General features: G+C 64.1%; 83 protein-coding genes, 1 tRNA gene and 4 pseudogenes (2 of these 88 only partly in view). 48 read left to right on the top strand and 40 right to left on the bottom strand.

Translation table 11 applies throughout. The features are described 5' to 3' along the window. Positions 1 to 291, bottom strand: partial view of a hypothetical protein gene (locus tag J7I92_RS09825; protein WP_214839936.1) — the 5' portion only. 498 nt of this gene lie to the left of the window's left edge; 291 of the gene's 789 nt are visible here — the first part of the coding sequence; the start codon lies at positions 289 to 291; its stop codon lies off the left edge, out of view. A gap of 58 nt (positions 292 to 349) precedes the next feature. Here J7I92_RS09825 and J7I92_RS09820 point away from each other — a divergent pair, with 58 nt between their 5' ends. Continuing rightward, on the top strand, positions 350 to 910 hold the full coding sequence (locus tag J7I92_RS09820; protein ID WP_214839934.1) for an A24 family peptidase: 561 nt from the start codon (positions 350 to 352) through the stop codon (positions 908 to 910). Positions 911 to 964: 54 nt separating this feature from the next. After that, positions 965 to 1,435, top strand: a complete 471-nt coding sequence (locus J7I92_RS09815) for an NUDIX domain-containing protein (protein WP_214839932.1) — start codon at positions 965 to 967, stop codon at positions 1,433 to 1,435. Positions 1,436 to 1,493: 58 nt separating this feature from the next. On the opposite strand, the gene J7I92_RS09810 is transcribed toward J7I92_RS09815, so the two are convergent. The 5 genes from J7I92_RS09810 to J7I92_RS09790 all read right to left on the bottom strand — a co-directional run bounded on the left by J7I92_RS09810 (position 1,494) and on the right by J7I92_RS09790 (position 6,873). Further along, positions 1,494 to 3,107, bottom strand: a complete 1,614-nt coding sequence (locus tag J7I92_RS09810) for an MDR family MFS transporter (RefSeq protein ID WP_214839930.1) — start codon at positions 3,105 to 3,107, stop codon at positions 1,494 to 1,496. Then, entirely contained in the window at positions 3,104 to 3,775 is a 672-nt protein-coding gene (locus J7I92_RS09805; protein WP_214839928.1) for a TetR/AcrR family transcriptional regulator, read from the bottom strand. Before J7I92_RS09805 ends, J7I92_RS09810 begins: the two co-directional genes overlap by 4 nt. A 250-nt stretch (positions 3,776 to 4,025) precedes the next feature. After that, entirely contained in the window at positions 4,026 to 5,447 is a 1,422-nt protein-coding gene (locus tag J7I92_RS09800) for a class II fumarate hydratase (protein WP_214839926.1), read from the bottom strand. Between the two features lie 94 nt (positions 5,448 to 5,541). Continuing rightward, positions 5,542 to 6,156 (bottom strand): carbonic anhydrase, encoded by a 615-nt coding sequence (locus J7I92_RS09795; RefSeq protein ID WP_214839924.1) that lies wholly within the window; start codon positions 6,154 to 6,156, stop codon positions 5,542 to 5,544. A 9-nt stretch (positions 6,157 to 6,165) separates the two neighbouring features. Further along, positions 6,166 to 6,873 (bottom strand): DUF4245 domain-containing protein, encoded by a 708-nt coding sequence (locus J7I92_RS09790; RefSeq protein WP_214839923.1) that lies wholly within the window; start codon positions 6,871 to 6,873, stop codon positions 6,166 to 6,168. 193 nt (positions 6,874 to 7,066) lie between these two features. On the opposite strand from J7I92_RS09790, the gene glpX reads away from it, so the two are divergent. Beyond that, complete coding sequence (gene glpX / locus J7I92_RS09785) at positions 7,067 to 8,089, top strand: class II fructose-bisphosphatase (protein WP_214840180.1); 1,023 nt, start codon at positions 7,067 to 7,069, stop codon at positions 8,087 to 8,089. 52 nt (positions 8,090 to 8,141) lie between these two features. On the opposite strand, the gene J7I92_RS09780 is transcribed toward glpX, so the two are convergent. From J7I92_RS09780 to J7I92_RS09750, 7 genes are all read right to left on the bottom strand, one after another. Continuing rightward, complete coding sequence (locus tag J7I92_RS09780; RefSeq protein ID WP_214839922.1) at positions 8,142 to 8,483, bottom strand: hypothetical protein; 342 nt, start codon at positions 8,481 to 8,483, stop codon at positions 8,142 to 8,144. Further along, positions 8,422 to 8,742: a hypothetical protein gene (locus J7I92_RS09775; protein WP_214839921.1), complete on the bottom strand. Its 321-nt coding sequence runs from the start codon at positions 8,740 to 8,742 to the stop codon at positions 8,422 to 8,424. The genes J7I92_RS09780 and J7I92_RS09775 overlap by 62 nt, the downstream gene beginning before the upstream one ends. A 442-nt stretch (positions 8,743 to 9,184) precedes the next feature. Beyond that, positions 9,185 to 10,132 (bottom strand): lipid II:glycine glycyltransferase FemX, encoded by a 948-nt coding sequence (locus J7I92_RS09770; protein WP_214839920.1) that lies wholly within the window; start codon positions 10,130 to 10,132, stop codon positions 9,185 to 9,187. Positions 10,133 to 10,136: 4 nt separating this feature from the next. Continuing rightward, complete coding sequence (gene manA / locus J7I92_RS09765; RefSeq protein ID WP_214839918.1) at positions 10,137 to 11,387, bottom strand: mannose-6-phosphate isomerase, class I; 1,251 nt, start codon at positions 11,385 to 11,387, stop codon at positions 10,137 to 10,139. Positions 11,388 to 11,416: 29 nt separating this feature from the next. Further along, positions 11,417 to 13,075 (bottom strand): LCP family protein, encoded by a 1,659-nt coding sequence (locus J7I92_RS09760; RefSeq protein WP_214839916.1) that lies wholly within the window; start codon positions 13,073 to 13,075, stop codon positions 11,417 to 11,419. A gap of 9 nt (positions 13,076 to 13,084) precedes the next feature. Next, on the bottom strand, positions 13,085 to 13,672 hold the full coding sequence (gene purE, locus J7I92_RS09755; RefSeq protein ID WP_214839914.1) for a 5-(carboxyamino)imidazole ribonucleotide mutase: 588 nt from the start codon (positions 13,670 to 13,672) through the stop codon (positions 13,085 to 13,087). Continuing rightward, on the bottom strand, positions 13,669 to 14,817 hold the full coding sequence (locus J7I92_RS09750; protein WP_251039756.1) for a 5-(carboxyamino)imidazole ribonucleotide synthase: 1,149 nt from the start codon (positions 14,815 to 14,817) through the stop codon (positions 13,669 to 13,671). The genes purE and J7I92_RS09750 overlap by 4 nt, the downstream gene beginning before the upstream one ends. Before the next feature lie 230 nt (positions 14,818 to 15,047). Here J7I92_RS09750 and J7I92_RS09745 point away from each other — a divergent pair, with 230 nt between their 5' ends. After that, positions 15,048 to 15,629 (top strand): GtrA family protein, encoded by a 582-nt coding sequence (locus J7I92_RS09745; RefSeq protein WP_214839910.1) that lies wholly within the window; start codon positions 15,048 to 15,050, stop codon positions 15,627 to 15,629. Positions 15,630 to 15,631: 2 nt separating this feature from the next. Here the strand turns inward: J7I92_RS09745 and J7I92_RS09740 are convergent, their stop codons facing one another. After that, a complete protein-coding gene (locus J7I92_RS09740; protein ID WP_214839908.1) occupies positions 15,632 to 16,351 on the bottom strand; it encodes a TIGR03089 family protein in 720 nt (239 codons plus the stop codon). Positions 16,352 to 16,760: 409 nt separating this feature from the next. On the opposite strand from J7I92_RS09740, the gene J7I92_RS09735 reads away from it, so the two are divergent. From J7I92_RS09735 to J7I92_RS09725, 3 genes are read left to right on the top strand one after another with little or no spacing between them, the layout of a single operon-like run. Further along, positions 16,761 to 17,306, top strand: a complete 546-nt coding sequence (locus J7I92_RS09735; protein ID WP_214839906.1) for a WhiB family transcriptional regulator — start codon at positions 16,761 to 16,763, stop codon at positions 17,304 to 17,306. Between the two features lie 29 nt (positions 17,307 to 17,335). Further along, positions 17,336 to 20,710, top strand: coding sequence for a glycosyltransferase family 2 protein (locus tag J7I92_RS09730; protein WP_214839904.1), 3,375 nt, complete (start codon positions 17,336 to 17,338; stop codon positions 20,708 to 20,710). Then, positions 20,703 to 22,415, top strand: coding sequence for a DUF5719 family protein (locus J7I92_RS09725; RefSeq protein WP_214839902.1), 1,713 nt, complete (start codon positions 20,703 to 20,705; stop codon positions 22,413 to 22,415). The genes J7I92_RS09730 and J7I92_RS09725 overlap by 8 nt, the downstream gene beginning before the upstream one ends. Positions 22,416 to 22,421: 6 nt before the next feature. Here the strand turns inward: J7I92_RS09725 and J7I92_RS09720 are convergent, their stop codons facing one another. Then, a complete protein-coding gene (locus tag J7I92_RS09720) occupies positions 22,422 to 22,949 on the bottom strand; it encodes a metallopeptidase family protein (protein WP_214839900.1) in 528 nt (175 codons plus the stop codon). Positions 22,950 to 23,091: 142 nt separating this feature from the next. Here J7I92_RS09720 and J7I92_RS09715 point away from each other — a divergent pair, with 142 nt between their 5' ends. The 4 genes and pseudogenes from J7I92_RS09715 (at position 23,092) to J7I92_RS09700 (ending at position 26,985) form a co-directional block, all read left to right on the top strand. After that, complete coding sequence (locus J7I92_RS09715) at positions 23,092 to 23,481, top strand: DUF3499 domain-containing protein (protein WP_214839895.1); 390 nt, start codon at positions 23,092 to 23,094, stop codon at positions 23,479 to 23,481. Positions 23,482 to 23,573: 92 nt separating this feature from the next. Beyond that, positions 23,574 to 23,780: pseudogene (locus J7I92_RS09710) on the top strand (Trm112 family protein); the annotation flags it as partial. Between the two features lie 216 nt (positions 23,781 to 23,996). Then, the gene (gene ahcY / locus J7I92_RS09705; protein ID WP_214839891.1) at positions 23,997 to 25,484 is read left to right on the top strand and encodes an adenosylhomocysteinase; all 1,488 of its coding nucleotides are present in this window, start codon (positions 23,997 to 23,999) and stop codon (positions 25,482 to 25,484) included. A 268-nt stretch (positions 25,485 to 25,752) separates the two neighbouring features. Continuing rightward, positions 25,753 to 26,985, top strand: coding sequence for an Ig-like domain-containing protein (locus tag J7I92_RS09700; RefSeq protein ID WP_251039679.1), 1,233 nt, complete (start codon positions 25,753 to 25,755; stop codon positions 26,983 to 26,985). A gap of 48 nt (positions 26,986 to 27,033) precedes the next feature. On the opposite strand, the gene J7I92_RS09695 is transcribed toward J7I92_RS09700, so the two are convergent. Next, positions 27,034 to 27,843: an RDD family protein gene (locus J7I92_RS09695; RefSeq protein ID WP_214839889.1), complete on the bottom strand. Its 810-nt coding sequence runs from the start codon at positions 27,841 to 27,843 to the stop codon at positions 27,034 to 27,036. A gap of 78 nt (positions 27,844 to 27,921) precedes the next feature. On the opposite strand from J7I92_RS09695, the gene J7I92_RS09690 reads away from it, so the two are divergent. Further along, positions 27,922 to 28,914: a stage II sporulation protein M gene (locus J7I92_RS09690; RefSeq protein ID WP_214839888.1), complete on the top strand. Its 993-nt coding sequence runs from the start codon at positions 27,922 to 27,924 to the stop codon at positions 28,912 to 28,914. Positions 28,915 to 29,035: 121 nt separating this feature from the next. Next, a complete protein-coding gene (locus J7I92_RS09685) occupies positions 29,036 to 30,268 on the top strand; it encodes a TIGR01906 family membrane protein (protein ID WP_214839886.1) in 1,233 nt (410 codons plus the stop codon). Between the two features lie 78 nt (positions 30,269 to 30,346). On the opposite strand, the gene J7I92_RS09680 is transcribed toward J7I92_RS09685, so the two are convergent. Further along, entirely contained in the window at positions 30,347 to 32,176 is a 1,830-nt protein-coding gene (locus J7I92_RS09680; RefSeq protein ID WP_214839884.1) for a long-chain fatty acid--CoA ligase, read from the bottom strand. Positions 32,177 to 32,304: 128 nt separating this feature from the next. Further along, complete coding sequence (locus J7I92_RS09675; RefSeq protein ID WP_251039678.1) at positions 32,305 to 34,020, bottom strand: dolichyl-phosphate-mannose--protein mannosyltransferase; 1,716 nt, start codon at positions 34,018 to 34,020, stop codon at positions 32,305 to 32,307. Between the two features lie 166 nt (positions 34,021 to 34,186). Between J7I92_RS09675 and rsmI the strand changes: the two genes are divergently transcribed. Beyond that, positions 34,187 to 35,062, top strand: a complete 876-nt coding sequence (gene rsmI, locus J7I92_RS09670) for a 16S rRNA (cytidine(1402)-2'-O)-methyltransferase (RefSeq protein WP_251039750.1) — start codon at positions 34,187 to 34,189, stop codon at positions 35,060 to 35,062. 154 nt (positions 35,063 to 35,216) lie between these two features. Then, complete coding sequence (locus J7I92_RS09665; RefSeq protein ID WP_214839868.1) at positions 35,217 to 36,719, top strand: NAD-dependent succinate-semialdehyde dehydrogenase; 1,503 nt, start codon at positions 35,217 to 35,219, stop codon at positions 36,717 to 36,719. A 41-nt stretch (positions 36,720 to 36,760) separates the two neighbouring features. On the opposite strand, the gene J7I92_RS09660 is transcribed toward J7I92_RS09665, so the two are convergent. The 3 genes from J7I92_RS09660 to J7I92_RS09650 are packed head-to-tail and all read right to left on the bottom strand — an operon-like array spanning position 36,761 to position 41,780. Further along, positions 36,761 to 39,265 (bottom strand): DUF3488 and transglutaminase-like domain-containing protein, encoded by a 2,505-nt coding sequence (locus J7I92_RS09660; protein WP_214839866.1) that lies wholly within the window; start codon positions 39,263 to 39,265, stop codon positions 36,761 to 36,763. Beyond that, positions 39,262 to 40,653, bottom strand: a complete 1,392-nt coding sequence (locus J7I92_RS09655) for a DUF58 domain-containing protein (RefSeq protein WP_214839864.1) — start codon at positions 40,651 to 40,653, stop codon at positions 39,262 to 39,264. The genes J7I92_RS09660 and J7I92_RS09655 overlap by 4 nt, the downstream gene beginning before the upstream one ends. Before the next feature lie 14 nt (positions 40,654 to 40,667). Continuing rightward, entirely contained in the window at positions 40,668 to 41,780 is a 1,113-nt protein-coding gene (locus tag J7I92_RS09650; protein ID WP_214839861.1) for a MoxR family ATPase, read from the bottom strand. Between the two features lie 212 nt (positions 41,781 to 41,992). On the opposite strand from J7I92_RS09650, the gene J7I92_RS09645 reads away from it, so the two are divergent. The 5 genes from J7I92_RS09645 to J7I92_RS09625 all read left to right on the top strand — a co-directional run bounded on the left by J7I92_RS09645 (position 41,993) and on the right by J7I92_RS09625 (position 48,240). Beyond that, positions 41,993 to 42,880, top strand: coding sequence for a TatD family hydrolase (locus tag J7I92_RS09645; protein WP_214839859.1), 888 nt, complete (start codon positions 41,993 to 41,995; stop codon positions 42,878 to 42,880). 296 nt (positions 42,881 to 43,176) lie between these two features. Next, complete coding sequence (locus tag J7I92_RS09640; RefSeq protein WP_214839857.1) at positions 43,177 to 44,331, top strand: resuscitation-promoting factor; 1,155 nt, start codon at positions 43,177 to 43,179, stop codon at positions 44,329 to 44,331. 121 nt (positions 44,332 to 44,452) lie between these two features. After that, positions 44,453 to 45,340, top strand: coding sequence for a 16S rRNA (adenine(1518)-N(6)/adenine(1519)-N(6))-dimethyltransferase RsmA (rsmA, locus tag J7I92_RS09635; protein ID WP_214839855.1), 888 nt, complete (start codon positions 44,453 to 44,455; stop codon positions 45,338 to 45,340). An 82-nt stretch (positions 45,341 to 45,422) separates the two neighbouring features. Next, positions 45,423 to 46,385: a 4-(cytidine 5'-diphospho)-2-C-methyl-D-erythritol kinase gene (locus J7I92_RS09630; protein WP_214839853.1), complete on the top strand. Its 963-nt coding sequence runs from the start codon at positions 45,423 to 45,425 to the stop codon at positions 46,383 to 46,385. A 28-nt stretch (positions 46,386 to 46,413) separates the two neighbouring features. After that, on the top strand, positions 46,414 to 48,240 hold the full coding sequence (locus tag J7I92_RS09625) for an ABC-F family ATP-binding cassette domain-containing protein (RefSeq protein ID WP_214839851.1): 1,827 nt from the start codon (positions 46,414 to 46,416) through the stop codon (positions 48,238 to 48,240). Between the two features lie 259 nt (positions 48,241 to 48,499). On the opposite strand, the gene J7I92_RS09620 is transcribed toward J7I92_RS09625, so the two are convergent. Then, a complete protein-coding gene (locus J7I92_RS09620) occupies positions 48,500 to 49,099 on the bottom strand; it encodes a TetR/AcrR family transcriptional regulator (protein ID WP_214840175.1) in 600 nt (199 codons plus the stop codon). A 191-nt stretch (positions 49,100 to 49,290) separates the two neighbouring features. On the opposite strand from J7I92_RS09620, the gene J7I92_RS09615 reads away from it, so the two are divergent. The 13 genes from J7I92_RS09615 to J7I92_RS09555 all read left to right on the top strand — a co-directional run bounded on the left by J7I92_RS09615 (position 49,291) and on the right by J7I92_RS09555 (position 71,108). Then, positions 49,291 to 49,362 (top strand) — tRNA-Gln (locus J7I92_RS09615). A 110-nt stretch (positions 49,363 to 49,472) separates the two neighbouring features. Continuing rightward, entirely contained in the window at positions 49,473 to 50,999 is a 1,527-nt protein-coding gene (gene glmU / locus J7I92_RS09610) for a bifunctional UDP-N-acetylglucosamine diphosphorylase/glucosamine-1-phosphate N-acetyltransferase GlmU (RefSeq protein ID WP_214839849.1), read from the top strand. Next, positions 50,996 to 51,976 carry a ribose-phosphate diphosphokinase gene (locus J7I92_RS09605; RefSeq protein WP_214839842.1) on the top strand — a complete coding sequence of 327 codons (981 nt, stop codon included), beginning with the start codon at positions 50,996 to 50,998 and terminating at the stop codon, positions 51,974 to 51,976. The genes glmU and J7I92_RS09605 overlap by 4 nt, the downstream gene beginning before the upstream one ends. Before the next feature lie 313 nt (positions 51,977 to 52,289). Further along, a complete protein-coding gene (locus tag J7I92_RS09600; protein WP_214839840.1) occupies positions 52,290 to 52,892 on the top strand; it encodes a 50S ribosomal protein L25/general stress protein Ctc in 603 nt (200 codons plus the stop codon). A gap of 151 nt (positions 52,893 to 53,043) precedes the next feature. Beyond that, the gene (gene pth / locus J7I92_RS09595) at positions 53,044 to 53,628 is read left to right on the top strand and encodes an aminoacyl-tRNA hydrolase (RefSeq protein WP_214839837.1); all 585 of its coding nucleotides are present in this window, start codon (positions 53,044 to 53,046) and stop codon (positions 53,626 to 53,628) included. Positions 53,629 to 53,977: 349 nt separating this feature from the next. After that, positions 53,978 to 56,593 carry a LuxR family transcriptional regulator gene (locus tag J7I92_RS24365; RefSeq protein WP_214839835.1) on the top strand — a complete coding sequence of 872 codons (2,616 nt, stop codon included), beginning with the start codon at positions 53,978 to 53,980 and terminating at the stop codon, positions 56,591 to 56,593. Next, complete coding sequence (locus J7I92_RS09585) at positions 56,571 to 59,351, top strand: helix-turn-helix transcriptional regulator (protein ID WP_214839833.1); 2,781 nt, start codon at positions 56,571 to 56,573, stop codon at positions 59,349 to 59,351. The genes J7I92_RS24365 and J7I92_RS09585 overlap by 23 nt, the downstream gene beginning before the upstream one ends. Before the next feature lie 324 nt (positions 59,352 to 59,675). Further along, complete coding sequence (locus J7I92_RS09580) at positions 59,676 to 62,408, top strand: LuxR C-terminal-related transcriptional regulator (protein ID WP_214839831.1); 2,733 nt, start codon at positions 59,676 to 59,678, stop codon at positions 62,406 to 62,408. A 2-nt stretch (positions 62,409 to 62,410) separates the two neighbouring features. Continuing rightward, positions 62,411 to 65,110, top strand: coding sequence for a LuxR family transcriptional regulator (locus J7I92_RS09575; RefSeq protein WP_214839829.1), 2,700 nt, complete (start codon positions 62,411 to 62,413; stop codon positions 65,108 to 65,110). Between the two features lie 541 nt (positions 65,111 to 65,651). Next, the gene (locus J7I92_RS09570; protein WP_214839827.1) at positions 65,652 to 67,085 is read left to right on the top strand and encodes a nucleotide sugar dehydrogenase; all 1,434 of its coding nucleotides are present in this window, start codon (positions 65,652 to 65,654) and stop codon (positions 67,083 to 67,085) included. A 39-nt stretch (positions 67,086 to 67,124) separates the two neighbouring features. Then, complete coding sequence (locus J7I92_RS09565) at positions 67,125 to 68,132, top strand: GDP-mannose 4,6-dehydratase (protein WP_214839820.1); 1,008 nt, start codon at positions 67,125 to 67,127, stop codon at positions 68,130 to 68,132. Positions 68,133 to 68,212: 80 nt separating this feature from the next. Then, positions 68,213 to 70,180 (top strand): S-layer homology domain-containing protein, encoded by a 1,968-nt coding sequence (locus tag J7I92_RS09560; protein ID WP_214839818.1) that lies wholly within the window; start codon positions 68,213 to 68,215, stop codon positions 70,178 to 70,180. 163 nt (positions 70,181 to 70,343) lie between these two features. Beyond that, positions 70,344 to 71,108 (top strand): hypothetical protein, encoded by a 765-nt coding sequence (locus tag J7I92_RS09555; protein ID WP_214839816.1) that lies wholly within the window; start codon positions 70,344 to 70,346, stop codon positions 71,106 to 71,108. A gap of 40 nt (positions 71,109 to 71,148) precedes the next feature. Here J7I92_RS09555 and J7I92_RS09550 read toward each other — a convergent pair whose 3' ends face one another. Then, a complete protein-coding gene (locus J7I92_RS09550) occupies positions 71,149 to 72,315 on the bottom strand; it encodes a chitinase (RefSeq protein ID WP_214839814.1) in 1,167 nt (388 codons plus the stop codon). A 588-nt stretch (positions 72,316 to 72,903) separates the two neighbouring features. Here J7I92_RS09550 and J7I92_RS09545 point away from each other — a divergent pair. The 3 genes from J7I92_RS09545 (at position 72,904) to J7I92_RS09540 (ending at position 76,057) form a co-directional block, all read left to right on the top strand. Then, positions 72,904 to 74,355 (top strand): polysaccharide deacetylase family protein, encoded by a 1,452-nt coding sequence (locus J7I92_RS09545; RefSeq protein WP_214839813.1) that lies wholly within the window; start codon positions 72,904 to 72,906, stop codon positions 74,353 to 74,355. A 125-nt stretch (positions 74,356 to 74,480) separates the two neighbouring features. Continuing rightward, a complete protein-coding gene (locus tag J7I92_RS24210) occupies positions 74,481 to 74,615 on the top strand; it encodes a hypothetical protein (protein ID WP_285290084.1) in 135 nt (44 codons plus the stop codon). Beyond that, positions 74,612 to 76,057, top strand: a complete 1,446-nt coding sequence (locus J7I92_RS09540; protein ID WP_214839811.1) for a glycosyltransferase family 2 protein — start codon at positions 74,612 to 74,614, stop codon at positions 76,055 to 76,057. The genes J7I92_RS24210 and J7I92_RS09540 overlap by 4 nt, the downstream gene beginning before the upstream one ends. Positions 76,058 to 76,172: 115 nt before the next feature. Here J7I92_RS09540 and J7I92_RS09535 read toward each other — a convergent pair whose 3' ends face one another. Continuing rightward, positions 76,173 to 77,222 carry a hypothetical protein gene (locus J7I92_RS09535; RefSeq protein WP_251039677.1) on the bottom strand — a complete coding sequence of 350 codons (1,050 nt, stop codon included), beginning with the start codon at positions 77,220 to 77,222 and terminating at the stop codon, positions 76,173 to 76,175. Between the two features lie 397 nt (positions 77,223 to 77,619). Here J7I92_RS09535 and J7I92_RS09530 point away from each other — a divergent pair, with 397 nt between their 5' ends. From J7I92_RS09530 to sufU, 3 genes are all read left to right on the top strand, one after another. Then, positions 77,620 to 80,190 (top strand): helix-turn-helix transcriptional regulator, encoded by a 2,571-nt coding sequence (locus J7I92_RS09530; RefSeq protein WP_214839801.1) that lies wholly within the window; start codon positions 77,620 to 77,622, stop codon positions 80,188 to 80,190. Between the two features lie 124 nt (positions 80,191 to 80,314). Next, positions 80,315 to 81,646 carry a SufS family cysteine desulfurase gene (locus tag J7I92_RS09525; protein ID WP_214839799.1) on the top strand — a complete coding sequence of 444 codons (1,332 nt, stop codon included), beginning with the start codon at positions 80,315 to 80,317 and terminating at the stop codon, positions 81,644 to 81,646. Continuing rightward, complete coding sequence (sufU, locus tag J7I92_RS09520; RefSeq protein ID WP_214839797.1) at positions 81,643 to 82,128, top strand: Fe-S cluster assembly sulfur transfer protein SufU; 486 nt, start codon at positions 81,643 to 81,645, stop codon at positions 82,126 to 82,128. The genes J7I92_RS09525 and sufU overlap by 4 nt, the downstream gene beginning before the upstream one ends. Here the strand turns inward: sufU and J7I92_RS09515 are convergent. Further along, positions 82,125 to 82,361: a helix-turn-helix domain-containing protein gene (locus tag J7I92_RS09515; RefSeq protein WP_214839795.1), complete on the bottom strand. Its 237-nt coding sequence runs from the start codon at positions 82,359 to 82,361 to the stop codon at positions 82,125 to 82,127. The two genes, sufU and J7I92_RS09515, sit on opposite strands and share 4 nt — an antisense overlap. Positions 82,362 to 82,558: 197 nt before the next feature. Here J7I92_RS09515 and J7I92_RS09510 point away from each other — a divergent pair, with 197 nt between their 5' ends. The 3 genes from J7I92_RS09510 to J7I92_RS09500 all read left to right on the top strand — a co-directional run bounded on the left by J7I92_RS09510 (position 82,559) and on the right by J7I92_RS09500 (position 88,040). Further along, entirely contained in the window at positions 82,559 to 82,696 is a 138-nt protein-coding gene (locus tag J7I92_RS09510; protein WP_214839794.1) for a hypothetical protein, read from the top strand. 765 nt (positions 82,697 to 83,461) lie between these two features. Further along, positions 83,462 to 85,069, top strand: coding sequence for a sugar transferase (locus J7I92_RS09505; protein WP_214839792.1), 1,608 nt, complete (start codon positions 83,462 to 83,464; stop codon positions 85,067 to 85,069). 268 nt (positions 85,070 to 85,337) lie between these two features. Then, positions 85,338 to 88,040, top strand: a complete 2,703-nt coding sequence (locus J7I92_RS09500; RefSeq protein ID WP_214839790.1) for a LuxR C-terminal-related transcriptional regulator — start codon at positions 85,338 to 85,340, stop codon at positions 88,038 to 88,040. Here J7I92_RS09500 and J7I92_RS23845 read toward each other — a convergent pair. Both J7I92_RS23845 and J7I92_RS23840 read right to left on the bottom strand, forming a co-directional pair. Next, positions 88,017 to 88,229 (bottom strand): annotated as a pseudogene (locus J7I92_RS23845) (transposase); the annotation flags it as partial. The gene J7I92_RS09500 and the pseudogene J7I92_RS23845 sit on opposite strands and share 24 nt — an antisense overlap. Beyond that, a complete protein-coding gene (locus J7I92_RS23840; protein ID WP_311380251.1) occupies positions 88,129 to 88,401 on the bottom strand; it encodes a transposase in 273 nt (90 codons plus the stop codon). The gene J7I92_RS23840 and the pseudogene J7I92_RS23845, both read right to left, overlap by 101 nt. A gap of 243 nt (positions 88,402 to 88,644) precedes the next feature. On the opposite strand from J7I92_RS23840, the gene J7I92_RS09490 reads away from it, so the two are divergent. After that, positions 88,645 to 88,884, top strand: a complete 240-nt coding sequence (locus J7I92_RS09490; RefSeq protein ID WP_214839789.1) for a hypothetical protein — start codon at positions 88,645 to 88,647, stop codon at positions 88,882 to 88,884. 68 nt (positions 88,885 to 88,952) lie between these two features. Here J7I92_RS09490 and J7I92_RS09485 read toward each other — a convergent pair. From J7I92_RS09485 to J7I92_RS09460, 6 genes and pseudogenes are all read right to left on the bottom strand, one after another. Continuing rightward, positions 88,953 to 89,105, bottom strand: a pseudogene (locus J7I92_RS09485) (ATP-binding protein); the annotation flags it as partial. A 302-nt stretch (positions 89,106 to 89,407) separates the two neighbouring features. After that, positions 89,408 to 89,763: pseudogene (locus J7I92_RS09480) on the bottom strand (transposase); the annotation flags it as partial. A 184-nt stretch (positions 89,764 to 89,947) separates the two neighbouring features. After that, the gene (locus J7I92_RS09475) at positions 89,948 to 98,773 is read right to left on the bottom strand and encodes a malectin domain-containing carbohydrate-binding protein (protein WP_214839788.1); all 8,826 of its coding nucleotides are present in this window, start codon (positions 98,771 to 98,773) and stop codon (positions 89,948 to 89,950) included. A 167-nt stretch (positions 98,774 to 98,940) separates the two neighbouring features. Beyond that, positions 98,941 to 100,254, bottom strand: a complete 1,314-nt coding sequence (locus tag J7I92_RS09470; RefSeq protein ID WP_214839787.1) for a UDP-glucose/GDP-mannose dehydrogenase family protein — start codon at positions 100,252 to 100,254, stop codon at positions 98,941 to 98,943. Continuing rightward, entirely contained in the window at positions 100,254 to 101,801 is a 1,548-nt protein-coding gene (locus tag J7I92_RS24205; protein ID WP_214839786.1) for a polysaccharide biosynthesis tyrosine autokinase, read from the bottom strand. Before J7I92_RS24205 ends, J7I92_RS09470 begins: the two co-directional genes overlap by 1 nt. Before the next feature lie 77 nt (positions 101,802 to 101,878). Further along, positions 101,879 to 103,108, bottom strand: coding sequence for an oligosaccharide flippase family protein (locus J7I92_RS09460; protein WP_214839779.1), 1,230 nt, complete (start codon positions 103,106 to 103,108; stop codon positions 101,879 to 101,881). A 360-nt stretch (positions 103,109 to 103,468) separates the two neighbouring features. Here J7I92_RS09460 and J7I92_RS09455 point away from each other — a divergent pair, with 360 nt between their 5' ends. Further along, positions 103,469 to 105,559: a malectin domain-containing carbohydrate-binding protein gene (locus J7I92_RS09455; protein WP_285290083.1), complete on the top strand. Its 2,091-nt coding sequence runs from the start codon at positions 103,469 to 103,471 to the stop codon at positions 105,557 to 105,559. Between the two features lie 69 nt (positions 105,560 to 105,628). Continuing rightward, complete coding sequence (gene galU, locus J7I92_RS09450; RefSeq protein ID WP_311380250.1) at positions 105,629 to 106,540, top strand: UTP--glucose-1-phosphate uridylyltransferase GalU; 912 nt, start codon at positions 105,629 to 105,631, stop codon at positions 106,538 to 106,540. A gap of 14 nt (positions 106,541 to 106,554) precedes the next feature. Here the strand turns inward: galU and J7I92_RS09445 are convergent, their stop codons facing one another. From J7I92_RS09445 to J7I92_RS09415, 7 genes are read right to left on the bottom strand one after another with little or no spacing between them, the layout of a single operon-like run. After that, a complete protein-coding gene (locus J7I92_RS09445) occupies positions 106,555 to 106,995 on the bottom strand; it encodes a VanZ family protein (RefSeq protein ID WP_214839775.1) in 441 nt (146 codons plus the stop codon). 5 nt (positions 106,996 to 107,000) lie between these two features. Then, entirely contained in the window at positions 107,001 to 107,939 is a 939-nt protein-coding gene (locus tag J7I92_RS09440; protein WP_214839772.1) for a glycosyltransferase family 2 protein, read from the bottom strand. Between the two features lie 2 nt (positions 107,940 to 107,941). Then, positions 107,942 to 109,096: a glycosyltransferase gene (locus J7I92_RS09435; RefSeq protein ID WP_214839770.1), complete on the bottom strand. Its 1,155-nt coding sequence runs from the start codon at positions 109,094 to 109,096 to the stop codon at positions 107,942 to 107,944. Positions 109,097 to 109,107: 11 nt separating this feature from the next. After that, positions 109,108 to 109,644 (bottom strand): DapH/DapD/GlmU-related protein, encoded by a 537-nt coding sequence (locus tag J7I92_RS09430; protein ID WP_251039676.1) that lies wholly within the window; start codon positions 109,642 to 109,644, stop codon positions 109,108 to 109,110. Positions 109,645 to 109,674: 30 nt separating this feature from the next. Further along, positions 109,675 to 110,649, bottom strand: a complete 975-nt coding sequence (locus J7I92_RS09425; protein WP_214839769.1) for a GDP-L-fucose synthase — start codon at positions 110,647 to 110,649, stop codon at positions 109,675 to 109,677. A gap of 2 nt (positions 110,650 to 110,651) precedes the next feature. After that, positions 110,652 to 111,680, bottom strand: coding sequence for a GDP-mannose 4,6-dehydratase (gene gmd, locus J7I92_RS09420; protein WP_214839767.1), 1,029 nt, complete (start codon positions 111,678 to 111,680; stop codon positions 110,652 to 110,654). 28 nt (positions 111,681 to 111,708) lie between these two features. Next, positions 111,709 to 112,950, bottom strand: coding sequence for a glycosyltransferase (locus J7I92_RS09415; protein WP_214839765.1), 1,242 nt, complete (start codon positions 112,948 to 112,950; stop codon positions 111,709 to 111,711). 159 nt (positions 112,951 to 113,109) lie between these two features. Between J7I92_RS09415 and J7I92_RS09410 the strand changes: the two genes are divergently transcribed. The 3 genes from J7I92_RS09410 to J7I92_RS09400 form a co-directional block, all read left to right on the top strand. Beyond that, positions 113,110 to 114,492 carry a hypothetical protein gene (locus J7I92_RS09410; RefSeq protein WP_214839763.1) on the top strand — a complete coding sequence of 461 codons (1,383 nt, stop codon included), beginning with the start codon at positions 113,110 to 113,112 and terminating at the stop codon, positions 114,490 to 114,492. Continuing rightward, positions 114,389 to 115,237: a glycosyltransferase family A protein gene (locus tag J7I92_RS09405; protein ID WP_251039740.1), complete on the top strand. Its 849-nt coding sequence runs from the start codon at positions 114,389 to 114,391 to the stop codon at positions 115,235 to 115,237. Before J7I92_RS09410 ends, J7I92_RS09405 begins: the two co-directional genes overlap by 104 nt. Positions 115,238 to 115,321: 84 nt before the next feature. Beyond that, positions 115,322 to 115,343, top strand: the start of a protein-coding gene (locus J7I92_RS09400; RefSeq protein ID WP_214839759.1) for a glycoside hydrolase family 55 protein. The gene runs 1,439 nt beyond the window's last position; 22 of the gene's 1,461 nt are visible here — the first part of the coding sequence; the start codon lies at positions 115,322 to 115,324; its stop codon lies beyond the right edge, outside the window.

Below are 115,343 nucleotides of genomic sequence, written 5' to 3'. Positions count from 1 at the left end.
CCAGGACTTCCGCGTGGCGCTGACGTAAAAGCCGTCCTTCGAATCATTGATCCCGGTGGTGCTGTGCAGCACCGCGCCGGCAGCGGACTCCAGCCTGAGGGCGCCCGGCCGGCGCAGCCAAGCCCGGACAAGGTCCTCCGGGACGGGATCCGGCCGGTCCACATACTCGAAACGGAGGCTCTGCCACTTCCAGGGCGAGGAACGGCACAGGTTCCTAAACTGCATGGCGACGTCGGCGGGCCTGTTCTGCTGACCGGTTTCCCCGTGACGCCTCGCGTCCCATGTCGACATATCCACAGTTTACGCGCGGGCTCAGCGGCGCAACGGGAAAATCCAGTAGCATCCGAGGGTGATCCAACGACTCGGCGAACTCTGGGATTCCACCCCGCTCGCCTTCTGGCTGGTGCTTGCGGCCTGCGCGTACTTCGGCGTGATGGCTGTGCGGCTCACCGTCATCGACGTCCGGCACCATCTCCTGCCCAACCGGATCGTTTTCCCGTCTTACGCCGTGGGCGGCGTGCTGCTGCTGGCCGCGGCGGTCACGGTCCTAGTGGCGGGCGCGGACGGCGGGGCAGTGCCCGACGGCGCCGCCCGGCTCTTCGGGCTCCCGGGGGTCCGGATCCTGGCCGGGGGCGCCGTGCTGTGGCTTTTCTACTTCGTCCTGCGCATGATCTATCCGCCAGGGATGGGTTTCGGCGATGTGAAGCTCGCCGGCGTCTTGGGGATGTACCTCGGCTACCTTGGCTGGGGCCATGTGTTCGCAGGGACCTTCGCCGCCTTCCTGCTGGGCGGGCTGTGGAGCCTGGGCCTGCTCGCTGCCCGCCGCGGAACACTCAAATCGGACATCCCGTTCGGCCCCTTCATGCTGGCCGGCACGGCGGCAGCCATGCTGCTCCTGCCCGCGGGCTGATGGCCTGCGCCGCCTTGCTGCGGGTTGGCCGGACGGGCGGGTTACGCTGAAGTCATGGCTGTGCCCGACTTCATCCTCAAGCTCCGCGAAAAAATCGGTCATGACCCGTTGTGGATTCCCGCGGTTCGCGGAGTGGTCTTCAACGACGACGGCCACGTCCTCCTGGGCCAGCGCGCCGACAACGGCCGGTGGACACTGATCTCCGGACTGCTGGAGCCGGGAGAGCATCCAGCCCCCGGGCTTATCCGGGAAATCTTCGAAGAAACAGCCGTCGTGGCGGAAACGGAACGCATGGTCTCCGTCGGCGTTGTGGGTCCGGTGACCTTCCCCAACGGCGATGTGTGCGACTTCCTGGACATTGTGTTCCGCTGCCGCCACGTCTCCGGCGAAGCCCGCGTGAACGACGACGAATCCGTGGCAGTGGGCTGGTTCCCGCTCGAGGAGCTGCCGGACATCAGGCCCGGAGACCGCGAATCCATCCGGCGCGCACTGCTGCCAGACGACACCGTCCACTACGAACCCTGACCGTGCCGGCGGCCGCAGCTGCGGCCGCCGGGTCCGGCCCTCCTGGACTCCGGCCCTCCTAGACGGTGGCGGACTGGCGTTCGGCCTCGAGGCGCTCAGCTTCCTCGCCGCCCACGGCCTCGCCGCGCGCCACCATGCCGGCTGTGTCGGACAACGGGATCTGCTTCAAGGTCAGTGCCAGGATCAGAGCGATGCCCAGGAACGGCAGCAGGTACCAGAACACGGGTGCGAGTGAATCTGCGTAGGCGTTCACGATTGCGTCGCGGAGCTGTCCCGGAAGCTGACTCAGAGCTTGCGGGTCCAGGGTCTGGGTGGACTGCGCGGCCTGCGCGGCAGAGGCCCCGGCCCCGGTGAAGGCGTTCGTCAGGGCCTCGGCCAGCCGGGAGGTGAAGATGGAGCCGAACACTGCAACGCCCAGGGAGGCACCGACTTCGCGGAAGTAGTTGTTGGTGCTGGTGGCCGTGCCGATCTGCTCCGCAGGCACGGAGTTCTGCACCACCAGGACGATGACCTGCATGATGGAGCCCAGCCCGGCGCCGAACACGAAGAGCTGGACGCAGATGACCCAGATGGGCGTGTCCGCGGTCAGCGTGGTCAGCCATAGCATGGCGCCCACGGTGAGGGCAGCTCCCATGATGGGGAACAGCTTGTACCTGCCGGTCTTGGAGATCCGGATTCCGGAGTAGATCGCCATGCCCATGAGGCCCGCCATCATGGGCAGCATGAGCAGCCCGGATTCGGCGGCGGAGGTCCCGGAGGACATCTGCAGGAAGGTCGGAACGAACGCGATGGCCGCGAACATGCCTAGGCCCAGCGTGAAGCCGATGGCCGTGGAATTCACGAAAATACGGTTCTTGAACAGGGCCAGCGGGATGATCGGGTCCTCGGCCCGCCGCTCCGCTGTCACGAAAGCCGCAGCTGCCAGCACGAGGCCTGCGCCGAATGCCCAGGTCAGCGGCGAATCCCAGCCTTCATCTTTCTTGCCACCAAAGTCGGTGAAGAAGATCAGGCATGTGGTGGCCGCTGAGAGCAGCAGCACGCCGAGGATGTCGATCCGCTTCTCGGCCTTCTTATTCGGGAGAGTCAGCGTGAACCAGGCGATGGCGAACGCGGCGATCCCGATCGGGATGTTGATGTAGAACGCCCACTCCCAGGTCAGGTGGTCAACGAAGTAGCCGCCCAGGAGGGGCCCGGCCACGGCGGACAGGCCGAAGATGGCACCGAGCGGGCCCATGTACTTGCCGCGCTCCTTGGCCGGGACGATGTCGGCGATGATGGCCTGCGAGAGGATCATGAGGCCGCCGCCGCCCAGGCCCTGGATGGCGCGGAAAACCACGAAGCCCCAGAAATCAGTGGCGAACGCGCAGCCCACCGAAGCGAGCGTGAAGAGGGCGATGGCCACGAGGAAAAGGTTGCGCCGGCCCAGGACGTCACCGAATTTGCCGTAGATGGGCATCACGATGGTGGTGGCCAGGAGGTAGGCGGTGGTGATCCAGGCCTGGTGTTCCACGCCGCCCAGCTTGCCCACGATGGTGGGCATCGCGGTGGAGACGATGGTCTGATCCAGGCTGGAAAGCAGCATCCCGGCGATCAGCGCCGAAAAAATGATCCAGATGCGTTTCTGGGTCAGCAGCAGCGGCTCGGCTGCTTTGGGACTGACTGCGGCGCTCATTGGTGTCCTTCGGGGGAGTCGGTCGAGGGGAGATTAAGGGGCTGTGAGAAAAGCAGGCGTGCGGCGGAGATGTTTTCCATCAGCAGGTCCTGGTATGAACGGGTATTGCCTTCGGAGAAGTAGGCCATGCTGGCGTGCCGGGCAATCCCGCCCAGGGTCACCACGGCCATCCGGACCACCGGGTGGTCCGGGGCCACACCCTCCCGGGCGGCGAGGACGCTGGCAAAATGGGCCTCCCGTTCCTCGGTGGCCCCGATGATCTTGAGCATCAGCTGGGGCTCTTTTTTGATGACGCCGATCAGCTGGCGGGTCTCTTCTTCCGAGGAGCTCATCCGTTCCGACATCTTCAGGCTCAGCTCCACCAGGTCCTGGAAGAGCGTAGGGGAAACTTCGCCCGAACCGGAGCCGGCACCGCCGCGGATGAAGTCGTCAAAGACTTCCTCGGGCAGCTCGTCGTCCACGTGCCCCAGGATGGCGTCCTCTTTGGACGGAAAGTAGTTGAAGAACGTCCGACGCGAGATGCCGGCCTGTTCGCACACTTCCTCCACGGTGTAGCCGGTTAGGCCCCGTTCCGCCGTCAGTGACCGGGCGACGGCGCTGATGGCACCGCGGGTGGCCACCCGCTTCCGCTCCCGGAGGCTGGCACTACTATTTGCACTATCACTCACAAAAGTGAAGTTTTGCACTCAAAACGAGTTAGTGCAAGTTTAGATCGAGGCGCCGCTGAGGGCCCACTGTAGACCCGTCGAGTTTTTGTCCACATATCGCGACTTCGTGGGCCTCCAACTCGCGATATCTGGACAAAAACTCCAAGGAGGGCAGCGCCAAAAACTCCGGGGAGGACAGAACAACAAAGAACGACGACGGCCGCCCGCCTTCGCTGCGAAGGGGGCGGCCGCCGTCGTACTTCTTTGGAAACTATGCCTTGTGCGGGGGGCGCGTCATGGACATGACGTCAAGGGCGGTGTCCAGCTGCTCTTCGGTGAGTTCGCCGCGCTCCAGGAAGCCCATGGCTACGACGGTCTCACGGATGGTCAAACCCTCAGCTACAGCCTTCTTGGCGATCTTGGCGGCGTTTTCGTAGCCGATGAACTTGTTCAGCGGGGTGACGATGGACGGTGAAGCCTCGGCGAGGAAGCGGGCCCGCTCGACGTTGGCGGTGATGCCGTCGATCATCTTGTCGGCCATGACGCGGCTGGTGTTGGCCAGCAGGCGCACGGACTCGAGCAGGTTGGCGGCCATGACGGGGATGCCGACGTTGAGTTCGAAGGCGCCGTTGGTGCCGGACCAGGCGATGGCGGTGTCGTTGCCGATGACCTGCGCGCAGACCATGATGGACGCTTCGCAGATGACCGGGTTGACCTTGCCCGGCATGATCGAGGAGCCGGGCTGGAGGTCCGGGATGGCGATTTCGCCGAGGCCGGTGTTGGGGCCGGAGCCCATCCAGCGGAGGTCGTTGTTGATCTTCATGAAGGAGATCGCGATGTTCCGCAGTTGGCTGGAGGCTTCGATGAGGCCGTCGCGGTTGGCCTGTGCCTCGAAGTGGTCGCGGGCCTCGGTCAGCGGCAGGCCGGTGTCGGTCGCAAGGAGTTCGATGACGCGCTCCGGGAAGCCGGCCGGGGTGTTGATGCCGGTGCCCACAGCGGTGCCGCCGAGGGGAACTTCCGCCACCCGGGGGAGGGAGGCGTTGATGCGCTCGATGCCGTAGCGGACCTGTGCGGCGTAGCCGCCGAACTCCTGGCCGAGGGTCACCGGGGTGGCGTCCATGAGGTGCGTACGGCCGGACTTGACGACGTCCTTGAACTCAAGGGCCTTGCGGTCCAGCGAATCAGCCAGGTAGCCGAGGGCCGGGATGAGGTCGTTGATCAGCGCTGACGTCGCCGCGACGTGGACCGAGGTGGGGAACACGTCGTTGGAGGACTGCGAGGCGTTGACGTGGTCGTTCGGGTGGACAACTTTGTCGCTGCCGGCGGACTTAAGGGCGCGGGTGGCAAGCTCCGCGATGACCTCGTTGGTGTTCATGTTCGAGGACGTGCCGGAGCCGGTCTGGAAGACGTCGATGGGGAAGTCGCCGTCGTACTTCCCGGCAGCAACCTCATCGGCAGCTTCCGCGATCGCCTTGGCCAGCTCGCCGTCGAGCACTCCAAGTTCAGCGTTGGCCTGGGCGGCAGCCTTCTTGACCCGGGCGAGGGCCTCGATGTGTGCGCGTTCCAGGGTTTTTCCGGAGATGGGGAAGTTTTCAACTGCACGCTGCGTCTGTGCACGGTACAGGGCGTTCACGGGGACGCGGACTTCGCCCATCGTGTCATGTTCAATGCGGAATTCTTCAGTGGAAGTCATGGGGCTAGCTTAGGGCGATTTGCGGCCGGGGCTGAAACCGTGAAGGGCTTGCGTCGGCGCCGGATGGCGCCGACGGTTCGTCCTCCAAGTGGTTCTAGAGGTCTCCGATTCCGGAAACAAGGTTTGCGCGGCCCTCGACGAGGCTGTAGGAGAGGCCGATGACCGCCGCCCTGCCGGTTTCAATTGCGGTGGAAATCACACGCGAGCTGTCGACAAGCCGCTGTGAGGTCTGCTTGACGTGCTCCACCACCATCTCGTTGACCTCATTTTCGTCGTTGCGCAGCGACGTCAGGACCGACGGCGTGATGCGCTCTACGAGGTCGCGGATGAAGCCGACGGGCATCTTGCCGGTTTCCACAGCGGTCTTTGTCGCGCTGACGGCGCCGCAGCTGTCGTGGCCGAGCACCACGATCAAGGGCACCCCGAGCACGCCGATGCTGTATTCCAGGGACCCAAGGACGGCGTCGTCGATGACCTGGCCGGCGGTGCGGACGACGAACGCGTCGCCCAGGCCTAGGTCAAAAATAATCTCTGCCGCGAGGCGGGAATCGGAGCAGCCGAAGATGACCGCGAAAGGGTGCTGGTTCTCGACCAGTGAGGAACGGCGCGATGCGTCCTGGTTGGGGTGGGAGGATTCTCCGGCAACGAAGCGCTCATTTCCTTCGCGCAGTCGCCGCCATGCCAGTGCTGGAGTCAGGTAAGTAGCCACGCCGCTACTTTACGACGAAGGAGCGGCCGAAGGTGAAACTGTGGCGGCAGGGTTACTTTCCAAGGACTTCACGACGGCGTCCGCCAGGACGGCGAACTCGTCCAGTTGGGCCGTGCCGGTCAAGACGACGGTGGTGCCTTTGTGAGCGAGCACCATGCTCTTCTCGCCCTTGCCGGTGTCCCGGAGTTCCCAGTCGAGGCCGCCGGCGTTGCGGCTTCCGGTGACGGGGGCGTTCTTGGTTTCCTGGAGCAGCCACGTCGGATTGGCCTTGGCGGTCTGGACCAGGCCGATGAAAGATTCCTTCGGCGTAAGGTAGCCAACCTCCCAGGTGGGCACCCCGGATTCGGTCCCGGACTCCCAGCGGGCGTAATTCGGACTGAATGTGTCGCCGGTCTCGGGTGCTACGGGTGTGAATCCCGCCACACCTGCCGCGTTGGAGGCCACGGCGCTGACGTCCACATTGGGCCGGTAGCCCTCTGACTTCGGCGCGGGATTCATCAAGACGATGGGCAGAAACGCGGCGACGCTCACCACCAGGGCAATGATCATCCCGATGACCGACGCATTGGCCCTTTTTGCCGCTGCGGCGCGGATAACAGGCTTAACAACGGGTGCATCGGCGGCGCCGGCAGGGCCTGCGGATGCGCCCGTGCTTGGCGTTTGGGTCTCGGGAGTGGACTTGTCCTGCGTTTCGCTCACCCTTCTATAGTCGCCCATTCGAACGCCGTTCTCACATTCCTGCCATTCCGCCGGTGAGGAACCGCCGTGTTTCACGGGCTGGTCATCCCATGACCTTCGGATGCCGCCGCGACTATGATCAGTATCAGAGGAATCACCGTGACGACTGATACCGGCCGTACGGGTTCAATGATCGCCACTCGAAGAAGAGGTTCACGTGTCACCAGCGCCTATGACCCAGCAGTACTCCACGATCTCCCCGTCGCTTGCCGTTGGCATTGACGAACCGGACCGCAACCTTGCCCTGGAACTTGTCCGCGTCACCGAAGCCGCGGCAATTGCCGGTGGCCACTGGGTGGGCTTCGGCGACAAGAACAAGGCTGACGGCGCAGCAGTCGACGCCATGCGCTCCTTCCTCCAGACCGTCCACTTCAACGGCGTTGTGGTCATCGGTGAAGGTGAGAAGGACGAAGCTCCCATGCTTTTCAATGGCGAGCGTGTCGGAGACGGCAACGGCCCCGAATGTGATGTTGCCGTCGACCCCATTGACGGAACCCGGCTGACCGCCCTGGGCATCAACAACGCCCTCGCCGTTCTCGCAGTTGCCGAACGCGGCTCCATGTTCGACCCCTCCGCCGTGTTCTACATGGAGAAGCTCGTCACGGGCCCGGAAGCGGCGGACATGGTCGACCTGCGGCTCCCCGTCAAGCAGAACCTGCATTTAATCGCCAAGGCAAAGGGCGTTAAGGTCAACCAGCTGAACGTCATGATCCTGGACCGGGACCGCCACCGTCCGCTCGTGGAGGAAATCCGCGAGGCCGGTGCCCGCACCAAGTTCATCATGGACGGCGACGTCGCCGGAGCCATCGCGGCTGCGCGCTCGGGAACCGGTGTCGACGCACTCATGGGTATAGGCGGAACGCCGGAAGGCATCGTCGCGGCATGTGCCATCAAGTCCCTCGGCGGCGTCATCCAGGGCCGCCTGTGGCCCACCAGCGATGACGAGAAGCAGAAGGCCATCGATGCCGGCCACGACCTTGAGCGCGTGCTTTCCACCAACGACCTCGTCTCCAGCGACAACTGCTACTTCGCAGCCACGGGAATCACCGACGGCGACCTCCTCAAGGGTGTGCGCTACTCCAAGGACAAGGTCCTGACCCAGTCGATCGTCATGCGGTCCAAGTCCGGAACCATCCGCTTCGTGGACGGCGAGCACCAGGCCAGCAAGTGGGAAGGCTACGCCCGCAAGAGCTAGCCCCGCCTTCTCCACGTCCTCCTTCAGCGCGAACGGACACTTGGGGCCCGGATCATACCGATTCAGGGCCCCAAGTCCCCGTTCGCGTTGTTCGTTGGCGGTGACCACCGAACCTCATCACGGCCTTGATTTTTTCGATCACGAACGGCTTGTCTCCTTCGAGGTCCTCCTTGAAGACGCGTACTTCGCGCCAACCGAGCCGTTCGGTTACGGTCCGACGGCGGGTGTCGCTTCGGACCTGGATCGGGTCAGCATGGTGGACACCGTCGTACTGCAAGGCGATCCGTTCCTCCGGATAGGCACCGTCCGGCCACACTGCTGCCTGTCCCCACTCATCGGTGATGACGTAGTTGAGTTCCGGGATGAGCGCCGACCATTCGACGTAACTCTGCAAGGGTGGACAGGGCTTCCTTGGGCCGGGGAAAGTCAGGGCCGTGGGCAACAACGATGGAATCACCGGCCGCGATCAGTTCGTCGACGGAAAGGACAGCAGCAAGATCGAGCCACGTCCTTTCCGGTGAGGTGACTCGTACGCCGTCGTGCATCATCACTTCGCCGTCCTTGAACGTCAGCCGGTGGCCCACCACATTGAGCCGGCGGGGTTTGCTGCCCGTGCGATCCCGGGCTACATGGATGCGCCAGTCCTCCTGCATCCATGGAGGAAGGCCGAACGCCCAAATGCGGGCAGCGGACTGGTGCGTCAGGACTGATTCGTCATCCAGGTCCGTATAAGCCCGGAGACTGCATGCAGCAAAGTTCGGGCTCTCCAGTGGGATTCGGATGCCACGGGAGGGGATGAGGACGTCGGATTGCCGCTGCCGCTTTCGGGGCACCCCCAAGGCGCTGGCGGCAGTTGAAGTGAAGGAACCGGTGAGTAGTTCACACGGCAGGGGCGTCCTGGGCATGCTCCAGTCTGCAACGCTTGGCGCAGGCCAGAGCTGTTATCCACAGGCGAACCGTCGCAGGAAGCGCGAACGGACACTTGAGGCCCCGAAACCCGGGCCCCAAGTGTCCGTTCGCGCTTTACCGCCGGGCCCCAAGTGTCCGTTCGCGCTTCGGGGGTGGGGCTTAAGTGTCCGTTCGCGCTGATGGGGGTTAGCTGCGGAGGGTGCGGAGCTTTTCGCGGGCCTTCCGGGCCAGCTGGTAGGCGCCGTAACGAGCCTTCTTCACGGGGAGATCCCAGGTGCCCGGGTAGGCGACTTCACGGCCGCCGAAGGACTTCTTGAACGCGGTGAACCCGGCCCACTTGTGGTTGGGGTCGTCTTCCGGGGCCACACCCCACAGGTCGACGTGCTTGAGGCCCTTCTCCTTGGCATCTGCCATAAGCGTTACCAGCAGCGGTATGCCGGCGCTGAGCTTCCGGTGCGAGTCGTCCAGCGCCGCATGGGCGTAGGTGCGGGTGTCGGCGGAGTCGTAGGCCAGGGCAGCGGCGATCGGGCCGCCATGGCGTTCGGCGATGAACAGCGTGGCTGCACCTGCGGACATCAGCGATTGCGCAACCTGGCTGAGGTACTCATCGCTCTGCGGCTTGAAGCGGCTGCGTTTCGCCGTCATGTGCAGGAAGTTCAGGAGGATGCGGATGTCCTCCGGATCCTGCGACGTCCGGAACGTCACGTCCTTCTTGTGGATGTTCCGGTAGAGGTTCCGGTTCACGGGCTTCATCTCCGCCAGGACGTCTTTGAAGTCCCGGTCAAGGTCCACGATCCAGCTCAGTTCAGGCTGCTGGCTGACGGGGGCCGGACGCAGGCCGCGGCTCCGCAAAATTGTTTCGGAATCAGGGGTTTCGAAGCCGGCACTGACCGGCTCGATCCGGACGAATGCCGCCCCGGACCTGCGGGCCAGCGCCACCAGAGCCGCCAGGGAGGCGTCGAACGCATCCAGCGAAGACGCCACGGGACCGTACGGGGCGTAGAGGACCTTGCCCGCCGGATTCTTCTCCTCCACGGCAAGGAAGCTCCAGCCTGCACCTGACTGTTCGTGCACCGTGCGGCCCAGGGAGCGCTGGAATTCCGCCCATTGCGGGGTCTGCAGGAAGTATTCCACCGAATCAGGCTCCCGCTGCGGTGGTCACGGCAAAGGCAACGGCGGTCCCTGCAGCGCCGGCTGCGGGGTGCACGTTGACCGGAGCCTCCGCGGCAGGGAGGAAGGCACTCGCACCGCGGTCCAGGCGGAGGTCGCCTTTGGGGGAGTCCAAAAGCACGGAGCCGGCGATCACGATGATCACGGCCGCGCCCGACTGCGCCAGCGGAACGGGGCCGGCGCCGGCCTCCAGCTCGATCCGCTGCAGCTGGAATTCGCGGAACGGCGGCCGGTACAGCTCCTGGCCCAGCCCAGACGTCTCCGGCTGCAGCATCGGCACGCCCACCGATTCGAATTCGACGGTGTCCAACAGTTCGGGAACATCCACAAACTTTGGCGTCAGGCCGCCCCGGAGCACATTGTCCGAGGAAGCCATGACCTCGATGCCGAGGCCATGGAGGTAGGCATGGACGTTGCCCGCCGGCAGGTACACTGCATCGCCGGGAGCCAGCGAGATCCGGTTCAGCAGCAACGAAATGAGTACACCGGGATCCCCCGGGTAGTGCCCGTGCAGGCTGACGACAGTGGACAGCTCAGTCTGGTACGGGGTCATTGTCAGCCCGGCCTTGAGGGCTGCGACGAGCTCTCGCACAGCATGGGAGACGGCATGGCCTCCGCCGATGAGGCGGGTGAAGGCAGCCTTCAGCGCATCGTGCTCCACCGGCGCAGCAAGGTCCTCCACGACATCCAGGAAAACCTGCGGGACGTCAACGGATATCTCGCGCATGGACGCCGCAAGGTGCTCAAAGAGGGCACGGGACGACGCAGCCGGACGGAAGCCGCAGAGCGCCTCAAACGGCGTCAGGGCAAAGATCATCTCCGGCTTGTGGTTGTCATCCTTGTAGTTCCGCTCGGCCGCGGAACGGTCGACGCCGGCAGCCTCCTCGCGCGCAAACCCGGCCCGTGCCTGCTCCAGCGTGGGGTGCACCTGGAGGGACAGGGGAGTTTCGGCGGCGAGGACCTTGAGCAGGAACGGCAGGCGGGGGCCGAACTCCGCCACGCTGGCACTGCCCAAATGGTGACCGGGATCAGAACTGATCAGTGCGTCCAGAGCCAGCGGACCGCCGTCGGCCGCGGTTGCAACGGAAGGTGAATCCGGGTGGGCGCCCACCCACAGCTCCGCTTCAGGCCCGCCCGACGCGGGCCGGCCCAGCAGCCCGGCAATCGCGGTGGTGGAGCCCCAGGCGTAAGGCCTGAGGACGTTCTCAATTTCGTACACTGCCTGGTGTCCTTATCTAATTGCAGCAGTTAAAGCGGGCGGCATTGGCCGTTGGTGGCCACGAGGTCCCGGATGGCCTGCTCGTTGCCTTCGCGCTTGAACTGGTTGAGCATCTCTTCCGTAATGGGCTCGCCGTCAGGGGTGGTGGTCACCGGTGTAAAGTCCGACGACGACGGCGACGGCGACGGCTGGGTCAGGGGAGCCGCGGGTGCGGCTGCCATGAGCTGTCCGGAAGCGGCCCGGGGCTGCACGATGCTGTCCTCCGCGGCGGGACTCTTACCGGCAGGATCCGCGGCGGCACCCGCTGACTCTCCGGACTGCGCGGCGAGCAGCTTCTGCACCTTTTCGTGGATCTGGTCGAAGTCCGGCACGGTGGAGAACGATGCGTCAAAGTCCGGCGGCCCGATGGTGAGCCGGCTGACTTCGGTGCCTTTGGCTTTCATGGCCAGGTCCACGAAGCTTCCGAGCTGGCTTGCGGAAATGTTGGAGTCCACAACCTTGGTGCCGGCGTTCGCGATGTCCTCGAACTTGGAGAGCAGCGTGGCCGGGTCGAGCTGCTTCAGCATTGCCTGCTGCACGCATTGCTGGCGCTGGATGCGGGCATAGTCGTCCACGAATTCGCGCGAGCGTCCGTACCAAAGGGCGTGGTAGCCGTCGAGGTGCTGATCACCCGCCGCGATCCAGCCGGTGGGCATGCCGTGGATTCCGTTGGCCTCATCCACCATGTCGCCGCTTAGCGGCACCCAGCCGCCGGCCTTGATCTTGATCCCGCCCATCGCGTCAATGAGTTTCGCAAATCCCTCCATGTCGACCAGGACATAGGCCTGGACGGTGATGCCCAGGGAGCCGGACACGGCCTCGAGTGTTGCCTGGGCGCCGGGATCGGCCACCCCGGGGTAGAGGTCCGTGTGCTCGTTGGTCACTTCGGTGTTGATCGCGTTGATGAGGCATTCGTCGCCGCAGTTGTACCCGTCGGGGTAGATCTGCCGCATGGGGGAGCCTTCGGCGAACTGCGCGTTCTGCAGGTTGCGCGGCACCGAGATGATGGCGGTCCGGCCGGTCTTCGCGTCGACACTGAGGACGGACAGGCTGTCCGGGCGCCGGCCCGTGCGGTCGTCGCCGGCGTCGCCGCCCATCATCAGGAAGTTGTAGCGCCCGTCCACCGGGTCGATGGCCGGGCCTGTGGAGAAGATGCTGCCGATCGCGTTCCGGCTCACATTCAGCACGTAGGCCGCATAGCCCAGCGTGCCGCTGCTGAGCACCATGGCCAGGACCAGGGCGACGCCGACAATCGGCCGCATTCCGGGAGCCAGGAGGACAGGCCGGATGAGCCGCAGGGTGTTGACGAACAGCACTGCCCAGCCCACCGCCAAGGCAATGAGGATGACGATGATCAGGAGGGACGCCACGGAATTGGTGACGATCCCGATCAGGATCGTGCGGTTGACCAGCAGGAGCACCAGGGCCACGACTGCCAGGCTCCAGACCGCCAGTGTTACCCGCAGCGCAATCCGTCCCAGCTTGCGGTCGCCGGCTACGATCTGGGCACTGCCCGGGACGAGCAGGGTCAGCAGCAGGAGGACGAACGCGCGTTTGGTCCGAACGGGGGCCGGAGCTGCTACAGGGTTGCGGACGGGATCCGTCAGGTCCTGTCGCGGCGCCAGGGGGCGGGAGTGGCTGGTGGTCATCTGTGATTCCTAACGGCTGCCCCGGAGAACGACGTTGCCGTCGGAGAACACTTCGCTGACTTTCTGCCGCAGGTTGGCGCCCTTGCGGGTGGCGACGTCGTTGAGCTCCTGGGCGAATTCGATCAGGTCCTGGCGCAGGCGGACGGCCAGGTCGTCCGTGCCGGAGGCCAGCATGCGGACGGCCAGCAGGCCCGCATTCCGTGCGCCCGCGATCGACACTGTGGCCACCGGAACCCCGGCGGGCATCTGGACGATGGACAGCAGCGAGTCCATGCCGTCGAGTGTCTTCAGCGGTACAGGGACACCAATGACCGGAAGAGGCGTTACGGACGCCAACATGCCCGGCAGGTGGGCCGCGCCGCCGGCGCCGGCGATGATGACCCGAAGTCCGCGCTCGTGCGCCGTCTGGCCGTAGCGGATCATTTCGGTGGGCATCCGGTGGGCTGAGACCACATCGGCTTCGAACGGGAGGCCGAATTCGGCGAGGGCTTCCGCCGCGGCCTCCATGACCGGCCAGTCCGAGTCGGAGCCCATGACCAGGCCGACGATCGGGGCGTCTGTTTCAGCTGCGTGGATTGACGTTGGGCGTGTGCTCATGCGGTCTCCTCTGAGTTCCCTGATGCTGTTCGGGCCGAAGCCCGGCCGTCGCGGATGATATCGGCCACGGTGGTGGCCCGCTGCCGGACCGAGTCAACGTCCGCGGCTGACGCCCCCACCAGGTTGACGTGTCCGATCTTCCGGCCGGGCCGGACGGCCTTGCCATAGCAGTGGATCTTCGCGGCCGGCTCGGTGGCCATGGCCAGGGGATAAGCCGAGAACAGTTCCTGGTTCTCGCCGCCGAGGAAGTTCTTCATCACGACGACGGGACCCACTGCGTCCGTGGCGCCGAGCGGGAGGTTCAGCACGGCGCGGAGGTGCTGTTCGAACTGGCTGGTCACCGATCCGTCCTGGGTCCAGTGGCCGGTGTTGTGCGGTCGCATGGCGAGCTCGTTGATCAGGAAGCCGGAGCCGACGCCGGGAGTTTCGAAGAGTTCCACGGCCATGACGCCGGTGACTCCGAGTTCGTTGGCGATGCGGAGTGCTGCGTCTTCGGCGGCTGCCGCCACCTCAAGGGAGATGTCCTGGGCGGGGGCGATCACTTCGTCGCAGACGCCGTCCACCTGGATGGTGTGCACCACAGGCCATGCCCGCGACTCGCCGTCGGGAGTGCGCGCAACAAGCGCAGACAGCTCGCGGCTGAACTCCACCTTCGCTTCGACGAGCAGGGGGCTCATGGCCTCGAACCAGTCGGCGGTGCCGCCGGCTTCCTCAGCCGATCTGACGATCCGCACGCCCTTGCCGTCGTAACCGCCGCGCGGGGTCTTCAGCACTACCGGCCACCCGGTGTTCTCACCGAAGGCAACCAGGGCGTCGACGTCGGCAACGGAAGCCCAAGGGGGATTCGGCAGCTCCAGCCGGTCGATGGCTGCACGCATCACGAGTTTGTCCTGCGCGTGGACCAGGGCGTCCGGGCCGGGCTGTACGTTGACGCCGGCCTCCTGCAGTGCCCGCAGGTGGTCGTTGGGGACATGTTCGTGGTCAAAGGTCATGACGTCCAGTCCCTTGGAAAACTCCAAAAGGGCGTCAAGGTCCTTGTAGTCACCCACCGGCGAGGTGGGTACAGCCGAGACCGCGGAAACGTCCTCACCTTCGGCAAGGACACGGAGTTCAAAGCCCAGGGCCGTTGCGGCGGGGGCCATCATGCGGGCAAGTTGGCCGCCGCCAACTACGCCGATTACTGGAAAAGTCACAGAGCCAGCCTACAGAAGAGCAGGGGAGTTCCGGGCTTCCCCACGGTTTCGGCCCGCAAGTTGCGTCGATTCGTCTCCCGGGAAAGGCCGTGCTGCGGGTCCCGGCAGGCCTGCTCCCGGCTTACGGGCTAAAATGGGGGTTTGGCCCTGTGGCCTGAAATTTCAGTCGGCCATGGAGGGTCATGTTTTACACACTTGCAGAACGTTTGCGCGGACTCGCCTCGCTTTTCTGGCGTGAGGTGGCCAAGTTCGGCGCCGTCGGCGGTGTCGCCTTCGTGATCGACAACGGCCTGACGTATTACCTGATGCACGGCCCGATGACTGACAGTGAGGCCAAAGCACGGTTCGTCGGGGCGACGGTTGCCACCATCTTCTCCTGGATCGCTAACCGCTTCTGGACCTTCCGCCACCGCCGCCAGGACAACGTGATCCGCGAATTCTTCATGTTCATCCTGATTAACGGCATTGGTATCGGCATCTCCACCGGGTTCACGGCCCTGGCCAAGTACTCGTTCGGCATCACTGACAAGAACGTGCTGTTCCTGGCGGGCGTTGCCGGCATCCTCGTGGCAACTGTGGTGCGCTTCTTCGCCTACCGGTTCCTTGTCTTCAATAAGGAACTCGACGAAGAGCCCGCCTTCTCGCATGACCACGAGATCATCGAACTGCATCACCACCAGGACAAGCAGGCAGTCCGCGTTCCAGGCAGCGAGCCTGCCGGAACGGTGCAGGATCCCGACCTGCCCAGCCCGCCCCGCAGCTAGGTTTACTCTCCCTGCACCCGTTCGTCACTCAGGAGCTTGTCCGTCACCGTCACGTCCGGGTGGACCAGCACGACGGAGCCGCCGTTGTGCCAGGCACCCAGTGACTGGACCAGGGCGGCCTCAAGGCCGTCGTGTGCCTGGACCAGCAGGCGCACTCCGGCGTCGTGCGGAGCCGCAAAGCCTTTGAGCAAGTCAGCGTGTGCGTGCGAAGTGCCCGTTGATGTCACGATGGCCCGGCCGGACCCGTCCGGGTCCTCGTGGCCCATAAAAACGTCGCCGTGCGAGCGCACTTCGGCGGCAAAATCGACGACGCCGGGCGGCAGCTCACCGGGCCAGCGCATGGCCAGTGCCGGAAGCGGCACTGCGATGACGGCGTCGAACCCGCCGGCCTCCTGGCCGGCCTCCGGCGACCCGGTGGCGAGCAGTTCGGCTTCCCTGGAGTCGGCGCCCTCAGAGTCAACGACAACTTCCATCCCTAGCTGCCAGGCGGCCAGGGCAATGACCATGGACTTCCAGTGCGCAGGGAGGTCCAGCCGCAGGCGCATCCCGGGTTCGGCGTCGAGTTCGTCCTGCAGCAGGTTGCTGGTCTTTGCGACCCAGTTGTCCAGGACGCGGCCTGACAGTTCCACCCTCTCGGCGTCAGGTCCGTACCAGGTCAGTCGGGGGGAGGTTGAGTGGCCGGACCGCAGCGCAGTCATCAGGTCGATCGCCGGGATGCTCATGCCAACATCTTGCCACGGTGCCCGGCGTGCGGGGAGGGCATGCCGGCAGCATGGCAACCTCCGGATCGGGTTGGGGGCAGCTCGTGTGATCTTGAACACATGGTTTTTACTAACTTTGTTTGGCTAAAATGCGGAAGCTGGGTGGATTTCCCGGGATTCCCGGAAAACTCCCAGAAAAGTAGTCAGTAGGCTGTCAAATTTCCCGTACTGGCGGGGGAGTGGGTAAAAATCCCGGGCGTGGCGTGGCGCCGGATCGTGCTCGGAGTTGATTATTATTCCGGCTGCCGCTTGACTCCCGGCGACTTACACACGTGTAATTAGCTATCGAAAGCCATTGCGCAAATGCGGGCCACACAACCGAGTGTCCAGGTATTCAGGCAGGGGCAGCAACATCAGGAGGGACGCCATAATGGGGCAAGTTGAGCGTATCCATGAAGATGCCGTCGTCGCCGGTCAGGCGTCGGCAAAATACCGTTCGCGCGGCGTGCCAAGCGATTGGTATGTAGATCCGGCCGATCCGGATGCTGCCGAGCGGTACAACCAGAGCACCAGCGATTCTTTGCAGGACCAGGCCACTGCTTTCCTGGCCGCACATGAAGCGCTCCTGGCCGGCAACCCGGACCAGGACCATAATCTTGACGATCCTCCGATGGAATTGCAGACCCTCCATTCGGAAACCACCGCGCAGCCGGTCTGGATCGGGCTTCCCCTCGAGCAAGGCTTCGACGACGAAGGCGAACTCGGCTGGCAGACGGACGCACTGTGCGCGCAGACGGATCCGGAGGCGTTCTTTCCCGAAAAGGGCGGCTCGACACGCGACGCCAAGAAAGTCTGCGGTGCGTGCAACGTGCGCTCACAGTGCTTGGAGTACGCGTTGTCGAACGACGAGCGCTTCGGTATTTGGGGAGGCCTCTCCGAGCGTGAGCGCCGTCGGCTGAGGAAGCGAGCAGTCTAATTCTTCAAGTAGTACACGTCACCGCCGTTGTGGTTGCCCACAACGGCGGTGACTATCTTCCCAGGACCCTGGCGGCTTTGTCGGAGCAGACCCGTCCGGTGGATGCTTTTATCGGCGTTGACACCGGCTCGCGGGACAACTCCGCGGTTCTGCTGGAGCAAGCGTTCGGCGAGGCAAACGTCACCACCTTCCAGCAGGGAAGGAGCGGAATGGGGGATGCGGTCAAGGCCGGCCTGGCTGCCTTGGACCCGTGGCAATCCCACCGGCCGGACACAACCCGGCAGGACCCGGACCCGCAGGAGCCCGAGCGGCCGGCAGGCGGCACCGAGTGGATCTGGCTGCTGCATGACGACGCCGCACCCGCACCCGAGGCCTTGGCCGAACTGCTTCACGCCGTGGAGCGGGCACCGTCAGTGACGGTAGCCGGCTGCAAGCAGCTTGACTGGAATTCCACGCGCCGCCTGATGGATGTCGGACTTTCCACCAGCCGCTGGGCTGAACGGCTGACCCTCATTGAAGCGGACGAACTCGATCAGGGGCAATACGATGGCCGCAGCGACACCTTTGCGGTCAACTCCGCCGGCATGCTGGTGCGGCGGGACGTCTGGGAAGAACTGGGCGGTTTTGACCCGGCACTGCCCGGATCGGGCGACGACGTCGATTTCTGCTGGCGCAACCGCCTGGCGGGACACCGCGTTGTGGTGGTGCCCAGTGCGCGGATGTTCCACGTTTCGCAGCGGCCTCAGGCGCTAGGCAGCGCCAGCGCCGCCCGCAAGGCCCAGGTTTACCTTCGCCTCAAGCACACCGTGTGGTGGAAGGTGCCGCTCCACGCGGTCGGGGCGCTGCTGGGGAGCCTCTTCAAGCTCGTCTTCAGCATTGCCGTCAAGGACCCCGGCCACGGATTCTCCCAGCTCGTGGCCACCTTCGTTGCGCTCGGACGGCCCGCCGCTGTGGTCCGCGGACGCCGCGAGGCTGCACGGACACGCCGGATCCGCCGCTCTGTGATTAAGGGACTCCAGACCCCGCGGCGCGAAGTCTGGGCCCACCGGCGTTCCCTCATTGAAGCCCTTGGCTCCGATGACCCGGCAGACCACAGCGCCCGGGCTGATCCGCTGGCGGAACAGCCCAGCGGTGACTCCACGGACGACTTCGCCGCATTGACCACTTCGGACCGCGGCTGGGTGGGCAGCGGTGCCCTGCTGGCCGTCATAGTCACGGCGGCCGCTTCGCTGGTCGGGCTCTCCGGCTTTTTCCGCGCCGAAGCAGTCTCCGGCGGGGCCCTGATTCCGCTCTCTTCGAAGGTCTCGGACATCTGGCACCACGCCACCAGCTGGTGGATCGGGCTTGGCGCCGGGCTGCCCGGCCACGGCGACCCCTTCGCCCTTCTTCTATGGGTCCTTGGCCTGGCCGGCGGAGGGGACGCGAACAGTGCCCTGGCCTGGCTGCTTCTCCTGGCCATGCCGCTTTCCGGCCTCACCGCCTGGTTCGCGGCGGGCGGCCTGACCACGCGGCGGCGTTTCCGCCTGGTCGCAGCACTCGTCTGGGGTGGTGCCCCCGCACTGCAGGTTGCGCTGAACCAGGGCCGCCTTGGTGCGCTGATTGCACACATCATGATGCCGCTGCTGGTCCTGGCGCTGCTGCGCGCCACGGGCACCGCCCGCGGCCAGGGCCGCTTCGCGGTTCCCGAACCGGGAGACCGGCGCTTCGTGGAAAAGCCGCCCGCCAAGCCTGGCGTCAACGGGACCCCGTCCTGGACAGCCGCAGCGGCCGCCGGGCTGGCACTCGCTGCTGTCGCTGCAGCGGCACCGTCCCTGCTGCTGCCGGCCGCCGTCGTCGTTGTCCTGGCGGGGATCCTGCTGGGCAGGCGCGGCCGCACCGTGTGGTGGGCACTGCTGCCGGGCGCCGCACTTTTTGTACCGTTCGGTGTTTCCACCCTCGACCGTCCGCGGGCCCTGCTGGCAGACCCCGGCGTGCCGCTTGCCTTCGACGCCGCCCCGCTGTGGCAGCAGGTTCTCGGACAGCCGCTGTACTTCGATGCCGACGGCGGGTTGTCAGGTCTTTCCGTTTTCGGCGGATCCGGCGTCCCGTGGGCCCTGCTCATGGCGTTCCTGATCGGACTTCCGGTCCTGGTCCTCGCAACGGCTGCTTTGTTTGTCCCGGGCAAACGCACACGCGTTGCCCGTGCCCTGTGGGTGGCAGCCCTGATCATCCTGGCCGGCGGCTGGCTCGCCGGACACGTCGCAACCGGTGCCGGGCCCGACACCCTCGTCACGCCCTTCACGGGGCCGGCCGTCTCCGCGGCCGGATTCCTGCTGCTGGGTGCCGCCCTGATCGGTGCCGACGGCCTGCTCGGCTTCGCGCAGAAGACGGACCCGGCCCCGGCAGCCCGCCGGATGGTCCTCAAGTCCGTGTCCGTCCTGGCCATGGTCCTTCTCCTCGCCGGACCCCTGGCCGGGTTGACTGCCTGGGCCGCCCAGAACCTGTTGCAGTCCTCATCCGGGGCCGGGCCCGCCGCGACGGTGCCCTCGCCGCTGGGAACCCCCCGGCAAATTGACCCGGCCGCTGCCCGCACCCTCCCGGCAACAGCGATCGACCGCGGCCAGGGCCCGGAGCAGACACGCACGCTGGTCATCGACACAGGCGAGGACGGCACTTTCGACGCCTCCATCGTGAGGGGTGCCGGCACCACACTGGATGGCCTGTCCACCATCGCGGTCGCCCGCAACATCATGGGCGAACCCGGCAAGGAAACCATCAGGGACGACGACGCCGTCACCGCAGCCCTGCGCAGCGTTGTTGCCACCGTGGTGGCCGGTCAGGGCGTTGACCCGCGCCCGGAGCTGGAACGCCTCGGAGCAGGCTTCGTTGTCCTCCGGGCCTCCGACTCCGCCGCCCAGCTGACTGCAAGCCGGATGGACGCCGTTCCAGGCCTGGTGGCCGTAGGACAAACCAACGTCGGCTGGCTCTGGCGGATCAGCCCGCTGAACCAGCCCGTCATCGACGCTGCCGACGTTGCCCACCGCGTGCGCATTGTCGACGGAACCGGCGCAGCAATAGGACTCCTGCCCTCCGATCTGGAATCTGTTGGCGCCGCCGTTCCGGAAGGGCCCGAAGGCAGGCTTGTGGTGCTCGCTGAACGCTCTGATCCAGGCTGGTCCGCGTGGATGGATGGCCGCCGGCTAACATCAACGACGTCCGGGTGGTCGCAGGCGTTCACCCTGCCCGCCCAGGCCGGCCAGCTGACCATCCGCTACGAAAACCCGTGGGCTTTGTGGACGGCCATCGTCCAGGCAACAGTCATCGGCCTGACCGTGCTGCTGGCAGTTCCCATGCCCGCCCGGCGGCCGAACACCGGCCTCTCCCGCGATGAAGGCTCCCTGCGTAAGGAACATCAGCATGCATAAGGACGGGAACGACGGCGCGCCGGAAGCTAGCCCTAACGAGGCCGGGCCCGCCGAGGCTGGGACCGCCGAGGCTGGGACCGCCGAGGCGGGGAAGACCCCGCGAGGCAAGGCCGTCCGCGGCAAGACTGTCCGGATAAAGGCCCCCCGCGGCACGGTTGCCGGACTCGCCTCCGCGGCGGTGATCGTGGCCGCCGCCGGAAGCCTGGTGGCCGCCGCGTCCCTGGCCCCCCAAAGCGCCGGCAGCCGTCCGCTTGAAGCCCCGCTCGCGGCGGTTCCCGCCGGAAGCAACGTGGGAATCTGCCCCGGCCCCGCCCGGTTGCTGGAAGGCACACCGGTTGGAACGGACCCGCAATTCAGTCCTGAGTCGTCCACAGCCCGAACCATGCTCAATGCGGCCGTACTGAGCATGAACTCCGGTGCGCTGCCCGCGAGCCGGCTCGCTGAGCTGAACGGCAATACCCTCGCGGAAATCGCTAAGGATCCCGGCACGCCCACAGCCTCGGCAGCCCCGCCGTCCCTGCTCGCGGGAGTCGTCTCCCAGCGTGCCGTGGACTCCGTCAGTGTCCTGAGCGCGGACGCTGTGGGCAACCAGCAGGCAACTGCCGGCGCCGTGATGCGTTATGCATCTGCCGACGGCGATCTCCAAGGCTGGGCGGCGGCTGCCTGCCAGCAGCCGTCCAACGACCTGTGGCTCGTGGGAGCCAACACGTCTTTGGGCCGGACCGCGGTGCTCAACCTCAGCAACGCTTCCAGTACCCCGGCAACCGTCAGCCTGGACCTGTACGGTGCGAAGGGCCAGATCCAGGCGCCCGGCAGCAGGGGGCTCCTGGTCGCTCCGGGAACCACCCGTTCGATCGTGCTGGCAGGCCTTGCTCCGGACCAGGAACAGCTGAGCGTCCATGCACGCAGCGCCGGCGGGCCGGTCACCGCCGTCATCCAGCAGAGCGTCCTTAGGGGGCTCACCCCCGGAGGCGTGGACTTTATTGTGCCCGGGGCTGGGCCGGCCACCCGGCAGGTGATGGCCGGACTGGACATCCAGGACCCGGCATCGGCGAAGGCACTCGCCGCCAAACAGGGGTTCGCCGACGCCGCGGCGGCTCTCCAGATCGCAGTTCCCGGTCCGGCGGACGCGGTGGTGGAAATCAAGCTGTACGGGCGTGACGGCCAGAAAGCACTGCCGGGCGGCGGGGTGGTGACGGCCAAGGGAGGAGCCGTGACCGAGGTTTCGCTGGCCGGGGTCCCCGCCGGCCACTACACCCTGGCAGCCAGCTCCGACGTGTCGTTCGCCGCTGCCGCACGGGTCACCCGGGGCCTCAGGGCAGACAGCGCCACGGACTTCACCTGGTCGGCCTCGTCGGCGAGGCTCGGCAGCCAGCACGTCGTCACCGTTCCCAGGGGCGGCGAGCGGTATCTGGTTTTCGGTGCACCGGATGACCGGGCCAAGATCACCTACACTCCCATCACGGCTGACGGCAAAGTCCGCACGGCCGCTGCGGCTGACATCGCCGGCGGAACCACAGCCGTCATCAAGGTTCCGGAGGAAGTGAGCGGGGCCCCGGTGCTGGGCTACGTTGTGTCGGCGTCGGGCGACGCTGCCTACGGCACAGTGCTGCTGGAGCAGGAAGGGCGCTCAGACATCGCCACCGTGGCGGTAGCCCCCGGCGCTGCAGGCCAGGAACAGGTTGCGGTGAAGCTCGGCTATTAGCGGCAGCTAGTAGCGGCGCCGGTACACGGGGTCCAGCGTCTCCGGCGCAACTCCAAGCATTTCGGCTGTCCGCTCCACGACGACGTCGTGCACCAGATCCTGGAGTTCCTCCCGGCTGGTGCAGGCGTTCTCGATGACCCTGCGGTAAAGCGTGATCACCGGACCTTCATCGGCCGTGGCGGGTTCATAGAGCCCCATGGGCGCGGGGGACCGGTCCGTTACCAGCTGTTCCAGTCCTTGCGGGATCTCGTCAACGGCAAACCTGACGCCGTCCAGTGGCTTTCCCCAGATGTCATGCAGGCGCTGGGCAGAGTCCATGACCATCTCATCGAAGCGGTCCGAACGGGTGCGGTATCCGGGAAGCGTGGGCAGCATCAGTTCGCCGCGCAGGCCACGCCCGTGGCGGTTCCTGCGGCGCTCCCGAAAGCTCCTTCCACGGACCGCCTGCGCGGGCACGGCACTGTCCGCCAGCTGGCCGGCTCCCGGGTCAGCCAACCGGACCGATAATCCCGGAACGTGGTTCGATTGCTGCATACATTGACTCTAAACCCGCGGCCTGAAATCCGCGACATAACCTGGCTCGCCACACGCACCATTCCGGCGCCGGGCGACGCCACAGAACGCTGCACAGCCGAATGCACGGCACGGCGCCAAACGGGGAGTAGTCTGTGATGTCGTGGGTGCTATACGTCAATGTTCCAGATCAGCCTGCCGCAAGTCAGCGGTGGCAACTTTGACGTACGTGTACGCGGACTCCACTGCTGTGCTGGGCCCGCTGGCAACGTACGCGGAACCGCATTGTTACGATTTGTGCGAACAGCATGCCGGGTCGTTGACTGTGCCGCGGGGCTGGGAAGTGCTGCGCCTGGCGATGCCCGCAACGCCGCCGCAGCCCGGGCCCGATGACCTCCTGGCCCTCGCCAATGCCGTCCGGGAGGCGGCCTTGCGACCGTCCGCCGCAGACCCGGCACCCGGCCAGCGGTCCGTCCATGCCGCCCTTGAAGCCCCGCCCGCCGCGGAAGGCATCCGCCGGGGACACCTGCGCATTCTCCGCGAACCGTCCTGAGCCGCCGCCAGCGCCGGGAAGCTTGTACGCTGGAAGCTGCAAATCCATCGGCCACGGGCGCCTGTTGCGGCACCCATCAGGGAGCATCCACCATGCCAAAGATCAGTCCTGACCTCTTGTCTGTCCTGCGTTGCCCCGTCACCGGTTCCACCCTGGTGCAGGAAGGCGATGAACTCGTCTCCACCGCCGCCGGTGAGACCGGAGAAAAGCTCCGCTACGCCATCGAGGACGGCATCCCGCTGCTGCTGCCGCCGGAACTGGTCTCCGCCGCGAATGCGGCGTCTTCTGACCAGCACGACGGCGGCCGGGCCTCCACAGCGGCAGGCCCGGCAACGACTGGCTCGGCAAGGACTGGTTCGGCAACGACTCACACCTCGACCGGCGCCTCCAGCAATAAATAACTGACCGGCCGGCCCATCAACCGTCCGCCCCGCGTCGAACTTTCCCATGGTTTCGCCGGACGGACACGTACTTCCTCCGCTCCGGACTTCCCCGGATACAACACAAGGATTCACATGACATTCGATTACAAGGTTGCCGACATCTCACTGGCTGAGGCCGGCCGCCACCAGATCCGCCTCGCGGAGCACGAGATGCCCGGACTGATGTCCCTGCGCGAAGAGTTCGGCGCAAGCCAGCCGCTGAAGGGTGCCCGGATTGCCGGCTCACTCCACATGACCGTGCAGACTGCCGTGCTGATCGAGACCCTCACCGCATTGGGCGCGGAGGTCCGCTGGGCTTCCTGCAACATCTTCTCCACCCAGGACGAGGCCGCAGCCGCCGTTGTGGTCGGCAAGGGCACCGTGGAGGACCCGCAGGGCGTTCCTGTGTTCGCCTGGAAGGGCGAGACCCTCGAGGAATACTGGTGGACCGCCGAGCATATCCTCACCTGGCCGGGTGCGGACAGCAACCCGGACCTTGGTCCGAACATGATCCTCGACGACGGCGGCGACGCCACGATGCTGGTGCACAAGGGCGTGGAGTTCGAGGCGCTCGGGTCCGTCCCGGCAGCAGCAGCGGATGAGTCCGAGGAAGGACGCGTCTTCCTTGACGTCCTGCGCGCTTCCCTCGCCCAGGATCCGCAGAAATGGACCCGCATCGGCTCCCGGCTGCTCGGCGTCACGGAAGAAACCACCACCGGCGTGCACCGCCTCTACCAGCTGGCGGAGCAGGGCAAGCTGCTCTTCCCGGCCATCAACGTCAACGACTCGGTGACCAAGAGCAAGTTCGACAACAAGTACGGCATCCGCCACTCGCTGCCGGACGGCATCAACCGCGCCACCGACGTCCTGATGGGCGGCAAGGTCGCCGTCGTCTGCGGTTACGGCGACGTCGGCAAGGGTGCCGCCGAGGCCTTCCGCGGACAGGGCTCGCGGGTGATCGTCACCGAGATCGACCCGATCTGCGCCCTGCAGGCAGCCATGGACGGTTACCAGGTGGCCAAACTCGAAACGGTCCTCAGCGAAGGCCACATCTTCATCACCACCACGGGCAACAAAGACGTGATCATGGCCGAGCACATGGCGGGCATGCGCGACAAGGCGATCGTAGGCAACATCGGCCACTTCGACAACGAAATCGACATGGCCGGCCTGGCACGGATCCCGGGGATCCAAAAGGTCGAAATCAAACCGCAGGTGCACGAGTGGGTCTTTGCGGAAGACCCGGCCGCGGGGAAGCCCAGCCACTCCATCATCGTCCTCTCCGAAGGCCGGCTCCTGAACCTCGGCAACGCCACCGGGCACCCGTCCTTCGTCATGAGCAACTCCTTCGCGAACCAGACGATTGCGCAGATCGAACTGTTCACCAAGCGGGACCAGCCCGAGGGCCAGCGGGAATACGAAAACCAAGTTTACGTGCTGCCGAAGATCCTTGATGAGAAGGTTGCACGGCTGCACCTCGACGCTCTCGGCGTTGAGCTGACGGAACTGTCCAAGGAACAGGCCGAGTACCTGGACCTGGACGTTGAGGGCCCGTACAAGCCGGACCACTACCGCTACTAGACCTGACCCGCCAGGACTGAGCCTGCCGAACCGGCAGAAAAGCAGTACCAGGAAGGGCCCCGGAACAAATCCGGGGCCCTTCCTGCGCATCCGCCGCAGCTTCGGCGGCCGCAACGCCGCCGGGTTCGGCGTGCCGAAGTGGCGTTCACCATACGGTAAAATCGTCTGGTCAGTGCTGGGCGCTGACCGAGACTGAACATAGTTTGAACATCGATTTAACACGGTATTGGGGCTGATCACTGGCCTGTCGGGGGACATGGAGAAGGTCATGACTGAAGTCCACAAACGCAAAACCATGAAGATCATCGGCGTGGCAGCAATCTGCGCCGCCGTGGCAGCCGGCGGCATCGGCGTCGTTACGGCACCCAGCTGGGCAAAGTCTGCCTTTCCATCGGAATCCGCCAGCCCCCTCCGCACTGAGCCCGGACTGGCTGCCCCTGTGGTCAAGGCCGTCGAGCTCGGTGTGACTCCCACCGACGGAGCCGCGGCCGTCAACCCCGCCGTCGCACCCTCCGTGAAGGCCGTCAACGGAACCGTCAAGGAAGTTGTCCTTGCCACGTCCGACGGAGGCGCGCCGGTCAAGGGTACCTTGAGCGCCGACGGTACCACCTGGACGGCCCTGGACCCACTCGAGTTCAACGCGGCGTACGAGTACGCGTTCACAATCGTGGACCAGGCCGGCCGCGAAACCAAGAAGACCCAGACCTTCACCACGGTGGCAAAGGCGAATGAGGCCGACGCGGCCGTATACCCCCAGAACGGGTCCACGGTAGGCTCCGGCCAGCCGATCGAAATCGTCTTTTCCGAGCCGGTCCTGAACAAGGAAGCCATGGAGAAGGCCGTCACCGTGACCGCCTCCTCCGGCCAGGCCGTCGCCTGGCGCTGGTATTCGGACCAGCGCGTGCGCATCCGACCGGAAACGTTCTGGGCGTCCGGAAGCCAGGTCACCGTGGACATGAAACTGTTCGGCGTTGACTTCGGGCACAAGATGATTGGCAACGTCGACACGAAAGTCAGCTTCAAGGTGGGCCCGCAGCGTGTCGCCATCGTTGATGACGTCACCAAGACCATGAACGTCTATTTCGACGGCCAGCTGGTGAAGACGGCACCCGTGACCCTGGGGGATGCCGAATGGCTGTCGCCCACCGGATACGCCGTGATCATGGAGCAGGAACGCCATTCCAAATTCAACGCCGGAAGCATCGGCCTCAAACCCGGCGACAAGGGGTACTACCCGCCGTTGACCGTGGAATACGCCAACAGGCTCACCTCGTCGGGAGTCTACGTCCACCAGGCCCTCGAATCGGCCTGGAGCTACGTCGGCAACGCCAATGTCTCACATGGCTGCGTCGGGCTGCTGCCCGCGGACGCGGCCTGGTTCTTCAACAACATGAAGACCGGCGACGTCGTTCAGACCCTCAACACCGGCGCACCGCCAGTGGAGCCGCTTGAGGGCTACGGCGACTGGAACATTCCTTGGGCACAGTACGCCAAGCGGTAGTCCTGCGGCCTGAGCGGTAGTGGCTAAGGCAGCGCCTCAGGCAGTGGGTTACGCGGTGTCCCGGCCGTAGGGGAGGCGGTTCAGCCGTTCCCCTACCCCAGTGCTGCGTGCCCGCGCCCGGGTCAGCCTGGCCAGTTCCCGCTCGCGGCGCTCCACGAGGACTGCTGCCAAGTACTCTTCCGGGCCGGTGGCGGCCGGTGGCGGCGGGGCGACGCATGCTGAAACTTCTGTGGCCAGCGACGCTGCCATTGCGGCGCGCGACGGCGGCGACATGCGTTCTGCCTGGCGGATGAACTGCGAGGAGCGGCGGGCGACGGCGTCCGGAATCCGGCCGATATCCGCCAAGGCGGCCCAGGACCTCAGGTGCGGCGGAACGAACGGGACAAACGGGGGTTCTGCCGGCACGCGGCGCCGGAGGGAGTAGGTTCCGGCGACAATATCGCCGAGCCGCCTGGACTTGTCGTTGAACAGCGCGACGGCGATGGCCAGGCCGCCGAACGTCAGGTAGATCTCCAGGAAACCGATCAGGCCGCGGATTACCGCGTGGCGGAACCGGATGGCCCCGCCGTCGTCCCGCACGATGCGGAGCCCGGCCGCCAGCTTGCCCAGCGAGAGGCCGCGGGTGAGGGTCTCCACCGCCACCGGGAGGATCACGAAGCAGAAGACCACGCTGACCAGGACCAGGGTGCGCGCCGCGGCCCCGTCCAGGTCTCTGTAGGCAGAGGCAATGACCGTGATCATCACTATGAGGAGGAGCACGTGGGCCACGACGTCCAAAGCCAGGCCCAGCGCCCGGGCGCCGAACGACGCCGGCCGGAGCTCCAGGACAACCGCTTCACCTGTGATGATTGAACTCAAGCCGGGGTCCCCGTTCCCTACACGCCGTCTACGGACGCTCACAGTCTAATCCGGGCACGCTGGGGCTAGGGTAGTGCCGTGGACATGGATGCGTTCTCCGCGGTCAACGGAGACAGATGGGCCCGGCTCTACGTGCTGGCGTACAAACGGCGGCTGAACGGAAACGAAGCCGATGAGCTGCTGCGCCTCTACCAGGCCACGTCCTCGCACCTTTCCCTGATTCGCTCCGTGGCGCCCGAAAGCGGACTGTCCGCGACACTGTCGGCCACGCTGGCCCAGGCGCGTACGCGTTTCACCGGGGCGAGGTCCAACTTCATGGACGACTTGGCCCGGTTCTTCGTTGTGGCACTGCCGGCAGCGTTCTACCGGATCCGCTGGCTGACGGTCTGGTGCGGCCTGGCGTTCTGCCTGGTGGCGGCCGCCTACGCGCTGTGGATCGCGACCTCCCCCGACGCGCTCCGCGCCCTCGGCTCCGACGCCACCATCAGGCAGTACGTCGAGCAGGATTTCATTGACTACTACTCGGAAAACCCGGCAGCCTCCTTCGCCGGTGCCGTGTGGACCAACAACGCCTGGATTGCGGCGCAGGCGGTGGCCCTGGGCATTACCGGATTCTGGGTTCCGATGATCCTTTTTGGCAACGCCCAGGGCCTGGGGGTTGCTGCGGGAGTCTTCGCGGCGGTCGGAAAGTCCGATGTCTTCTTCAGCTACATCCTGCCCCACGGGCTGATGGAACTCACGGCCGTATTCATCGCCTGTGCGGCCGGCCTGAAGATCTTCTGGGCGCTGGTGTCGCCGGGGCCCCGAACCAGGGCCCGCGCGGTGGCGGCAGAAGGACGCTCGCTGATCACCGTGGCGCTTGGACTCGTCCTGGTGCTGTTTGTCTCCGGCCTGGTAGAGGCCTTCGTGACGCCCAGCATTCTTCCCGTCTGGGCCAAGATCAGCATCGGTGCGGCCGTCCTCGCCGTCTACTGGACCTATGTGCTGGTCTGGGGCAGGCGGGCCTACCGCTCCGGGGCAAGCGGCGACCTGGACAGCGCCGATGCCGGGTACACCGAGCTGGCTGCCTGAATGCGATGGGGAACGGGGTGGCACCTGCCGCCACACAGTGCCTGACGGTAGGCTCATCTGGAGATAAGTAGCGTTGCCTGGCGGTACCCGGCAATGCGGACGCCTACGGAAGTGAAACTTAGTGACTGAGAAAACTCCCACCCCGCCGAACCGGCAGGATCCACACCTGGATCCGGCCGGCGACACTGACGAACCCGCGTTCGACTGGATGAAGCCCGCCGCCGCGGCGACAGGCGCAGGGGCAACGGCCAGGGGAGCAGCTCCGGCCGGAGGCACCTCCCCTGACGCAGGCAAGGACCAGCCGGCAGCGTCCGCCGGCACCCCTGCGCGCCAAACCGGATCCACCCAGACAGGATCCACCCAGCCGGGATCCACGCAGACGGGATCCACCCAGCCGGGATCTAGCCAAGCAGGATCTACCCAAACCGGCTCTACGCAGGCCGAAAGCCGCGCGGACCGCAAGGCTGCAGAGGCCGCCGTCGGGCCTTCCACTCCCGAGCCGCAGGGGAGGGGCACGCACTTCCGCGAACCGCTGCCCACCTCCGCCCTGCAGGTGCGCCCGCCGCAGGATGAGGTGGAGCGCCGCAACGCCGAGCGTGAGCTTGCTGCCAACACCAAGCCGGTCCTGCCCCGCGTCATGCAGGTCCTGCTTGCCGCCTTTTACCCCGTTATCCTCCTGGTCCTCGCCGTGCGGGCCGTCACAAGTCCGTTGTTTCTGTGGGTGGAGTACAACCGTCCCGGTTTCCCCGGCGACGGCTACGGCTTCAGCACCGATGACCGCATGACCTATGGGTCCTATGCGGTGGACTACCTCAGCAACTGGTCCGGCCCGCGGTATCTCGGCGAGCTCGTCAACCGCAGCGGCGACGCGCTCTTCCAGGACGGCGAAGTCAGCCACATGGCTGACGTCAAACTGGTTATCCTGTCAGCCTTCGCCGGCGGTGCCCTGCTGATCCTGCTGGGCATCATCGCCATCATCTACCTGCGGCGGCGCAGCACCGGCGGCGTCCGCCGTGGCCTTTTCGCCGGCTCTATCGTTACCCTCGTCATCATTCTTGGGCTCGGCACGCTGGCGGCACTTGGCTGGCAGCAGTTCTTCACCGAGTTCCACCGGATCTTCTTCGCAAGCGGAACCTGGACGTTCGCCCTGGACGACACCCTCATCCGGCTCTTCCCGGGACAGTTCTGGGTTGACGCCGGCATCGCCATCGCGGCCCTGGTCCTGATCGCCGCGGTCGTCACCCTGGTCCTTACCTGGCCCACCAGGAAGCGCCGCGGCGTTGCCAAGGAAGGGGCGGCCAAGGAAGGGACGCCGGAGGAAGGCACCGCCAAGGGCAGCACCGCAGTGGTGTAGGCCAGGGAGCTGACTCCCGAATGCACAGGCGACCGGCAAGCATGCCGGTCGCCTGTGCTGTTGCCGGCTGTACAGCCGCTAGCTGTACAGCCCGTTGATGTGGGCCTCGAAGTCGCGGACGACGGCGGCCCTCTTGAGTTTCAGCGACGGCGTCAGGTATCCCGATTCAACCGTGAAATCAGCATCGAGCAGAACGAAGCTGCGGATCGACTCAGCCTTCGACACCAGCAGGTTGGCCTGGTCGACCGCGCCCTGTACGGCCGTCCGGACACGCGCGTCCGAGGTGGCTTCAGCAACGCCCAGTGCGGGAATCCCTTGGGCCGAGCACCAGTTTTCCAGGCCTTCGGGATCAAGATTGACCAGTGCCGAGACGAACGGCCGCCCGTCGCCCACCACCACAGCCTGAGCCACCAGCGGGTGCTCCCGGATCTTTTCCTCAAGCGGTCCGGGTGCCACGTTCTTGCCCCCGGCGGTAACCAGGAGATCCTTCTTGCGGCCGGTAATGGCGAGGAAGCCGTCTTCATCCAGTGAACCGAGGTCTCCCGTGCGGAAGAAGCCGTCCACGAACGCTTCCGCGTTTGCTGCCTCGTTGGCATGATAGCCCTTGAAGACGCCGATGCCCTTGACCAGGACCTCACCGTCATCCGCCACCCGGACGATGGTGCCGGGCACCGGAATTCCCACTGTTCCCACCTTGGTCCGCGACGGCGTGTTGACGGTGCAGGGAGCGGTCGTTTCGGTAAGACCGTAACCCTCCAGGACAGGGATGCCTGCGCCGCGGAAGAAGTGGGCATGGCTGGAGCTCAGCGGGCTGGCGCCGGAGACCGTGTACCGGACCCGTCCGCCGAAGGCCTGGCGGAGCTTCGGGTAGAGCAGGCGGTCAAAGACGGCGTGCTTGGCGCGGAGCATAAAGCCCGGCCCGGCTCCCTGGCCGCGCGCGGCGGCGTCGAGGGCCTTCGAGTAGTCGACGGCCACGGCGGAAGCGGCGGCGAAGAGCCGTTCCTTGCCTGTCAAAGCAGCTTTGTGGCCGGCACCCGCGTAGACCTTCTCGAAGATCCTGGGCACCACCAGCAGGAACGTGGGTTTGAACGTGGCCAGATCCTCCAGCAGTTCGGCAGCACCGAGGGTATGGCCCAGCTTGGCCCCCGCGCTCAGGCACACTACCTGCACGGCGCGGGCCAGAACGTGGGCAAGGGGAAGGAACATCAGCGTCCTGGCGCCCTCCTGCCGCAGCAGCTCAGGCAGGAACTCCACGATGTTCACGGCCACCAGGGCAAAGTTGCCATGCGTTATCTCGCAGCCCTTGGGCTTGCCAGTGGTACCGGAGGTGTAAACCAGCGAGGCCACATCGGCCAGCGTCGCGGTGCCGCGGTGCCGTTCCAGCTCGGCGTCGGTGACGCCGGCGCCGGCGGCGGCGAGGCTCGCAAGGTTGGGTGCGACGCCGTCGTCGTCCATCCTGGTAACTGTCACCACGGCCTCCCCGAGAAGTTCGGAGTGGGCCAGGACGCCGGCGACGAGCTCCGCCTTGGCGGGATCCTCCACGAACACCCTGCGGGCGCCGGAGTCGTGCAGGATCCACTCGACCTGGCTTGCGGAAGAGGTCTCGTACACCGGAACACTCACTCCGCCGGCGAACCAGATGGCGAAGTCCACCAGGGTCCATTCGTACCTGGTGCCCGACATCACTGCGACGGTGTCGCCCGGAGCGAGGCCTCCTGCGATCAGCCCCTTGGCCAGTGCCCTGACCTTCTCCAGGAATTTTCCGGCGGGGACGTCGACCCAGCCGTTGGGGCCTTTACGGGCGTAGACGGCGTGGGACGGGTCCTCGGCGTGCCGGGCGAGCAGCAGGTCGGTGACGTTGCTGTCCTGCTCCAGCTCCACGAGCAGTTCAGTGCTTGCTTCTCTCACTGCCAGTCTCCGTTCCGGATCCGTGATTCGATTTCGGTGTGCCCCGTTTGCCGCGTTTGCCTGCAGCGGCTTGCCTGCGGCGCCGTTGCCTGCGGCGGGGTCGTCCGCGGCCCCTTAGCAATCCTGCCCTAGATCCAGGACGGCATCCACATCCGGAACCGCCAGTCCTGGTAGGGGATGATTTCCGCGGTCCAGATGGGGTAGAAGAATGCCGAGAGCAGCACCGCACCGGCCACAAACATGGCCACGAGGTACAGGCCGGACCGCCGGCGCCACAGCGGCTCCGACCGCCGTCCGAGGACCAGGCCCAGGCAGTAAGTCAGGGCAAGTACCAGGAATGGTTCAAACGACACGGCATAGAAGGTGAACATGGTGCGTTCCGGGTACATGAACCAGGGGAGGTAGCCGGCACCGAGCCCGGCGAGGATGGCACCGGCGCGCCAGTCGCGGCGCCCCGCCCACCAGAACAGCAGGATGACCAGCGAAACTGTGGCACCCCACCAGATCAGGGGATTGCCCACCGAGAGAATGGCCGAGGTGCAGCTGGCAACGTCGCAGCCCGGGCTTCCCTCCTTGGGGGATTCGTAGAAGAACGAGGTGGGGCGCCCCATCACCAGCCAGCTCCAGGCGCTGGCTTCATAGGGGTGGTCGGAGCTGAGTCCCTGATGGAACTTGTACGCCTCGAGGTGGTAGTGGGCCAATGACCGCAGCGGTCCCGGGAGCCAGCCCCACTCGGCGGAAGGATTGGTGTCGGCCCAATGACGGAAGTACGCATCCTTCGACTGGAACCAGCCGGCCCACGTGGAAACGTACACCAGGACCGCGACGGGCACGATGCTGAGGAAGGCGGGAATCCCGTCCTTGATGATGCCGCCGCTGATCCAGCCCCGGATTCCCGCGATCCGGCGGGCGCTCAGGTCCCAGAAGACGGTCAGCAGTCCGAAGCCCGCCATGAAGAACAACGCGGACCACTTGGTTCCCACAGCAAGGCCCAGGCAGATTCCGGCCGCAACACGCCACCAGCGGATACCGAGCCAGGGCCCGGAAATCAACTGTGTCACGGAAGGCATGCCCGACGTGCCGGCCGCGGACTGCCGCGCCAACCTGGCTGCCAGACGCCGTCGGCCGTCGTCGCGGTCCATCAGGAGCGCGCCGAACGCTGCGAGGATCCAGAACATCAGGAAGATGTCCAGCAGTGAAGTCCTGGACATCACCAGGTGATGGCCGTCCACGGCCAGCAGAAGGCCCGCAACAGCCCCGAGCGTCAGGGAGTGGAAGAGTTTTTGCGCGATCAGGGAGACCAGGAGGATGGACAGCGTTCCGGTGAGCGCTGCGCTGAACCGCCAGCTAAGGGGATTATCGGGGCCGAACAGCCACATTCCCGCGGCGATCATCCACTTGCCCACCGGCGGGTGCACAACGTACTCGGGGGAGGAGAGGATGACCCCGGGATTCCCTGCCGTGAAGGATTCGTTGGCCTTGTCCGGCCAGTTGCGCTCATAGCCGCTGACCAGCAACGAGTAGCCGTCCTTAACGTAGTACGTCTCATCGAACACCAGGCTGCGGGGAGTCTCGAGGCGGACAAAGCGAAGGATGCCGCCGATCGCCGCCGTGATGCCTGGAATGAGCCAGAACCACAGCCGCAGCGACGGCGGGTAGTCCAGCCAGCTCCGGATGCTTCCGAGGAGCCGCTCCTGCAGGGCGCTTTCGGTGAACGCCTCCCGCGGCCGGCGGACCCACTGGTGCCCCTCGAGGTTGCGGCCCGCTGCCCCGGTAGGCGGCTGCTCCGGGTTGGCTGAGTCGGCCTCGAGAGGTGGTACGGAGGTCTGCGTCACGAGCCCCATGCTACCTTTTGGCGCTGGGAGAGCCTGCCAGCAGTAGGCTGGTCAAGTGAATCACCAACAAAATACTTCCCGCGCCAGCGGCTCCGATGACGCCAGCACTTCCGCAGAACCAGGTTCGACGCCGGCCGCGACACTGTCCCCTGCGGCGGGTGCCGCAGAGGAGTCTTTGACGCTGGCCGGGGAACCGGCGGCCCGCTCCGCGGCAGGAGGCCCGGGCAGGATCGTGCTGGCCGCGACCCCCATCGGGAACGTCGGCGATGCCTCGCCCCGGCTGGTTGAGCTCCTCACCACGGCTGACATCGTTGCCGCCGAGGACACCCGGCGCCTGCACCGGCTGGTGCAGAACCTCGGCATTACCGTGGGTGGGCGGGTGATCAGCTACCACGAGCACAACGAAGCGGCAAAGACGGCGGAACTCCTGGACCAGGTACGGGCCGGGAAAACCATCGTGATGGTGACCGACGCCGGAATGCCGGCCGTCTCGGATCCGGGCTTCCGCCTTGTTGAAGGGGCAGTAGCCGCTGGCCTGACTGTCACGGCAGTACCCGGGCCATCCGCGGTCCTGACAGCCCTGGCTCTCTCCGGCCTTCCAACGGACCGGTTCTGCTTTGAAGGCTTCCTTCCCCGCAAGGCGGGCGAACGCGCATCCCGGCTCTCCGAGCTCGACGCCGAACGCAGGACCATGGTGTTCTTTGAAGCGCCCCACCGGCTGGAACCGATGCTTCGCGCGCTTCGCGAGCGCTTCGGCGCGGACCGTCCTGCCGCCGTATGCCGTGAGCTCACCAAAACCTATGAAGAGGTCATCCGGGGCCCGCTGAGCACCCTGCTGCAGTGGGCGGAGCAAAACGAGGTGCGCGGAGAAATCGCCGTGGTGGTGGGCGGAGCGCCTGAACGTGAGCCCGGTAAGCCAGAGGACCACGTTGCGGCCGTGAACGGCCTGATGGCGCAGGGAATCCGGCTCAAGGAGGCCGTCGCTGCGGTGGCGGAAGATGCCAAAGTCAGCAAGCGTGAGCTCTATTCAGCAGTGCTGGCCGCCCGCTAGCTAGCCTCTTCACCGCTTGTGCAGCTGCACAGCGAAGGCCGAAGAGCATAGTGCGCGCATGCATAGACGCTCCGGAAGCCACAGCAGTACCGTGGCTTTAAAGCAGCCGAGAGCTGAACCCATTCAAACCCCAATTGCTGACGAGGGAGTCATCGTGACTGTAACTGCACAGCCCACTGTTTCTGCGGAGCGTGAGAGCGAGCTGCTGGCCTCTGTTCCCACCGGCCTGCTGATCAACGGCGAATGGCGCCCGGCCGCGTCCGGGAAGACTTTCGACGTCGAGGATCCGGCAACGGGCAAGGTCCTGCTCAGCATTGCTGACGCCGGCCCCGAGGACGGCATGGCCGCTTTGGACGCGGCTGCTGCTGCACAGGATTCCTGGGCCAAGGTCCCGGCCCGTGAGCGCGGGGAGATCCTGCGCCGGGCGTTTGAGCTGGTCACGGCTCGGGCGGAGGACTTCGCGCTGCTGATGACCCTGGAGATGGGCAAGCCGCTGGCCGAGGCCCGCGGCGAGGTCACCTATGGCGCCGAGTTCTTGCGGTGGTTCTCCGAGGAAGCCGTCCGTGCATTCGGCCGCTACTCGGTGTCCCCGGACGGGAAGTCCCGGCTGCTGGTCACCAAGAAGCCAGTGGGCCCGTGCCTGCTGATCACGCCGTGGAACTTCCCGCTGGCCATGGCCACCCGCAAGATCGCCCCGGCCGTCGCCGCAGGCTGCACCATGGTGCTCAAGTCCGCGAACCTGACACCGCTGACGTCCCAGCTGTTCGCAGCCGTGATGCAGGAAGCCGGCCTGCCCGCCGGTGTCCTGAACGTCATTCCGACGTCCACCGCCGGTGCCACCACCGGTCCGCTGGTCAAGGACCAGCGTTTGCGCAAACTGTCCTTCACCGGTTCCACCGAGGTGGGCCGGCGCCTGCTGTCGGACGCATCGGAGACGGTGCTGCGGACCTCGATGGAGCTCGGTGGAAACGCCCCGTTCGTGGTGTTCGAGGACGCCGACATCGATGCTGCCGTGGCCGGGGCTATGCTGGCGAAGCTGCGGAACATGGGGGAGGCCTGCACCGCGGCCAACCGGTTCATCGTGCACGAATCCGTCGCTGACGAGTTCGCGGAGAAGTTCGCCGCGAAGATGGGCGAGATGACCACCGCCCGCGGCACCGAACCGGAGTCCAAGGTGGGCCCGCTGATCGATGCGAAGAGCCGGGACAAGGTCCACGAACTGGTATCCGACGCGGTGGCTTCCGGTGCCGTGGCCGTGGCCGGCGGCGCCCCGGTGGACGGGCCGGGGTACTTCTACCAGCCAACCATCCTCAAGGGTGTCACCGAGGGCACCAGGATCCTGTCCGAGGAAATCTTCGGTCCCGTCGCGCCGATCATCACTTTCGACAGCGAGGATGAAGCTATTCGCCTGGCGAACAACACCGAGTACGGCCTGGTGGCCTATGTCTTCACCAGGGACCTGAACCGCGGCATCCGGATGGGTGAACGGCTCGAGACCGGCATGCTCGGACTGAACGCCGGTGTCGTCTCCAACGCCGCGGCACCGTTCGGCGGCGTCAAGCAGTCCGGCCTGGGCCGCGAAGGCGGCCTGGAGGGAATCGAGGAGTACCTCTACACCCAGTACATTGGCATCGCCGACCCCTACGCCGACCAGTAGTTGGCTGCTGCGAATTCCGCAGCTGAGGAAATGCCGGCATGCTAGCCCTGCCGCAGCCGCCGCAGGCCGTCGCGCACCGTCCGCCAGGACCGCGCGGCGGCCTGCGCCGGTATGCCGACGGCATGCGCAATGGACCGGAAGGGCAGCGAGACTATTTGCCCCCAGCGATTCATGACCGACGGCGGCAACCACTCCGCCCGCAACCGCCGGGGACGGCGCGAATGCCTGCGAAGCGATGCCTGAACCCGGGCGATCCTGTCCGCCGCTGAGGGACCGGCCGGAGCTGCCCCGTCAACGCGCTCAGCCGGCCGGCCGTACTGGAGGCGTTCAAAGTCTGCGGTGAGCGAGGCGACCGCCCGAGCGGCGGCGTCGTCCGTTCCATCCGGCTCGCCCAGCGCGCCTGATCCGCGAAGCCGGCGGGAAAAGTGCCGGGGTGTTTCGCTGAGGCCCGGAGCCAGGCCATAGTCGGTTGCCAGGTCCCGCAGCTCGGCCCAGGCCGCCGCGGCCGTGACGGTGCCGGTGGACTGGTTCCCTTTGAGTCGTCGGCTCCGCAGCCCGGTGCGAACCATCCGCGGCGATGCGGTGATCAGGGCCAGGAGGAGGGCGCCGGCGGCCCCGTAAAGCGGCAGGGTCAGCGGGTGCCTGGGAGCGCCGGCCGCGTCCAGTCCCGGCAGCGGAGCCGGTGCCGCGCTTGGTGTCGGCCCGGGGGTGGCGCCGTTGGAGGGGATGAGGTCGTCGTTGTTTTCGTTGGTGCTGGCGCCTGCGCTGGAGGCCTGCGATGCGTAATCCGGCACCACTCCGCGTGAAGGGGTCGGTTCAAAGGCGACCCAGCCGAGGCCCTGGAAGTAGAGTTCCGGCCAGGCGTGCGCGTCCCGGGAGTCAACTTCGTATTCAGTCAGCGCACCTTGCCCGGGAACCGAAACAGAGGCGCCAGTGGACCGGCCCGGGGCGTACCCCACGGCGATGCGGCTGGGAATTCCTTCGAGCCGGGCCATCACGGCCATGGCTGAGGCGAAATGGATGCAGTATCCGCTTTTCTGCGTCAGGAAGTCCGCGAGGACGGAGAGTCCGTTGCCGTCGTAGCCGCCTTGGACCGGGGACTGCAGCGAGTACGTGAACTCCATCGACCGGAGATAGTTCTGGATGGCCATTGCCTTGGCATAGGCCGTCTGGCTTCCCTGGGTCACGGTATCCGCCGTTGTGCGCACAATGTCCGGCACGTTATTTGGCGGACGGACGAATTCCTCAGAGATCCCGCGCACCGGCGAGGAGGACCGGGACAGCAGTTCGGGGGTGAGCCTGGGCGCGGTGGACTGCACCACGTACTGCTGGTTGCGCGAGTTGGTGTCCACGCCCTTGATGCTCAACGTCGCCGGGTCCCAACTCCACCGGCCGTCCAGGCCGTTGACCGCGTCCGGAGCGTACGGCACGGGCAGGTAGGGGCTGGTGAATCGGCCCGTGTTGATCGCCGTGACCTGCCGGACCTGCTCGTCAGCGAGGATCTCGTTCCCGGAGTCCATCCGGCCAACCCCCACGCGGCGGGAACCGTCGCGGTCGTCCGGCGACCAGGATTCGCCGTCAAACCGGTCCACCGTGACGGACCGCAGGTACGGGGGACGGCTGGCGCTGGTGGCATACGTGATGCGCCCGTCACCGGAGGGACTGCGGAGGCTGTTGCCCAGACTGATCATGGGGTTCAGGCCCGTGGACGAACCCCACGGATTCAACCGGGAGCCCTGCGGGAACGTGCCTTGGTCAAAGCCGGGGATGGCGAGGGGGAGGAGGAGCGTGACCACCAGGGCCACGCCTCCCGTCATTGCCGCGCGGCGGAACTGTCCCGGATTGCGGGCTGTGTCGGCAGTAGTGCCGTTATCCGGTGAGAACCACTGGCTGCAGGCAAGGATCATCAGGTAGCCGGCGGCCGCAGCGGCGAAGCCCCACGGCCCGACGCTCTGCGGTTTGACCATCGCCGGGACCACCAGGATAGCCAGCAGCCCGAGGCCGCTGGTCGCCGGCAGGGCCAGCGGCACGGCGAGGGCGTCGACCAGGATGACCACCAGGCCAAGGACTGCGCACGTGACCAGGACAATGCCGGCGTTGGGCGCAACCGGGGAGCTCTCGGCGAGGACCGTTTCGCTGGCTCGGCGCAGGTACCTGCCCAGTGAGTCCATGGTTTCCGCGGAGGGGATGAAACCCGCGATGCTGTCCCTGCGGAAGAAAGTAAACGTCAGGATGCAGACCAGGGAGGCAAAGCCGCCCAGCGCCACGAGGAAGGGCTGTGCCCGCAGCGCCCTTAAGGCGGCAATGGCCAGGGCGACAACGAATACCGTGGTCAGCACCGGGGGATACCAGACCCACCCGCGCAGGACCCCGTTCAGGGAAAGGGCGGCGCCCGCTACCGCCAGGGCGACTGCGGCCGCCATGACCCATGGCTGCGCCCCGGCGCGGCGCCACCCGCCCGCCGGTGCCTGTGACGGGGCCAGGACTTCGGGTGTGCGGTCGGTTTCCGGACCCGGACCGGAATGCCGGTGGGGAGTCACGGTCATCGGCTGACCCCCGTGCCGCGGCGAACGTCCGCGGCCGCCGTGGCGGCTGCCGCATCGCGCTGGTCGAAATAGGACCAAGCCGCCGGCACCGGCGTGCGCGGGGCGACGGCAACGGCCCGCCAGCCGCCGGACCGCAGCGATTCAAGGGCCGCGTGACAGTCTCCCGGATGGTCGGTGACGACAATCGCGAAAGCGTTGGCCCCGAACCCTGCGGCGGCGGACAGGGATCGTGCCTCCGCCACCTGCAGGTGGCCGAGGATGGCGATGACCGGGCCCCTTTGGCGGTGGGCGGACAGCTTATCCATGAGCCGGTCGTCGAACGGATGCGGACCCGTTTCAGGTGCCGGAGCATGGTGCGCGCCGGACAGCTGGATGGCGGCCAGGCTCTCCGCAATCGACTGCAGGCCGCCGGCCCCGGCGTACTCCTCGGTTTCAGGTTCAGGGGCCGAGGGCGAATGCACGAAAGCCGGTTCTCCGGCTGGATCGAGGAAGCGGAGGGCGTAGCTGCGTTCTGCCAGATGGGCGCTGACGGACATGGCAGCCGTAACCGCCCATTCGAACGTGTCGCTGGTCACCAGTTCGTGGCCGTCCTCACCCGAGGTGGCTGAAAAAGCGGCACCGGGCCCGCGCGCAAACACGGACCACCGCTGGTCCAGGATGATGGTGGCCTCCGGCGTGGTGACCGATTCTTCCTGCCGCACCATCAGTTCCCCGTGCCTGGCTGTCGCGGGCCAGTGGACCCGGCGCATGGGATCCCCGTGGCGGTATTCGCGGGTCATGACGTCGTCATCGCTCGGATTTGCCCGGATCCGCGTCGCAGTAACGCCGTCGTTGCCGCGTGCGCCCGCCAGCCCCGTCGCGGGGAGCTCGACGGCGGCCGGCGTCACGGTGAGCGTGTCGCCGTCGTCGATGGCGTGCCGGTGCAGCGCGAGGCCGAACGGGTCCGTGAACTCGGCCGTTACCGGGCCGATAACGAACTGCCCGCGCTTGCCGGAGCGGAGGTGGTACTCGTACCGGCTGGTTCCGCCGACGGCTGAGCGAGCCGGGAACCGGAAGGCCGGCGACTCGCCGAAGCGGGGCGGAAGGTGTTCCTCCATCACCACCTGGCCGGCGGCCGGTCCGGTCCGCGCCACGGCCAGCCGCACGGTGGTGGTGGAGGAGGTTTCCACGCTGGCCGGGTTGAACTCCCGGTACACCTTGAACCTGGGTTTGAGGATGCGGATCCCGGCGAGCGAGACCAGCGGCAGGACAATCAGGAGGAGGCCAAGCGTGAGCAGGTCCCGGCGGCCCATGACCTGCGCGGCGAGCAACGAAACCACCCCGGCAGCCAGCAGCCCCCAGCCGCGCGTGCTGAAGAGGCGTCCCGGGAGCGCGTCCGTCAAAGCCATCGTGGCACCTTCGGCTACCGGGTGTGCCGCAGGTCCGGACCGCGCTGGCCGGCGGTCCGGTACGGCGTCGCGGACATCTCCTGCGTCACCGGCAGCTTCGCCAGGATGCTGCGGATCACGCTATGCGGAGTTTCACCCGTGCTGGCGGCCTTGCGGTCAAGAATGATCCTGTGCGCCAGCACGGACTCGGCGACGCTGACGACGTCGTCGGGCAGTACGAACTCCCGGCCCTCCAGGGCTGCGGTGGCCTTCGCCGCACGCAGCAGCTGGAGCATGGACCGGGGACTGGCTCCGAGGCGGAGCATGGCACTTTCACGCGTGGCCCGCCCCAGGGACACGGTGTATTCCTTGACGGCCTGCGAAACGTAGACCCGCTGGACGGTGGCGATCATCGCGGCCACATCGGCGGAGGTGACGACGGCGGTCACCCGCGTGAGCGGTGACGTCGCCTGGTGCGTCTCCAGCATTTCGATTTCCGAGTCCTTGTCCGGATAGCCCATGGAGATCCGGGCCATGAACCGGTCCCGCTGGGCTTCCGGAAGCGGGTAGGTCCCTTCCATCTCAATCGGGTTCTGCGTGGCCACGACCATAAAGGGCTCATCCAGCTTGTAGGAGTCCCCGTCCACAGTGACCTGGTGCTCCTCCATGCATTCCAGCAGGGCGGACTGGGTCTTTGCGGAGGCCCGGTTGATTTCGTCGCCGATTACGATGTTGGCGAACACCGCGCCGGGCCGGAATTCGAACAGCCGCGAGGCCTGGTTGTAGATGGACACACCCGTGACGTCCGAGGGCAGGAGATCCGGGGTGAACTGGATCCGGCTGACCGAACAGTCGATGGTCCGGGCCAGGGTTTTCGCCAGCAGCGTCTTTCCCACTCCGGGAACATCTTCCAGCAGCAGGTGGCCTTGGGCCAGCAGCACCGTGAGGGCCAGCTTCGCAGCTTCCGCTTTGCCGTCGATTACCGTGTTGATGGCCGAGAGGATGCGCTCGCTGGCAGTATGGAAGGCGTCCTGGACCATGGCCGGCTTGAGTCCGTTGAGCTGATTTCCCACAACGCCGGCACCGGCGGAAAAGCCCTGCCCTTCCGGGAGTGCTTCGTCTACTGTGGTGCGTCTGTGGGAGTCCATCGGCAGCCTTTCAGCCCTGGGTGAAGCCTGGCACGCATCGGCATGGGACCGCCGGTGCCCGCCGTCGGGCGTTCGCCCGTATGCCTACCAGACTACTAACACAACTGCCGGACCTGACAGAGAGTTCCAGGAATTCCCGACGGCATCCGCAGCCGCGCCCGGCGGCATCGGGAACTGGACCTTAGGCCAAGTCATGAGGCTAGGGTAGGAGGATGAACACCCCGTTGACGCCAGCCCCGTTTCGCGCGCCCGGAAGCGACGGCTCCGGCCGGCACGGCTATCCGCCGGCGCCGGAGCCGCTGCCCGTCCCGGTCATGGACAACCACACGCACCTGGACTTCGCCAACGACGACGTAACGGTGGATGTGTCCACCGCCCTGGACATAGCCGCGTCGGTGGGCGTGCAGGGAGCCGTGCAGGTCGGCTGCGACCTTGAGTCCTCCAGGTTCACCGTGCAGGCCGTGCAACTGGACCGGCGGCTGCTGGGGGCCGTTGCAATCCACCCCAACGACGCACCGGACTATGCAAAGCGCGGCGAGCTGGAGGACGCGCTCGCCGAAATCGAAGCCCTGGCCTCGCATCCGAGGATCCGCGCCATTGGTGAAACGGGCCTCGACTTCTTCCGCACGGAGGGGGAAGGGCTGAAGCACCAGCGGTACTCGTTCCGCCGCCACATCGACATTGCCAAGCGTCTCGGCCTGACGTTGCAGATCCACGACCGCGACGCCCATGACGACGTCGTCCAGGTCCTGCGGGAAGAAGGCGCCCCGGAACGGGTGGTGTTCCACTGCTTCTCCGGCGACGAAGAGCTTGCCCGGACCTGCAACAACGAAGGCTGGTACATGTCCTTCGCAGGTACCGTGACGTTCAAGAATGCGGCCAACCTGCGGGCCGCCGTCGCGATCGCCGACCCGGCCCGGATTTTGGTGGAAACGGATGCCCCGTTCCTGACGCCGCACCCCCATCGCGGCCGCCCCAACGCCAGTTACCTCATGCCGCACACCGTCCGGACCATGGCTGAATTGACAAGCCGCGAACTGTCCGCCCTTTGCGCCCAAATTGCCGAAAATTCCGTGCGGGCATACGGATCCTGGGCCTAGGGACAGCGGCCTTCAGGCAACCCCCAGCAATACCAGGTATGCAAAGAATCTTGGTTGCTTTATAACGCTTCGGTTACAGTGGATAACTATTAGCCGGGGTCGGGGAAGGCCTTCGGATAATTTCACTCAGCTATGGGCCCGTCCTCGCGGCGGGCCCATGCAGTGCTGAGTTTGGCGGCGCACACGTCTGCTGCGAACATCCGGACCATGTCCGGAGTTGCCCTGAGGGTGTTTGCGCTGGTGGGTGGTGTGTGTTTTTCCCCGTGCCCGGATGGTCCTAGAGTTACGGGCAATTCGTGGTCAAGTTCTTCACTTCGGACGGTAAATTCAGTTTCGTCAAGGTCGGCGCCCAGCTGGTTGTGCTCTCGGCACTTGTGCTGGGCCTCGTGGCCTTCGTAGGCAACAACAAGACAGTCACCCTGAACGTGGACGGCAACGTAAGCACCGTCCAGACCTTCGGCGGGACCGTGGGCGACGTGGTCAAGAGCGCCAAGGTGGAGCTGCAGGACGCAGACCGGGTATCCCCGTCGGCAGACGCCCGCGTGGAGGATGGCTCGGTCATCAACGTAAACCTCGCCAAGGCCGTGAAGATCAGCCTCGACGGGGCTGAGAAGACAATCAGCACCACCTCGGCCAACGTTGAAGGACTGGTCACCGAGCTCGGCGTTGCCAGTGCCTCGGAGCTCTCCGTGCCGAAAGACGCGCAGCTGGCCGTCTCAGGCTCCTACGTAGCCATCTCCACGCCGAAAACCGTCAGCATCCTGGCTGACGGCAAGGCTTCCAGGACAACCACCACCGCGGCGACCGTTTCCGATGTCCTCAAGGACGCGGGAGTGACCCTCGGCGCCGGTGACCGCCTCTCCCAGCCCCGCAACGCCCACGTGGTCAATGACATGGCCATCAAGGTCTCCCGGGTCGACTCCTCCAAAACGGCAGCCACCACGGAGGAAGTTCCCTTCGAGACGCTGACTTCCGACAGCGGCGACCTGTTCGTGGGCGAGAAGAAGGTCACCCAGGCCGGTGTTCCCGGCAAGGTGGACAAGAACTTCAAGCTGGTGCTGGTTGACGGCCGCGAAGCCTCCCGGACCCTTGTTTCCGAGACCGTTTCCGTCCAGCCCGTGACCGAAAAGGTCATGGTCGGCACCAAGGAAAAGCCTGCAGCCGAAGCGGCGGGCGCCAATACCGGGGCAGCAGCTCCGGCCATGATGAACGAAGCCATGTGGGACAAGATCGCGCAGTGCGAATCCACCGGCAACTGGTCCATCAACTCCGGAAACGGCTACTACGGCGGACTGCAGTTCGACATCCAGACCTGGATCGGCGCCGGCGGCGGTGCTTACGCACCCAACGCCAGCCTGGCCACCAAGGCCCAGCAGATCGACATCGCCAACCGCGTCTACGCGCAGCGCGGCCTGTCGCCCTGGGGCTGCGGCTGGGCAGCATCCAGCTAACAGCCACTTCACAACGCCGAAGGCCGGATCCGGATAATGGATCCGGCCTTCGCCGTCCCCGCCCTTCGTGTCGCCGGCAGCGCGGCAAAGCCGGCGCAGGCCTACGGGATAGGATACCTAGGTGACTGAACCGACCCCCGCCGTCTCCGGCACTGCGCCCGCACCGCTCCTGGGCGCTTCCGATGTCCGCCGGCTCGCCGAGGAAATCGGAGTCCGCCCCACGAAGACCCTGGGCCAGAACTTCGTCATCGACGGAAACACCATCCGCCGGATCGTGGCCGCAGCTGACATCCACTCTGACGAGACTGTCCTGGAGGTCGGCCCCGGGCTCGGATCGCTCACCCTGGGACTGCTGGACGCCGCGAAGTCGGTTGTCGCCGTCGAGATCGACCCCGTCCTTGCCGCCAAGCTGCCCGGCACGGTGCAGCAGTGGCGGCCGGACGCAGCCAAAGACTTCCATCTGGTGCTGGCGGACGCCATGAAAGTGACCGAGCTTCCGGTGGAGCCCACGGCGCTCGTGGCGAACCTCCCCTACAACGTGGCGGTCCCGGTGGTGCTGCACCTCCTGCAGCACTTTCCCAGCCTGCGGCACGGACTGGTGATGGTCCAGGACGAGGTGGCGGACCGGCTTGCTGCCGGCCCCGGCTCCAAGACCTACGGCGTGCCGTCGGTGAAGGCCGCCTGGTACAGCAGCATGCGCAAGGCCGGCGTGATCGGCATGAATGTTTTCTGGCCGGCGCCCAAGATCCACTCGGGACTGGTGGCCTTCACCCGCCATGAGCCGCCGGTGACTTCGGCCGCGCGCGAACAGGTCTTCGCCGTCGTCGATGCCGCCTTCGCCCAGCGCCGCAAGACCCTGCGCGCCGCCCTGGCGGGATGGGCCGGAAGCGCGGCGGAAGCCGAACGCTGCCTCCTGGCGGCCGGCGTGGATCCCACCGCACGTGGCGAAGTGATCGATATCGCAGCGTTTGCACGGATTGCTGAAGCCCGAGAGTCAGCGCAGGATTGAAAGCGGACGCGGCTGCCGCACTGCGGGTCCCCGCCTGGCTGCATGCTTGGAGCCGGACACTGCCATGCCATAGCTTGGACTCATGAACGCAGTGAGAGGGCGCTTTGCCGCGAGGACTGTCCGGGTCAAGGCTCCCGGCAAAATCAACGTCTCGCTGGATGTGGGCCCGCTGCGTGAGGACGGCTACCATTCCGTGGCCAGTGTCTACCTGGCCGTGTCCCTCTACGAGGAAGTGGCCGCCACCAGCACTGCCGATGGCGGCATTACCGTCAGCATCAGCCCTGCCAGCACGCTGGACCTGGATGACGTGGATATTCCGCTGGATGAACGTAACCTCGCCTACAGGGCCGCCGCCATCATGGCCGACGTCTCAGAGCACTCCACAGGCGTTCATCTTGAGATCACCAAGCGCGTTCCCGTGGCCGGCGGCATGGGCGGCGGCTCTGCCGACGCCGCGGCAACGCTGGTCGCCTGCGACGCCCTGTGGAACAGCGGGCTGTCCCGCGACGAACTGGCCCACCTGGCCGCTGAGCTCGGTGCCGACGTCCCCTTTTCCCTTCTGGGCGGAACCGCCGTCGGGCTTGGAGTGGGCGATGATCTGTCCCCTGCCCTGGCCAAGGCGCAAATGGACTGGGTCCTGGTTACGGCCGACTACGGGCTCTCCACACCGGAGGTCTTCCGGAAGCTGGACCGGCTCCGCCTCGGCGAAGGAGTGGCCGTGCAGGAGCCTTCCGCAGTGGATCCGAAGATCCTGCAGGCCTTGCGCAGCGGGGACGCGGACGCCTTGAGCCGCGTCCTGGTGAACGACCTCCAGCGCGCCTCCATTGAGCTGGCGCCGGGGCTCCGGGATACCCTTGGACTTGGTGAATCGTGCGGAGCCATCGCGGGTCTGGTTTCAGGCTCGGGCCCCACGGTTGCCCTACTTACGCACAGTCCCGCAGCAGCGGCCGGGCTGGCGGAAGACCTGGCCCATCATGGCCTGAACGCACTGGCCGTCCACGGCCCGGTGCACGGGGCGCGCATCATCTCCGATACGCTCCTTTAAGTCATTTCACCGAAGAAAGCAGTTCCCAGTGGCCCACCTGCTCGGCGGCGAGAACCTCACGGTCTCGTATGCAACCCGCACCGTCCTCGACGGCGTTACCCTCGGCCTTGAAGAGGGTGACCGGATCGGCATGGTGGGCCGCAACGGCGACGGCAAGTCCACGCTCATGCGCCTGCTGGCGATGCGCTCCACCCCCGATTCGGGGCGCGTGACCAAGCGCAGCGAAGTCAACATCGGGTACCTGGACCAGAGCGACGTGCTCGACGGCGACCTGACGGTCGGCGCCGCCATCGTCGGTGACCAGGCGGACTACGAGTGGGCCCGCAACCCGCAGATCCGCGAGGTCATGAGCGGACTGGTGTCCGACGTCGACTGGCACGCCAACGTGCACGCACTCTCCGGCGGCCAGAAACGGCGCGTGGCCCTGGCGAAGCTTCTGATCGAAGACCATGACGTGATCATGCTCGATGAGCCCACCAACCACCTCGACGTCGAGGGTGTGGCCTGGCTGTCCCGCCACCTGAAGACCCGCTGGCGGGCCAACCAGGGCGCGTTCCTGGTGGTCACCCACGACCGCTGGTTCCTCGATGAAGTCTGCAACAAGACCTGGGAAATCCACGACGGGATCATGGACCCGTTCGAAGGCGGCTACGCGGCCTACGTCCTGGCCCGTGCCGAACGTGACCGCTCGGCGTCGGTGATGGAAGGCAAGCGCCAGCAGCTCGTCAAGAAGGAACTCGCCTGGCTGCGCCGCGGCGCCCCCGCCCGCACTGCAAAGCCCAAGTTCCGCATCGAGGCAGCCAATGCCCTGATCGCCGACGTCCCGGAGCCGCGCGACTCGATGGCACTGAGCAAGATGGCCACGGCGCGCCTCGGCAAGGATGTGCTCGACCTTGAGCACGTTTCGCTGGACTTCCTGGGCGGCGACGCCGGGCAGAAGCTTTTCGACAACATCACCCTCCGCCTCGCACCGGGGGAGCGGCTGGGGCTGGTCGGCGTCAACGGCGCCGGCAAGACCACCCTGCTGAAGCTCCTCAACGGCGAAATCCAGCCCACCTCCGGCAAACTCAAGCGCGGCAAAACGGTTGTCACCGCCGTGCTGACCCAGGAGGTCAAGGAGCTCGACGACGTGTCGGACCTGCGCGTCATCGAAGTGATCGAGCGCGAAAAGCGGTCCTTCAACGTTGGCGGCAAGGAATTCAGCGCCGGCCAGCTCGTGGAACAGCTTGGCTTCACCAACGAGAAGCAGTGGACCCCGGTCAAGGACCTCTCAGGTGGCGAACGCCGCCGGCTCCAGCTCCTGCGCCTCCTCGTGGGCGAGCCGAACGTGCTCATGCTCGATGAACCCACCAACGACCTCGACACGGACACCCTGGCCGCCGTCGAAGACGTCCTGGACGGCTGGCCGGGCACCCTCGTTGTGGTCAGCCACGACCGCTACCTGCTGGAGCGCGTCACGGACCACCAGATGGCGCTGCTGGGCGACGGCAAGATCCGCGCCCTGCCCCGCGGCGTGGACCAGTACCTCGAACTGCGCGAAGGCACCCTGGCCGGTTCCACCATCACCGGCGGCGGCAATCCCGTCACCGGCGCCAGCGGCAGCTCCGCACCGGCCGTTGCGGGACCCTCGGAAGCGGAAAAGCGGGACGCCCGGAAGGCCAAGAACCGGATCGAGCGCCAGCTGGGCAAGCTCGAACAGCAGGAGAAGAAGCTGCACGACCAGATGGTGAAAAGCACCGCAGACTCGGACTTCGACGCCCTCGCCGGGCAGAACAAGAAGCTCAAGGACCTCGCAGGAGAACGCGAAGCCCTCGAACTCGAATGGCTCGAGGCCCTCGAAGTCCTCGGCGAGTAACTTCCACAGAGCGTGCCGGGGTGCTGGGTTGGGTGCCGGAGCCGGCCCTTCGCCGTCGCTTAGACACACCGCGTAGAGGTCATTCCGGTCGCGGGGCGACCTCCATGCCCTGACGCGTCGCGATGCGCTCCTTTCCGAAGGACCGCCTCCGGCGAGGAGAGTCACTTTATCGCGTGGAACAGTAGGCATCCCCGAGGGCCATTGCACCGCGGAGGTGGGCACGGGCCACAGCGCCGGTGAGGCGGGGCAGGGGAGAGGATCAGCCGTCCGTGCGGAGTTCGGGTTCTTTTTGCAGACCGGTGAGGCCGTTCCAGGCGAGGTTTACCAGGTGGGCGGCCACTGCACGCTTGTCCGGGGTGCGGCTGTCCTGCCACCACTGGCCGGTCATCGCCACCATGCCCACCAGCATCTGCGCGTACATCGCTCCGTCGGCCGCGCTGAAGCCGCGGCGGGCGAACTCGTCGGACAGAATGTGCTCCACGCGTGCCGTGATGTGGGAGAGCAGGGTGGAGAAGGCGCCTTCGGGCTGCGAGGGCGGGGCGTCGCGCATCAGGATCCTGAAGCCGTCGGTGCGGTCCTCGATGTACGTCAACAGCGCCAGGGCTGCCCGTTCCACCTGGACGCGTGGTTTGGCTCCATCCATGAGGGCCTCGTTGATGGCTGCCAGCAGGATCCGGAACTCGTACTCCACCACCTGGGTGTAGAGCCCCTCCTTGGACCCGAAGTGTTCGTAGATCACGGGCTTGGAGACTCCGGCCGCGGCGGCAATCTCCTCGATGGTGGTGCCGTCCAGGCCCCGGATGGCGAAGAGCCCGCGTCCGATTTCAACCAGCTGTGAGCGTCGCTGCGCCCCGGTCATGCGGTGGCGGGGCACGTATCCGGCCGCCCGGACGGGCCTGCCTGGATGGTTTCCGGCACCGTCGGGTGCACCGTTGATCTTGCTCACCGTCCCATCATGCCTTAATGGCAAGCAGGGCCCCGAGTCGCAAGAGCGCCGACCTTCGTGGCAGAATTGGTTCTCGTGCCGCCGGGGCTACGGCCCGGGCACGGTCCGCTCTGGTGTAATGGCAGCACCCCGGCCTTTGGAGCCGTGGAGTATAGGTTCGAATCCTATGGGCGGAACTGCCGCTGTAGCCGGGTCTTGCACACCCGGAACGGTCGGGCAAAGGTGTGACAGTGCGCGCAACTGAGATTCACCCAGCTGAGATCCACCAAGCAAGGAGAGCCTGTACGTGAGTCCCGAGACAACCGGCCCGGCCGCCGTCATCGTCCTAGCTGCAGGTGCAGGTACGCGGATGAAGTCGCGCACCCCCAAGATCCTTCACGAAATTGGTGGACTGTCGCTGGTGGGCCACGCCCTGCGCGCCGCCCGGACCATCGACCCCAAACAGTTGGCCCTTGTTGTCCGGCACGAACGCGACCTGGTGGCGGCGCACGTCTCGGGGCTCGACCCCGCGGCGCTGATCGTGGACCAGGACGAAATCCCCGGTACTGGCCGCGCCGTGCAGGTGGCCCTGGAAGCGCTCGACGCCGGGGGTCCGCTCAGCGGGACGGTTGTGGTCACCTACGGCGACGTGCCGTTGCTTTCCGCTGAGCTGCTCGCCGAGCTGGTGCTGATCCATGAACACGAACGCAACGCCGTCACCGTCCTGACCGCGGTCCTCGACAACGCCGCCGGCTATGGCCGCATCCTCCGCGCCGAAGACGGCACCATCACGGGGATCCGCGAGCACAAGGACGCCACCGACGCCGAGCGTGAAATCCGGGAGATCAACTCAGGAATCTACGCGTTCGACGCAGCCGTCCTCCGGGACGCCCTGGTGCACGTCACCACCGATAACGCGCAGGGCGAGATGTACCTGACCGACGTCCTGGGGCTGGCCCGCTCTGCCGGCGGACGGGTGGCCGCCGTGGTCACCACCGACCGCTGGCAGGTGGAGGGCGCCAACGACCGGGTGCAACTCTCGGCCCTGGGCGCGGAGCACAACCGCCGCACCGTCGAAGCGTGGATGCGCGCCGGCGTCACCGTGGTGGATCCGGCCACCACGTGGATCGACTCCACCGTGAAGCTGGCAGAAGATGTCCGCGTCCTGCCCAACACCCAACTGCACGGCGCCACGACAGTGGCGAGGGACGCCGTCGTCGGCCCTGACACCACGCTGACCGACGTCGTCATCGGCGAGGGCGCCAAAGTGACCAGGACGCACGGTTCCGGTTCCACGATCGGCGCGCACGCAAGCGTGGGGCCGTTTACCTACCTCCGCCCCGGCACCGTGCTGGGGGAGACCGGCAAGATCGGCGCCTTCTACGAGACGAAGAACGTCACGATCGGCCGCGGTTCCAAGCTGTCGCACCTCGGCTACGCCGGGGACGCGGAGATCGGCGAGGACACCAACATCGGCTGCGGCAACATCACCGCCAACTACGACGGCGAGCACAAGCACCGCACGGTGATCGGCTCAGGCGTCCGCACCGGTTCCAACACCGTTTTCGTTGCTCCGGTGAACGTCGGCGACGGCGCCTACAGCGGTGCCGGCGCGGTCATCCGCCAGGACGTGCCGGCCGGCGCGCTGGCAATCTCGGTGGCCAAGCAGCGCAACTCCGAAGGCTGGGTCGTCTCGCACCGGCCCGGCTCCGTCTCAGCAGTACTGGCCGAAGCCGCGGGGGCAACGGCGCCGGTCAGCGAACCATCCGCGGCCCAGCCGCCCCAGGATTCCTCAAGCACCCCGGCACCTACAGAAGAGGGCAAGCAATCATGACCGAAATTACGGCACGCGGCGAGAAGAAACTGGTTCTCGCTGCCGGGCGGGCACATCCCGAGCTTGCGCGGGAGATCGCCAAGGAGCTGGGCACTGAGCTGCTGCCGGTGGATGCCTACGACTTTGCCAACGGGGAAATCTACGTACGCGCCGGAGAAAGCGTCCGCGGCACCGATGCCTTCGTTATCCAGGCCCACCCGGCCCCGCTGAACAACCACCTCATGGAACAGCTGATCATGATCGATTCGCTGAAGCGGGCCTCGGCCAAACGCATCACCGTGGTTTCGCCGTTCTATCCCTACTCCCGCCAGGACAAAAAGGGCCGCGGCCGCGAACCGATTTCCGCCCGCCTGGTGGCCGACCTCTACAAGACCGCCGGCGCCGACCGCATCATGAGCGTTGACCTGCACACCTCGCAGATCCAGGGATTCTTCGACGGCCCGGTGGACCACCTGATGGCCATCCCGCTGCTGGCTGACTACATCCGCACGCGTGTCGCAGCGGACAACATCACCGTGGTCTCGCCGGATACCGGCCGCGTCCGCGTGGCCGAGCAGTGGGCCGAGCGCCTCGGCGGCGCCCCGCTGGCGTTCGTCCACAAGAGCCGCGACCTCACGGTACCGAACCAGGCTGTCTCCAAGACAGTAGTTGGTCAGATCGAAGGCCGCACCTGCGTCCTGATCGACGACATGATCGACACCGGCGGAACCATTTCCGGGGCCGTCCAGGTGCTCAAGAACGCCGGCGCCAAGGACGTCATCATCGCGGCGACACACGCCGTCTTCTCCGACCCGGCTGCCCGCCGGCTGTCCGAGTCCGGCGCCCGCGAAGTGGTGGTCACAGACACCCTGCCGATCACGGCCAACAAGCGTTTCCCGCAGCTGACCGTGCTGTCCATCGCGCCGCTGATTGCCCGCGCCATCCGTGAAGTGTTCGACGACGGATCCGTCACCAGCCTGTTCGACGGCAACGCCTAGCCTCCCTGGCCGGGCTGCTGGCGCTGGGCCCACGCCAGCAGGGTTCCCTGGGCGAGCTTGCGAGCCTAGGGAGCTGGTGGGGACCGTTTTCAGTAATGGGGCCCAACGCTGGTAGGCTTTTCATCGATACCTTGGCGAGGGAGAGCACCGGAAGCCGTATAGCCGTATGTACGCGCTAAGCCGGTGAAGGTCTCCGTTATCGACTGGGTCTGAAATTTCCTTCTTGAAGGGCCGGCCACGGCCGCCCGGCGTTGAAGGTCGCAACCAGACCTCCGCCCTTGCTGAACACCGTTTAGATCTCAAGGAGTTGTACATGTCTGAGCAGAAGCTCGCAGCAGAAGTCCGTACCGAATTCGGCAAGGGCTACGCCCGCCGCGCCCGTATGGCCAACCTCATTCCCGCCGTCATCTACGGCCACGGTGCTGAGCCCATCCACATCACCCTGCCGGCAAAGGCCACCACCCTTGCCGTGCGTACCGCCAACGCACTGCTGTCCCTGGACATCAACGGTGAGGGCCACCTGGCACTGGTGAAGGATATCCAGCGCGACCCGATCAAGCAGATCATCGAGCACATCGACCTCCTGACCGTCCGCCAGGGCGAAAAGGTCACCGTGGACATCCCCGTTCACGTTGTCGGCGAAGTTGCCCCCGGCAACGTCTACAACCTGGAGCTCACCGTAGTCTCCCTCGAGGCCGAGGCAACCCACCTGCCTACCGCCGTCGAGGTTGACATCGAAGGCCGCGGCGCGGGCGAGCACGTCCACGCGTCCGACCTGGTCCTGCCGAAGGGCGCGGTCCTGCTCACCGATGCAGAGGCACTGGTTGTCAACATCTCCGAGGCCGTTGAGGAAGAGCCGACCGAAGCTGAAGCCGCTTCGGAAGCAGCCGCAACCGAAGCAGCTGCAGCCGAGTAATTCCGGCAACCGATCGTCCCAGTGGCCGGGTCCCTTTCGGGACCCGGCCACTGGCTTGTTAAGCCGTTCGCATGGGCCTGAGCCTAACTGGCGCCCGTCCCGCTGCCGCCCTGCTTAACGGCCAACCCCCTGACCACTTTAGGATTGACGCATGACTGACACCTGGCTGATTGTAGGCCTCGGCAACCCCGGCACCGAATACAGCAACAACCGGCACAACGTCGGCCAGATGGTGCTTGACGAACTGGCCCGCCGGGTGGGCGGCAGCTTCAAGGTGCACAAGGCCCGGGCACACGTCCTGGAGGGCAGGCTTGGCATCGGCGGTCCCCGCGTTGTGCTGGCCAAACCGATGAGCTACATGAACGTCTCCGGGGGTCCCGTCTCGGCACTGACGAAGTTCTACGACATCGATCCGCGGCATCTTGTCGCGGTCCATGACGAGATCGACATTCCTTTTAACACGGTCAAACTCAAAATCGGCGGCGGCGAAGGCGGGCACAACGGACTCCGGGACATTTCCAAGGCCCTGGCCACCAAGGAGTACCTCCGCGTGCGCGTCGGCGTCGGGCGCCCGCCGGGCAGGATGGACACCGCGGACTTCGTCCTGAAGGACTTCGCGACGGCCGAAAAAAAGGAACTGCCCTTCCTCCTTGATGAGGCTGCCGATGCGGTGGAGACCGTGGTCAAGGACGGGCTGCCGGTGGCGCAACAGAAATTTCACACTGCCGTTAAGTAACCTTGCCGCCGCGCAGCGCCTAATGGCGGTAATGTGCGGTTGGGGGACTCGCCGTAACTACTGGAATTGGTTAACCAGCAGTGACTAAGTCGCCTAATTGTTTAGTCATATCTGCTATGGTAATTTTCACATTCAAGGTCTTGTTGCCTGGTTTGGCGGCATCGGAAAACTTAAAACCCGAGGGCTCAGCCAAGTCGCATCAGCTGGAGCCACGAAGGTAGCGTGATCGATCGTGCTTGCATCACACGGCTCTGAACATGGGGGGCTGCTGGAGACTGAACGCCGGGGCATGGGCGCCTCAGAGCGTCGTAAATGGTCGTCTTTGATCAGGCAGGATATTCAGGCGTCCGTGGTTTCGATCCTGGGGGACGATGACCTTCACGGCGTTGTTGTGGTCGGCGCGCAAGGAGTCGGCAAGTCCACGTTTGCGCGGGCGGTGGAAGCCCAGCTGATGGGAAAAATGCACGTTATCCACCTTCACGGGACAACCACGGGTCCGGCCACGCCCTTCGGCCAGCTGGCCTTCCTGGTGGCCCGCCTGCCCAGCCATGCACTCGAATCACCCGGCGAAATCGTCCACGGCATTTCCCGGCTGATCCGGGAGGATGCCACAGGACGGCCCGTCCTGGTGGTGCTTGAGGACCTCCCGGCGATCGACAGCATGAGCACGGCAGTCCTGATGCACCTCACCCTGAGCGGCGCCGCAAAGCTGATGGTCACCGTCCGCAATGTCACGGACATGCCCGAAGACCTGATCCGGCTCCTGCGCAACAATTCACTCGAGGAAATCCGGCTCGAAGTCTTTACCCGTCCGGAAGTCAGCAAATTGCTGGCCGGAGTTTTGGGGCGCCCCGTTAGTGCCACCGCCGCAAGTTCGCTCTACGCAGCCAGCGGCGGAAATCCACTGGTGCTGCAGGCCATCGTTATTGAGCAATTGCGATCCGGCAACCTCCACCTGGCCGGGAAGGTCTGGGCGCTCAGAGGGGGAATCAACCTCGCGGAAGCCGACGCACTGGTTGACCTGGTCAGGTCACGGCTGGCCAGGGAGTCACCCAAGGTCCGGGAGGGGCTCGAGTGGCTTGCCCTGATCCGCAGGGTTCCCCTGTTCGTTCTCCTCGACGTCCTGGATCCCGCCGTTGTTGCAGACCTGGAAAAGGCCGGCTACCTGCAGGTGGGTGAGACCGGCCGCCGCTGGGTGAGCCTGAAGGATGAGTACGTCGGCGAGGTCATCCGGGGCTGGATGGACCTGCCGCGGCGCAAGGAACTGCACCAGCTGGTGGCGAGGGTGGTAGGGGCAACCCCGGCGGAAATGGACGTCGAGGAGCTCCTCGGCTACGTGGCCTGGACACTTGACTGCGGTGAGCCCGTGGAACCCGCGTTTGCACTTGCCGCAGCCGCCGCGGCAAACCGGCTGTTCGATCCGATGTTCGCGCTGGAGTCGCTGGCACAGATCCACGTGGGAGATCCGCACTGGGCCGAAGCGGCCCAGCAACGGGCGGCTGCCTACATGACGCTGGCTGAACACGAGTCGGCAGTGGCGGTGCTGGAGGAAGTCACCCCCGAGCAGCTTTCTGAACTCCCGGCTGCTGCTTATGCCAACTACGTCCTCAACTTCTGCAGTTCGCTGCTCTGGGTGCACGGCGGGTACAGCCGGATCGACGGCATATTGGCGACGGCTCGCCGCGAGCTGGCCCGCCGGGAGCGGGCATCCATCGGCAATGAAACCTCAGCCGACTTCGCCCGCGCGCACGAGCTGATCCGGCTCGCCGAATTTGAACAGATGGTGCATCAGGGCGAGTACGAAGCCGTTGCCGAAGACTTGGAACGGGCCTACAAGGAAGACGGCGACCAGCTGTACGTCCTGAACTGTGGCTGCCTGCTGACGATGGCTTGGGCTGTGCTTGGCAGGGAAGCAGACGCAGTCGCCCTGGCCGCTGAAATTCAGCATCGGATGGAACAGTCCAACATAGCTCCCGGCATGCTGAGCTGGCAGGCTGAAGGTCTTTTTGCCGCGCTGCTGTGCAGCGGGCAATGGGAGGACTGCGTCCGGATCCTCACCCAAGCCCTGGACCAGAAGCCGGAAATCATGCAGTATCTTGGCGGAGCGGCAGAACTCGCCCTGGGCGTGGCCTACACTTATGCCGGCCGGGCCGATCTCGCCATCGACACCCTGCTCGGAGCCCAGGCGCAGCTGGAAATTAGGCGGAGCTACTACGGCCCGTCACTGGCCTGCTCCGCGCTTGCCTTCGCCTACGCCCAGGCCGGTGACGTCCAGGAGTCCCGCAACTTCCTGGACCTGGCTGCCCAGGAGGAGCAGCACGTTGCGTGGTTCACTTCCTGGATGGCAGACTTCTGCGTCCGGATGGCCAAGCGGTGGCTCAAGGATCCTGGTGCGAAGCAGAAGCTCATGGAGTCAGCCCACGAGGATATTTCCAAGGGGCGGACGACCACTGCCTCCATCAGCCTCTTCGGTGCTACGGTGCATGGAACGGAGGAAGAACTGGTCCTGTTGACTGAAGTTTCCTCCCGCCGGCAAGGAAAAATGGCCAGCGTTAACCGTCTGGTCGGGGAGGGGAGCAGAAAGAAGAACTCCAAGATCCTGCTCGAGGCGGCGGCCCTGGCCCATGAACTCCACCTGGACGCGGTGGAATCCAGGTGCGTGGTGCTGGCCTTGGACATCGCCAGGGAAAAGGGAGACTCACAATCGGCACGTGCCGCCCAGCACCGTCTGGACCGGCTCGTGGAGACCCTTCCGGTGCTGCCGCTTATGCCGCACACGGTGGGGCCGGAACTGACTGAAAGGGAACGGCAGGTTGCAAGGATGGCAAGCCAAGGGTTGAGCAACAAAGAAGTCGCCAACCGGCTGCAGCTTTCCATACGTACTGTGGAAGGCCATCTCTACCAAATCTTCACGAAAATGGGGATTTCATCGAGGAGTGAGCTTGAAGGATCCGCTCAAGTCTGACGGGAAGGCTCCGGCACGCTCGCGCGCCAGAACCCAGCGCCAGAATACTGATGAGCCCTGGATCGACCGGGGGGACATGCTGTCCGCAGTGAAGGACGCGCTCGCGTCGGATGACTGCTGGGCTGTTTTTGTGGTGGGCGACGCCGGCCTGGGCGCGTCTTCGCTGCTGGCGCGGTTGAACGACGGCGGGAACGGCCGGTCTTCCGTCATGATGGTGCATGGAAGCCCGTCGCTGGCGCCGGTTCCGTACGGGGCGCTGTCCCCTTACCTTGCCGACCTCTCCGTGGAGGATGTCACGTCTAAAGTGGCCGTCCTGAGGGCGTTGTGGGCGCACCTTGAAAGCGCCAGGAAAAATCCCGGTCCCGCACTGCTGCTGGTCGATGATGCCCACGACCTCGACACCGCCACGGCTGAAATGATTTCCGAACTGGTCCAGGCAGGCTGGGCCAAACTCGTCGCCACCTGCATCCCGCGGCCCGGCATACCCCAGCCGCTGCTCCGGCTCTGGCACGATGGCACGGCAGAACGGTTCGACATTGCCCCCCTGACCATGGAACAGGGGCATCAGCTCTGCGAGGCGCTCCTCGGCGGCAAAGTCCTCAACACCACGTCGCGAGAATTCTGGCAGGAAGCCGGCGGGAACACGCTGCTGCTCAAGACGCTGGTTCGTGAAGCCCAGCGTTCCGGTGACCTGATCCAGCGCAACGGAGTCTGGCTCAACGCCGGCTCGTCCCGTGTCCGCACCCTGGAGCTCACCGCCGTGGTCAAGGTCCAGCTCATGCGCATCTCCACGGACGGCCGTGAAGCGCTGAACCTGATTGCGCTGGCGGAGCCGGTGGACAGAAGCATCGTTGGAGAAATTGCCGGTGAACCGGCCGTCAAGGAACTCCTGGACCAGCGGCTCGTAGTCCAGTCCGTGGACAGCGAGCCAACCCTTCGGCTGGTCAGCCCGGTCTACGGGGAAGTGCTGCGACGGATTGTTCCAGCGGCCCGGAGCCTTCAGCTGCACCGGGAACTGGTGTCCCGCATGGAGGTCTCCGCGGACAAACCTGAGTCGCTGCTGCGCATGGTTTCCTGGTCCTTGGACTGCGGGGCGGATGTGCCCGGCCGCCTGCTGATCCGCGCCGCTGTCCTTGCATGCAAGCTGTTCGCGAGCGAGACTGCCCTCCGCATTGCCTGGGCCGTTCAGGATCCTGAACTGCAACAGACTGCCCGGGCCGTGATGGCCCGGTCCCATTACAACCTTGGGCACTATGAGGAAGCAGCTGCCCTTTTGAACGTGGATGTCGACTCCGGCAACGGGCTCGCGCACATGATGGTCAACAGCCTCCTGAGGTCCGCCACCCGCGCCGCACTCGGTCACCCCGCCGCGGAAATTGCCGACGACGCCCGCCGCCTTCGCGAATGGGGTGATCAGGAGGCTGCGGGGAACCCCGTCGATTCGGCCGGTATCCTCGCGGCAACGGCACGGAGAGCCTCCCTGGTGGAACTCATGGCGTACTCGCTCGCGGGCGACTACCACCGGATGGGTCCCGCGCTGGCCGAACTTTTGGAGGCAGGCACCGCAACCGGGGAGCCCGACGGCTCCCTCACGAGATCTATGGCAATGGCAATGCAGGCCGAGCGGCTATGCGCACTGGGGTATCCCCTGCAGGGGCGCCAGCTCGCCATGGATGCCTTCAGCCAGGCCCAGCCTCGGGATAACGATATTTTCTTCCTGCCTGAATTCATCGTTGTCCGCCTCGTCGCCTGCGATCTTGCCGCCGGTGAATGGGCCGAGGCGCAGCAGCTCCTCGCGGGCTATGCGGAAACGACGTTCGGTTCCGCCATGGTTTCATTCAGCGGGGCCGCTTACGTAGTGATGGGCTACATAGCTGTCCGGCAGGGAAAGCTCGCCGATGCCCTGGAGCTGCTGACCACCGGGCTCGAGGCCCTCCGCGACAGCGACCCCCAACAAATGTTCCGGTTCTGCGCCGCCATGGCGTACTACGTGGCCGCCGCCCAGGGCCTCAAGCCGGAGGCTGACAGGCTGAGGTCGGACTACGAGGCGTGGGGCGAGCGCGGCATGCACCTGGTGACGGCCTTTGCCCGGGATTTCCTTGCGGCCGGGGACGAGCACCTGGCAGGGGACGGATCCGGCATCGCTGCCCTGCACCGGCATGCAGAGCAAGCCAAGCAACAGGACGCCCGGTTCCTGGAGCTGAATGCCCTGGCGATGGCGCTGTCCCTTGGCGTCACCACGGGACTGGAGCGGCTGGTCGAGCTGGCCCGCTCCGTGGAAGGAGCCTGGGCCGGGGCCCTGGCCGAGTACTCCGCGGCGCTTTCCGACGGTAGCGCTGAACAGCACCTGCGCGCAGGGGACGCCCTCTACGCCGCGTCGGTCTTCCAACTGGCCTCCGAGGCCTATTCCGCCGCCCTCACTTCCTTGGACCGCAGCCGTAACCGGGAACTCGCGGCCCTGGCCCGTGCCGGCATTGCCCGGTGCAACGTAGAGCTGGGCCATGCGGGCGGAGAAGCGCAGCCCGACAGTGTCGTCCCCATCCTGACCAAGCGTGAGCGGATCATCGTCGGACTGGCGGCAACCGGACTAAGCGACCGCATGATCGCTGACAAGCTGCACATCTCTGTCCGTACCGTGGAGGGCCACCTGTACAGGTGCTACCTGAAGCTCGGCATTGCAGGACGCGACGAGCTGGCAACCGCTGCAGGCCTGGGAGAGGAAACCGCAGACCAGGCCAAAGCGGCACCCGCGAAGTAAGTACTTGCCTTCGTCTGTACTTGCCTTCGTCGGTCGGTGCCCCTTGGTACCCGGCCGGAAGAGGAGAACCGTGCCGCGCATCAACTTGTTAACTAATTCCCGGGACTAAGCTGTTTCGAAGGGCATACGGGTGCGGTTCGGCCCGATTGATAGCAGCGGCGCTGACTGCCTGCGTACCGCCTCCGGTCAACCAGGGGTACCTGCCTGTCAGGTACAGGTATGAGTAACGGGCAAAATCGAGTACTCACTACTGGTGCCCGCGCGAGCAGCAGCTGGTTAATTTGGGGTACCAGGAATCGCTCGTAAATAACAGAGGTCTCACTCATGTTGACAGCCGATAACGTGGCCAGTCCACACGCCACCAGATCCGCCGGAATCGCACGGGGTGCCGCATGGCCTCTTATTGGGCGGAAACAGGCTCTCAGCGACATCACCCGCGCCCTGGCCGAGTCCACCGGGGGAGTCGGGGGAGTCCTGGTAACCGGAGCATCCGGCACCGGAAAGACGTTCCTGACCACACACGCCCTCAAAAATTTCCGTGACGATTCCCTGGTAGTCACGCTGCGGTGCAGTGCAGCACTTTCCCGATCACCCTACGGCGCGCTCAACATCCTCTTGAGCGACCTGGAGCCGGGGTATTTGAACCATCCCGTGCTGGTACTGTCCGGGCTCATGCGGCTCCTCCGGGAACGGGCCAACGGCAAGACCGTCTACCTCTATGTTGACAACGCCGGCGAAGCCGACGAACTGACAGCCGTGACAATTGCGCAGCTTGCCCGCAACCGGGCAGTGCGCCTCGTCCTGACGTGTTCGGATCCGCTGCGGCTCTCGGCAGAGATTTCCGGACTTTGCGACGGCGGTTTCCTCACGCGCGTGAACCTCGAACCCCTGTCTTTCCGGGAAGCCGTCAGCTGGCTGGAAGAGGGCCTCAGCGCCAAGGTCTCACACTCCGCCGTGCAATCGCTCTGGGCCGCCAGCGACGGCAACCCGCATTACCTCAAGATGCTTGCGATGGAGCTCGCTGACTCGGGGTCGCTGACCAATCAGGACGGGGTGTGGGTCCTGACGCCGGGGCACCACGACCACGGACGGGCAATCACGGACCTGATCGCGACCCGGCTTGGGCGGATGGGCGAGGCTGACCGGAGAATCCTGGAAATCCTCTCGCTCGCCGAGACCCTGCCGCTGGATACTTTGCTTACGCTCGTCGATGCCGACGACGTCGACGCCCTCGAGGAACGCGGGGTCCTGGCAGTCGAAGACTCCCTTCCCCGCCGGGTCAGGATCCAAAGCCAGCTCGTCGCCGATGTGGTTAGCGAGAACGTCCCCCCTGGCCGCAGCAACGAGCTCCGCGAAATGGTTCTCTCTGCTGCGGCCCCGTCCCTTCGGACGCCCGCCACTGAGCTGCCTTTCGCCGTGTGGGCCCTTGACTGCGGTGCCGTGCTGTCGACGCATGAATCCCTTTCAGCCGCCCGCCTCGCCAACCGGCGACTGGAGGCAGCACTCGCCCTGCGGTTTGTCCGCTCCATCCCGGGGCATGAGGCGCTGGCAGCCGCAGTCACCGAGGAAGTGGCGGCGCTCATGACCCTCGGCGAGGTGGAGGAGGCACTTGGCGTGGTTCGCAGGCACCGGCAACTCTCGCAGGGAGATCCTGCACTCGCCGAATGGATCGGCCGCCTGCTGGCGGAGAGCTCGGTGTTCCTCGCCACCCCCGACGCTTGGCAGGAAGCACCGGATTCCCTGGCCCGGGCACGGAAAGTACTGTACGAGGATACGGCGGGTCCGGCAGGGGAACTGCCGGCACCGGAGCTCCGGCGCCTCCGGGAACAGCTGACGCTGGCCGAAGCAGAAGCAGCCAGCTTCGCCGGTACTTACACCGGGATGGCTGCCAGCGTTGCCGAAGCCCTGGACAATGTTGAGTTCCATAGCGCTGAATTCCGGCTTCAGGCCGGCAGCTGGCTGTGTGAAGCGTGGGCCGTGACCGGGCGCCAGGCCGATGCGGCCGAGCTGGCCGAGCAGCTGAAACTGCAGTGCCTGCGCCCGGAGATCCCCGTGGCCATCGCGCAGTCGGTGATATCCCGGCTGCGCTTCGCCTACCTGGTGGCCGGAAGATGGGATGACGCCACAGAGACGCTCCCCAACGAGGACTGGCTGCCCTCCTCCGTCATCTATCGGCGGTTCAGCGCCACGGAAATTCCCGAAGCAATCTGCGCCTGCATGCAGGGGCGGGGACGTGACGGACTTGACCTGCTGGTTCCCGGCATCAGCCAGCTACGGATCCAGGACAGCGACGGCGTCCTCCGACTCGCATGCGCCGCAGCGGCCTATGCCTCGGCCCTGCAGGGTGAGCGCGAGCAGGCACTTGGGTACCTTGCCGAGACGGAATCAGTTTCCCGGCGGAACGCATGGAAGGTGTCACGGGCGGAGGGCTATTTCACCGCGCTGGCACTGGCGGAGCTGGACGGTCCCCGGACCGGAATCGGGCAGTTGCTGCGCATGGCTGACGACGACCGGAACATGGGCAACGTGGGGCATGAGATTCTGTGCCTTAGCTCGGCTGTGAGGTTGGGGGAATCCGCTGCTGCCCCGAGGCTGCTTGACAGTGCCCGAGCCAGCCAGGGACCTTTCGCTGAATTGTGTGCACAATACGCCCTGGGGATCATTTCCGGGGAGGCAGACAAACTTATGGCGGCCGCAAACCTTGCAGCCCGGCTGCATAATGACCGGTTCGCCCTGGACATTGCGGAGTCAGTCCTGAACCTCGACCAGGCGCGGTTCGAAAGAAGCGTGATCCGGCAGGCCAAACACCTCGCCGAAACCTGCCGCAGGAAGCTGCGGACGCCCCAGGACGGAACCCACGAGAGGCTCACACTGACGGCGCGCGAACTCCAGATTGCGCAGCTCGCCGCCGCCGGAGCGAGCAACAAGAGCATCGCCGCCCAGCTGCACGTTTCGGTGCGGACCGTGGAGGGCCACCTCTACCAGATCTACGGCAAGCTGAAAATCGAAGAGCGCTTGGAGCTTCCGGTCGCCCTCGGCAGTACAGGAGATGACTAGCTATGACTGAAACCATCATTGCAGCAGAGCGGCTGGTCGGGCGATTCGGCATGGTTGCTTCGGTTGTTGACTGCCTCTTGGACGCAAACGGTCCGGGTGCGCTGATCCTTGGGGACGCCGGAATCGGCAAGACTGCGCTCGCCAACGAAGTGGTTTTTGAGCTTGGCAGCCGAATCCGGCCGTTTTACGTCTATGCGGGACCGTCGCTCTCCGAGGTTCCCTATGCCGCCCTTGCACCACTGCTGACCTCTTTGACGCCCGGGCAGACGGACCAGCCGCGCGCCGTGCTTAAGGCATTGGTCACGGAACTCAACCCGGAGGGCCAAAGGGACTCGTCACAAGCAGTCCTGGTGGTGGAAGACGCCCAGCATCTGGATGACAGCAGCGCGGCGGTCATCGCCCAGCTGGCCGCGGCGGAAGCCACGAGGGTGGTTTTGCTGTGCCGGCCCCACCCCTCGCCGCCGCCTGAAATTTTGTCGATGTGGTCCGAAGGCCTGGTGGACCGTTTCGAGCTCCAGCCGCTGACGAAGGACGAAGTCGACGAACTCTGCACCCGGGTGCTCTGCTCGCCGCTGGTTCCCAGTGCCAGCGCCGTCCTGTTCAGGTCCTCCGGCGGAAATCCGATGTTCCTGCTGGAACTGATCTCCCATGCGAAAACCCGCGGGCACCTGCTGCGCCGGAATGACACCTGGGTGCTGTTGGGCGAGCCCGGAGCGGCAACCGTCCGGCTAATGGACCTGGTCAGGAACCAGATCATGCAGTTGAACCCGCAACAGCGCCAGGCCCTCGAAGCCGTCGCGCTGGCTGAGGCCATTCCCTTGGGAGTCCTGCAGCGCGCGAGCAACAGCCACGCCGTGGACGAACTCAAGGAGCTCCAGTTCATCGCCATTTCCGCGGATCCCGCTAGGCACGTCCGCCTGGCGCAACCGCTGATCGGGGAAGTGATCAGGCAACTGGTCCCGATAGCCCGCAGCGTGACCATCCGCCGTCGTATCGTTGACCTTCTGGACTCGCGGCCGGAGACCCTGGACGGAAGGCTCAGGCACGTTACCTGGGCGCTGGAGTCCGGAGCAACGGTCCCCGACGCGGACATCCTTGAGGCGGCCCAGCTGGCGAACCGCCTCTTCATTCCCGATTACGTGGAACGAGTGGTGGGCACCATCAGGGAGCCGTCCCTGAAGCTGGCGGCACAGGTTGAACTGGCCCGCGCCAAGCTGTACGGGCGGGATCCCATGGGCGCCAGCCTCTGCCTGGAAGGTGTGGTTGAGCAAGCCCTGGACCTGCGCACGGTCCGGCAGGCGTCGATGCTGGCGGCCCAGCTTGCCGCCGGGAAGCGCAACGGGCCGGAGGCTGTGCTCAGGGCAGCGGACGCGTGGGCGGAAGCTGTTTCCAGACTCGAAGAAGCCCAGCTCGGGTTTGATCCGAAAGAACTGGAGACAGCCCGCCTCGGCAGCAGGCTCCTCGCCTTGGAGGGCTACCAGGCCGCAGGCCGCCATCTGGAGGCGGAGCCGGAACTCCAGGCGATCTGGGACTCCACGGACGACGACGAGTCCCGGCTTCTGGCGGGAACCTTGCTGGCCGAGTCACTGGCGCTGACGGGACGTGCCGTTTCGGCACTGCAGATCATCATGGACGTCGAGGACATCCTTGATGACAGCGGGGACCGGCGCCTTGAGTATGCCGAGTTTGTGATGCGACGCTACCTGCTTGCGCTGCTTCATGCGGGTGAGCTCGACGTCCTGGACAGATACCTCCAGAACCATATCGCCCAGGCGTCCAACTCGTTGATCTATTTCGGCGGGATGCTACATCTCGCCGCAGGCACCGCCGACCTGCGGCGGGGCACCATCGGGACTGCGCTGCCGAAACTGAGCCAGGCGGCCGAGGTCCTGCGCCTCGCCGACGCCGGCGGCGACTTGCCGGATGCCCTCGCCGCCACCGCCTATTCCGCCTCGATCCTCAACCGGACGGACACGGCCAAGGCGAATGCAGACGCTTACGACGCGCTGCTTTCGGACGACCGCTATGCGTCGGTGCTGGGCCGGGCCTACACTGTGGCGGCGCGTGCCGAACGCATTGGTGTACAGGCAGCGGTCGCCAAGCTCATGGTCCTGGCTGATGCGGCCGCATCCTCCGGATTCCTCAGTTATGAAGTGGAGATCCTTTCCCTGGCACTCCGGCTCGGTGACCTGTCCGTTGTTCCGCGCCTTGCTGCGGCGGCGGAGGGATGTGAAGGGCGCACCGCGGAATTTGTCGCCGCCTACTGCCGTGCCCTCGCAGCCAAGGACGTCAACCGGCTCGTGGAAATGAGCGACGCCGCCGCACGGGAAGGTTTGGACCTGGCGGCTGCGGAGTGTGCCGCCCACGCGCTGCGGATCCTCGAGACCCGGGGAGATAAACCCCGCCAGTTCGAGGCCCAGAAACTCGTCAAGCAGCGCAATGCAGCACTCAACAAGACAGGGGCTTCGGCCGCCGAGGTGCCGCCGGATCTGCACAAGCTGACGCGGCGGGAGCAGGAAATTGCCGCCCTTGTGCAGGCCGGAGCAAGCAACCGGGAGATCGCGCTCCAGCTCGGGCTGTCGCTACGGACCGTGGAAGGCCATCTCTACCGGATGTTCGCGAAACTCGGGATCAGTCATAGGGAGGACCTGGCATCGGTTGCGTTCGGTGCCCGCCACGTCGGTTTGTCCGGGACTGCCTAATCCTATTCTCCAATGCGGTGCCGCTTAGCCGGCAAAGTTGAGCTTGGCCGCCGGGCGGCAGCCGCGTGCCCGCTGACAACGGATATTAGCCCCCGGCTACCCGTTGGAATTCTTCCGCGCGCCGGAAAAGGACCTGGCGCTACGTTCGCGCTGCCTCCAAACGAGTACTGATGCGAGTAGTGCGGGCGGACCGCGCGCGTACCACCCCATTGCCGTCGGCGGTGGCCCCGTAAAGACGGGTAGAGCCCACTCGCGCCCCGGCAGGTTGTTGGTTAATACGCTGTAGCTTGTTGGGCCGCAGGCATCTATTGGGGAAAGAAGTGGGTCTCTAAATGTATCAATCAGCTGACACTTGGCTTTGGGAATTTCATGTGGCACACCATCTGGATTACTCCTCCAGGGCGACCAGCATCCCGCAGCGGGCGGGTACCCCATTCGAGCCGGCGACGATCCGGGCAGCGTCTTCTGAGACCGGGATCTGCCACCGTCGCCGGCTTTCTTACAAAACGGGACAAATCGAATATCGGGAGGTCGGTCTAGCATGACACCGAACACCAAGCTAAAAACCCATAAGGCACCGCTGTCAAGGGCACCGCTGCCCCCGCTGCTGGAGGAATCACGGGAATGGCCGGAAAACGGATCGGGCGAGCCGGAGTTGGCCCCCGAAGCCGTTGAATCAGAGGCGGTGGCCGGCGAAGGCGATTCGCAGGATCACACGTTCACGTTCGACGTCGCCATCGTAGGCCTCGGGTACGTCGGGCTGCCGACTGCGCTCGCCATCAATGCCTCAGGTCGCCGGGTCCTGGGACTGGATGTGTCCGAGAACCGGCTGGCTGTCATCCGGTCCCAACAGGCCGACCTGCTGGATTCCGACAAGGCCCGGCTGGCCGAAGCCCTGGAGGATCCGTCCTTCATGATCAGTACGGACCTCTCACTGCTGGCCCGCGCAGCGGCAGTAGTAGTTTGCGTTCCCACCCCGGTGGACCCCTATCTTGTGCCTGACCTGGGCATTCTCCGGGCAGCCTGCGCTTCCGTGGTTGAATTCGCGGTGCCGGGGCAGCTGCTGATGCTGACCTCCACTACCTACGTGGGCTCCACCAGAGATCTCCTCGCCGTTCCGTTGGCCGCCAAGGGACTCATCCCGGGCAGGGACGTGTTCGTGGCCTTTTCGCCGGAGCGGATTAATCCGGGTGTGGACGCCTTCTCGCACGAAGACGTTCCCCGGGTGGTGGGCGGAGTAACACCCGCGTGCGGTGAGGCTGCAGCGGAACTGCTGCAGGCCAGCACCAAGCTGGTGCACGTTGTGCCGTCCGCAGATGTGGCGGAGATGACCAAGCTCGTGGAAAACACCTTCCGGGCCGTCAACATCGCCCTTGCCAATGAGTTTGCAGACATCTGCCACGAGCTGGGAATGGAGGTCATGGACGTGATTGATGCCGCTTCGACAAAGCCTTACGGCTTTATGCCGTTCACCCCGGGCCCGGGCGTCGGCGGCCACTGCATTCCCTGCGACCCGCACTACCTTCTGTGGCAGCTGCGCAAGGCCAGGGTCACGGCTCCGGTCATCGAACACGCCATGGCCGGCATCGCGGGAAGGCCCCACCAGGTGGTGGAGAAGGCACGTCGCATCCTTTCGGACCGGAACCACGGAATTTCCGGCGCCCGTGTCCTCGTCCTCGGTGTGGCCTACAAGCCCGATGTGGAGGACGTTCGCGAATCGCCGGCGCTGGAAATCATTGCAGCGATGGTTGCCAGCGGCGCGGACGTGGCCTACCACGATCCGTGGTGCCCCACGGCACCGGACGGCCAGGGCGGCGCCCTGAATTCGTTGGACGATCCTGCCGTCTGGGATGCGGACCTGGTGATCCTCCACACGAGGCATTCCGCGATGGACATCGAGTGGCTCCGTGAGGCGCCGGCCGTTCTTGACACCACATACCGGCTGCCCGCCGGCACCAACATTACCCGGTTGTGATTCCAGCCGCCCGCTGGCGATCAGAAGAAAGTAGGAGAAGTGAAAACAGCAATCACCGGCGGAGCCGGCTTCATCGGAAGCCACCTCGTGGAGCACCTCCTTGCGGCCGGGGACAAGGTCACCGTATTGGACGACCTCTCAACCGGTCGACTGGAAAACCTCCGGTCTGTAATCGGCCACCGGGACTTCCACTTTGTGGAGGGCAGCATCCTCGACCGGGAAGCAGTCGACAAGGTGGTGGCCGGCGCCGACCGGGTGTTCCACCTGGCCGCCGCGGTAGGCGTGAACCTCATCGTGGAGCATCCGCTGGAGAGCCTGCGGACGAACATCCACGGCACGGAAGTCGTCCTGGACTCCGTATTGGAATCCGGCGCCACGCTGTTGCTGGCCTCCACCAGTGAAATCTATGGAAAGAACACCTCGGACAGCCTGTCGGAGGAGTCCGACAGGATCCTGGGCTCGGCCCTCAAATCGCGGTGGACCTACGCTGCCGCCAAGGGCATCGACGAGGCATTCGCTCACGCGTACTGGCGGCAGTTCGGCCTTCCGGTCGCCATCGTCCGGCTGTTCAACACGGTGGGTCCGAGGCAGACCGGCCGCTACGGAATGGTGGTGCCGCGGCTGGTCAAGCAGGCGCTTACCGGCGAACCGTTGACCGTCTACGGAGACGGGCACCAGACCCGCTGCTTCTCGTACGTCGGCGACATCGTCCCCGCCATCACCAGGATCTCCGAGGAAAGGTCCGCCTATGGCAACGCATACAACCTGGGCGGCAGTTACGAGATTTCGATCCTCACCCTCGCCCAAAGGATTGTGGAACTGCTTGGCAGCGAAAGCCCCATCACGCTGGTGCCCTATGAGCAGGCCTACGCGGAGGGCTACGAGGACATGCGCCGCCGTGTCCCCAACAACAGCAAAGCGAAGGATCTGGTGGGCTTCGATCCCAAAACGACCCTGGACCAGATCATCCAAAACGTGGCGGCCGACCACCGCCCGGTGAAAGCGCCCGATCCGCTCGGGTGGAAAGTCACGATGGCGGCCAACTAGCCGTCCGTGAGGTGCCGCGCCGACTGGGGGCGGCAACCTTCAGAAAGTTATGAGCACCTTCGACGAAAGAGTTGAGTTCCATGACGCTACTGCAACGCTACACTGCGGTCTCAGAGCCCCGGCACCGGGCTGAACGGCCCCCCGGCCGGCGCAAGGCGCGGTGGCTGGCGGCCTCCACAACGGTCGCTTTGGCCGCCTCACTGTTGGGGCTTACTGCCCCCGCCGCCAATGCAGTTGGCGAGACAGTGGTAACGCTGACGTTCGACGACGCCAACGTTGACCAGGTTGCGGCCGCAGCCAAGATCAACTCCCTTGGCATGCACGGCACGTTCTTCCTGCCCTCCGGTTACATGAACCGGCCGAACTACATGACCACCGCCGATGCGCAGGCCCTTCAGGCGGCAGGCAACGAGATCGCCGGTCACAGTGTGACACACGCGGACCTGGCGGCCGTCGGACCCGATGAACTGAAGCGGCAGGTCTGCAACGACCGGGTGACGCTGGCAGGTTATGGACTGGACATCCAAAACTTCGCCTATCCGTTTGCTTCTGCCAATGATCCTGCCAAGGCCGCTGTGGCAGAGTGCGGTTACAACAGCGCGCGCGGCCTGGGGGATATCCGGAGCAAGGTTGCAGGGTCCGAGACCTTTCCGTTTGCCGAGTCACTGACGCCGGCCGACCCTTACTACACCGGTGCACCTGACCAGTTGGATGAAAGCTGGACCCTGGCCGATATCCAGTCCCTGGTGACCCAGGCGCAGGCAAACGGCGGCGGCTGGGTCCAGCTGACGTTCCACCACATCGGCACGGGCATCGACCCCGCCTCCGGAGTGAAGGATCCTCTGACTGTCAGCACGGACGTCTACAACCAGTTCGTCGACTGGCTGGCGAACCAGGTGTCGACCAACACCACCAACCCGGTTCTGGTGAAGACGGTCAAGGAAGTCATCGGCGGAACCACCAAGCCCGTCGTGGCAGGTCCGGCCGCCCCCGCGCCGCAGACCACCGGCAATCTTTACAAGAACCCCAGTCTTGAGACTCCAGGGCTGAACGGATCGTTGCTCCCGCGGTGCTGGCAAGCGGGCGGTTTCGGTACCAACACGCGAACCTTCAGCACGGTGACCCCCGGCCACGCCGGCACAACCACCGCGGCTGAGCAACTCGTGGTCTCCGGTCTGGTATCGGGCGATGGCAAGCTGTTGCCCACACTGGACACGGGCGAGTGCGCTCCCAGTGCGGCCCCCGGCCACACCTACCTTGCCAAGGCCTGGTACAAGTCCACCGCCATTACCCAATTCGACCTGCACTACCGGACATCTCAGGGAGCCTGGGTCTATTGGACTTCCGGCACGCAATATGTCGCCGCCGCGGACTGGACGCAGGTTACCTACACAACGCCGCCGGTTCCCGCGGATGCAACGGCGATCAGCCTCGGGCTTAATCTCATCGCCAACGGAACCCTGGTCACGGACGACTATGAGCTATATGACACCGCCGGGATCAAGACGTTCACTGACGTCCCGGCGACGTTCCCCCTCTACAACGAGATCAGCTGGATGTCGAACAACCTGATCACCACCGGCTACCCTGACGGTACCTTCAAGCCGGGCACCACATTGGACCGCGGCATGATGGCGGCCTTCCTTTACCGGCTTGCCGGGCGGCCCGCAGTTCCGGCCGGTCCGCAAAGGTTCCCCGACGTCGCGCCAACCCACGTCTTCTACAACGAAATCCAGTGGATGGCGTCAACCGGCATCACCCAGGGGTTCGATGACGGCGGCTACCACCCGTTCGAACAAGTGAACCGTGACCAGATGGCGGCCTTCCTGTACCGGATGAACGGCAGTCCCGCCGTCAGCGCCACAGCACCGGCCTTCCCTGACGTCACGTCGTCGCTGAAGTTCTACAACGAAGTGCGGTGGCTGGCGGACATGAAGATCACGCTGGGCTACCCGGATGGAACATTCAAGCCGGGAGCGTCCATCAACCGCGACCAGGTGGCAGCGTTCATCTACCGCTACAACCTGAACTTCCCCAAGGGAATGTAGGCAAGCGATAAACTGATTCGAGGCAGCTGAGGGCGGCCGTGCATCTGATGGAACTCCAGGGATGCGCGGCCGCCCTCGCCGCTGCCTCGTCTTCAGCATTGGATTTGTCTTGAGCATTGAACTCGTCTTCAGCAGTGAATGTAATTGATTCGGGGGGATCAGAATGAGCAATCCAGGCTTCATGAGCGGCCGCATCGGCCGACTGTTCGCAACGGTCGTTGTAGTGGCAGTGGCTGCCACAGCCTGCACACCGCCGAAACCCAAGGAATTGCCACCGGGGAAGTATCCCTGGCACACGAATATTGTGGCCACCACCTTCTGGGTGGGCGAGGTCTTCGACCCCAAGGCGGCTGACGGCAGCCAGGTCTTCTCCACCTATGACTCCCGGTGGATGGAGAGCTATGGGGGCTGTGACGGCCGGGTGGTGTCCGGCGGATGTGAGACTGAGGAACGATCCAGTTCGAACGGCTATGCGCCCAGCACCGTGAAGCCCAAGGAAAACCCCTTCTACCTGGATCTGCCGTACGACGACATCAACAACGCCACGGCATTCCGTGAACGGGCCACGGTTATTCCATGGGCAAACGACGAAGGGTACAAGGGCCAGGAGACCAACCGTTCCTTCAGCTATATGAAGAACCGCTGGGTCAAGATCCGCAAGGACGGCAAGGAGTGCTACGGCCAGATCCAGGATGCCGGCCCGGGGGAGTACCAGGACAAGGAGTACGTCTTTGGCTCAAACGACGCGCGGCCGGCCAACAAGAAGTTCAACGGAGCCGGTATGGATGTTTCGCCTGCCCTCAACGGCTGCCTCGGCTTCAGCGACCTGGACGGAGAATCGGACAAGGTCGATTGGCAGTTCGTGGATCAGGCGGATGTTCCGCCGGGCCCCTGGCTGGAGGTGGTCACCGTCAGCCAGGTGCGTTAGCAGCAGGCGGTCTGCCCCTCCGGCCTCAGCCCATCCGGCCTCAGCCCATCCGGCCCGGGAGGCCGGAGCCCAGGAGCTCGGAGAAGCGGGTTGTTCCCTGGTCCACACCGCTGCAGGTAGAGCTGGCATCTTCGCCCTGCTCGCCTGACCCGCAGGAAGCGTCGCGGTTGAGCGACCACATCGACAGTCGTTGGATCCCCAGTCCCACGGCGTAGTCTTTCAGGTCCCGTGCTGCGTCCAGCCCGAATACCTCGCCAGGCAGGTCGTTGCGGCCGATCATGGGCGTGAGTCCGATCTTCTTCCAAACCTGTTCGGGGTTCAGGTTGGTGCCGGCCCGCTGGTAGAGGATGCTCAATTGGTCATGGGTCGCATCTGCGGCGGCTTTGGCTGCCTGTAGCATCCCCAGGGAACTGCTGCGGCTGGCTCCGTAGTTCATGGTCATGATGTTCACTCCGGACAGCTCCACACCTGCCTGGAGCATCTGTTCCACGGCGGCTATTCCTGCGTCAGTTAGTCCACGGGGAGAAGCCGGAAGCGTCAGCCAAACGCCTAGTTTTTTCCCGGATGAATTGCGATCTTCCTGCAGGGCGGCCACCGCCCTGGCCCTGCGCTCGCCGCCGGCCTGGTCAAGCAGGTCGGCGCCTTCCAGATCGAAATCGAGGTATGCGGGCTCATAGCGTTCAACCACGTCCCGGTACGCCGTCCGGAGCTTCGCTTCGTCCTGGCAGGCGGTGGACAGCTCACTGTTTCGGGCACCGCCAAAGGACACGGATGCCGAGCCGCCCCGGGAGCGAAGTAGTGAGATCCGCCGGTCCAGGCCGAGGGCGGCGCCTGCCTCCTCAAGGCGATAGAGCGCGCCCCAACTCGGGATGCAGACGTCCTGGGGGGAGGCCACCAGGAACGCCAGCACTACGTCCCTGGTGCCTGCCCTGGAGGCTTCCTCGAAGGGGTAGGCCGGCGACACGGTGACGTCCACATATCCTGCGAACCACGTCTTTTCCGTGTCCCCAGTGACTAATCCGGAGCGCCAGCTCCAAAAAAAGATGACGCATGCCAGTACGGTGGCGGCGGCGAGTCCCACCATGAGGGGCGATGACGGCGTGCGAAGCTTCAGACCGGAACGGACGTGGGCTTCCCGGGCAGGCAGCGGCGCCGGCTCCGCGGGGGTCTGGGCGGCCGGATCCGAGCTGCCGTGCAGTGCCTTCATCTGGATCCCACATTCCCCTCTGATGTACTTAAACACCATTTCACCACGTCCTGCCCCATACGGCGGGGGCCGGCCGGCCCAATACGGGTGTCCCCGGGTACGCCACGAGTACCCCGTCGGGTAGCGGGCGAGTGGTGCCCGGCTTGCCCGGCCCCTCCCGACTCGAAAGACGGGTAGGCGCCACTCGTGCCGCCATGCCCTCCGCTTAATAGGCTTTGGATGTCGGATAGATACAGAGTTCCGGGGGAGAATCGGGTCTCAAAATGGGAATGGACGCACCACTGCGGGCGAAGGCCGGCAACCATGCCCCGCAACGGCAGTTCCGGACGGTCAAGGCGGCAGCAATGCCCCGGATATCGGCGGCTGTTATTTTCTTCCTCAATTCTGCCGATGCGATTGCCGAAAGGCAGCCCGCCCTGGCGAAAACGCGCGGGGCCCGAGAACGGGGGTCGGTGGCGAACAAGCCTTTGAGACCAAGGCTTCCCCCCAGTCGTCACCGACCCCTTCGGGGCGTCAATCCATGAACCATCGCGGCCTGGGGGATCCTCTTGCGGCCGGGGAATGCGGATGTAAGAGGGGATGTCTGTAATGAGGCAGAGGCAGGAACCGCCAGAGGAGCAGCATAGCGATCCGCTTGGCTCCGGGTTGACCCGGCAGCGCAAGCGGACAAGATTCTGGGCAGTCTCGGGAGTGGCCGCACTTGCCCTCTTCACCTTGTCGGCGGCCCTTGCACCGAAAGAAAGCAGGGGACCGGCCGAGGGCGCGCCGGGGCCGCTGAAGAATTTTGCCGCACCTGTTGATGCCAGCCTTGCCTTGACCACCGTCACACTGACGTTTGACGGCGGCAGGGCCAGCCAGTTAGCCGCCGCCGAGGTCCTACGGTCCCGCGGACTGCGGGGAACATTCTTCGTTAACTCAGGCTTCATGGGGGCCAAGGACTACATGACGGTGGAGGACCTGCACGCCCTGGCTGCTGATGGCAATGAAATCGGCGGCCACACGGCAACCCTCGCCGACCTGACCGCCATTGAATCCGATGAAGCCAGGCGACAGGTCTGCACCGATCGGACCAACCTCACAGAGTGGGGTTTCAAAGCCACCTCCTTCGCCTACCCGTTTGCAGCTAAATCGCCGGACGCCAAAGCGATGGTGTCGGAGTGCGGGTACAACAGCGCACGCAGCCAAGGTGATCTCCGCAGCCGCTTGGGGTGCCCAGATTGCGCCGTGTCTGAAACTGTCCGGCCGGCAGACGCCTTCAGCACCAGGTCGACGCCGGAAATTGGCTCTGCATGGACCCTAAGCGACCTGCAGCAATCAGTCCTGGAAGCGGAAACCACCGGGGGCTGGCTGCAGCTGAGTTTCTACGACGTCGATGACAGCGGCAGCCCGCGGTCAATCAGCCCTGCGCTTTTCAGTGACTTCGTCTCGTGGCTGGTTACCCGCACGGAGGAGGGGACCACGGCCATCCGCACGGTGCACGACGTGGTCGGCGGAGGGGCGAAACCAGCTGTTCCGGGTCCGGCTGCTCCACCCGCACCGCCAGGCGTCAACGCGCTGCGCAACCCGGGGCTGGAAACGGCAGGGAAATACGGCCTTCCCGAGTGCTGGCAGGTGTCCTCCTACGGTGAGAACTCACACGTCCTGGCAACGCTGACTCCCGGCCGCAACGGGGACGTCGCGCGGCGGCTGGATGTAACCGGCTACGTATCCGGCGACGCAAAACTACTGCCTGTCCTGGACCTGGGGGCGTGTGCGCCAAGCGTTGTGCCGGGCCACAGCTACACGCTGCGTGCCTGGTACACCTCCACCGCATCCACGCAGTTCGAGCTGTACTACCGCAACAAGGTTGGCACCTGGACCTATTGGACCGCCAGCCCATGGTTTCCCGCCAGCACTGCCTACCGGCAGGCCGAGTGGACCGCACCACCGGTGCCGGCAGACGCCGTCGCCATCAGTTTTGGACTCAATCTGTTCAGCGACGGGGAGCTGACTACAGATGACTACGAGATGTTGGACATGGGGGCGCCGGCCGCCCCGTAGGCCCCGCCCGTTGCCAGCGCTCAGGCTCCACGGGCCCGAAAAAAGAATCGAGTCGATTCCCAATGAGGTTAATAACTTCCGGGCGAGCTGGAATCCAGTGTGACGTGCATGCCGAGCGACAACGATTGCGAAGCTGGGCACAGACGGCGGTCACGGTTAGTGCTGAGCACACAACCGCAGCCCATGCCAGGTTCAGGAACGGCACCCTGATCACGGATGACGATGCCATGTACGACACGATCGGAGCGCCGTCGCTGTGATAGCCGTCTACGTTGTCCTTGTCCTGGGAATCAGCACCATTTTCTGGTCGCTTGTTGGCCTGCTGCGCCTGGCTAACGAGCAGTACATCCGGAGGGTCGCGCTGGGGCCACCGTTCAGCAGCCGGGTCTTCGGGCTCCTCCAGCGCTGGCAGCTGGCCAACAGGATCGGGTCGGGCTTTCACGGGGTCCACGCGCTGCCCGCGCCACGGGCGCACCGCGGCGAGCTGCAACGGGAGCACGGCCGCCACCGTGCCAGGGACCCCAGGATCCTTCCGGCGAACGTCGCGGTGCTCATTGCCGCCCACAACGAGGCCCTTGTCATCAGGGAGACGATCCGGGCCGCCTCGGTCCTGGTGCCGCTCAGGAACATCCACGTGATCTCCGACATGTCCACTGACGACACCGCCGCCATTGCCCGCGCTGCCGGGGTCAAAGTCCTGGAACTCGAACCGAACAGGGGGAAGGCCGGTGCGCTTGCCGCCGGGATCGCCCACTTCGAGCTGTGCCGGAAGTTCAAAGTGGTGATGCTGCTGGACGCGGACACCAGGCCGAACCCTGACTACCTCGAGACCGGGTTGCCGCTGTTCCTTGACCGCGACGTGGTTGCCGTGGCCGGCCGGGCCAAATCCATCATGACCCCGCCCGCACCGACAGCGCTTGGCCGTTTCCTGGTCGCCTACCGCGAACGGCTGTACATCGTTGTCCAGCTGCTCCTCAAGTACGGTCAGGCGGCCAGGGGCGCAAACGTCGTTTCGATCGTGCCGGGCTTCGCCAGCATGTACCGCACAAGTGCACTCGCGAAAATCAAGGTGCTGGCGCCCGGCCTGGTCATCGAGGACTTCAACATGACCTTCGAGATCCATGCCAAGAAACTGGGACGAATCGCCTTTCACCCGTCAGCCGCCGTGGCCTATACGCAGGATCCAGACAACCTGCAGGACTACACCCGGCAGGTGCGGCGCTGGATCCTCGGCTTCTGGCAGACAGTGCGGCGGCACCGCCTGCAGGCCGGAAAGTTCTGGTTAGTGCTGGTGTTCTACATCGTCGAACTCGTCATCAGCTGCCTGTTCTTCGTCTTGCTGATTCCGGTGTTCCTGTTGTCGCTCGTGGCCTCAATGCAGCTCCAGGCGTTCGGTGACAACGGCGAATCCTTCCTCTTCCTGTCCGGGCTCATGCGTCCCCAGGACGTCCTGCTGGGGGTTCTCATCCCGGACTTCCTGCTCACCGTCATCGCAGCCATTGCCCTCCGTCGCCCGGGCATCCTGCTGATGGCACTCTTCTTCCCGCTCATGCGGATCCTCGACTCCGTCATTTGCCTGATGGTGCTGCCCCGGGCCTTCTCTGCGGCATCCTCGGGCGTGTGGGTCAGCCCGATGCGCCGCATCCAAGGAGAGGGGCTCGAGCTGGAAGAGGCTACGGCGGGGGCGGGAGCCACCCGGTAGCGTCCCTGGCCGCACGGACGGGGCAGGAAGCGGGAAACGCCCCCTGCGGCAGGACATTGTGGTCCTGCCGCAGGGGGCGTTTCTCCTTCAGCAGCTCACTTCAGGGAGTGCGCAGTTACGAGCTCACACCGGAAGTGGTTTCCACGTTCAGCCACGGACCGGCGGGAACAGCGGCGCGGTCAACAAACCGCCAGGAGACGTGGTCGCCGCTGCCATCCAGCTCCGCGAAGCCAAGGCAGCCGTTCAGCGCCGGAGAAACATCCATACCCGCGCCCTGCGCGCCGTCGGCGGAGAAATCAGTGTTCGCCGGGCGGGCGTCGGCTGCACCGAAGACGTAGTTCGCATCATGGTACTCGGAGCCGCTGGAAGGTCCGGCGTCTTCGATCTGTCCGTAGCAGACGTTACCGTTCGGTCCGGTCATCTGGACCCAGCGGTTCTTCATGTACGAGTAGTTGCCGTCCGCGCAGTGGTCGGCGCCGGTGGCGGCGTTGTCCGCGGCAGCCCACGGAATGACCTGGCAGCGCTGCTGGAACGCGACGCCGTCGTTCATGTCGTCGTAGGGCAGGTCGAGGTAGAACGGGTTCTCCAGCGGGGTGGGCTGGTTCTTGGGGAAATACCCGTTGGACGCATCGCGGGCTTCCGTGGCGCAAGTGAACGAGCTTCCCGTACCGGAGCTCACACCGTCGCAGCCGCCGTAGATGCTGCCCGGGCAGCCGGAAGCCGAGTCAGGCGTCGTGCCGGCGTTGAGCCCGGTGTGCTGGAACGCCCACTGGCCGTTATAGGTGGAGCAGACCTGGGAACCGTCAGCCAGGTTGGCGTTGAAGATCTCGCCTACCCAGAAGGTGGTGCTCACGACGTTGGTGTGGAGGGGGTACTTGCTCGCTGCCGGTGCAGCCGCGGGTGCAGCAGCGGCCACGGCCACCGGCGCCGGAGCTGCGACAGCGGGCTCAGGGGCGGAAACGGCAGCAGGTGCGGGCTCAGCGACAGGGGCCGCTGCCGGCGTCGAACTTGGTGAGGGTGATGCCTTCGGTGTTACCCGCGCAGCTGTCGCGCTGGCTGACGAAGGACTGGTGGAGGCCGACGGGCTGGGCGCCGTTTGGGCGGCGCAGCCGGCGGTCAATACTCCGACAAGGAGAATCAACACAGCCATGAATGGTGCGGTCATGTGTTTCATTTTTGGGATACATATCTGTTGGGGACATTAACAGGGATGGCAGGTACCCGCATGGGGGCACGCCAAGTACGGGTCATGACCGCCAGATTGGCGCGGCGATGGCCGCGCGCAGAATCAATGCTGATAGTGAAACCAGCTGAGCCGCTTACTCCCCAGAAGCAGCCAGCGAGACCGTCAAGAGACCCGAAGAGACCGTTAACACCCGCTCCACTTTACACGGATGCCTGTGAGTAGCCCGGTCGGGCCTGCAAGCAACAGCCCCGGATATTCAAGTAGTCACTACTCACGCCCCGGCAGGGAATGGCTAGGTAGCGTTGAAGTTGCTAATGCCGGCAGGTTGTTTGGGGGCAGGTCCGGGACCGCTCCGCGCCTAGGAATCGACCCAACCATGGACGTTAGGGCAGGAAATTCACAGTTCCCGACAATCATTCGTGTGGCCGAACTGCGGGCCGCACTCGACGCACTCTCCGATCCGGAGAGTTCAGGTGTCATCGTTACGGGTGCCGCCGGCTCCGGCCGGACCAGGCTCCTTGCGGCCGCCGCGGATTCCCTCGCCGCGCAGCTGACCATCATCGCCCACAGCATTCCCGAATCCGCACGTCGGATGAAGTTCAGTATCGGCAGTGTCCTGGCCCCGGCATTGCTCGCCGGATTCAATGTGTCACCGCTGACCATCGTCCGGGCATGCCGTGATGCCTTGCGAAGCCAGGATCCGGGCGCAAACGGCATCCTGTTGGTCCTGGACAACGTGGACCACCTTGACGGAACATCCCTCTGGGTGTTGAACCAGCTCCTTTCGGAACCCGATATCAAGGTGCTGGCAAGCCACCGTTCCGACCGCCAACTTCAAATGGAGCTGATGGAATCGGTGGTGGCCCGGCAACTGACCATAGTGGCTTTGGAGGATTTAACACAGGAGCAGCTGCGGAGTTTGCTCGAGCAGCGGCTGCCTGCCCGGCCCGGCCGCACCATACTGCGCGACATCCATGCCGCGTCAGCTGCCAATGCGCTTACGGCCAGCTGGCTCGTCGACGAATTGCTGGCGGCAGGCCTTATTGTCCAGCGGGGCGGCAGTTGTGCGATGGTCCGTCCACTGGAGACGGAGGAAGTGCGTCAAGTTGATCTGGCCCGGCGGCGGATCGACGCACTTCCGCCAGAGCAGCGGCGGGTGGTTGACATGCTGGCGGCCGCTGATCCGGCGTCACTTTCCGCCCTGGCCCAGGCGGTGTCACCCGGCACCCTCGCCGCCTTGGAGCAGCGCAACATGATCCGGCTCCAAATAAGGTGCGATGGCGGCGCGGACGTCACCTTGAACCACGAGGTTGAAGCACGGGCTGCCCGGCGTTTTCCGAGTGCGGCGGAGCCGCTGAAGCTGCGCGGCAACGCAGTGGGTGGTTCCGGACGGGCGGGGGAGGAACCACTTTGGGACCTCCTGCGGCGTGTAGAGGCAGCACTCGATGCCGGGGCGGCTGTGGCGGACCTCGATCTGCTGGCCGTGGCCACCGCCGCCAACAACCTCTATGACAGCGGCGCAGCGCTGCGCGCCGCCGAAGCGATCAAGGCACCCGAGCTCCGGCTGATGGCAGGGACGGAGGCTGCCCGGGCCCTGTTCCATTCCCGCAAGTACAGCCAGAGCGCCGAGATGCTCGGGCACCTCGTGGAAACCACTCCGGCGGTGCTCTCCATGGAGTTCGCCCGTGCGGTTGGCCTGCTCCTGCAGGCCCTGATCCCCACGAACCCGGGCCGCGACGCCCTGCAGGCCGTGCTGGACAGGGCAAGGCGGCGGCTGAGCCTGGCTGCTGCCGCATCCGTGGGGGACACGGCGGCCGACACCTATCAAAACGCCGTCCAGGATGAGCTGGACGTCCTGCAGCTATACCTTGAGTCGATGGAAGGAACCTGGCCCAGTCCCGCGGAAGAACTGTTCCAGCGGCTTTGCCCCGAGGGTTTCGGCGAAGAAGGGCACGGTACTGACGATTCGCCGGGAACCCATGCCGGCATCCTGCTTTTGGCGCTGGCCTCGCAGGGACTGTCTGTTCGGGGAAAGTGCACTGACGCTGTCGCGCTTTCAACCCGGGCGCTCAGCGCCGTCGAGCTCCTGCCGCGCTGCAGTGTTGACTTCCACTCCACCGTGCTCACCATCCACGCCGCCAACCTCACGAGGTTGGGTCAGGGCCCCGACGCCGGCAGCGCGGCCCCACGCGCCGGCGCCAACAAGTGGATGAGCTACCCTGGAGGGCCGCTGCAACTTTTCCGGGCCATGATGTTTTGCCGGCACGCCACGGCTTCGGGCCGGCTCCCCGGCCACCCTGCTGCGTGGACGCACGGTGCAGGCGAAGGAAGGGCCGGCGATGCTAATGACCTGCTCGCCCTCACGCTGGGTGCGCAGGCCACGGCCGAGTGGCTGGCCTGGGACTCGGCGCAGGTAGCCGTTCCTGCGGCAGCCCCGGCTAATGCCCTCAGCACAGACGGTGACGTCGCAGCCAGGGTAGCGGAAGCGTATGCGACGGTGGCACGTCCGGCCGTTACCGGTGCCGCCGGTCCACCGCCGAGGACGCCGCGGAAGCCGGCCAGGGCGACGGGCGGAGGCAAAGGCCGCCGGGCACTGGAACTGCTGAACCTGGTTGCGGCGGCTGGCCCTGACAATGCGTTCATCGAACATGCTGCGGACGGTCCGCCGGATTGGCGCTGGTCGAGTGACGGCTCCAGCGGGCAGGCGCCCGTTCCTTCCGCCACCAAGCGGGCGGCCGCTGCAGACCCTCCGAAGCTTTCGCAACGGGAGCGTGAGGTTGCGGCGCTGGTTGTATCCGGGATGGGAAGCGCCCACGTCGCGGCGGAACTCGGGATCGCCGTCAACACAGTGAACGCGCATCTGCAGAGGATCTACGGCAAGCTAGGCGTTTCCCGCCGTCAGGAGCTGGCCGAACTGTGGAACAGCCTGGACTCTGCGGGGCCCTAAAGCCCGGCGCGGAACGGCGGGTGGCAATAGTGGGACAATTGAGGAGTAGCACCGCGGACACAAGCGGTGTGCCTGGCCGTGGCGGCGAGCTGTCGGCAGGTCTTGCCTATCAAGGAGCCCCAGTTTGGTCATGGTATCCACTCCCGCTTCCGCAGACATCCAGGTCGCGCTAAGTGACGTCGAGGTCCTGCGTATCCGCAACGATTTCCCGGTCCTGGAGCAGGAAGTCAATGGCAGGCCGCTCGTGTACCTGGATTCCGGCGCCACCTCGCAGAACCCGCGCAGCGTGCTCGAGGCCGAGCAGGAGTTTTACGAACTGAGGAACGCCGCTGTGCACCGCGGCGCCCATCATCTTGCCGTCCAGGCCACCGACGCGTTCGAGGATGCCCGCGCCACGGTGGCCGCATTCATTGGGGCGGCGGAGGACGAACTGGTCTGGACTGCCAATGCCACTGCCGGACTTAACCTGCTGGCATACGCCTTTTCCAACGCAAGTATTGGCAGCACAGGGGCCGACGCCCGCCGGTTTGCCCTCGGGCCGGGGGATGAAGTGGTGGTGACGGAGATGGAACACCACGCGAACCTCATCCCGTGGCAGGAGCTCTGCCGGCGCACCGGCGCCACCTTGAAGTTCATCCCCATCGACGACGACGGCGCGCTGCGGCTTGAGGAGGCGGCCCGCCTCATCACGGCCCGCACCAAAGTCCTGGCATTCACCCACGCGTCAAATGTGCTCGGAACCATCAACCCCGTTTCCGAACTCGTAGGGCTTGCCCGGGAAGTGGGGGCCCTTGTGGTCCTTGACGCCTGCCAGTCCGCGCCGCACCTGCCTTTGGACTTCAAGGCCCTGGACGTCGATTTTGCCGTGTTCTCCGGCCACAAGATGCTCGCGCCGACGGGGATCGGCGGCGTTTACGGCAGGCGCGAACTGTTGAACGCGATGCCCCCGTTCCTGACCGGAGGCTCCATGATTACGACGGTCACCATGGACAAAGCCGACTACCTGCCCGCGCCCCAGCGGTTCGAAGCAGGTACGCAGCCCATCTCGCAGGCGGTGGCCCTCGCCGCTGCGGCCAATTACCTGCATGAAACCGGAATGGAACGGATCGCCGGCTGGGAAGCCCAATTGGGGCAGCGACTGGTCAACGGGCTCAGCGCCATCGACGGGGTCCGGGTTGTGGGACCGGCGGCAGGCGTGGAACGCCTCGGCCTGGCGGCCTTTGACGTTGCCGGGGTGCACGCGCACGACGTCGGGCAGTACCTGGACAGCATGGGTATCGCGGTCAGGGTGGGACACCACTGCGCACAGCCGCTCCACCGCCGGCTCGGCCTGACTGCAACCACCCGGGCGAGCACCTACCTGTACAACACCACTGAAGAAGTGGACTTCCTGCTCGAGGCTGTGGCCCAAGTCCGGCCCTACTTCGGGGCAGCCGGTTCGGGGGATTCCAAATGAGCTCATTGGACGCGATGTATCAGCAGCTGATCCTGGAGCATGCCAAGGCCCGCAGCGGCGCAGATTTAAGCCCGGACGAAGCCGCTGCCATGCCGGAACAGGCGGGAGTCGGGCAGTGCCACCAGCTCAACCCGGTGTGCGGCGACGAAATCACGCTGCGCCTGGAGCTTGAGCCGGGCGGCTCGGAGTCAAATATTAAAGCCGTCCGGTGGCAAGGTGAGGGCTGCGCCATCTCAATGGCTTCCGCGTCAATATTGAGCGAATTGTCCGAAGGTGCGTCGCCGGCCGAACTCGACGAAATGATCGGCCATTTCAGGGAGCTTATGCGCTCGCGGGGCCGGCTGGAGCCGGACGAAGAGATTCTGGGTGATGCGGCGGCTTTGGCCGGAGTGGCAAAGTATCCCGCCAGGGTCAAATGCGCCATGCTGGCATGGGTGGCTGCGGAGGACGCGCTGCGGCAGGCCGTGTCCGCCAGCAGCTAAGCAGGGTCCTTATCCGATTGCTTGTCCGGACGCTCTTCGTCCGCCAGCGTCGAATGGTGCTGGACGTAGTCTTCGATGGCGTGCTCGGGAACCCGGTAAGACCGGCCGAACCGGACGGCCGGCAGGTCGTGCGCCTTGACCAGCCGGTACACGGTCATCCTGGACAGCCGCATCACCTCTGCGACTTCGGAAACGGTAAGGAAACGGGTATTGGAAAAACCTTCAGCGGCCACTGTTCTCAGCTCTCCTGGGACGTAGTTCAATCCTGAGGACGTACTTCATTCCTGAGATAAACGTCGCTGAGCCGATCGCCGATCCTATGGCCACTTTATGGCATGGTGAGCTTGATGTGAAGAGCGAACAGCAATGGGGATAAAGACAAGTAGTGACTACTCTAGTGCCGTCCCGCGTGTCTCCGTAGCCTCTTAGTATGGTCGATATCCAGGACGAGAGTGAATGGCGTCAGACGCAGCACAGGATTCGCAGGGCGGAAATTGTGTGCGTTATTTCGCTGGTGATACTGACGGCGCTGACCATTGCCGCCGGCTTCTCCGATTTCGTCCGGTAATTTCGCCTCGACCAGGATGTCAACCGGCTCCGCGAGCCGGCCGGTACCGAAAACAAAGCTCCGACAGGTGGGGACCCGCCGGAGCTTTGATCATTGTGTGGAAATTTGGAAGATTAGTGGGGAAATACCACAATTACCCACGCGATAAGCCCCAATAGAGTCAAGGCGAAATACAACGACCAATTTCTGCGGTCGCTTTTACGGTGGCTGCCGTGCCAAACCCGCTCCATATCGTGCGCGTCCATAGCAAGAAATCTATTGCTTATCACGTTCAGATAACAGCGTGGTGCACACCTCATTTATGCCCCCGCCTACTCCATTTACTGCGCCCGGTACTCGAGTGTCCGCCGGGCCCCGGGCTGTGTGCCTAAAAGGTGGCTTCCCGCACGGTCCGAGCGGCCCCGAAAACGTGCCTCGTCGCTGGCCAAAACCCGAACTTGTCCTGGTCCTTGGGCTGTCATGGGCTGTCAGGGGCGGAACCAGTAGCGGCATCCGCTCTAAGCCCTGATGCGGGAGGTTTCCAAGTAACAGGAGCCTCATCGGGGCCGGAGCACTTGGGCAAAGTCGAGTAGCGACTACCGGTGTGCGCTGGAGGGTGGAACGGCTTAATGGGATGCAGGCACCAGAAGAACTCACTAGACGAAGGTCTCCCATGTTGATCCCTGATGCATCAAGCAACCGTGCCCTTGAGGAAACTCTCCTGGAAATCCGCGACTCAGCACTCGTGCGCAGCCGTCACGGCATTGGACACCTCTCACTCTGCGAATGCGCGAGCTCCGACAGGCCCGCATCATGAGTGGACTTCCTGCCCAACCCGGACCAGCAACCAACGCATGGAAAAGTCTCTGGACACCGTCCGTCTCCAGCTCCAGTGGCGCGCCTCAACTGACTTCTCCCGTTACCGCTGGAGTCCTTCAGGACGGACAGGGCCCCGTTGCCGGCGAATCTTCCGGGCATGCCTGGGTCCGGTTCTACCGGCGGGGCCTCCGCCTCACGGACTTTCTGGTCGTCCTGCTGACGATCGCCGCCACTTATTGGATCGATGTTGCCAGTGCCACGCTCACAGGAGGGCCTGCCTCGGCGGACGAATATATTCAAACCGCGTCAGGGGTCGCGCTCTTATGGTCAGGTTCATTGGCGGCCTATCGGACGCGTGAATCAACCATTCTCGGCGTCGGCATTGAGGAATATAAACGTGTGGTGGCGGCAACGCTGAACGTGTTCGGATTGGCCGGCATAGCTTCGATAGTGGCTCAGTCAGGCGAGATAGTGGCACTCTTTGTCGTGGCGCTGCCCCTTGGCACTTTCGCCCTGACCGGCAGCCGCTGGGCGTGGCGGCGCTGGATCAACAGGCAACGTGTCAACGGCCGATACCTCTCGCGTGTGGTGGTCACCGGCGACACTGAGGACGTCACATACGTAATCCGGCAACTTGCTCGTAATTCCGGTGCGGTTTTCGACATTCTGGGTGTTCTGGTTACGAGAGGGCGCCCGGGCATGACTTTAAAGATCGACGGGAGTGACGTTCCGGTCTTAGGTGGATTGGGCGACATAGTTCCGGCCGTGGAGAGTGCCCGCGCAACTGCTGTCCTCGTAGCAGGCCCTCTTCCCGGCGGAAACAATGCTCTTCGTGAACTGGGCTGGATGCTGGAGGAACACGAGGCTGAGTTGGTTCTGGCATCCAGCCTGACGAACGTGGCGGGTCCGCGAATGCACCTGAGACCTGTCGAAGGGCTTCCGCTCATGCACGTTGACCTGCCGCGGTACAAGGGCCTGAAGCATAGAGTCAAGCGCGCCATGGATGTCTTGCTGGCTGGCTGCGCGCTCCTCGTCCTGGCCCCCGTGTTTCTCATTCTTGCCCTGATCGTATCTTCCGATAGTCCAGGCCCGGTGTTCTTCCGGCAGGAACGCGTTGGCAAGGACGGCAGGCGTTTCAACATGATCAAGTTCCGTTCGATGGTCCCCACCGCGGAAGATGACCTGCTCGCGCTGCTGGCCCAGAACGAAGGAGCCGGGCTCCTGTTCAAGATTCAACACGATCCGCGCGTCACCAAGTGTGGTCATTGGCTGAGGAAGTACTCGCTCGATGAACTGCCGCAATTCTGGAACGTGCTGAAGGGGGACATGAGCCTGGTGGGACCGAGGCCTCCGCTGCCCCGCGAAGTGGAGCTCTATGAACGTAACATCAGCCGACGGTTGCTTACGAAACCCGGCATTACGGGGCTTTGGCAAATCAGCGGCCGCTCCGACTTGGCCTGGGAGGACGCCGTACGTCTGGATCTGTACTACGTGGAAAACTGGTCGATGTGGGGCGACCTGGTGATCCTGTGGCGGACCTTCAGGGTGGTAATTCGCCCTAACGGCGCGTATTAAACGGATGGTCAGACGCGCATGGGCACCCGGAAACGGCCTAATTACTTAACTAGGCCGGGCAGTACCTGGATCGTCCACCGAGTACACCCAAGTAGACCTCGCAAATTTGCTCCATGAAATCCGAGTAGGAGCTACGGATGCCGGATGGACCCAATTCTCCCTAAGTTGGGTCAATCACTAATCAAGCTTTTGATTGCGAAGGTCTCCCATGTATCAGCAACACACAGCCTTGTCCCGTGACAGCGACAGAACCGCTCGCCTTTCATCCATGGAACCGTTGGGAGCCGACGGACTCGAGCGCAGATACATTCGACATGAGATCGTTGCCGACGTGGTCTCGGAACTCACTTCCGGCTCCAGTTGCGGGATCTTGATTGTGGGCGAACATGGAGCGGGCAAGTCCTTCGTCGCGCAGAGGGCCCTGGAACAACTCGGAGAAGACTTCGCCGTGATCCAGATCAGAGGCAGTTCCATCTCTTCAACGCTTCCCTACGGCGCCCTGAGCGTCCTTCTCCACGAACTTGATTCTGCAGATGTTGAACATCCGCTGATGGTTCTGCGAGGGCTGACGCAACTGCTGCGCAACAGGGCACAGGGGCGGACCATCGTGCTTTTCGTGGACAACGCACATGAACTTGATGAACTGTCCGCGATGATGATTGCCCAGCTCAGCGTGGGCGGGCACGTCCGCCTTCTTGCAGCTTGTGGAGATCTGCCAAATGTTGGCGGCGACATCATGGGCTTGTGGAAGGACGACCTGCTTCGGCGGGTGGACCTGGGAGCCTTCGACTTCAGCGAGGCCGCAGCCACACTCAGTCGTCATTTCGGAGGTTACTTCTCGCACACTGCCGCGCGCGAGTTGTGGACTGCCAGCGGTGGCAACGCCCTCTTCCTCTTCACGCTGGCCAAGGAACAGGTCAAGCTTGGAATACTAGTCCGCCAGGAAGAATTCTGGCTGCTCGGAGACGGTCCCATCGCCCTCACCGGCGAGATCAGGGATGTTGTGAAAGCGCGTATGAACCGGTTCTCGCAAGGCCAGCGCGACGTTATCGAGCTGCTTGCGTTGGCGGGAGCCGTTCCGCTGCCTGCGCTTATGCGGGTCTCCCAGCCTCGCGACATGGACGCCCTGCAAGAATGTTCGATGATCGAAGTCAGCCATAAACACCCTCCAATGGTCAGTATTGCCAACGCGGTGACCGCAACAATCGTCGCCAACGCGGTTCCCCCTGGTCGAAGTGCCGAACTACGGCGTCGGCTGACCTCAGTCCTTGATCACCCAGACCTGGACGATACGCCGGGCCTTAGCAACGTCACCTGGGCAATCAACTGCGGACAACCGGTCACAGCGACTGTTGCTCTCGCGGCCGCCCGGGCGGCCAACAGGGCATCCGATCCGGCCACGGCCCTCAGGTTCATTAAGGAGATAGACGGGGCGGGACTGCGCACCGACGCAGCCATTGAGTCCCTACAGGCGTATGTCTCTATTGACAATCACGACTCTGCACGAAGGATCCTGCGCCAGTTCGACCGCGAAGCCGGTTCCGACCTATCGTTCGCCGAATGGACGGCGCTGCAATTGGCAGCGTCGGAGCTCGACCGGCGAAGCCACGCTACGACAGCCAATGCCAGGCGCCGGTTAAGTCACATAGAATCGAAGATCTCGGAGCAGTCGGAAGAGGAGCCGGACCTGGATTCCGTGCGGGAAATGCTGTTGCTGGCGGAAGCAGAACTTGCTGTGTTTGAGGGCCGCCACCGGGATGTGCTTAGCCTGGATGAAGGTTCCGAACCAGTTGATCTAGGAACGGAACCCCGGATCCTGGCCGCGAGTTTGCTGTCCACTTCCCTTGCCATCCTGGGCCAGACAGGCCGGGCAGTGGCGCTTGGAGGCCAAATTGTCGCGGCCGCCCTGGATGGCGATCTCGCGGACCGTACCGTGCGCGAGGTTCGGGGACGCTACCTTCAGTTGCTGCTGCTCGCTGGTGAGTTTGGGGCGGCAGGTAACTACGTTGCAGGCATGTCGGCCTCGAACGAGCCACAATCCCGGTTGGGGGGCATGTTCGAAATTGTCCAGGGTGTAGTCGATTTTCACCGTGGCCGCGTTGACACGGCGCTTCCTCGCCTTGAAGCGGGAGCACGCCAGCTCAGGACGCAGGACCCGGATGGCTTAGTGGGACTGGCCACGGCAGCGTGCGCCTATGCAGCGGCCCTTGGCGGCGATCACGAAAAAGCCAGCCTGTACCTGGCCGAAATCACCCAGCTACCTACCCGCGCTGCTTGGCTTACCTCGCGTCTGGCGCGGCTCTTCGAACTCTGCGCTTGCGTTGAACTGGGCCAGGGCAGCGGGCCAATATCTGCTCTACTTTCAGAAGGGGACGCCGACGCCGGGTCATCGGCGATTGCCGTGGGAATTCACTTTCTGTCCGCCGCCGTGCGGGCGGGCGACGTGAAGCCAGGAACACAGCTCGGAGGGCTTTCCCGCCAGGCAGATGGCTACTTTGCTCTGCTGTGCCGGGGACTGGCGGATGGCTTAAAGGAGTCAAACAGCGAAGCGCTAATGGATGTATGCCGCGCAGCTGAAACGGCCGGCAACGCTGTTTTCGCGAGGGATGTGGCGCGAAAGGCAGTCAATTGCGCCCAGGCTGCCGGAAATAAGATCTCCCTGCGGGTTGCCCAGCGCGCGCTGCAGTCTCTGGACGAGCTTTTCCGCGGACCGACCGGCGACGTTAATTCACTGACTGCATTCGCGCTAACCGCCAGGGAGTGTGAAGTGGCGGTTGCGGCAGCTGCCGGAATATCGAATCGGAGAATAGCTGAGCAGATGCATGTCTCGGTTCGAACCGTAGAGGGTCATCTTTACCAGGTCTACGCGAAACTCCACCTTGCGAGCAGAACGGAACTCAGGGACGTGGTAAACGTTCCGGCGGGCCGCGCCACAACGCGACCCGAGCTACCGCGGCGTCGGCGCCCGTAAGGGGGACTGTCCGGTAAACGGTGTGTGGGGGTTCGTCGTGCAGATCACCCGCCGGATCTCCACGTCGTACTCCAGAACCGGCACGAACTCAGCCCAGGAGGACTCCCAGAGCTGCACGATCGCTGGATAATGCTGGCCCCACTCGGCCGTGAACTCGGCAAACCGGTCCTTCGCCGCTTGCTCGGACGGGGCCTGGTAGACCGGTTAAGCGCCTTGACGATGCGTCGCGGTGCTGGCGGCCGGCGTAGCGGAAGCTGTTGCGGATCAGGTGCACGATGCACTGCTGCACGACCGTTCGCTCCCACGTGGTCGTGATTGCCTCCGGCAGGCCCTTGAGCCCGTCGCAGACGGCGATCAACACGTCTTCCACGCCCCGGTTCTTCAGCTCGGAAAGACCTGCAGCCAGAACCGGGCACCCTCGGCGCCGTCGCCGGCCCAGATGCCCAGAATCTCCCGCTCCCCGTTGACTATGTCAACCTTTCTTGGCCCCGGGCGCACGGCCATATCTGGCCCCACCAGGAGCCTGGATTCCCCGCGCGTAGCCCCACTTCATGACCAGCGCAGGATACGCTGATGCAATACTGCTGATGCATTTGGGGGCGCCATGCTGAATTACTTCCGTGAAACACAAGAAGCGCGAATAGCTACTCCCGGGCGGCGTATCTACAACTATGCTTCTGCTGCGGTGATCCTTGTCGTCATGGCATTGGTTTTTGCGGGTCTCGTACCTCTGTGGATTTTCTGGATCGCCTTCCCCGTGTCTCTCGTTCTGGACGCCCTCTTGACCAGAAAGTGGATCAAAGAAGATGCGCTCCGCAATTACCGAGCCCCCCAGCGGCAGTAGTCGTGCCGCTGCCTGCCTGGTTGAAGTACGAGACCGCCGAAAGTAGTAGCTCCCTGGGTTGAGGCTGCTTAGCTGGTTTGTTGAGTCATCGTGTGGGCCAGACGGTAGGATTCGGTGCCGGTTTCGATAATGGCGCCGTTGAATGTCAGCCGGTCCACGATCGCGGCACAGAGCCGCGGGCCCGCGAAGGTTCTTGTCCAGCCGGAGAACGACTCGTTGCTTCCTCGGCGCCGTCGTGTCCTCGACCAACATGGCATCGATTGCCGCCTTGTACGGCTCCAGCCGCCAGACCACCCCCTGCCGCGGTTTGCGTTCCGGAGATTCCTGAGCCTGCCTCACCGTTTTTCGATGAACCCCGTGCCGGACCATCAGCGCACGGACCGACAGGCCCTCGACCCGGGCGTCCCTTCGGATCTGCACGAACAACTCCACTCTCGACTCCATCCAGACCAGCCTTCCGCCGCATCTATCCACTGATGAATCCAACGTTGAAGGCGGGGCCACATATAACCCGTCACAAGATGCCCGGCGAGTCACGAAAATGCGCGGCGATTTCCCCGGTGGTCAGCCCCCGGGCCGACAGCGAGAGCACGATCTGGTCGATCCCGTCCAGGCGCCGTTTCCGCTTGGGCACGATCACCGGCTCGAACGACCCGTCCCGATCCCGGGCACCTCAATCTCGACCGGGCCGATCTCGGTCAGCACGGTCTTCGGCTTGGTGCCGTTGCGCATGTTGGCTGCAATCGGCGTCTCGCCATGCTCGTGCCCGAGGTGCTCGGTCAGTTCCGCTTCCAGCGCGGTCTCCAGCACATTCCTCGTCAGCTGGTTCAGCAGCCCGCCCGGGCCTACCAGGCTCACGCCCTGCTCTTTACCTGCGCGAGCAAACGCTCTCCGCAAGCTCCTTCTGATCGATGATCTCTCCCGTCACGGGATCGATCATCACCCCTGTCATCTCGGTCATGGACTCTGACACGGCCGTCTCCTTTCGGATCAGGCCGGGACCCCACACACCGTTATTCAGACAGTCCCCCCGTAAGCTGACGGAAGCTCGCGGAGCGCTGGTTCATCCGGGGATGATTTCGATGGCGGAGATTTTTGGTTCGTCGACGGTTGCGGTGAAGTCGATGTTAAGGGTGCCGTCGGTGACGTTGAGCTGCTGGGTGAGGATGTAGGCGGTCATTGGAGCGACGTTGGCGTTGAGGTCCAGGTTGGTGATTTCGGGAGTGCCGGCTTCGAGGTTGACGTTGAAGATTCGTTTTCCGGTGCCGCCCGGGCCGCCGCCGGTGGCTCCGTGGTAGATCTCTGCGAAGTGGAGTTTGACGGTGTAGTTTCCTGACGGGACGGGAATGGCGTAGCCGAAGCCGCCTGCGCCGCTGCGTTCGGAGAGGTAAAGGGCGTCGTCGGTGGTCCCTGCGATCTGTGTGACCTGTGGGTTGGTGTATGTTTTGCCGCCGGTGAAGTAAGCATCGGCGAGCCAGTTCAGGCCGCCGGTACTCACTGCCGGTCCGCCGGCGTTGATCCTGATGGGCTGGGCGGCCATGCCGGTGGTGTTTACCTGGGCGGTGGCGGACGGCGCCGAGGTATTGGCGGAAGTGTCGACGGCGAGGACGCGATAGAGAACGGTAGTAGTGACAGGTGGTGCAGAGTCACGATAGGCCGCGGTAACGACAGGTGTGCTTCCGGTGAGCCGTGTCCAGGGCCCGGCCGGGTCGATGGCACGTTCGACGTGGTAACCGGCGAGGTCGCTTTCGGTGCCGGCCGTCCAGGCCAGATCCACGGCGGTGGTCCCGACGGTCGCGGTCAGACCCGCGGGCGCCGCGGGCGCCGTCGTGTCAGCCGCCCCCGCAGGGATAACGTTGCTAATGATGTAAACGTTGTCCTGGTAGTCGCAGTTGGCCGGACCAGACGAGCACTCGTTGGCGCTGGACATGTAGTCGTGTCCCACGACGTACGTCCCCGTGACGAGCTGGCCGCTCCGGTCGCGAAGCGGCCAGGTTTTGATTGCCAGATAGCTGGTGTTGCCGGTCGACTGGTTTCCAACCTTCAGGCTGAAGGTTCCGGCCGGATTCGCATCGAGCTCTACGAGGCCCGTCAGGGCGTTGTTGAGCGGCAGGACCGTCTGGCCGTACAGGGCATTGGATTCCGCGGTCGTTCCTGCGATGTCTATTCTCTCCCCGGAAGTACAGCAGCCATGGAACGATGCGATCTGGCTCACCGTGACAGGCCGGGATGGGTCGTTTCGCTTCCATAGACCGGACCGTACTTCTTCCCCATTGAGAGGGGCCGTCGGCAGCTGGTCACCTACTTTCGGGGTGCCGATGTTCGTGGTGATGCCGAATGCCTGGGAAAGCTGAGCCACTGTTGGCTCGTTGCTTCCTTCCGGTGCGGGCATGTAGACGCCCCGCAGCTGGATGTTCTTGACGGCGGTTGTGGAATCACTTGAGGTGATCTCCACCTGGGCGGAGCGGACGCCCTTGGATCCTGCAGTTTCCACGAACTTCGCCGTCAGGGGCGTGGAGCTTCCGGGAGCCACAGTGAGGGGCAAAGTCGGGGGATTGACGATGGTAAAGCCGGCTGAGCCAGTCCCGGATATCGTCAGCTTCGTGATCACCAGATCCTGCTGCCCAGTATTGGTGAGCTGAGCCGTCGCTGTGTCTGTCACCTTGTGGTTGGTGACTCCGGTATTGATACGGTGCATCACAAGCCAGTCTTCGTAGAAACCTGGGGCTGGCTGCCCGCTGCGGCGGCTTGCCTGCAGGTTGGTAAGTGTCAGCGTTCCGCCGATGTTCTGTACCGCGAAAGTCACAGTCCGCGAGGATGACCGGCCGGCGCTGTCGGCTGAAGTCACCACCAGAGAATGACTCCCCGTGGAGATTCCGAACGGTGCCGAGTAATTGACTGCCGGGGTGCCATCCACCGAATAGCGCAGTGAGGTGAGCTGGGCTCCTGCTGCGACTTGGGATGCCAGGGTGACGGTTGCCTGCCCGCCGGTGTAGCTCGTTCCGACAGCCTGGCCATTGACGTCAACTGAGATGGCGGGACCCGCGAGGTTGGCGCCTTTAATGGTGACCCAGTTGATTTTCGTATTCGTACCCTTGGGCACCAGAGTAAGCATCCCGTCCGTGACGTCGACTGTCACCGTTCCGGTCTTGAAGGGTACCGTGCCGGTGGGTACGAACGGCGCAAAGACCGGCTTGCCTTCCACCTCGACGGCATGGGTCGAGTCCAGGTAGTTGGCGTCGCCCACCGAAAGTGATACTTCATACGTCCCGTTCGCCACGGCCCGCTGCCATACTCCGTCAGTACCGCCCTTGCTGGCTGTCTGCATCTGATTGAGCGATTGAAGCAGGGGATCCAGGGGATAGGAGATTCCGGGCATAGCGCTCGGCCGGTTTCGTCCTTCCGTTGTTCGCTCGGTCGGGACACCGTTGACCAGCCAGCCGTAGCCGTCCTGGTCGTACTTACCCCCGATGTCCGCTGTCCAGCCGGTGGGCGTTACAGCCCCGGGAATCGTAAAGTTGTACTTGGCCGACGGGGTAGTGTCAGGGGCCGGGTCAAGGGCCGAACCTTTAATGCTCAACCAGTTGATCTTTGTGTTGGTTCCAGTTGAGGTGATGGTCAGCTTGCCATCGGTCACGGTGATCTGCCTCGCGCCCGTCTGGAAGGGCGTCGTGCCCGTGGGGATGAAATTCGCGATGAGCGGCTGACCCTCCGCGGCGATCCCGTGGACGGAATCGACATAAGCGGAGTCACCTGCCGATGCGGCCACCGTGTACGTCCCGTTGGGGACCTCGTACTCCCACACGCCGGTGGTGACGTTGTTTGCCGGGCCCATAGTGTTGAAGGACTGCAGGAGCGGATCAGACGGGTAGCTAATCCCCGCTGTAGCCGCGGAGCGGTAACGCGTTGCCGCAGTCCTGTCCGTGGGTACGCCGCCGACAAGCCAGCCCGACTTGCGTTGCGCGGAGTAAGCGGCGCCGGTGTCAGGCGTCCATCCCGTGGGGGTCGGAGCCGTAGTCGTCTGGAAGTTGACTTTGACCTGCGCACCTTCGGTCGGGTTGTCGCCCGGGACATCCGTACTTGCCGGGACAATCTCTATGTAGTCAATCTTCGTATTGACGCCGCTATTGGCATCCACTGTTAGATAACCATCAGTGACCGAAACCCGCGCGGAGGCGCTGGTGTGGCGGGTATTGGACCCGGCAGCGCCGGAGGGAGCGAACCTGTTGATCAGGTTCCTGCCCTCGAGGTTGATGCTGTGGAGCTCAGTGTCGGTCTGGACCGTAGGGTCCCCGACTGCAACCTTCACGTCGTATTCCCCGGCCGGAAGCGCAATTTCCCAGTAGGCATAGGCGGACAACCCGTTGAAGTTGGGGATGTCAGCAGCCTGCATGTGCATTAGCGTGTTCAGCCGCAAGTCCGGCTGCGACGTAGTGCGCAACCTGCCGTTGCCTGGTCCAGCGGTGCCTTGCGTGGACATATCCAGTGGTGTTTCCGTGGCTTGGTTCTTCCAGCCGTAGCTTCGGCCTTGGCCTTGATCAGCGCGAGTACGGGGACCAAAGCCTTCACCGAAGTCCCGAAGATAACCAGCGGGAAGGCTTGCGGCAAGGTTGGAAAAGTTAACTTTGATGGCGTCGGTTCCGGGTGACACGACGGCGGACGCGGGCTTTATCCCCTGAACCAGGAAAACATAGTCTTGGTAGTCGCCGTTTGAGGCGTCTTCGAAGGCCATGAGATAGGTCTGGGGAATCGCCACTCCGAGCCGGTTCTTCGCCGGATAGATCCTGGCACGGTGCGCGATGCCGGTATTCAACCGGTCCTCCGTGTAACCGAAACGCTGGAAAGCATTGGAATAGTAGTACAGTCCGAAGCTTTGTGTTCCTGGATCGAAGGATTGCGCTGTTCCGGGGCTCGACGGCGGCAGCAAGGACTGGTAACCGCTGACGTCAATCGAGCCGAGTCTGTGCTGCTGGGCGGCCGCTCCGTCGCCCGTGTACCAGCCAAAGGGCAGATCTTCCCTCGGGGCATACTGTGCCAGCGGCGTCACGGAGACCGGCGACGTGCCGGATTTGACGAAGAGCGGCTCCAGGACTTCATCACCCTTTGCCGTGGCCTGTGTACCACCCTCCAGATTGGTCCACCCCACATTGACGTGATACCCCAACGTTCCGGTGACGTCATTGAAAGTGGGCTCGTTGCCGCCCTCGATACCGTTCATGGAGAGGCCGTAGAGTCCGATGTCGAGGGAGGTGCCTCCCGCGGAGACGCGGAGGATCGCCTCACGCTGGCCTACTGTGCTGCCCGGCTTAAAAGTTGCCTGGACCGTAGTGCTCGCACCGGCTGCGAGAGTCACGCCGTTGCCGCCCGAAGTGGTGAACTCTGCCGGGCTGGTGCCTGCCAGTGCGGTGGCCAGAGTGACCGCTCCCGATCCTGTGTTGGTGATGGTGACAGTCTTTGTGGCGCCCGTGGTGTTCTTGACTGCCGAGAAGACCAGTTCGGGTGCCGAAGAGGTGAGGGGGGCCGCCTGTTGATTGCCGGGAACACGCAGCAGGAACATCTTTTGGTCGTTTCCGCCGCGGTCGTACTGGTTGACGTACAGGTTTCCGGTCTTGGGATCCTCCACTACTTCCAGCGGATCGTTGAAGCCGTCCACTCCTCCAATCATGGAGTTGGCGACATCGGTGATGCCGACTGAGGTCTGTGCTCCCAGAATCTTCCCGGTGGCCCGGTCCGGCTGAAGGAAGATGAGGTCGTTGTTGTTCGAGAACCTGGTGACCAGCACCCTGCCTTTTAGCTGTCCTCCGAACGTGTTGCTCTTGTACTCGAGAGCGCCGTTCGGTGACTTATTAAACTCGAAGTCGTACGCGATGCCCCGGTAGTTCGGGTCGGCTTTGGTACCCGACGGATATTTGGACCCTCCTTGGCCGGGGGACTGGGGCGGGTTGAGCGGGTCGTTGCCCTCGTTCAACACCCATTCACATCGTTCAGGGTTGGGGTGCCCGTAGTAGCCGCCCTGCACGACGTCGAACAGCAGGTCGCGCTGGGTGGGCTGGTTTCCAATAGCGGGAACTGAACCGCCGTTGTAGTTTCGTCGCTGACATTGGGCCGTTACGTCCTGGCCGTTGACGGTGCTGTATCCGGGAATACCGTCAGCGGCTACGCGGGTGTACGTACCATCAGCATTCCTGACCACCCCCGGTGAATTTGCACCGCCGGCTGTTCCGTTGGTGGGGACGTAAAGGTGGCCGTTCGAATGCCATACAAGGTCGTAGGCGTTTCGTATCCCTGTGGCAAAGATCTTAAGCGGAGCGCTGGGGGAGTACGGGTTGTACGTGCCGCCGTCGCCGGTCTGGACATCGATGGGCACGCCTGTCGAGACTGCTTGCTGGACCGCCGGATCCGCCGGATCGAATACCAACGTTGCGGCGGTCAACAGGGTTTCGCCACGCTGTCCCCATGAGTTGTCGAGGTCCCCGGCGGCCTGGTTGGAGCCCTGCATGAAATAGAGGCGGCCGTCGGGTCCGTAGGTCATGGAGTTCGTCAGGTGGTCTGCCTGGGAACGAGGCAAATGTGAGAATATTTGGGCTTCATTCTGAAGCCGGGCACCGCTGAGCAGGCTGATGCCGGAAACCCACTTGCCGGTTTCGTTGAACGTGTTGGCTGTAGTTGAAGTGATCCACACCTTGGGATCTGTTGCCGTCGAGGCCTTGTCGAAGACGAGGCCGATAATGGCGCGCCCGGCGTGGCCCAAGTCCTCCATGTTGGACAGCGTGCCGTCGGCCGCAACCGTGAACCGGAATATCCCCTGCCCGATCGTGGAGGCATACATCTTTCCGTCCGGACCGAATGCCATGGAAGACCAGTACTTGCCGGCCGCGACGGGCTGTTCGGCCTTCTCGAAGGCAATGCCGGTGAGGGGCGTGTACCCGGAAGGCGCCGCCACGACTCCGCTTCCAGTGGTGAAGACCGAGGTGAAGGGTTTAAAGGGAGCACCGTAGTTGTCCTTGACGTTGCTCGTGACGACGAACCGGTAGGCGGTTCCCGGTTTCAAAGCCGCGTTCTGCTGCGTCGAGATGACGTCATTGCCGCCTGACGTTCCGGTTGTCGATGGCACTTCTGCTCCGGAGGCAACTTCATAGAGGTGAACGTTGCCTTGAAGGGTGGCAGGATCCACTCCGACCCCTGCGTAGGGGATGCGGATGGTGGCTGACACTCCATCGTTGGGATCGTGGCCAACGGAACGGTTGAGCGGCCGCATCGTGTCAACGTGCGGGGCGCGTTCAACGCCTACAACGTCGATGTACGCAATCTTGGAGTTCGTGCCGCCAGCGGCCGTAACTGTCAGTTCCCCGTCCCACACTCCGACTGTCGTCGTCGCGGTCCGGTACTCCGCCGCGGCAGATCCCTGAAAAGCCTCGATTCCGATGCCTGCCTCCAAGTTGATCGCATGGAGCGAGTCATATCCCTTGGCAAAGGCCTGGTCGCCGACCGCGACTGTCACTTCGTACAACCCGTCGGGGACGGCTACTTCCCAAATGCCTTCAGTCCGTACTCCATTTGTGCCGCCGTCATCGCCGTACTGCATGTGAATAATCGAATCCAGGCGTTCGTCTATCCCGGCGCGTCCACGGTCCCTTCCGTTGCCCACCAGGCTCAAGGGGTTGCCATCAATGGTTTTCCAGCCGTATGTCAGCCCACTGCCCTGGTTTGCGCCGGAGCGGAGGCCGTATGCCTCGCCCCAGTCGGAGGTGTAGCCAGGGGCGGGGGTACCCGAAGTGGTGGTGAAGTCCACCTTGATGTTCGTCGTGTTCGGGACCACGGGCACGGCGTGGACTTCGTTGGAGGGAACGGACTCGTTTCCGGACAGATCCACTGCAGTCACTGTGTAGAAGTAGGTGGTGCCGTTTGTGGCTGTGCTGTCCACATAGTTGGTGCCTGCAATGGGGGCCGGACCGGAAAGCAGCGCTCCCGTCTCCCCGACCACAGGCTGAAGGGACCGGTAAACGCGATAGCCCGATACGTCCGTCGAAGCCGACCGCGCCCAGCTCAGAGCCACTCTTGTGTCCCCGGCAACAGCTGCAAGTGACGTCGGGGCATCCGGCGCCGTGGCGTCGCCTGCTTCCGTGACGGCCGCTGCTTCGTTGGACGGCGCGGATTCGTTGCCCGCAGTGTCCACGGCAGTGACCGAATAGTAGTAAGCCACATCCGGCTGCGCCGTTTCGTCGCTAAACGACGTAGCGACGAGGTCGTCCTTACCAGTCAGCGGAGCGGACTGGAGGTCGACGCCGTCGCCTGTTCCGCGGTACACACGGTACCCGGCCACATCACTTGACTGACTGGCAGTCCAGATCAGGTCAACCGACCCGGCACGGCCCTCAGTCAGGAGCTGGGTAGGGGCGATTGCAGCTTCCGTGTCAGGGCCTTGCTTGCTGTAAGTGACCACGGCTGCTGCATCTGCGTAGGCCTGAAAGTATTCGACCGTGACCGAGTGGGGCCCTTCAGCCAGGTCCACCTCTTTTACAATGTCGCTTGACGCGGACTGTTCGATCCATTGGTCCAGGACAACCTGGTCGTCGATCTGAATGCGAATCCCGTCGTCGGCACGAGCGGTGAATTTGTATGTACCCGCTCCGGCATCCATCGTCCGCGTCCAGTGGGCAGAGTACTGTTCAGAACCCACTCCGGCCGGGCCGTTTCCCGAGCTGTAGGTCTGGTTAATAGTGGGGGTGCACCCGGTGACCACGGGAGAGCCGGCGAGGGATGTGCCCTTGAAGTACTGGGCGTGCCACTCGCCTGCGAGGCATTGATCGTCCCGAGGGGAACCGGGTGCCACTTTTGCACCAGGACCTGGGGCTGGCGGCGCCGTGCTGCCTTGCCGCGGGCCGGGTGCGGAAGGCGGCTCGGCTGCCGTTGCTGAACCTGTGGGTGAGGGCTTTGCAGCAGCTGTGGACGCAGAGGGCGAGCCCTGATCCGTCGGTGTCGGCGACGTGGCCGCTGGTGCAGTCGGTGCTGACCCGGCCGCTACCTGTTCGGCTGAAAACTCCTCGAAGACCGCATTCAGCGGCATGGTTCCAGGCAACGTGCCTTGGGAAGCGAGGACCCCGCCAAATGCTGACACATCTTTGATGGCAGTCTTGGACAGCAGCGATCCATCGATGAAGGCCGTAGGCAGATCGAGGCGGCCTACGGCGACGGGGGATCCGCCACCTACCTGGTACGTGGCAACGAGCTTCTTGTCGGACGGGTCGATGTCAAGGGTCAGCCTCACTGGCGAGTCGCCGAGGAGTGTCTGGGTTGTTGCCACCGACACATGGTCCTGGGAGGCCATAGTCCCGACGGCGGCTGGTTCGGTCACATCATTCTGTTCGCGCCTAAGCTGCACATGCCGCTCTCCGGCGGTCCCTGTGCCGGCCACCGTCAGGGAGGCGAAGTTTTGGTCGTTCGGCCCGAACCACAGGCCGAGCCGAGCATCCGCGTCCAAAACCGCCGGGCTGATTATCGTCGTCGAGAGGCGCAGCGTCTGCGACGGGTAAGTGAAGCCGATGCCGAGGGCATTGTCCTGACTATTGGAGGCCCCGGCAGAAGCACCCGGGGTGGCCAGGATGGTGAGGTTCCCATCCGATACTTTGAGATTACTCGGGCTGAAATAAGGGGCGCTCTTGTCTGCCGATGATGGCTGGAGCATGGTGAACCCGGTGCCGGCGCCCACGGAAGTCTGAAGACCCCCGGATTTTCCGTCAAAACCAAGTTTCACGGCATTGCCTGCCGCGAGGACCTCGGCGGGAGGTAAGGGCGAGTAGGGGGACGTGGTCCAATGCCCGGCGTCTGCCGGAACCGGCGGGACAGTCGCTGCCAGTGCCGGGAGTCCGACGAGCGAGGTCGCGAGCATGCTTAGGCCCGCCGCCAATGCAGCCGTCTTGCGGCCGCCTCCGCTTGTCCGGTTCCCGACTCGAGTATTCGTAAGTAGCATGTTGGGTTCCCTCTGAGAGAAATTACTGCTGGCTAGCACCGGAAGCTGCACATCCCGGCAGGTCTGCTTTTGCGGATTCACGACGCCTAGGGGCGACCGACCGACCTGTACGTCCAGCCGGCTGCCCGCCATTTGGCGGGATCGAAGACATTGCGGGCATCGACCATGTTCTTCTCACTCACACGGGCGGCCAGGGCGTACGGATCCAGTTCGCGGTATTGTCGCCACTCAGTCAGCAACAGGACGGCCTGGGCGTTCTTGAGCGCCTCGTCCATATCCGGCTCGTAGGCAAGTTCCGGAAACCTGAGGGCGGAGTTGGGCAAAGCTTGCGGATCCGTAACGGTGACGTCGGCCCCCAACAGCTGAAGTTGCGCTGCCACGTTCAATGCCGGAGAGTCGCGGACGTCATCACTGTCGGGCTTGAAGGCGGTGCCCAGGACGGTTATGCGGCGGCCGATCAAGCTGCCGCCGCATACCTCGCGGGCCATCTCGACTACCCGTGACCGTCGCCGCATGTTGATGGCATCCACTTCCCGCAGGAATGTCAGGGCCTGATCTGCGCCAAGCTCGCCGGCACGAGCCATAAACGCCCGGATGTCCTTGGGCAGGCATCCGCCGCCGAACCCTAACCCGGCATTGAGGAACTTGCGGCCAATGCGCTCGTCCATGCCTATTGCCTCGGCCAACTCGGTCACGTCTGCGCCCGCGGCCTCGCACACTTCGGCCATCGCGTTGATAAAGGAAATTTTTGTCGCGAGAAACGAGTTGGCAGCGGACTTAACAAGTTCAGCAGTGGCATAGTCTGTTACGAGCCTGCGCGTGCCCGATTCCAAAGCCGCAGCGTAAACCTCATCGAGTGTGTTGGCGGCAAGCTGTCCGGCGTCGCCGGCCGGCACTCCGTATACGAACCTGTCCGGTGTCAGCGTGTCGGCCACTGCGTGCCCTTCCCTGAGAAACTCGGGGTTCCACGCGATCACAGCTCCGGGAACCCGGAGGGCGAGTTCTTCCGCCATCCGGCTTGCAGTGCCAACAGGCACCGTGGACTTGCCCACCAGAATTTCGCCGGGACCGACACGGTCGAACAGCGACTGAAACGCCTCGTTGACGTAGCGGAGGTCTGCTGCGTTTTCACCGCGTCGTTGCGGTGTCCCGACGCAGACGAAGTGCACCTGGCAGCCAACCACCTCCGACATATCAGTGGAGAACTTCAGCCGGCCTGTCGCCTGGCTTTCGCTGAGCAGCTCAGGCAGGCCCGGCTCGTAAAAAGGCGCCCGGCCGGCAGTGAGGTTGTCGATTATTCTCGGGTTGACGTCGATCCCCACGACGTCGTGCCCAAGCTTTGCCATTGAGGCAGCGTGGACAGCTCCCAGGTACCCGCAGCCTGTAACCGAAATACGCATCATTTTCTCCCTAACTTTTCGGCGGTTAAGAGTCTGCCCGCCGGCGCGTCAACCGGGCCGGCAGTCTCTTCGTCCTGCAGAATCCGGTGGTCGGACGGAAGTGGTTCCTGTGACAATTCGTGGGCGCCGCGCCGACGCTCGGTTGCGGGCCCTTCCTTCAGCTGGGCTGCCTGGAGTGCCTTCTTGCCCCAAGCCCGTAGCCCGGAAATGCCGTACTTGTATGTCTGGGCATCCGGTCCCCTGGACGAAATCCTGTTGAGGATTATGCCGAGCACCGCGGCACCCACCATCCCGAGCGAATTCAGTGCCTTCCGCACATCCGCCTCTTTGACCTTTCCGGCGCCAACTACCAGAACGACACCTCCCACTTGCCGGGCCAGCACCGCAGCGTCAGTTACAGGAAGCAGCGCAGGAGCGTCGACGATCACGGCGTCATATGTCCGCTCCAGTTGTTGAATCAACTGCGTCATGGCCGGGGAACCCAGTAGCTCGCTCGGATTCGACGGGATGGGCCCCGACGTGAGGACCCACAAGTCATTTTCACCGTGAGGATGGAGGAGCTTATCGAGCGGTTCCCTGCCAATGAGTGCAGTGGTGAGTCCCCTGTCCTGGTCGAGTCCCAGATACTCACCCAGCCGTGGATGCCGCAGGTGGGCGTCGACCAGTACTACCCGCTGCCCGGATTGCGCCATGGTGAGTGCCAGATTAATGGCTGCGCACGTTTTACCTTCGCCGGGTGCTGACGACGTGATGAGCACGGTCTTGGAGGTACTGCCGACCTGAGTGGAGTACATGTTCGTTCGTATCTGCCGGAAGGCCTCCGCCCGGGGCCTTTGGGATGCCTTGTGGGTCAGCAACTGCCTCCGCGGACCTCCGAGACCGAACGCGATTCCACCCAGGACGGGCAGGGCGGTAGAGCGGCGAAGGTCGTCCTCTCCGCGCAGTTTACTGTCGAACCTGGCCCGAAGAGAGGAGAGACCGACGCCGGCGCCAAGTCCGGCGAGCGTGCCGATAGCGAGGTTGAGCAGCGGATTCGGCGACACTGGAGCCGTAGGCACTTCCCCGGGCGTCAGTAGTGTCAGCTTAAGGTCCGACCTACCACCGGCAACCGACGACTCCAGCTCCGCAACCACCCGGATCAGGGACTCGGCGACGCCTTGGGCAATCGCCGTGGCTCTTTCCGGCGATTCATCACTCGCGACAATGGACAGCACCACTGTATTCGGCTGGGCCGTCACATCGATTTTGTTCGCGAGCTCGCTTGGCTTCATGGGGAGGGCCAGGTCGTCGATGACCTTTTGGAGCACATGCGGTGTTTCTGCGGTAGTCACGTATGACTGCACGCGCTGACGAAGAAAAGTATTGCTTTGCTGAAGCTCCTGCAAGGAGCCGGAGTTCTGGACAGCCACGAAGAGTTGTGTTTGCGACTGATACTCGGGCTTCATGGATGAAGTGACCGAGACGGCTCCCAAAACACCAAGTACCAGGCACAGTAAGACCAGGATCCAGTTACGGCTTATGTTTCGGAGGTAGTTAGTTCCGTTCATTGCAAGTCCCCCTGGACTCCTTGACAGTTTGATTTCGGAAAAACAATCTGCTGGGCCGGCCTTTGCGGCACCGCAATCTATGCACCGACACTGCTGTAAACCTTCGGCCCTACATGTTTCGCAGGTCCCGTTCGGGCTAGCAACAGCCGGAAGTAGAGCGAAGTGGACTTAAGAGCGTAGGAAAGGGCAACTCCTGCTGCTGCACCCGCGGGCCCCCAGACGAGTGCTCCGACCAGCACAGCGGCGAGGTTAACCACTGCGAAAATTGCCCCGTTCCTGGCGACAAAGGACTCGTACCCTTGGCTCTGTAGAACACCCCCCAGAGGCGGGGCAAGCGAAAGAAACGGGATGGCCACGATCGCCCAGGCGAAGGCCGGCGCGGCCGGGGAGAAGTCATCGCCGAAAAGGAAGACGATGATGGGAGTTGCGAACGGGATGACAGCAAGGAGCGGCAAGCTGGAAACCAGCGTCAAGGCGCTCAGCTTCCTACCGAGTTGTTTTGCGGCAGGCAGGGGCAATACGGCTGCGTGTGGCAGGACCACAGCCACGATAGAACCGGAGACCAGCATCAATGGGTTGATCAGGCGAAAGGCGGCCGAGTAGAGCCCGGCCGACAGCACCGAGACAACTGCACCGACAACGGCGGTGTCCAAGGTTCGCGCCTGCGAACTCAGGTTGGCAACAAGGTACGGTGCCAGGTTTTTGTAGAGTGACTTCGCTGCCGTTCGATCCGACACCCGCTTCAGGCGACGGTTGAGGTGAACAGCGATGTGAACCACTCCAGTAGCGGCGGCAGCAAGAAGTCCAAGGCAATAAGCCGGCACAACCTCCGCCCCGGTCGCGAACAGTAGTGCAAAACCGCCCAGGGCCAAGGATCTGCGGGTCATGACGGAAACGACGAAAACCAGCTTTTCTTTGTCTGCGACGGGTACTGTCAGCCCAGCCTCTGTGAACTGATCCATCGCGAGAGCCAGTGGAATCAGCCAAAGCCACGACGAATGTCCGTTCACACCGGACACCACCGCCAGGACGACAGCGAAAAGCGTCCCCGCAGCAATATTGCCCCAAAAGCTCATGCCCAGGCCCGTGAGAACGTCGGCATTGAGGCCTTTGGCTCTCGCCCGGGGTATGTATGAGCTCAGTCCCCAATCCGCCACCGCAAAAAGCACGGAACCTATGCCCGTGATGATCGCAATAAGTCCAAAATCCTGGACCCCGGCCCAGCGCGCCAGCAGGATGAAAGAAACTGCTTGGAGCCCGCTTGAAAAAATGCGTGCTGCCAGCAGCACAATAAACTGTGCTTTCATGGTGCGCTCCTCGATGCAGCCCAACGTGCCAAACCCGGCTTTAGAAGAACTGCCGTGCTGCACTCGGTAAGACCGGCCGACTGCCTCTGTGTCGACTGACTATGTTCAGCTAACGGCATGCAAATGCCTGAAACCAGCGAAATTGTCACTGGTTTAGCGCTGTGATTCCACGGGACTGACTTCGCGAATTACTTAGCTAAGTAAGTGGCGCACTCTACTGTGCGCGCCGCCCTACCCGGATTTCCCGGTTCTGCTACTGGTCTTCCTCCATCGGCGCCGAGACCCATTGCCGCGTCTCCGGGCGCGTAGATAAACTGCGGCGAATTCCTCCCCCTCGCCCATCCCCTGAAGGGATCGAACATGACATCCTACGAGTCGGCCCGGAGGACCAAGCGCGCCCGCCCTCAGATATTTGATCTGGAGACCAAGCGGCGCACCGCCGTCCTTTTCGGTATTGCGGTGGCCGGCGGACTGGTCGTCGCCCCGCGCGGCCTGGCCTCAGCTGCCGAGGTGCCGACCGTGCTTCGCTTCAATGCCGGAGGCCCAACCGTGATGTCCGGCGGTGTGACGTGGTCTGCCGACCAATACTTCAACGGCGGAAAGTCCTTCACGAACACTTTCGTGAGTAGCATTGCGGGCACCACAGACGACGTGCTGTACCGGACTGAAAGAAGTGCGACATCCGACCTCGACGGCTTTTCCTACACCATTCCTGTGCCCGTGCACGGTACGTACACGGTACGGCTGCATTTCGCGGAAATCTGGTTCGGTGCTCCTGGCGGTGGTCCTGCTGGAGCAGGAAGGCGCGTATTCTCTGCCACCTTTCCGCAGGGGAGTGCCCGGCTTCTCGATTACGACATCTTCGCCGAGGTAGGGGCCGTCACCGCCACCGTCAAGACCTTCGCAGTCGAAGTACTTAATGGCGTTTTGCGCATTGACTTCAGTGCCAAAATCGACCAGCCTAAATTGTCGGCCGTGGAGGTCATCTTTCCCACCTCATCGAGTCCCTCCGAATCAAAGGTGCTTCGGATCAACGCCGGCGGTCCGGCAGTAACCACGGGGGGACAGCTGTGGGCCGAGGACCAGTTCTATTCCGGCGGGAAGTCATTCGTCAACAATTCAGTGACTGCGGTCGCCGGAACTGCCGACGACATTCTCTACGTCACCGAACGAAGCTCGCCCGCTGATCTCGGCGGGTTCAGCTATGCGATTCCCGCCCCAACCGCCGGAGATTATCTCGTGCGGCTCCATTTTGCCGAAATTTGGTTTGGTGCTCCCGGCGGAGGCCCTGGCGGATCCGGAAGGAGGGTTTTCAGCGTCAATATTGAGGGCGGATCGTCGGAAGTAGTTAACTACGACATCGTGGCGAGCGTAGGGAGCACTACCGCGACCGTGAAGGAATTCCTGGTGGAAGTCAAAGACGGTGTCATCAACATAGACTTCAGCGCCACCGTAGACCAACCGAAAATCTCCGCCATCGAGGTCGTTTACCCGCCGGGCGTAGCTTTGCCGCCCACAACGACCGCGACGGCATGGCCTTCGCAATGGCAGCCCGGTCAGTCTGCACCGGCGGGATGCTTTGAGGCGGCAGGCACGGCCTTGTCTGGAAAAATTTACCGCGTCGGCGGCTTCAACGAACGCTACGAAGCCATCCGTTCCTACAGCAGCTTCGACCCCGCGGCGAACAGATGGACGACGCTCGGAACACTGCCGGCAGCCATGGCTGAGACGCATCTTGGAATCTCCAATGACGGTAGATTTGTTTACTTTGCGGGCGGCTTCTCCGGAAACCTGAACCACAACGAATCGCCGAGCCAGGACATCAACAGCAATGTCTATCGCTTCGACCCGTTGACGAATACGTTCACGTTGATCGCAACTCTTCCCCAGCCACGGGGAGCTGGCACCTTGGACGTTCTGAACGGCGAACTTCACTACATGGGCGGCAACCCCGCTGACCGCGTAACCAACGTGGGAGACCACTTCGTCTACAACCTGGCCAACAAGTCCTGGCGAACAGCCGCACCGCTGCCCAACCCCAAGGACCACATGAGCAGCCTCGTACTCGCAGGCAAGATCTACGTACTGGGCGGCGAGCACGGCCACGACCAGCTCCACCTACAGCAAGGGGACGCTCACGTCTATGACCCTGGGACCGACCGGTGGACGCAGATCGCAAATTTGCCAACCCCTAAGAGCCACACCGAGGCAGGAACATTCGTCTCTGATGGCAAGATCATCATGGCCGGCGGCCAGGTCGACAACTTCCAGCCCACATCTCAGGTTGTCGCTTTTGATCCGTTGTTAAACAGCTGGTCTGTGCTCCCGGCCCTCCCGGCTCCCCGCCAGGGGGCCATCATCCAGCGCGTGGACAAGAACGTAATCATCGCGCTGGGCGGCGTGCAGACGAGTGAGCCCCAAAGCAACGTGTGGTTTGGGAAATTGCCCTAGTGCCCCGCCCGTAGTGCTCTACATGAAGGGGTCGCTCGTGCAACCCCGAACCAACCTTATTGGGGAGACATCGTGATAAAAGCAGTCATTCCGGCAGCAGGTATGGGTACCCGTTTTCTGCCGGTTACAAAATCAATGCCAAAAGAAATGCTGCCCATCGTGGACAAGCCGGTGATCCAGTTCATTGTGGAGGAAGCCGCGAGAGCCGGAATAACGGACGTCCTCATGATTACGGGCAGGAACAAACGGGCCCTCGAGGATCACTTCGACCGCTTGCCGTGCCTTGAGGAGGCGTTGGAGAAAAAAGGTGAGACTCTGCGGTTGGCCGAGGTAACGCGGTCATCCGGCCTGGCCAATATCCACTACATCCGCCAGGGCGACCCCTTGGGGTTGGGTCACGCCATCCTCCTATCCCGGCGGCATGTAGGGAACGAACCGTTCGCTGTTCTTTTGGGGGATGACCTCATCGACGAAGAAGAATGCCTCCTGGAGGATTTGATAACAGTCCAGAAGGAGACCGGAGGTTCTGTCGTTGCACTTATGGAAGTCGAGCCGGAACAAATCGGCGCCTACGGTTGTGCAGCCGTCCGGCCGGTATCCGGTCGGGATTACGTGCGGATCACGGATCTGGTGGAGAAACCAACAGCATTCGAGGCGCCGTCGAACTTGGCGGTCATCGGCCGATATGTACTGAGCCCGGCGATATTCGAGGTCCTGGAAACGACTGCGCCAGGCCGGGGCGGTGAAGTGCAACTGACGGATGCCCTTCGGACGCTAACGCAGACCCCGGAGGCCGGGGGAGGAGTTTTCGGAGTGGTCTACCGCGGGCGCCGGTTTGATACAGGCGATAAGCTCAACTACATCAAGGCGGTGGTCAGCCTGGCTTTGGAACGGGGTGATCTGGGTTCCGAGCTTCGCAAGTGGCTTCAGGAAAACATTGATTCCTCCCGCCCCGTCCCGGCGCGCGCAAAGCACCTGTAGGTTCCCGACGGCGGTTAGGCCTGGTTCCGCGTGGATCGTCGCCGTCTGGCGGTCCGTGACCTTATCGTCATGACAAGCGCGGCACCCAGGACCGCGCCAAGTGTATTTGCGCCGATGTCCTGCCAAGTTGCATGCCGCTGGGTAAGCAGGAAGAACTGTCCCAGCTCGATAATGCTTGAAGCACCGAAGCCACTGAGCGCGGCGGCAGGCAGGATGTTTCTTGTCAGGAGGCATGCCAGCAGTGCGCCCCAGGGCAGAAACAGTGCAACATTGGCGCAGAACTCGACCAGCATGTAATTGAACCATTCCGGCGCTCCCAGCCGGTGCAGCCTGCCGAGCACGGACGCCAGTTGCCTGGAGAGCGGCGCGTCGACCGGGGACGGCCAAAACGCGGCGGTCCCCGCAGCGGCAAGGTAGAGGGCCAGAAGTCCCTGGGCCCTCCGACGGGAGCGCATGGTTCTTAGAAGCTTTTGTTTGGTCTGAGCACGATGTTGTAGATGGTTTTGGCAACGGTTACCAGGTCGTTCGGCGCGCCCAGGTTTGATACTGCGGCCGGGAGGAGTCCCAACCCCGCGAGGAGCCCATCCTCTGCGCGCGCGATTTTCATCCCCACCGTCGCATGGCGGAACAGGACGCTTCTCCGTTGTCCCGGGTTCAACCGGCCCATGTTCCTCAGCTCGAACGCGTGCTTGTTCCTGTAGCCTTCGAGCGAGCGCTTTGACAGGCTGATACGGGTGCCGGAGTGATTGTCGTGAATGAAGAGGGCCTCGTCCAAAATCCCGGTCTTGGCCCCGGTTTCCAGCAGTTTTATCATCAACAGATGATCTTGAAACCTGGGTGTCTCCGGGAAGCCGCCTGCTTCGGTCAGCACTTTGCGGCGGACCATTATCATGGGCGTGAACGTATTTCCGTCCACAATGAAGTCGGCCAGGTTAGCTCCGCGGGCAAAGGCCAGAGGTGACTCCACCACTGCGCCGTTTTCGGACAACACCATGTGGCACAAGGAGACGTCGAGCCCGTACGCCAACATGTGCTGAACCTGTTTTTCGACCTTCTCCGGCAGGTAGACGTCGTCATCGTCGAGGAACGTTACGAGGCTTCCGCTGCCGGCGTCGAATCCCGTGTTCCTCGCTGCCGACCCGCCCCCATTGCTTCTCCGCGTGATGTAGCGGATCTGTTGGCAGTCAATGTAGGGACGCAACGAGAGCTCGGTTATCGACTGGTCTTCGGAACCGAGCGGGTTGTCGTCCACAACAACAACTTCGATCCGGGCATAGGTCTGGGCCAGGACGCTGTCGATGGCACGGGACACCCTATCCGGGCGGCCAAACGTGGGAATAACGACGCTAACCGCGGGAAGGTCTCCGGCCTCCAAGGCGGGGTCAGTAGTTTCCGCCATTGTCAGGAATTCCATGCGTTATCGGCTGTTGCGTCGGCCCTGACGCTCGATCCGTACGACTCCTCCAGCTTTTCCGCAACACCGTCCATGCCAAACATCATGCGTGCGCAGGCTGCGGCATGGCGTCCTGCCGCATCCAGCAGCGAAGGCGTCGCCAGTAGCTCCTTGACGCAGTCGATAAGAGAGCGCAACGTTCCATTGCTGACGGCGCCCGATCCGGACTCCCGGACTGTCGGAGCGAGCCCACAGGATTCAGTGACAACCACCGGTTTGCCGAGCGACATGGCTTCGAGAACGCTCATGGGGAACGGCTCGTCCCGCGACGGGAGGACGTAGAGGGATGATCGCTCCATGCGTTGGCGTGCAGCGTCCGGCGCAATGGCCCCCTCCCATGCCAAGGCATTGCCCATCCCTGCATCGTTGATGGCCCTTTTAACGGCCTGCCCTTGTCCTTCGTCTGGTCCGACCAGTCGAAAAAGTACATCCGGAAACAGCTTGTGAAGTTCTACTGCCATTGCCACAAAATCGAGGGGGTTCTTACGTGGGTGAAGCCGAGCAAGGAACAACACCTCCCGTGGAAACGGATCCGTGGTCATCGAGCGGCCGGAGGACGGCACTCCGTTTCGCAAGTGTTCGAGGCGCAGGGTTTGACGGGCAACAGTCTTTAGCGCGGATGCTTCTTCGGGGGTCAGGTAGAAAACCCGTTGCGCGGAGCGAAGCAGCGGCCGCGTCCATAATGAGTCCAGCGGCCGGGCCAGCACCTTGGAGGAGGGACAGATCATGCCGTGCGGCTGAACGAAAAACGGCACTTTGGCACGCCCTGCCAGCAGGGCTGCAGGCAACATAACAAGGTCCCTTGCCAGGTGCAGGTGGCATACATCGGCTGTGTGAAGGTTTGCCGTCAGCCATTTCCGCATGTCGGGTGACGCTAAGGCGGCGAACCCTCCCGCCGGCAGAACACGCTGCACTGGAAACAAGCGAACAGGGACTCCATCAAAGGATGTCGGCATGTTCCTGCCAAATCCTGTCGCGCCGGCCACAAGAGTGACATCGTGCCCTCTTTCCAGCAGGGCCCTGGTCTGGTTTACCGCCACCCGGACAGGCCCGCCGTATGCTCCGTCCGGAGATATCAGTGTGACTACCTGAAAGATCTTCATCCTTCCCCCTATTAATCCCGTACTTCGGACCGTGCTGCTCTTGCATGGCCGCCGTCCGGGACATCCTGCACCACCAGGGCAGTGGCTCCGACGACGGCCCCGGTTCCTATGGTCACCCCGCGAAGAACGGTTGCACGGGCGGCGATCCAAGCTCCGTCCTTGACCGTGATGGGGGCATTGTCGAACTCGAAGGTAGAGGAACGCCAGTCGTGGCTCCCTGTACAGAGCAATGCGCCTTGCGAGATGCAGGAATCGGAACCGATGGAGATGGGTTCCAGATTGAGCAGCCACGCATCGGTTCCGATCCATACATTGTCGCCAACGGAAAGTTTCCAGGGCCAGTGGACGCGGACACCGTGGCGTATCTTCACTCCCGCCCCGACGGTTGCTCCGAATTTCCTGAGTATGGCAACGCGGAGCGAGGATGGGCACCACGGTCTTTCGACGACCATGGAGGACATGAGGACCCATGCGCCCTGGACCGCAATAGAACGGCCCTTGTCATATCCCGCGCCGGTAAAACCCGCGAGGTTCCTTTTGATCATCATCGAATTTTCCATCCTCCGGGGAAGTAGTAATTAGACGCGGAGTCTGCCGGTGTTCGACCGGTACCACTGCACGGTGTCGGAGATTCCCTCGCGAAGGGTGATTTTTGGCGTCCATCCCGAGGCGGTCAGGCGGCTAACGTCGAGCAGCTTCTGCGGAGTGCCGTCCGGCCTGCTGGTATCCCACAGCAGGGAGCCCTCATAGCCGACCGCGTCAGCCACAATTTCGGCCAGTTCCTTAATGCTCACGTCTGTTCCCGTTCCAACGTTTATCTGAGTGGGACCGTCGTAATTTTCGAGGAGGTGGAGACACGCCCCGGCCATGTCGTCGACGTGCAGGAACTCTCGCCGGGGTGTACCTGTTCCCCAGTTCTCAACGGACTGTGCCCCGTTCATGACCGCCTCATCGAAGCGCCGTATCAAGGCAGGAAGCACATGGGATCCGAGTCGGGAGAAGTTGTCGCCGGGTCCGTAAAGGTTGGTGGGCATCGCGGAGATCCACGGAAGACCGTACTGGCGGCGGATAGCCTGGATTTGGAGTATGCCTGCGATTTTTGCAATGGCGTAGGCATCATTGGTTGGCTCGAGATGGCCGGTCATGAGGGACTCTTCACGGATCGGCTGGCTTGCCATCCGGGGATAGATACAAGAGGATCCGAGGAATAGCAGCCGTTCGACTCCGGCTTCAAGGGCGGCGTCCAGAACATTCAGTTGGATGCGCAGGTTTTCGCTGAGGAAGTCAACGGGAAACCTGTTGTTGGCCAGGATCCCTCCCACCTTTGCGGCGGCCAGAACCACGTACCGCGGTGAGAATTCCCGAAAAAACGCAAAAGTTGCACTGCGGTCCGTGAGATCGAGTTCGGTCGACGTGCGTCCTAGGAGTCGAGTGAATCCGTTCGATTCGAGGCAGCGCCAGATGGCCGAGCCAACAAGGCCGCGGTGCCCTGCAACGAAAAAGGCGGACTCGCGGTCTAGCTTGCCGGGAGCGAACTGAGAACTTTTGTCCATGGTCATGACCCCCATGACGGCAACTGAACGCGGTCCACCCAGGCGGTGCCCGCGCAATTCAAGGCCCGAATGTCCGCTTCGACCATGATTCTGGCTAAGTCGGGGGTCTCCACAGTCGGTTTCCACCCGAGCTTGTCCTTCGCCTTGGTGGCATCCCCGACGAGGGCATCCACTTCCGTGGGCCGAAGAAACTTCTCATCAAACACAACATGGTCTTCCCAGTTGAGCCCGACGTGTTCGAACGCGATCTTGAGGAAGTCCCTCACTGTGAAGCCGACACCGGTCGCCAGCACGTAGTCTTCGGGCTCGTCAACCTGCAGCATTCGCCACATGCCTTCTACATATTCGGCTGCATAGCCCCAGTCGCGAACCGCGTCAAGATTTCCCATGAAGAGTGTGTCCTGCTTGCCGGCATGGATCGCGGCCACTGCACGCGTTATTTTCCTGGTGACAAATGTCTCGCCCCTTCGGGGCGACTCGTGATTGAACAGAATCCCGTTGACGGCGAAAAGACCATAAGCCTCGCGGTAATTCTTGGTGACCCAGTAGCTGTAGACCTTGGCGGCGCCGTAGGGGGAGCGAGGGTAGAACGGCGTATCTTCATTCTGCGGCGGTGGCGTCGCCCCGAACATTTCGGAGGAGGAAGCCTGGTAGTAACGCGTATCGATGCCTGCAAGCCGCACGGCCTCGAGTAGCCGGATTGATCCTATGCCCGTCGTGTCACCGGTGTGCTCGGGTTCTTCAAAGGACACACGCACATGGGACTGAGCCCCGAGGTTGTATACCTCGTCAGGTCGGATTTCTGAAAGAAGCGTCACCATCCGCGCCCCGTCACTGAGGTCGCCGTAATGCAGGAACAGCCTGGCGGCCGGGTCGTGCGGATCCGTGTAGAGGTGGTCGATTCGTGCTGTGTTGAAAGTGGACGCCCGGCGGATGAGGCCGTGGACTTCGTAGCCCTTAAGTAGTAGAAGCTCCGCCAGGTACGATCCGTCCTGGCCTGTGATGCCTGTGATGAAAGCACGCTTTTTCATTTGTTCCCCCTAGTGGCGAGCAGGTTTATCAAAGGTTTTGGGTTACTAGTTCGCAAAGGAATTCCTCGTACTCTTGGATCGCATGCGCGGCGGAAAGCGTTCGCTCCCGGAACTGCAGGCCGTTTCGTCCGAGTTCCCGACGCCTCGCCATGTCGCGGCCCAGGTCCTCACTTGTGAGCACCAAGGCGAGCGGATCGCCGGCTGTGATTCGAACGCCGCCTCCGGATGCATGGAGCTCGGAAGCAGTTACGCTGCCGGCGTCTGTGGCCGCAACCACCGGGTTGCCGCTGCTGAAGTAGGAAGTAAGTTTGCTGGGCACGGCCATTTCAGTGATGCCGGGGCGTTCATTGACCAGGAGAATATCCGCCGCGGCCATAACGGCTTGAAAATCCTCTGCGGGCACCGGATCAACGAAAGTCAGGTTTTTGATACCGGCTGACGAGGCTTCAAGCAGTGTCCTCTGATTACCGTCTCCCATGAGCACGAAACGCACGGGAGAGTTTCTGGAGGCTGCGATTTTCGCTGCTGCGACAACATTTTCCAGGCCTTGTTTTGCGCCCATGTTGCCACAATGCAGAACAACAACCTCAGCCGGTTTCCATCCGAGCGAACGGCGAACGGCTTCCTTATCCACTGGGCCTGCACTCGCCAGGTGGGTCCAATTGCGAATCACCCTTACAGCATTTTCCTCCAGGCCCAGGCGGGAAGTTAGATAATGCTTGAATCTTTCGTGGATTGCGACTACTCCATCCGCACGATTCAGCGTCGATGACTCCAGCTTTTGTGTGAGTGTCGCCGCCCAGCCCCTGGCCGCTCCGGTTTCGACGAGGCCTGCACTGTAGATGTCCTGTACCCAGACAACCGTTCTGGGTGGGTGCAGCCCCAGTCTGAGACGGAGCATGGCCATGGCACTCGAGATGAGCGCCGGACTGGCAAGCAGGACAACATCCGGCTTTCCCCAGTTCGAGCACATCAATCTGAAGCCAAACGTCACTTCCATGAGGAGGCGGTCAACGCGTTTCGGCGCTGCCGGAACGAAGTGCCTGAGCCGAAGAAGTCGAACGCCGTTCAGCACCTCGGAGCGCGACCAGCCGGAGTATCCCTGCCGGATCCTCCACTCCGGATAGTGTGGGTAGCCCGTCAAAACCCGGACCTCATGGCCGGCCGCAGTAAGCCCTTCCGCGAGGCCCGTCGTGTACGGAGCGATGCCAGTCGGCTCGGGTTCATAGTTCAAACCGAGAATCGTGATACGCAGCTGAGATGGGCTCATTTCGGTGACATTAGCAGCGGCTGAATCGATTGAAACGAGTAGTTTCCCGATTGAACTACTCGTTTTTTTCCGGTGATTTCTCGGGTTTGCCGGCCGGTTACGGGGAACACTTCTCGATTTGGGTTGACTCGCTCCCGGACCGTTGACGATGCGGGATTCATGGCAAAGACTGGCCACGTCGAACTTCCCGGTCGCGACAACGGCCTCAACTATTCAGCCGAAATCAGCAGGGCTGAAGTCTGGAGCTACATGTTTTTGCGTCGCATGCCACTAGGTGTTATGCCCGCTATTGGCCTTGCGGTCGTCCTGCTGGCTACTTGGATTGCAGCGCTCTGGTATCACAGCTCAGTGATATTGCCTGAGGACAACCCGTTCACTGAGGTTTGGTATGCCTATTCGCCGGAGGGATCCGCCCGCATCTTCGCGTTTGCCGTTCTGGGCTTGGTGCTGGCATGCGCCTTCCCCGCCCGGGGACCAAGGCTGCAAGGGCTGGGAGGAACACTTAGTTCGGAACTCGCGGCACACACCGGCATCTGGGTGCTCTGTGCCCTCGCGTCGGGCGCCCTGCTCGTCGTTGCAAAGGGCAGCAACCTGCTTGAGGCCGAGGAATACCTGAAATTCCAGGGACCCCAGGCGTTGGCGAGTCTGTCGAACATTGCAGCGCCTGTGGGAATTATTGCTTCAGGTCTGGTCGCCGCCAGGCACAGGGTGCTCGGCACAGTGCTGTTTGCCGGAATTTCGCTGTGCCTGTTCGCCTACGGTACGAGGCTGCTGGCAGTTGCCCCTTTCATTTTTCTCGCAGGCACTCTCTTCGCGGGAAGGAGGGTCCGCTGGCCGCTTTGGTTGCTCGCTGGTCTGCTTTCCTACTTGTCGCTTCCCGTCGCTCTGAGGTCACGGGAGCTGGAGCGTCATGGATTGATTCCCTACGCGGAATACCTGCAAAGCCACATCGGACCCAACAACTTCTCGGAGGTTTTGGAACTGGTGGGAAACTTCGGATTTACGGCGCCAATTGCGCAATTTACTGCAAATTTCGCCGAGAAAATTCCTCCCGCTGCCTTCTTCGCCTCAATTAATCCTGCTCCGGGTGGCGCTGCGGGCTGGGACGTCTGGGGGGCTTCCTTGCGCGCCCATTTCTATATTCCCTACTCCATGATCGGGGAGTTCGCAAATGCCGGTATGCCCGCCCTGGTGCTGGCAATGTTTACCTGGGCTCTTATTTGCCGGCTTTGCATAAACATAACAATGCAGAACTCCAGCCCCTTGGGCCGGCTCGCTCTCGTGGCCGTCATGGGCCTTATTGCGATCAGCAGCCTGTATCTGCTGCAATACAACACGCGCTCGGTTAGCAGAGTGATGACCATCGTCATTGGGATAACCATCGTGGCTTTTCTACATAACCTGAGGAGGAGGGCCAATGCCCAGACTGTCAGTGCTGATGCCCGTGAAGAATGGCCTGCCGTATCTTCCACGCGCAGTCCGCAGCACGCTCCAGGCAATGCCCCGGGACTCGGAATTAGTGATCTTGAACGATGGCAGTGACGATGGGACGCCGGAGTATCTGGAATCGGTGACAGACCGCCGGGTGAAAGCGATCCATCATCAGGCATCCGGAGGCGTCGCCAAGGGTCTGAACTTTCTTCTGGCGTCCACCGACAGCGAGCACGTGGCGCGGATGGACGCGGACGACCTGTGCCTTCCTTGGCGTTTTGCCCTGCAGGAAGCAAACCTGCGGTCGGCAGAAATGGTTTTCAGCAGCGTCATTTTCATGAACTCCAGAGGCCTTCCCGTCAGACCGGATCTACCTGGCCGCATAGCGCCGGACGCCACCCCTCTGCACCTTCTCCTCGGGAATGTCCTGGTCCATCCGACTCTCTATGCCACCCGCCAAATCATGGATGACATGGGCGGCTACCGTGCTACGGCAGCCGAGGATTACGACCTATGGCTGAGAGCTGCCCGCAAGGGGGCACGGATGGTGCGGACCGCGGAACCTGTTCTGATGTACCGCCGGCATGGCAAGCAAGCCACAACGACCGGAGGCTGGCTCGCCAAAGCCGATGACCCGCTTCTTGACGAGTCCTACGGGCAGCTGGCCCGCGATGCCTGCGGCTGTCTGGGTGACACGCGAACCCTCCGGCGCTCGTCCGTCTCAGGCCAGGCCGAGAGGGCCGACCCCCAGGAGTGGCGATCATTCCTGTCCCAATTCCGCGCAAAAGCCAGGCTGCTGCGACCGGCCCAGCGCGCCCTGATCAACCTACGCCTTTCACGGTTCCAGCATGCGTAAGTCCGGAATGCGGTGTCCTGGAGCGGACCGGCGCAGGACCCCTGGACCCGCGGCCGTCCACGGGAACGGAACCAGGACGTCGCCATGCTAGGTGACGCGCAAGAGG

Source organism: Arthrobacter sp. ISL-72 (assembly GCF_018613755.1).
Classification (GTDB): Bacteria; Actinomycetota; Actinomycetes; order Actinomycetales; family Micrococcaceae; genus Arthrobacter.
This window is presented reverse-complemented; position numbering and strand designations above follow the sequence as displayed.

Bases quoted from the DNA above. Each gene is read 5' to 3' on its own strand.
- J7I92_RS09460 (WP_214839779.1), bottom strand. From the start codon at position 103,108: ATGAAAGCACAGTTTATTGTGCTGCTGGCAGCACGCATTTTTTCAAGC.
- J7I92_RS09740 (WP_214839908.1), bottom strand. From the start codon at position 16,351: ATGAGCATCCCGGCGATCGACCTGATGACTGCGCTGCGGTCCGGCCAC.
- J7I92_RS09655 (WP_214839864.1), bottom strand. From the start codon at position 40,653: ATGGCTTTGACGGACGCGCTCCCGGGACGCCTCTTCAGCACGCGCGGC.
- J7I92_RS09475 (WP_214839788.1), bottom strand. From the start codon at position 98,773: ATGCTCGCGACCTCGCTCGTCGGACTCCCGGCACTGGCAGCGACTGTC.
- J7I92_RS09720 (WP_214839900.1), bottom strand. From the start codon at position 22,949: ATGCAGCAATCGAACCACGTTCCGGGATTATCGGTCCGGTTGGCTGAC.
- J7I92_RS09445 (WP_214839775.1), bottom strand. From the start codon at position 106,995: ATGCGCTCCCGTCGGAGGGCCCAGGGACTTCTGGCCCTCTACCTTGCC.
- J7I92_RS09505 (WP_214839792.1), top strand. From the start codon at position 83,462: ATGCGCGAGCTCCGACAGGCCCGCATCATGAGTGGACTTCCTGCCCAA.
- J7I92_RS09405 (WP_251039740.1), top strand. From the start codon at position 114,389: ATGCCCGTGAAGAATGGCCTGCCGTATCTTCCACGCGCAGTCCGCAGC.
- gmd (WP_214839767.1), bottom strand. From the start codon at position 111,680: ATGAAAAAGCGTGCTTTCATCACAGGCATCACAGGCCAGGACGGATCG.
- J7I92_RS09580 (WP_214839831.1), top strand. From the start codon at position 59,676: ATGTTGACAGCCGATAACGTGGCCAGTCCACACGCCACCAGATCCGCC.
- J7I92_RS09810 (WP_214839930.1), bottom strand. From the start codon at position 3,107: ATGAGCGCCGCAGTCAGTCCCAAAGCAGCCGAGCCGCTGCTGCTGACC.
- J7I92_RS09555 (WP_214839816.1), top strand. From the start codon at position 70,344: ATGAGCAATCCAGGCTTCATGAGCGGCCGCATCGGCCGACTGTTCGCA.
- J7I92_RS09550 (WP_214839814.1), bottom strand. From the start codon at position 72,315: ATGAAGGCACTGCACGGCAGCTCGGATCCGGCCGCCCAGACCCCCGCG.
- J7I92_RS09605 (WP_214839842.1), top strand. From the start codon at position 50,996: ATGACCGAAATTACGGCACGCGGCGAGAAGAAACTGGTTCTCGCTGCC.
- J7I92_RS09490 (WP_214839789.1), top strand. From the start codon at position 88,645: ATGCTGAATTACTTCCGTGAAACACAAGAAGCGCGAATAGCTACTCCC.
- ahcY (WP_214839891.1), top strand. From the start codon at position 23,997: ATGACATTCGATTACAAGGTTGCCGACATCTCACTGGCTGAGGCCGGC.
- J7I92_RS09415 (WP_214839765.1), bottom strand. From the start codon at position 112,950: ATGAGCCCATCTCAGCTGCGTATCACGATTCTCGGTTTGAACTATGAA.
- J7I92_RS09775 (WP_214839921.1), bottom strand. From the start codon at position 8,742: ATGCAGGAGGACTGGCGCATCCATGTAGCCCGGGATCGCACGGGCAGC.
- J7I92_RS09725 (WP_214839902.1), top strand. From the start codon at position 20,703: ATGCATAAGGACGGGAACGACGGCGCGCCGGAAGCTAGCCCTAACGAG.
- J7I92_RS09815 (WP_214839932.1), top strand. From the start codon at position 965: ATGGCTGTGCCCGACTTCATCCTCAAGCTCCGCGAAAAAATCGGTCAT.
- J7I92_RS24205 (WP_214839786.1), bottom strand. From the start codon at position 101,801: ATGAACGGAACTAACTACCTCCGAAACATAAGCCGTAACTGGATCCTG.
- J7I92_RS09545 (WP_214839813.1), top strand. From the start codon at position 72,904: ATGAGGCAGAGGCAGGAACCGCCAGAGGAGCAGCATAGCGATCCGCTT.
- J7I92_RS09675 (WP_251039678.1), bottom strand. From the start codon at position 34,020: ATGGGGCTCGTGACGCAGACCTCCGTACCACCTCTCGAGGCCGACTCA.
- J7I92_RS09630 (WP_214839853.1), top strand. From the start codon at position 45,423: ATGAACGCAGTGAGAGGGCGCTTTGCCGCGAGGACTGTCCGGGTCAAG.
- J7I92_RS09660 (WP_214839866.1), bottom strand. From the start codon at position 39,265: ATGACCGTGACTCCCCACCGGCATTCCGGTCCGGGTCCGGAAACCGAC.
- J7I92_RS09425 (WP_214839769.1), bottom strand. From the start codon at position 110,649: ATGGACAAAAGTTCTCAGTTCGCTCCCGGCAAGCTAGACCGCGAGTCC.
- J7I92_RS09600 (WP_214839840.1), top strand. From the start codon at position 52,290: ATGTCTGAGCAGAAGCTCGCAGCAGAAGTCCGTACCGAATTCGGCAAG.
- J7I92_RS09570 (WP_214839827.1), top strand. From the start codon at position 65,652: ATGACACCGAACACCAAGCTAAAAACCCATAAGGCACCGCTGTCAAGG.
- J7I92_RS09500 (WP_214839790.1), top strand. From the start codon at position 85,338: ATGGAACCGTTGGGAGCCGACGGACTCGAGCGCAGATACATTCGACAT.
- J7I92_RS09645 (WP_214839859.1), top strand. From the start codon at position 41,993: ATGAACACCCCGTTGACGCCAGCCCCGTTTCGCGCGCCCGGAAGCGAC.
- J7I92_RS09510 (WP_214839794.1), top strand. From the start codon at position 82,559: ATGGTCGATATCCAGGACGAGAGTGAATGGCGTCAGACGCAGCACAGG.
- J7I92_RS09410 (WP_214839763.1), top strand. From the start codon at position 113,110: ATGGCAAAGACTGGCCACGTCGAACTTCCCGGTCGCGACAACGGCCTC.
- J7I92_RS09700 (WP_251039679.1), top strand. From the start codon at position 25,753: ATGACTGAAGTCCACAAACGCAAAACCATGAAGATCATCGGCGTGGCA.
- J7I92_RS09620 (WP_214840175.1), bottom strand. From the start codon at position 49,099: ATGACCGGGGCGCAGCGACGCTCACAGCTGGTTGAAATCGGACGCGGG.
- J7I92_RS09650 (WP_214839861.1), bottom strand. From the start codon at position 41,780: ATGGACTCCCACAGACGCACCACAGTAGACGAAGCACTCCCGGAAGGG.
- purE (WP_214839914.1), bottom strand. From the start codon at position 13,672: ATGAGCACACGCCCAACGTCAATCCACGCAGCTGAAACAGACGCCCCG.
- J7I92_RS09790 (WP_214839923.1), bottom strand. From the start codon at position 6,873: ATGGGCGACTATAGAAGGGTGAGCGAAACGCAGGACAAGTCCACTCCC.
- J7I92_RS09440 (WP_214839772.1), bottom strand. From the start codon at position 107,939: ATGGCGGAAACTACTGACCCCGCCTTGGAGGCCGGAGACCTTCCCGCG.
- J7I92_RS09435 (WP_214839770.1), bottom strand. From the start codon at position 109,096: ATGAAGATCTTTCAGGTAGTCACACTGATATCTCCGGACGGAGCATAC.
- pth (WP_214839837.1), top strand. From the start codon at position 53,044: ATGACTGACACCTGGCTGATTGTAGGCCTCGGCAACCCCGGCACCGAA.
- J7I92_RS09760 (WP_214839916.1), bottom strand. From the start codon at position 13,075: ATGACCACCAGCCACTCCCGCCCCCTGGCGCCGCGACAGGACCTGACG.
- J7I92_RS09575 (WP_214839829.1), top strand. From the start codon at position 62,411: ATGACTGAAACCATCATTGCAGCAGAGCGGCTGGTCGGGCGATTCGGC.
- glpX (WP_214840180.1), top strand. From the start codon at position 7,067: ATGACCCAGCAGTACTCCACGATCTCCCCGTCGCTTGCCGTTGGCATT.
- J7I92_RS09535 (WP_251039677.1), bottom strand. From the start codon at position 77,222: ATGACCGCACCATTCATGGCTGTGTTGATTCTCCTTGTCGGAGTATTG.
- J7I92_RS09455 (WP_285290083.1), top strand. From the start codon at position 103,469: ATGACATCCTACGAGTCGGCCCGGAGGACCAAGCGCGCCCGCCCTCAG.
- sufU (WP_214839797.1), top strand. From the start codon at position 81,643: ATGAGCTCATTGGACGCGATGTATCAGCAGCTGATCCTGGAGCATGCC.
- J7I92_RS09430 (WP_251039676.1), bottom strand. From the start codon at position 109,644: ATGATGATCAAAAGGAACCTCGCGGGTTTTACCGGCGCGGGATATGAC.
- J7I92_RS09560 (WP_214839818.1), top strand. From the start codon at position 68,213: ATGACGCTACTGCAACGCTACACTGCGGTCTCAGAGCCCCGGCACCGG.
- J7I92_RS09745 (WP_214839910.1), top strand. From the start codon at position 15,048: ATGTTTTACACACTTGCAGAACGTTTGCGCGGACTCGCCTCGCTTTTC.
- J7I92_RS09470 (WP_214839787.1), bottom strand. From the start codon at position 100,254: ATGCGTATTTCGGTTACAGGCTGCGGGTACCTGGGAGCTGTCCACGCT.
- J7I92_RS09800 (WP_214839926.1), bottom strand. From the start codon at position 5,447: ATGACTTCCACTGAAGAATTCCGCATTGAACATGACACGATGGGCGAA.
- J7I92_RS09750 (WP_251039756.1), bottom strand. From the start codon at position 14,817: ATGATGGCCCCCGCCGCAACGGCCCTGGGCTTTGAACTCCGTGTCCTT.
- J7I92_RS09530 (WP_214839801.1), top strand. From the start codon at position 77,620: ATGGACGTTAGGGCAGGAAATTCACAGTTCCCGACAATCATTCGTGTG.
- J7I92_RS09735 (WP_214839906.1), top strand. From the start codon at position 16,761: ATGGGGCAAGTTGAGCGTATCCATGAAGATGCCGTCGTCGCCGGTCAG.